The following is a 115,343-nucleotide window of genomic DNA, read 5'->3' as shown; positions in this document are numbered from 1 at the left end:
CGTTCCGGCGAACTACCCCCTGCTGAAGCGGCGCGAGCTGCCCGCGGGACCCTGGCAGTGGACGGACGACACCGAGATGGCCTGCTCCGTGGTCGCCGTCCTCGCCGCCCACGGCCGCATCGACCAGGACTCCCTGGCCCGTTCCTTCGCCGAGCACCACGACTTCGACCGGGGATACGGCCCTGCCGTCAACCGTCTGCTGCGCCTGGTCCGAGAGGGCCAGGACTGGCGGGAACTGGCCGCCGGGCTGTTCAACGGACAGGGGTCCTGGGGCAACGGAGCGGCGATGCGGATCGCGCCGCTGGGCGCGTGGTACGCGGACGATCCCGAGCAGGCGACCCATCAGGCGGAGATCTCGGCCTACACCACCCACCAGCACCGTGAGGCCGTCGTCGGCGCCATGGCCGTGGCCGCCGCGGCGGCGCTGGCCGGCTCACCGGACGGCCCGCCCAGCCCCGAGGCACTCCTCGACGGTGTCGTCGCCCTGGTCCCGAAGAGCGCGGTCGGCCAGGGGCTCCGGCGCGCCCGGGACATGCTCGACTACGGCGACGCGGGCACCGTCGCCGCGGTGCTCGGGTGCGGACGGCGTACGACGGCCCACGACACCGTGCCCTTCGCCCTCTGGTCCGCCGCCCGGAGCCTCGGTGACTACGAGACGGCGTTCTGGACGACGGCCGGAGTGGGCGGCGACATGGACACGACCTGCGCGATCGTGGGCGGTGTGCTCGCCTCCGGCAAGGCGGGGGCTCCGCCTGCGGAATGGGTCGAGCGCGCCGAGGCACTGCCGGACTGGGTGCCCTCGGGGCTCTGACCGCTCAGGTGAGGACGGCCTGAACGTCCCCGGAGGCACCGGCGCGGCCCGCACCGCGTGCCCTGCGCCCCGCCGGTGAGGCGATCAGGCCTTCCGAGCGGCCCTGCCTGCAGGCCGAGCCGTACGGACACGGCGTCTGCCTCCGCGCCTGGCGAAACTCTCCGTATCCGCCGGGAACTCTGCGTGACCGCCGCCCGTTCCTCCCATGTCTGTCGCAGGCTGTGCCTCTCGGCGGCGGGGTGGCGGGCAGGTGAAGAGCAACGGTGGGAGGGGTGTGGAGATGGCGTACGCGATGCCGGCTCTGCTGCTGGTTCCGGTTCTGCTGCTCGGGCGGACGCCGGCCGTGATGCGTACGGCCGGACCGCCACCGGCGCCGTCAGGCCCTGGGTGGCGGTCCGGCCGACCGTGGCTTCGTACGTCTCGCGCCGACTCAGCCGATGCCCGGGCCCGCCACGCCGGCGAGTGCGTCGAGATCGCTCTTGCGCACCCTGATCACCAGCCAGGCGGTGAGGAACGCGACGGCGGCCATGGCGGCGGCCGGCACGAAGGCCGTGGAGATGCCGTGGGCCAGCACCTCGTGTCCCCAGGGCGCGGGAAGCTGATGCGTCTTGGCGAACTGGGCCTGCTGCTCGGGCGAACTGCCGGCCAGGAACTTCGGCAGCTGCTTCTTCGCCTCGTCCTTGGCGGCCGAGCCGAAGACGGTCGTCAGGATGGACAGTCCGAGCGAACCGCCCACCTGCTGCATGGCGTTGAGGAGCCCGGAGGCGGCACCGGCCTCGTGCTGGGCGACTCCGGACACCGCCGTGACCGTGGCCGTCACGAAGTTCAGGCCCATGCCGAAGCCGAACACCAGCATCGGCCCGAGCACTCCGCCGAGATAGGAGCTGTCCGGCCGGATGAAGGTCTGCCAGACCAGCCCGATCACCACGAGCGCCGTGCCGGTCATCATGAACGGCCTCGGGCCGAGGGCGGGAAGGAACCGCTGGGACAGACCCGCGCCGACCGCGATCGCGACCGTCACGGGGAGGAAGGCCAGGCCGGCCCTGATCGCGCTGTAGCCGAGGACGTCCTGCACGAACAGCACGATGTAGAAGAACATGCCGAACATCGCGGCGGCGAGGCTCAGCATGATCACGTACGTTCCCCAGCGGTTGCGGTCCGCGAACATCTTGAGCGGGGTGATCGGCTCCTTCGCCCGTATCTCGGTGAAGACGAAGGCGAGCAGCAGCACCGCGGCCGCGCCGAAGGAGCCGAGCGTGAGGCCGTCCCGCCAGCCGTTCTCCGAAGCGCGGATGAAGCCGTAGACCAGCGAGGCCATGCCGGCCGTCGACGTCAGCGCGCCGGTGATGTCGAAGCGACCCGGATGCCGCCGGGACTCGTTGATGTAGAGCGGAGCGAGAGCGGCGATCAGCACGCCGATCGGCACGTTGACGAACAGCACCCAACGCCAGTCGAGCCAGTCCGTGAGCATGCCGCCCGCGAGCAGGCCGATGGCGCCGCCGCCCGCGGACACGGCGGCGAACACCCCGAAGGCCCGGTTGCGTTCCGGGCCTTCGGGGAAGGTCGTGGTGATCAGTGCAAGAGATGTGGGCGAGGCGATCGCGCCGCCCACGCCCTGCAAGGCCCGCGCGGCCAGCAGTTGCCACGGCTCCTGGGCGAGACCGCCCAGGAGGGAGGCGAAGGTGAACAACAGGATGCCGGCCATGAACACCCGGCGGCGGCCGAGGATGTCACCGGCGCGCGCACCGAGCAGGAGCAGGCCGCCGAACGTGAGCGTGTAGGCGCTGACCACCCATGTCAGGTCCGTGGTGCTGAACTTGAGCGCGTCTTGAATGTGCGGGAGCGCGATGTTCACAATCGTCGCGTCGAGTACCACCATGAGTTGGCAGGCCGCGATGACGGTGAGTGCGATGCCGGGATGCCCCTCCCGGCGGGCCACGCCCGGTTCTGGATCCTGCAACAGCTGAGAGGTCGTCACAATGGGTCCCCCCTGAAGGCATTAGTGAACGATCGCGTTCACTTTCGCGTCCACGGTAGTGAGTCCCCGACAGTGAACGCAAGCGTTCACTTAATCTCGTGCCCCGCCTCGCGTCCCCCTGTTGCTGCAGCGCGGCACAGCCTGCCCCCCGGCAATCCCCGCTTCCCCTGTTGGAGAGACACAGATGGTTACTTCGCGCTGGACGGCTGCTCCCGCTCGGGCGGCTTCCCCTCGTCGGCGCGGCGTGGTGCTGGAGCGCGCGATCCTCGAAGCCGCGCTGGAGCAACTCGGCGAGGTCGGCTGGAAGGGGCTGACCATGGAAGGAGTCGCCGCCGGCGCCCAGACCGGCAAGGCCGCGGTCTACCGCCGCTGGCCCTGCAAGGAGGACCTCGTCGCGGACGCGCTGGTGGCTGGGCTTCCCAGGGTGGAGACGGCCCCGGACCTCGGCAGCGTGCGCGAGGACCTTCTCGCCCTGTGCCGGCAGGTACGGCAGATCATGTTCTCGCCGCCGGGCGTGGCGCTGCGCTCGGTGATTCACGAGTGCGATCAGATCCACGCGGAACGCTTCCAGGAAGTGATCGTCGGAGGGGTGGTGGAGCCGACCGTCCGACTCCTGGGGGAGGTCATCACCCGTGGAATAGGGCGAGGTGAGGTGCGTGCGGACGCGGCCAACGGCTATGTCTTCGACGCCATCCCGGCCGTGATGATGTACCGCTCGAAGATGTGCGCCAGCGAATGGAGTGATCAGGACCTTGAGGAGATGATCGACCAGCTGATGCTCCCGCTGCTGCGGCCCTACGGAGCCTGACGGCACCCCCGGTGACCTGCCCGGCGGGACGGGAGACCGGGGTGTCGGCCGACCCGCCCGGCGGCGTACGCTAAGGGCGCCATGCCGTACGAACCGCCTACCCACACCGTCGAGCGCTCCCTGCGCGCCACGACCGGAGCGAAGGTCATTGCCGGTGTCGACGAGGTGGGGCGCGGCGCATGGGCCGGACCTGTCACCGTCTGCGCGGCGGTCACCGGACTCCGCCGCCCGCCCGAGGGGCTGACCGACTCCAAGCTGCTGACGATCAAGCGGCGCACCGAGCTGGCGGAGACCCTTCGCTCATGGGTGACCGCCTACGCGCTGGGGCATGCTTCCCCCGAGGAGATCGACGACCTGGGGATGACCGCCGCGCTGCGGCTCGCCGCGGTCCGGGCTCTGGACGCCCTGCCGGTCCGCCCCGACGCAGTGATCCTCGACGGGAAGCACGACTACCTCGGCGCTCCCTGGAGGGTGCGCACGGTGATCAAGGGCGATCAGTCGTGTGTGGCCGTCGCGGCGGCGTCGGTGATAGCCAAGGTTCAGCGCGACAAAATGATGGCCGAACTGGGTGCCGACCATGCACACTTCGGATTTGCGGACAACGCCGGGTATCCGTCGCCCGTGCACAAGGCCGCGCTGGAGGAGTGGGGGCCCACCCCGCACCACCGCTTGTCGTGGGCGTATCTTGATGCGTTGCCTCAGTGGCGGCACCTCAAGAAGGTCCGCAGCTGGGTGGACGGAAGCGTTCCCGAGATCGAGGGCCAGCTCGGCTTCGATTTCTGACGGTTCCGCTCGCACTGATGTGCCACCCGGTCACCCGTGCCGCACCAACGTTTGATAAATATCAGCTCATGCCTCTCATTCCCGAGGAGCCTCAGATTCACGAGAGTGCCCAGGGTCCCCGCGCCACGCCGGCCAACGGTCGTACCGCGCCGACCCCTCGCCCTGTACCCGGCCCCCGTCCCGCGGCTCCGTCCCGCCCCGGTCGTCCCGGCCCTCCGCGGCCGGTGCCGCCGGTGCAGCGCACACCGCGTGACGTGGCTCAGGCCAAGCCCGCTCCGTCCGGCCCGGCCGCTCCCGCCGCCGCGGCGGCCGGCCCGCAGATCCAGCTGATCCCGGCCTCGGCCGAGGGTGCGCTCGACGCCGCCGAGGAGGCGGTGGACCTGCTGCTGGAGTCGGGCCGTGCCCCTGGCGACGTGCTCGTGATCACCACGGGGTCCCAGCATCCGTGGGCGGAGCACGAACTGTCCTTCGGTGAAGCTTCCTACTGGGCGCAGCACGACGCCGGTGACGACGTCTTCTACGCGGACGCCGCCGTCGCCTCCCGTGCCGCGTCCCGCCCCGTGGTCGTCGTGGCCCTCAACGGAGGTCCCGCTGCCGCTGCCGCCTCGGCCCTGCCGCTGGCCCACTCCCGGGCCGGTGCCCTGCTGATCGTCTGCGGCGACCCCCAGCAGATCAACTCGGTGCTGGGCGCGGGCGTCTGATCAGAGTCCGGCGCCGCGCGGCGACGGGGTGACGAGGCAACCGATCTGGAGGTAACCGAACGGCGTGGCCTTTGGCATGCCCGGGTGGCCGGTGGGGGCACAGGCGGAGGCCGGTGTCCTGGGACTGGGGCAGGATGCCAGTGCCGGGCAGTGGGAGGACCCCGTCTGCGCCCGTTGCGCCGGCACCGCACGGACCGCCAGCGCCGCCTGCTTTCGCTGGCCAAGGGCACTTGGGAAGCGGTCTCGGCACGGGGCGCCCGCACCGTTGTCGGCGCGAACCCGGCATCGTCTGTTTCTCGGTACGGCCCCCGTGCGCTTAGGGCACCCCAGGCCTTGCCGCGCGTAGTCATGGCACGGTCATGCCGTCCCGGGAGCCGTTCGCGGACCGGGTCAGTGGCCGGGGAGACGGTCGTCGGTACCAGCCGGCGGTACGAGCCGGCCTTCCTCGGCGCCGCCTAGCGGGCCGCCGCGCGGCGCAGGACCTCGGAGACCGGTCCGCCGGTGCGTGGTGCGGGCGGCGGCGCGTCGGAGGTGGCGAAGGGCTCGGGCGCGGAGTCCGCATTGGGGCGGCGTCCGCTGCGACCTTCACCGAGCACGTGCCAGCCGTCGTGGGTCAGCGTGATGTACGCCCCGCACCGCAGTCCGTGCAGGGTGCAGGCGTCACGCAGGCCCCACATCCAGGCTCCGTCCTCCTCCGTCCACTGCGCGTCGCCCTCACGGCAGTAGAGGAGGATGGCCGTGCGCACCGGGGTCCGGCGCCTCAGGTCGTGCGGGATGATCCGGCGCAGCTGCGCGAGCAGCGCGTTGCGGAACATCCAGCCGTCGGCCGGGGCGGGCCGGCGGGTGAACGACGCACTCGCGCACAGCCGTTCCTCCGGATCCAGCACTGCCACGACCGCCGTGGAAGGCCTCGGCCGATGGCGGGAGTGCAGACCGGTGACGACCTCACGGGGGTTGCGCAGCAAAGGGATTCCGGCGGCGGCCCATTCGGCCGGCTCGAGCAGACGACTGGCGGAAGCGGCGGTCGCGGATGTCGAGAACGAGGCCGCCGAGGACGAGGCGAATCCGAAGGTCACGTTCCTCCCTTCGGCTGCGAGCCCACATTGCGGGCGAGGTCGGATTCGAGGGACCGCGCACCGCAGCAAAGCCCGACCGGTCACGGGCGAGCCGCGCGGGGAGCGGACCTCAATTCTTCCTGCCGAACTTGGATGCGGCAACGAGCAATTGAGGCCACCGACTGTTATCTGGTGGTGCGTGGCTTATATCCCTACCCAAAGGTTGGCTCACTGACGCATGAGGTGGCGGGATCGCGTCCGCTCCGCCTTCCGGTACGAGTGCGCGGTCAGCCCTGGACGGCCAGGACCAGCGGCAACACCCCCCGAGCGCCGGACTTTCTGAGCAGGCGTGCCGCGACCGCGAGCGTCCAGCCCGTTTCGGTGAAGTCGTCGACCAGCAGCACCGGACCGCCGGCCTCGGAGAGCGCCGAAGCCAGGCCGGGCGGCACCGTCAGCGCGCCGTCGAGCGCCTTCAGCCGCTGCGCGCTGTTGCTGCGCGACACGCGCGGCACGTCCTCGGCGTACTCCACCGAGCCCAGCAGCGGCAGCCGGCCGACCTCGGCGATGCGGGCGCCCAGCGAATGGATCAGCAAAGGCCGCGTCCGCGAGGCGACGGTGACGACTCCCACCGGCCGTGCCTGCGCGTCGGACACACCCGAGGCCCAGCCGCCGGGGCCCTTCGCCCAGTCGGCCAGGACGTCGACCACGGCCCGCGCCACGTCGTCCGGCACGGCGTGGTCCGGTGCCTGCGGCGCGAGGAGCGGACGCAGGCGGTTGCCCCAGCCGATGTCCGACAGCCGCCCCAGCGCGCGCCCCGGCGACGCCTGTTCACCGGCCGGAATGCGTCCCTTGAGATCGATGCCGATCGCCGGCAGGCCCGTCGGCCACATGCGGCGGGGCTCCACCTCGACGCCGGCCCGGCCCAGGTCGCTGCGGGCGGAGTCCACCGCGCCCGGGGAGATGTCCGAGGTGAAGCGGGGGCCGGCGCAGTTGTCACAGCGGCCGCACGGTCTGGCGGCTTCGTCGTCCAGCTGACGCTGCAGGAACTCCATACGGCACTCGGTGGTGGACGCGTAGGCCCGCATGGCCTCCTGTTCCGCAGCGCGCTGCCGGGCGACCCAGTCGTAGCGCTCGGCGTCGTACGACCAGGGCTGCCCGGTGGCGATCCATCCGCCCTGGACGCGGCGGACCGCTCCGTCCACGTCGAGGACCTTCAGCATCGTCTCCAGCCGGGAGCGGCGCAGCTCGACCAGGGGCTCCAGTGCGGGCAGCGACAGAGGGCGGTCCGCCCGGGCGAGGACGTCCAGGGTGCGCCGGACCAGCTCCTCGGAAGGGAAGGCCAAAGACGCGAAGTACTGCCAGATCGCCTCGTCCTCCTTGCCCGGCAGCAGCAGTACCTCGGCGTGATCGACACCGCGACCGGCACGGCCGACCTGCTGGTAGTAGGCGATGGGGGAGGAGGGGGAACCGAGATGGACCACGAAACCGAGATCCGGCTTGTCGAATCCCATGCCGAGCGCGGACGTGGCGACCAGCGCCTTGACCCGGTTGGCGAGCAGATCGTCCTCGGCCTGCTGACGCTCGGCGTTCTCCGTCTTGCCCGTGTACGAGGCGACGGTGTGCCCGCGCTGCCGCAGAAACGCGGTGACCTCTTCCGCGGCGGCGACCGTGAGCGTGTAGATGATGCCGGAGCCCGGCAGGTCGTCCAGGTGGTCGGCGAGCCACGCCATGCGGTGCGCGGCGTCCGGCAGCCGCAGCACGCCGAGGCTGAGGCTCTCCCGGGCCAGTGGCCCGCGCAGCACCAGGGCGTCCGAGGTGCCGCCGGTGCCCAGCTGCTCGGCGACGTCCGCGGTCACCCGGGCATTGGCCGTGGCGGTGGTGGCCAGTACCGGAACACCGGGCGGGAGGTCGCCGAGCATGGTGCGCAGCCGCCGGTAGTCGGGGCGGAAGTCGTGGCCCCAGTCGGAGATGCAGTGGGCCTCGTCCACGACCAGCAGGCCGGTCGCGGCGGACAGCTTGGGCAGGACCTGGTCGCGGAAGTCGGGGTTGTTCAGCCGCTCCGGGCTGACGAGCAGGACATCCACCTGGCCGGCCGCGATCTCGGTCTGCACGGCGTCCCACTCCTCGGTGTTGGAGGAGTTGATGGTGCGGGCATGGATGCCGGCCCGGGCCGCGGCGTCCACCTGATTGCGCATGAGCGCGAGCAGCGGCGAGACGATCACCGTGGGCCCGCTGCCTCTGGCCCGCAGCAACGACGTCGCCCACGAAGTACACCGCGGACTTGCCCCACCCCGTGCGCTGCACGACCAGGGCCCGGCGCCGCTCGGCGACCAGCGCCTCGATCGCCCGCCACTGATCCTCGCGCAGCCGGGCCGTGCCCGTGGCATCCCCGACGAGCCGGGCGAGGACGGCATCCGCCTGCGTCCGGAGATCCGCGTTGCTCGTGTGCTCCATGCGTCCCATACAACAGGACGGGACCGACAAACGGCGGACCCGCTGCCCTGGGCTGTGGACAACCCGGACGGCGTTGTCGTGTCCCTGATCCGACTTGTCCACAGGCTCAACCGGAATCACGCGATCCGCGAGATCGTCTGCGCATGACGAATCACAGCGAAACCACCGGACCGTTCGAGAACAACGACATCTCGGGCCAGGAGCCGTTCACCGGCGCGTCCGCGCACGACACACAGGTCACGCTGCGCACCCCGGCCGAGCTGGCCGACGCCCTGCCCTACCTCCTCGGCTACCGTCCGGAGGACAGCATGGTGCTGGTGGCCCTGCACGACCGCGAAGGCAAGGGCAGGTTCGGCGGCCGGGCCCGGCTCGGCATCCCCAAGAACGAGGAGGACTGGAAGGCGGCCGCACGCCAGCTGGCCCAGGGACTGGTGACCGGCAGCGAACGACGGGGCGCCCGGCCCGAACAGATGGTGGCCTACGTCTGCCAGGAACCGTCCCCGGGCGAGTCGGGCCGCGACGTCAAACGACGCCTCGAGCCACTGGTCCACCTGCTGCGCACCCAGTGCGGCGAGCTCGACGTACCGGTCATCGAGGCACTGTGTATCTCCGACGGCCGCTATTGGTCGTACTGCTGCCCGATCGTGGGCTGCTGCCCCGAGGACGGCTCGCCGATGGGCCTTCCCGGCACCTCCGTACTGGCAGCGGCGGCCACCTACGCGGGCATTCAAGTGCGCGGCACCCTCAGGGAGTTGCGCGCCAGGCTGCAGCCCTGGGACACGTCCGCGGCACTGGAGCAGGAGGTCGCTCTGGACGCGGCCGGCATGAGCCTGGTGCCCCGCATCCTCGACGAGGCGTCCCGCGCGGAGGTGGCGGAGGAGACGCTGCGCCTCGCCGAGCGGATCATGCGCCGCTTCGCCGACGCGGCGCCCGTGTCCGGCACACATCCGGCGGACCTGCGCGACGACCGTCTGCTCGCCCATGACGAGGCGGCGGCTCTGATCCTCGGGCTCCAGGACCGTACGACACGCGACCGGGCGGCCGCATGGATGGAGGGCGACGAGGCGGGTCCGGCCCTGCGGCTCTGGCGCGCCCTGGCCCGCCGCTGCGTCGGGCCGTACGGCGAGCACGCCGCGGCTCCGCTGACCCTGGCCGGCTGGGTCGCCTGGTCGACCGGTGACGAACTGGAGGCGCGCGAGGCGCTGGCCATGGCGCTGGGCGCGGATCCCGACTATCTCTTCGCCCGCCTGCTGCACCAGGCCTGCAACGAAGGCCTCGATCCGGAAGCGATCCGCCGCTGCCTGCGCGCGGACCGCGGGGCGCGCACGCCGGGGCAGACCGGCGCGCAGCCGAGCCAGCGGAAGGAGACGGCTCAGGCCGGTCTCCCGCCCGCCGAGGGCGCCGAAGCCGGTGCCCCAGTTGACCCGCAGGGCACCGAAACCGGTGTCCGAGTGGATCCCCGAGGCCCCGAAACCGGTGTCCGAGGGGACGGCCAGGGCGCCGAAGCAGGACGAGGGAGCGGCACGCGCCGACGGCGCCGGACGCGATCGACCGAGGCCGGCGCCGCCCCTCGCGCCGCCCGGTCCACCGGAGGACGGCGGAGGCCGGCTGGCTCCCACCCCGGCCCGTCGGCGGCCGAGCCCGCACGCCCCGGCAGCCGTGGCCTCGGCGGCACGCGCACCCGTGCGGCAGAGCCCGACGGCACCACGGCGGGCGCAGCCCTGTCGAGGACCGACCGCTGCGAGCCCGAGAGCGAGGGTTGATCGTGGCCCGGGGAGCGCGACGGGCATGGCCCGGGGAACGCGACGGGGCCGGCCCGGCCGACCTTCCGCGCCCGGCTGCCCGAGGCGCCCGCGAGGGACCGTCACACGACCGTCGGCGGACAGGCCCGCAGCAAGCCCTCGCCTCCGGCCATCGACCGAGCCGCTTCCCGCCGACCGGGCTGCGCGGCGCCGGCGCCCCGCTCGCCCCGCACACGAGCAGGCCGCGGCCCGCCATGATCGAGAGGGCGGTGGAGGCCCTGCGACTGCGACCGTGACCTCGTGCAACGCCAGAGGGTGACGAAACAGGACCCGGCTCCGCACCGCATACTGGAACGAAGCGGAAGCGCCACCGATGGGGCCGAGGAAGGGAGTGTTTATCGTCAGGAAGACGACTATGATCGCGGCATGCCCTACGACCCGTCAGCCTTTCCGCCATTCGCCGTGACCGTGGACCTGGTCGTGCTGACCGTACGCCGCCATGCCCTGTGCGCGCTGGCGGTCCGCCGGGGCGAGCCCCCCTTCCAAGGGCGCTGGGCGCTGCCCGGAGGCTTCGTGCGGGCCGACGAGGATCTCTCCCAGGCGGCAGCGCGTGAGCTCGCCGAGGAGACCGGGCTGTGCGTGCACGACCCCTCGGCCCCGGCCCAGGCCAACGGAGCCCATCTCGAACAGCTCGCCACCTACGGAGACCCCAAGCGGGACCCGCGCATGCGCGTGGTGAGCGTCGCCCACCTCGCCCTCGCGCCCGACCTGCCCGCTCCGCGCGCGGGAGGCGACGCCAGCAACGCGCGCTGGGCGCCGGTCGAGGAACTGCTCCAGCAGGGCGGTTACGGCCGCGACGACGAGCCCGTGGCGCCGCTCGCCTTCGACCACGCCCAGATCCTCGCCGACGGGGTGGAACGGGCCCGGTCCAAGATCGAGTACTCGTCTCTGGCCACCGCCTTCTGCCCGAGCGAGTTCACCGTCGGTGAGCTGCGCCGGGTGTACGAGGCGGTGTGGGGCGTGGCCCTCGATCCGCGCAACTTCCACCGCAAGGTCACCGGCACACCCGGGTTCCTCGTCCCCACCGGAGGTACGACCACGCGCCAGGGCGGCCGGCCGGCGCAGCTCTTCCGGGCGGGCGGCGCCACGCTGCTCAACCCCCCGATGCTCCGCCCCGAGGTCTGAGGCGGGCAGCCGCTCTCCGGACGCTCGGGAGGCCCGGCCCGTCGCGTGCCGGGGAGTACCTCGAACGGCGGAACTGAACGGGTCCGGCCGCACCACGTGTGGTAGGAGACCCGGTGATACCCGGAAAACAGGACATAGCGCGCTATCTTGCTGCAGGTGATCCAGGCCTTCGGACTGACCAGCACTCCCCGCAAGGCGCACCCGCCCGTCGTCGACGACGTCTCCTTCGAAGCGCGCGCGGGCCATGTCACCGTGCTCCTCGGCGGCGCCGGCGCGGGCAAGACGACGGCGCTCAGACTGATGCTCGAGCTCCAACCCGGGCGTGGCATCACCTACTTCAGAGGACGGCCCCTGCATCGCATCGCCCATCCGGCGCGGGAGGTCGGAGTGCTCCTCGGCGACGTGCCGGGGCATCCGGCCCGCTCGGTCCGGGGCCATCTGCGCATGCTGTGCGCGGCTTCGGGAGTCCCTGCGCGGCGGGCCGACGAAGTCCTCGAAGTGGTCGGTCTCGTCAGCTTCCGTGACGAGCCTCTGGGCACGCTCTCGCGGGGCATGGACCGCAGGCTCGGCCTGGCCTGCGCCCTGCTGCCCGACCCGCACACGCTCGTCCTCGACGAGCCCGCTGCCGGTCTGTCCGCCCGCGAGGCGCGGTGGCTGCACGGAATGCTGCGCGCCCACGCCGGCCAGGGCGGCACGGTTCTGTTCACCACCGCCGACCCCAAGGAGGCAGCCCGCACGGCCGACCGCGTCATCACCCTCGACGGCGGCAGAGTGGTGGCCGACCAGGAGGCCGGCGAGTTCGCCCGCACCCGGCTGCGTCCGCGCGTGGCCGTCCGCAGCCCCCATGCAGCGCGGCTGGCGGCCCTGCTCACCAAGGAGGCCCGTACGGCGCGCCGCTCCGTCGAGGTGGTCCGCGAGGGCGGCAACCGCCTCTCGGTGTACGGCTCCACGACCGCCGATGTCGGAGAGACGGCATTCCGGCACGGCATCCTCGTGCACCAACTGTCGGACGAGGTCGGCGACATGGGGCCGGGATCCGGCGCCGGGCCCGCTCCCGCCGTTGCCGAAGCGGGCGCGGCCGAACCGCGGGTGGAGCGCGCACACGCCGGGCCGGGGCCCTCTTCCGCGGGGCCCGGGACGGCGCGGGATCTGCCGGCGGTGGAGCCGGACGCCTCGGCGTTCGGCCTCGTGGCGTCCGCGGCCGGCCCCCAGGCGGTCGGCCTGTCGACGGCGGGGGCCGGTGCGTCGGCCTACGACTCGCCGGAGCAGGCGGCGCCCGTGACGTCCGGCCTCCCGTCCGGGGAGCGGGGCGGCGCCGCATCGGGCCACGCGGCGAGAGAACGGCGTGCCACGCCGTTCGGCTTCAGCGCACCGCCGCGAGACGACGCCGCAGCGGGCACCCTTGCCGAGCAGCGGTGCGCGCCCGGCGCCGCCGCGGGCGAAGAACCATCGGCTGGGGAGGGGACTCAGGCCCTGAGCGGTGCGCGGACGTCGCTCGCGGAGACGTCCCCGGACCGGAATGTGGCAGAGCGCATCGAGACCACGCGTCGGCTACGGGCCGAGGGCGTGCCGCCCGCGGACAAGGTCCCGGGGATGAGCGGGCCTGTGCCCGTCGGCCCGGCCGGCGGCGGGGACGCGGCTGAGGGCGGCCCCGGAGCGGTTCCCGCCGTGGTGCAGGCCGGAGCCGACGGCGGCCGGAGCGCCGAGTCGGCCTCCGCGGACACCCGGCGGGATGCGGCCGCGGCGGCCCCGGAACCGCAGACCGGCAGCACGAGGACCTTGGCCGTGGGCATCTCCGCGCTCCGCACCCGTCTCCCCGGCGCCCGGAAGCCACGCTCTCGTCAGCCGCAGGACACCCTCGCCGCCCGCCTCGACGATGCTTCCTCCGTCGACGCTCTCTTCCCCCTCCCGCCCCCCATCGCCGTCCGCCCCGCCCCCAGCCCCCTCCGCCCCCTGCGCTACGAGGTCCGGCGTGCCACCGGCATCGGTGTCGGCTTCCTCACCTGCGGTGCCGTCCTGGCGGTGTCCGCGCTCACCGCCGTAGTGCTGGCCAGGATCGGGCACACCCCGCAGGCGCGGCTGTTCGCCGCGTGGCCCCGTCAACTGCCGCTGCCGCCCGCGGCACTCGCGGCGGGACTGCTCGGTGCGCTGGCCTTCGGGGACGAGTTCCGCCACCCCGCCCTCGCGGCGGACCGCGGCACCGTGCCCCGCCGGCTGGGGCTGCTCACCGCGAAACTGCTCGTCTCCGGAGCCACCGCGGCCCTGCTGGCCTTCCTCACCCTGGGCTGCGACGCCGAAGCGCTCTACATCGTCTACGGACGGGAGCTCACGCAAGTTCCCGCGGACTGGCTTTCGCTCAGCGTGAGTTGGTTCGGCCTCGTCGTCGGGTGCGCGTGGGCCGGTGTGCTGTCGGCCGGCGTGTTCCGGTCCACCTCGGCCGGCCTGGCCGCCGTACTCGCCGTACCCGTTGCCGTCGTCCCGTGCGTGCACACGGTGATGGCGGGGCCGGCCCCGCGCATGGCCGCCGGGTTTCCCGTGCGGATGCGGGAGGTCCTCTTGCTGCAGTGGCCCTTCGGAGGCGAGCGCTACCTGCTCGGCTTCGCGCGCGTGCTCGCCCAACCGGTCGGCGGCGCCATGGCGTTGTCGCTGTCGGCACTGCTGTGCGCGTACCTGTTCACGACGCTGCGCAACCGGTTCCGGTGATGACTCTCAGCCCACTTCCGATCCTGCTGCGTGCACAACTCCCCGCGGAAAGACCATTTCTTTCCGATAAGGCGTCAATTGCGATGGGGTGAGCGATCACCCTTTCGTGTGCTTTTCACCAAAGACCTCAAGGGAGTTGGAGGCGACGCCGACAAAGGATCCGTGAGTACCCTTGCGCACACCATGATGACCGCCGCCCGCTCCACCGACTCCGGTCTGGCCGGCCCGGGCGAACTCGACCGCTACCCCTACGCAGAACCGCAGGTGGCCGACCGCGTCACAGCACCCTCCTGGGAAGGCGCGGATCCCGAGCTCGGCCGCGTCGGCCGACGCGCCGCCGGCAGCCGCGGACGCGGGCTGCACGGCCAACTCGTTCAGCAGCTCGGACAGATGATCGTCTCCGGCGACCTGGGCGCCGACCGGCCGCTGGTGCCCGAGGAGATCGGCCAGCGCTTCGAGGTCTCCCGCACCGTCGTCCGTGAGTCCCTCCGCGTTCTGGAGGCCAAGGGCCTGGTCAGCGCCCGCCCGAACGTCGGCACGCGTGTGCGTCCCGTCAGCGACTGGAACCTGCTCGACCCCGACATCATCGAGTGGCGGGCCTTCGGGCCCCAGCGCGACGACCAGCGCCGCGAGCTGAGCGAGCTGCGCTGGACCATCGAGCCGCTGGCCGCCCGCCTCGCCGCCGGGCACGGGCGCGAGGAGGTGCAGCAGCGCCTCAGCGACATGGTCGAGATCATGAGTCACGCCATGGCGCAGGGCGACGCGCTGACCTACTCGCGCGCCGACAACGAGTTCCACGGGCTGCTCATCCAGATCGCCGGCAACCGCATGCTCGAACACCTCTCCGGAATCGTCTCCGCCGCCCTCCAGGTCTCGGGAGGCCCGGTCACGGGCTGTGACCGGCCGAACGAGACGTCGCTCGCGCAGCACGCGCGGATCGTCGACGCGCTCGGCACCGGCGACGGCGCGGCGGCAGAGACGGCCATGCGGCAACTGCTCACGGTCCACCCCGAGGTGGAGCGCGTGGTGCCCGCTCCGCGCGAGCACTGACCCCGCGGCCGGGGCGGAGCGGTCGCCGGTGTGGGGCGTCGGCCTGGTTCTCGTGGCGCGCGTGGCGGTGCCGGGCTCGTTGACGGCCGCCGCTGGACCTTGCCGGACCTTGCGCGGTCCGGCAAGGTCCAGCGGTGCGACGGGCCGCCAGGGGTGTCCGGGTGATCGGGCGGACGTCAGAGAGTGATCCTATTTGTCCAAGTCTGATCGCTTTTGACCGCTTACGGGGTGTGACTCGGGCCACGCAGATTGGGCGTAACGCTCGTGGAAACAGCGCGATGACCTAAGAGGTGACAGCCGCGGAGGGAATACGGACGCCTGGACAGGCGCTGTGCATCTTCCCGGCCCCCGCCCGCGCCGTCGGCCCATCCCCAGGCCGGTGGTCGGCTCCTGTCCGCAGTGGACGGTGCCGGAAGCCGCTTTCCAACGTTCCGAGAGGTTGTTCGTGTCGGCCAGCACATCCCGTACGCTCCCGCCGGAGATCGCCGAGTCCGTCTCTGTCATGGCGCTCATTGAGCGGGGAAAGGCTGAGGGGCAGATCGCCGGCGACGATGTGCGTCGGGCCTTCGAAGCTGACCAGATTCCGGCCACTCAGTGGAAGAACGTACTGCGCAGCCTCAACCAGATTCTTGAGGAAGAGGGTGTGACGCTGATGGTCAGTGCCGCAGAGCCCAAGCGCACCCGCAAGAGCGTCGCAGCGAAGAGCCCCGCGAAGCGCACCGCCACCAAGACGGTCGCGGCGAAGGCGGTGACCACCACGAGGAAGGCCACCGCCAGCACGGCCGCTCCCGCGGCGCCCGTCGCTCCCGCCGTAACCGATTCCGCCGAGGAAGCCGCCCCCGCCAAGAAGGCCGCGGCCAAGAAGACGACCGCCAAGAAGGCGGCCGCGAAGAAGACCGTCGCGAAGAAGACGGCCGCCAAGAAGACCACGGCCAAGAAGGACGACGTCGAGCTTCTCGAAGACGAGGTGCTTGAGGACGCCAAGGTCGCCGACGAGCCGGAGGGCGCCGAGAGCGCTGGCTTCGTCCTGTCCGACGAGGACGAGGACGACGCGCCCGCGCAGCAGGTTGCCGCGGCCGGCGCCACCGCCGACCCGGTCAAGGACTACCTGAAGCAGATCGGCAAGGTCCCCCTGCTCAACGCCGAGCAGGAGGTCGAACTGGCCAAGCGCATCGAGGCGGGTCTGTTCGCCGAGGACAAGCTGGCCAACGCCGACAAGCTGGCGCCGAAGCTCAAGCGCGAGCTCGAGATCATCGCCGAGGACGGCCGCCGCGCCAAGAACCACCTGCTGGAGGCCAACCTCCGTCTGGTGGTCTCCCTGGCCAAGCGCTACACGGGCCGCGGCATGCTCTTCCTGGACCTCATCCAGGAGGGCAACCTCGGTCTGATCCGCGCGGTCGAGAAGTTCGACTACACCAAGGGCTACAAGTTCTCCACGTACGCCACCTGGTGGATCCGTCAGGCCATCACCCGCGCCATGGCCGACCAGGCCCGCACCATCCGTATCCCGGTGCACATGGTCGAGGTCATCAACAAGCTCGCGCGCGTGCAGCGCCAGATGCTCCAGGACCTGGGCCGTGAGCCCACCCCGGAGGAGCTGGCCAAGGAGCTCGACATGACCCCGGAGAAGGTCATCGAGGTCCAGAAGTACGGCCGCGAGCCCATCTCGCTGCACACCCCGCTGGGCGAGGACGGCGACAGCGAGTTCGGTGACCTCATCGAGGACTCCGAGGCCGTCGTCCCCGCCGACGCCGTCAGTTTCACGCTCCTGCAGGAGCAGCTGCACTCCGTTCTGGACACCCTGTCCGAGCGCGAGGCCGGCGTCGTCTCCATGCGGTTCGGTCTCACCGACGGTCAGCCGAAGACCCTCGACGAGATCGGCAAGGTGTACGGCGTGACGCGTGAGCGCATCCGCCAGATCGAGTCCAAGACCATGTCCAAGCTGCGCCACCCGTCGCGTTCCCAGGTGCTGCGCGACTACCTCGACTAGGTCGCGGTCGTACGACGGCGAGGGCCCGGCTCCCTTCGGGGGGCCGGGCCCTCGTGCTGCGCGCCGCCGCGCAGTGGATCACTCTGGGTGTCCCGGTACGACCCGAGAGTGAGGAGTCTGCATGCGCCGTTCCGTTGCCCGGGCACTGATCCGATCGCTGGCCCTGACGGCCGCCATGGCCGTGACACCCCTGGTGGGCGCGGCTCCCGCGACGGCCGACAGCGTGGTGGTCGGCGGCTTCCCGATAGACGTCTCCCAGGCCCCCTGGACGGTCGCGCTGTCCAGCCGTGACCGGTTCGGAGGTACGCGGGCCGGACAGTTCTGCGGGGGCGTGGCGGTCACACGGACGGCCGTGCTCACCGCCGCGCACTGCCTGACCGAGGACGTCCTCGGAGCGCCCCCTGACCGCGTGGGGGACCTGAGGGTCATCGCCGACCGCACCGACCTGATGTCGGGCGGGGGCCAGGAGGTCGCCGTGCGCGACGTCTGGACCAACCCGGGGTACGACAGCCGCACCAACACCGGCGACTTCGCCGTGATCACACTCGCCAAGCCGCTGCCCCAGGGCGTGGTGATCGGCATGGCGGGCGCGGGCGACCCGGCCTACACGCCGGGCACGCAGGCCATGGTCTCCGGGTGGGGCGACACGACCGGCGAGGGCGCCTACGCGAGCAGGCTGTACGCCGCACACGTGCGCGTGCTGCCCGACGACCTCTGCGCCCGCGCCTATCCGGGCGGTCCCGACGGCACCTACCGGGCGGGCAGCATGCTCTGCGCCGGAGAGGCCGCCGGCGGCCCGGACGCCTGCCAGGGGGACAGCGGCGGCCCGCTGGTGGCGAAGGGCCGGCTGATCGGGCTCGTGTCCTGGGGCAGCGACTGCGGCAAGCCGGGCAGCCCTGGGGTCTACACGCGGGTCTCCGAGGTACTGCGCGTGCTGCGGGCGGCCTCAGGAGCCCCGAAGGCCCTTCAGGGCCGTCCTGGCCTGCTGGGTGGCTCCTGAAGCCTCCGCACGGAGACATGAGCACGGGCGGCCGCTCCTGGAGGGAGTGGCCGCCCGTTCACCGGCCTGTGCCGGGGCTGGCTCGTCGTGGTGCGAGATTCAGCGCTCTTCTTCGGAAGCGGTGTTCGGAACGGACGTCAGCCGCTCCGTCTCGTCCTGTATCTCAGCGGCGATCTTCTTGAGTTCCGGCTCGAACTTGCGACCGTGGTGGGCGCAGAAGAGCAGTTCTCCGCCGCTCAGCAGGACGACGCGCAGGTATGCCTGGGCGCCGCAGCGGTCGCAGCGATCGGCGGCCGTCAGCGGGCTCGCGGGGGTCAGAACAGTAGTCACGTCGCCTCTTCTCTAGCTCGACGAGCTGTCGTACCAGGGTCAACATCCAACCAGCCCGAAAACGTTCCCGCTCGTGGCTTTTCCTCGAAAAAAATCTTCCGGGGCGGCTGTCTGCTGCCGGTTGGCGGCGAATGTGCCGTAGTGCGTCTCTTGGGGTGCTTACGGTTTCGCTCAGTGTTGTGTCTCGGTCCTCCAGGCCGGGTTGCCTGTTGTTCAGGAGGACGTGCCCGGAGCCTAAATGGTTCATGCCTCCAATGGAACGTGATATGTACTTCACTCCAACGAGGGATCGAACGTGTATGCGAGCCTGGACTAGTCTGAGTTCCCGACGAGGGTGGCGTTACACCGGCTCTACCAGGCCTCGGTACCCTCTGAGCGGCGACCGAAGCCGTCCCCTTACCCAGTAGGGGGCCAACTGAAATTCAGCGAGGAGCGAACCGCGTGACCGCCGACACGTCCGTGCCGTCCACAGCGCTGCTGGCAGGAGCAGACCGGGACGGTTCCAACTACACCGCGCGGCACCTGCTCGTCCTCGAGGGCCTCGAGGCCGTGCGCAAGCGCCCCGGTATGTACATCGGATCGACCGACAGCCGCGGTCTGATGCACTGCCTGTGGGAGATCATCGACAACTCCGTGGACGAGGCCCTCGCGGGCGTCTGTGACCGCATCGAGGTGATCCTCCACGACGACGGCTCGGTGGAGGTGCGTGACAACGGCCGGGGCATCCCCGTGGACGTCGAGCCCAGGACCGGCCTGTCCGGCGTCGAGGTCGTCATGACCAAGCTCCACGCGGGCGGCAAGTTCGGCGGCGGATCGTACGCCGCCTCCGGCGGTCTGCACGGCGTCGGCGCCTCCGTCGTCAACGCCCTCTCCGCACGTCTCGACGTCGAGGTGGACCGCGGCGGCCACACGCACGCCATCAGCTTCCGGCGCGGCGTGCCGGGCGCCTTCGCCGGCGAGGGCGCCGACGCGAAGTTCGAGGCCAAGAGCGGGCTGCGCAAGACCAAGAAGATCCCCAAGACCCGCACCGGCACGCGCGTGCGCTACTGGGCCGACCGCCAGATCTTCCTCAAGGACGCCAAGCTCTCCCTGGAGAACCTGCACCAGCGCGCCCGGCAGACCGCCTTCCTGGTACCGGGCCTGACGATCGTCGTCCGCGACGAGTTCGGCCTGGGCGAGGGCGGCAGCAAGGGCGAGGAGTCCTTCCGCTTCGACGGCGGCATCAGCGAGTTCTGCGAGTACCTGGCAAGCGACAAGCCGGTCTGCGACGTCCTGCGCTTCTCCGGCAAGGGCACCTTCAAGGAGACGGTCCCCGTCCTCGACGAGCACGGCCAGATGACGCCGACCGAGGTGACGCGCGAGCTGGGCGTCGACGTCGCGCTGCGCTGGGGCACGGGCTACGACACGACCGTCCGGTCCTTCGTCAACATCATCGCCACCCCCAAGGGCGGCACCCACGTCTCCGGCTTCGAGCAGGCCGTGACCGGGGTGTTCAACGAGGTGCTGCGCGCCAAGAAGCTGCTGCGCGTGGCCGAGGACAACATCGTCAAGGACGACGCCCTCGAGGGCCTCACCGCCGTCGTGACCGTGCGCCTGGCCGAGCCGCAGTTCGAGGGCCAGACCAAGGAGGTCCTGGGCACGTCGGCGGCCCGCCGCATTGTGAACAACGTGGTCACCAAGGAACTGAAGGCGTTCCTGACCAGCACTAAGCGGGACGCCGCCGCCCAGGCACGGGTCGTCATGGAGAAGGTGGTGGCCGCCGCCCGCACGCGCGTCGCGGCCCGCCAGCACAAGGACGCCCAGCGCCGCAAGACCGCCCTCGAGTCCTCCTCCCTGCCGGCGAAGCTGGCCGACTGCCGCAGCGACGACGTCGACCGCAGCGAGCTGTTCATCGTGGAGGGCGACTCCGCGCTGGGCACGGCCAAGCTGGCACGGAACTCCGAGTTCCAGGCCCTGCTGCCGATCCGCGGCAAGATCCTCAACGTGCAGCGCTCGTCGGTGACCGACATGCTCAAGAACGCCGAGTGCGGCGCGATCATCCAGGTCATAGGAGCGGGCTCGGGCCGCACCTTCGACATCGACCAGGCCCGCTACGGCAAGATCATCATGATGACCGACGCCGACGTCGACGGGTCCCACATCCGCTGCCTGCTGCTCACGCTGTTCCAGCGCTACATGCGGCCGATGGTCGAGGCCGGCCGGGTCTTCGCCGCCGTGCCGCCGCTGCACCGCATCGAGATCGTCCAGCCGAAGAAGGGCCAGGACAAGTACGTCTACACGTACTCCGACCGCGAGCTGCGCGACAAGCTCATGGAGTTCCAGAGCAAGGGCATCCGCTACAAGGACTCCATCCAGCGCTACAAGGGTCTGGGCGAGATGGACGCCGACCAGCTGGCCGAAACCACGATGGACCCGCGGCACCGGACGCTGCGCCGGATCAACCTGTCCGACCTTGAGGCCGCCGAGCAGGTCTTCGACCTCCTCATGGGCAACGAGGTCGCGCCGCGCAAGGAGTTCATCTCCAGCTCGGCGGCAACGCTGGACCGCTCACGCATCGACGCGTAGCCGCTGCGCGGGGCTCGGCCGACGGGGGCTTGTCGGCGGGGGTTTGCCTGCGCGGCGGGCGGGCGGTTCCGGGTGATGCCGGGCCGGGTGGGTGGTTCGGGGCGGCGCGGGTCCGGCTGGGGGCGGGGTGCTTGGCGGCCGTGGGAGGGAGACGGGCTCTTTGGCCGTTGCGGGTGACGCGGGGTCGGCGGTGCAGGTGGGGGCGTCGGTCTGCTCCGGTTGAGCGGGGTCGCTAGTCGTCAGTCGCCGGATGGCCGGTCGCATGCGTGTACTGCCGCCCGCTGCCGGCTCACCCCTTCAGCCGTGTCGTCACGGGGCGTGAGCGGCTCGGTGTTGGCAGGTCGACGCCGGGTATGTCGCCGCTGTTGCTGAAGCGCGTTGCGGAAGAGCGAGCACTCCCGCCGGTGGCGCCCGCCGACCAGGACCGGCTCGCCTGCATCCGTAGGCTCGGTGGTCGCCGCTGCCGCCTGCCGACCGCTACCGCGATCCCACCGCTGGGCAGCTGGCCGGGACAGGCTCCCCAACTGCCTAACCACCGGGAACCGCCCCTGGTCAACCCAGCCGGTTTCCTCCCGGCTTGTCCGGATAGCGCCGTCGGACCGTCGGATTGCCAGACCATGCCCCGACCTCGCGTCGGCAGGACCGTGCCTCCACCCCTTCGGCCGGGCCGGGCTGCCTCACCCCGTCGGACGGCGGCCCCGGACTGTCCGCCGCCCGCCGCCCAGGACCGCCCTTCGACCGTTCCCGAGCCGTACACCGGCACCGGCACTGGCCTGTCCGTCGGCCGGTACGCGCCGTACGACTGCCCGTCGGCCAGAGCCACGCCTGCAACCGCCTGTCGGCCGGACCGGGACGGGCCTCCCACGGCCGGCCGCTGCCTCAGTCCCGTCTCAGCCCGGGGATCTACACCCGTGGGTGGAGACGGGCGGCTGTGGGTTTCCACCCGTGATCCACCCCGGCTCCGATCTCCGGACCTGCGCTTTTCCGTAGTTTCGTTGGTGTCGGCGGCACCCGCTCCCGGCGCACCATCTTCTCGTTCATGGAGGCTCGATGTCCGGGGTCGTCAACGCGATGCTGATCGTTGCCGTCGCCGTCATAGTGATCGTGCGGCAGTTCCGTGCCCGGGCGATCAACACCGACCGGCGCTGGTGGCTGATCCCCGTGGTCCTCGTCGTCGTGGCGCTGCGCGAGCCCGGCATCCTCGACGCCCACCACCGCACCGAATACGCCCTGCTGCTCGTGGTGGAGCTGATCATAGGTGTCGCCACCGGCGCCGGCTGGGCCTGGACGACCCGTGTCTGGAGGGAACCGGACGGCGTCGTGTGGACCAAGAGCACCAAGGCGAGCGTGGCGGTGTGGATCGTGGGCATCGCCTTGCGCATCGGCGTCTACGGCATCGGCTCCGCACTCGGCCTGCACCAGGACAGCTCCGCCCTGATGATCGCCCTCGCCTCCACCCTGCTGGTCCGCGGCGGCATCCTGGTCTGGCGGGCTCAGTCGCTCGACGCCTGGGACGGTCCCGCCCCGGCGTACGGTGACGGCATGCGGTCGGTCAGGAAGGAGCGCGCGTGACGGAGAACGCCTGGACACGCTGGCCGTCGCGGGAGGCACTCGGCCGCGCGGGCACCTCCCGGCCCCGGCGCATGCTCGCCTGGGCCGTCAGGGTCCTGGTCCTCGCCATGCTCATGTGGGGCGCCTACAACCAGAGGCACATGGGCGTGCGGGGCGCGGCCGTCGCGATGGCGGGAGTTGCCGTCGCCGGCGTCCTCGCCTGGGCCCTCTTCCGGACCACCTACCAGCACCGCCTGGTGCCCTCACTGACCCTGATGTGCGCGCTCATGGTCCTCGCCGCCGGCGCCGAGGCCACCGGGTTCCAGGGAGCAGCCCTCGTGATCTGGTGCGGTTGCGCGATCACGGCGCTGGAGCGGCTGCCGCTCGGGGCCGCCCTCCCCGTGACGACGACGTGCCTGGCCGCGTACTCGGCCTTCAACAACGACGTCTGGATGACCACGGCCGCCACGGTCGCGGGCATGGCCCTCGCCGGGTACGTCCTGCGGCTGGACGCCGAGGCACGCGGCAACGCACAGCGACTGCTCGCTCAGGAACGCGCCGCCCGGGCCGCCGAGGCCGAGTCCGCGGCGTTGGCCGAGCGGGCGAGGATCGCACGCGAGATCCATGACGTGCTGGCCCACAGCCTCTCGGCGCAGCTGGTGCACCTGGAGGCGGCGCGGCTGCTGATCGAGAACGGCGCGGACCGCCAACGCATCCTCGAGCGGGTGGTGGCCGCCCGCGGCATGGCCCGCGACGGACTCGCCGAGACCCGGCAGGCCCTGTCCGCTCTCCGGGGCGAGCTGACTCCGCTGGAGGACTTCCTGAGTGACCTCGTCAGCGGAGCCGAGGGCGCCGAGGTCACCGTGACGGGTGAGCGCAGACCCCTGCCGGCCGAGGCCTCCCAGGCCGTGCGCAGAGTCGCCCAGGAGGCGCTGACGAACGTCCGCAAGCACGCCCAGGGAGCCAAGGTGCAGCTCAGGCTCGACTACAGCGAACACGAAGTGACGCTGGACGTACGGGACTCGGGCGGGCGGCCGGGCGAACTGACGGAGTCCGGAGGCGGGTACGGTCTGCTGGGCATGCGCGAGCGTGCCGAGCTGCTCGGCGGCTCACTGGACGCGGGACCGGACGAGGAGGGGTTCGTGGTGACGCTGAAGGTGCCCGTATGACCGAGACGGAGGGGGAGAAGAAGCCCGCGCGGGTGGTGGTCGCCGACGACCAGACGGTGGTCCGGGAGGGCATCGTGATGCTGCTCGGTCTGCTGCCCGGGGTGGAGGTCGTGGGCGCCGCGGGAGACGGCGAGGAGGCGGTGCGGCTGGTCGCGGAACTGGCCCCGGACGTCGTGCTGATGGACCTCAGGATGCCCCGCTGCGACGGCGTGGAAGCCACCCGGCGCATCCGGGAGCAGTACCCGGGGACCCAGGTCGTGGTGCTGACCACGTACGCGGACGACGAGTCACTGTTCCCCGCGCTGCATGCCGGCGCCCGGGGGTATCTGACCAAGGACGCGGGCGGTGACGAGATCGTGCGTGCGGTGGAGAGCGTGCTGTCGGGGGACGCGGGACTGTCCCCGAGTGTCCAGCGCCGGCTGCTGGAGCGGCTGTCGCGGTCCGAGCCCGGCCCGCCGGTGACCGCAGAGGCACCGCCCGACGGGCTGACCGCGCGGGAGACCGAAGTGCTGACGCTGATCGCCGAAGGGCTCAGCAACCAGGAGATCGCCCGCAAGCTGCATGTGTCGACCGCGACCGTGAAGACCCACATCAACAACCTCTTCTCCAAGACGGGCCTCAAGGACCGGGCCCAGGCGGTGCGTTACGCCTACAGCAAGGGGCTGGTGCGGCCGCCCACGCAGTGAGTCACCTGATGGGGTGAAGTGCTGAGGGAAGAAGAGTCACGGATCTTCCCGATCTGTCCATCCTTGGGCATGCAGTCAAGCAACGGTCGTGCCCGTGGATCCGGGGAGGGTCCCGAGACGTCGTCCGGGAACCGGGAAGACCACGGCGCATCCACCCGCGACATGACGTACGAGGACCCTTGGTACGACGCGCTGGCCTCCGGCTGGGGCGAGCAGGCCGGCCCGGGTGTGCCGGCTCCGCTGGTGCCGTCCGCTCGCGACGAGCGGAGCGGCGCTGCGGTTCGCGCACGGGACGTGTACGTCGAGGTGCAGCGCAGCGCGGCCTTCCAGGAGGTGCGGGGCAGGTACCGGCGGTTCGTCGTGCCGGGGGTCGTGGCCTTCCTCGCCTGGTACGTGGGCTATGTGGTCACCGCCACGACCGTGCCGGGACTCATGGCCAGGCCGGTGGCGGGAGCGGTGAACGTGGCCATGGTGGCCGGGCTGGGACAGTTCCTCACCACGTTCCTGTTCACCTGGGCCTACGCCCGGCATGCGCGGCTGCGCCGGGACCGGGCGGCGCTGGAGCTGCGCTGGGACACGCAGGAAATGACCCGGGACGTGCGGGGAGGCGCCTCGTGACGGGTGACCATCAGACTCCGGCGCTGCTGCTGTTCAGCGGTTTCGTGGCCGTGACCCTCGGGATCACGACATGGGTGAGCCGGCGCCGGCAGGGTTCTGCGGAGGAGTTCTACGCGGGAGGGCGGCTGTTCTCACCCATAGAGAATGGTTTTGCCATCGCGGGCGACTACATGTCCGCCGCGTCCTTCCTCGGGGTCACCGGGCTCATCGCGCTGTACGGCTACGACGGCATGCTGTACGTGGTGGGGTTTCTCGTGGCCTGGCTCGTCGTGTTGTTCCTGGTGGCCGAACTGGTGCGCAACTGCGGGCGGTTCACCCTGGCCGACGTGGTGGCCGCGCGGATGAGCGAGCGCCCGGTGCGGATCGCGGCGGGAACGTCCTCGGTCACGGTGTCCGTGCTGTACCTGGTGGCGCAGATGGTCGGCGCGGGAAGTCTGGTGGCGCTGCTGCTGGGGCGGACGGGCGGGGCCGCGCAGGCCTGGGCGGTCATCGGGGTCGGCGCGCTCATGGTGATCTACGTGTCGCTGGGCGGGATGCGGGCCACCACCTGGATCCAGATCGTCAAGGCCGTCCTGCTGCTGAGCGGCACGATCCTGCTGACCGTACTCGTCCTGGTCCGCTTCCACGGCGACGTCGGCCGCCTGCTGCTCACGGCGGCGGACCGCAGCGGTCATGGAAGGGCGTTCCTGGCGCCGGGCCTGAAGTACGGCGGGAGCTGGACCGCCCGCCTCGACTTCATCAGCCTGGGCCTCGCCCTCGTGCTGGGCACCGGGGGACTGCCGCACATCCTGTCCCGCTTCTACACGGTGCCCACGGCGCGGGCCGCCCGGCGTTCCGCGGTGTGGGCCATCGGGCTGATCGGCGGCTTCTATCTGATGACGATCGTCCTCGGCTTCGGGGCGGCCGCCGTGGTGGGGACGGGCGTGGTGCGCGGCTCGAACGCGGCCGGGAACACGGCGGTGCCGCTGCTCGCCCGCGAGCTGGGCGGCGGCGCGGGCTCCACCGGCGGGACGGTTCTGTTCGCGGTCGTCGCCGCCGTCGCCTTCGCCACGATTCTTGCCGTGGTCGCCGGCATCACGCTCGCCTCGTCGGCGTCCGTGGCGCACGACCTGTACGCGTCGCTGCGACGCCCGCGCGGCACGGCGCGCAGCGAAGTGTCGGTGGCGCGCTGGGCGGCGGTGGGCATCGGGGTCGTGGCGATCGCGCTCGGTCTGCTGGCCCGCGATCTCAACGTCGCCTTCCTCGTCGGCCTCGCCTTCGCCGTCGCCGCGTCGGCGAACCTTCCGGTGCTGCTGTACTCGCTGTTCTGGCGCGGCTTCACCACCCGGGGCGCGATGTGGGCGGTGTACGGCGGGCTGATCCCGGCGCTGGGACTGGTGCTGGTGTCCCCGGTGGTGTCCGGCAGCCCGGCTTCGCTGTTCCCGGACGTCGACTTCCAGTACTTCCCGTTGCAGAACCCGGGCATCGTCTCCATCCCCCTCGGCTTTCTCGCCGGGTGGATCGGCACGATCACCTCCGGGGAGGTCGCCGACGAGGCCACGTACGCCGAGACGGAGGTACGGTCGCTGACCGGCGCCGGTGCCGTGTAGCGCCGGGGATTCCCGCTATGGCGCCACCCAGGCGTACCGGTGCTCCGGCCGGCCGGTGTCGCCGTACTTCAGGGAGAGCCGGAGCCGGCCGGCCTGCTCCAGGTGGCGCAGATAGCGCTGGGCCGTGGAGCGGCTCAGGCCGGTCCGGGCGGCGACCTCGTGGGCGGACAGCGGCTGGCCGGCTCGGTGCAGGACGCTGCAGATCAGATCGGTCGTGGGTTCCGAGTGGCCGCTCGGCAGGCCGGGCGCGGACGGTGCGGGAGACGTCCTGAGCGCCCCGAAGATCCGGTCGACCTGCTCCTGTCCCGCCAGGCCCCGGCCGCCGACCCGGTCCACCGTGCGGCGCAGAGCGGCGTAGGAGTCGAGGCGGGCCCGCAGGGCGGCGAAGGTGAACGGCTTGACCAGGTAGTGCAGAGCGCCGAGGCGCATCGCCTGCTGCACGGTCGTCACATCGCTGGCCGCGGTGATCATGATGACGTCCGTGCCGTGGCCCTGCTCCCGCATGCGGTGCACGAGATCGAGTCCCGTCCGGTCCGGCAGATAGTGGTCGAGCAGAACCAGGTCGACGGTGCCGCGTTCCACGGCCGCCAGGGCCTGGGCAGCGCTGTGCGCGCGGGCGCTCACCCGGAAGCCGGGAACCTTTCCCACGTACTTCGCGTTTATCTCAGCGACGCGGAAGTCGTCGTCCACGACCAGGACGTCAATCATCGGGCCTCTCCTCCAAGGCCGACGGGCGTTACGCCCGTGTTTCGGCTCCGCAGTTGTAGCGCGAGCAAAATGAGCACAACAGGCTCTTGCGAGCAAAAGAACGGCTTGTGCCCACAAGACTGCTGCTGTGGCCGGGGCCACACCTACCGTCCCGGGCCATGAGCGCACACACCAGCCCCGCCATCGAGCTGCGGGGCGCGAGCAAGACCTTCAGAACCCCGTCAGGGGGACTGCACACGGCCGTGTGCGGTCTGGATCTGACCGTCGGGCGCGGCGAGTTCGTGGCCGTCGTAGGCCCGACGGGCTGCGGCAAGTCCACCACGCTGACGCTGGTCAGCGGCCTGGAGGAGCCCACCGAGGGCGAGGTGCTGGTGGCCGGCGAGCCGGTCGACGGCGTCGGTGACAAGGTCGGCTTCGTCTTCCAGCAGGACGCCACCTTCCCCTGGCGCACCGTCCTGTCCAACGTCATGGCAGGCCCCCGCTTCCGGGGCGTACCGAAGGCCGAGGCCAAGGAGAAGGCCCGCGAGTGGCTGGCCCGCGTCGGCCTCGCCGCCTTCGAGGACCGCTACCCGCACCAGCTTTCCGGCGGTCAGCGCAAGCGCGTCGCCCTCGCCGCCACGTTCGTCAACGACCCCGAGATCCTGCTGATGGACGAGCCGTTCTCGGCGCTGGACGTGCAGACCCGGGCGCTGATGTCGGACGAGCTGCTGGAGCTGTGGGAGGGAACGGGCTCCTCCGTCGTGTTCGTCACCCACGACCTGGAGGAGTCCATCGCGCTCGCCGACAAGGTCGTGGTGATGACCGCCGGGCCCGCCACTGTGAAGCAGGTCTTCGAGATCGACCTGCCCCGGCCGCGCAAGGTGGAGTCCGTCCGCCTGGAACCGCGGTTCATCGAGATCTACCGCGAGATCTGGGAGTCCCTCGGCGAAGAGGTCCGCATCACCCGCGAAAGAGGTGCCGCCCATGTCGCCTGAGACTCTCGAGACACCGGTCGTCGGTACCGCCAAGGTCACCGACCGCGCGCAGACCCGCGCCCAGGCCGCCCGCCGCCGCAGGGCCCTCGTCGCCGCCGTACGCGTGCTGCTGCTGGTGGCTGTCCTCGGGCTGTGGGAGGGACTGTCCCGGGCGAAGATCATCGACCCGTTCAACTTCTCGATGCCGTCGAAGATCTGGGACCAGATCTGGACCTGGGTCGCCCACGGCACCTCACTCGGCTCGCTGGGCGAGCAGATCTGGTACACGCTCTACGAGGCACTGCTCGGCTGGGTCATCGGTGTGGTCGCCGGTGTCCTGCTCGGCATCGCACTCGGGCGGATCAGATTGCTCGCCGAGGTCCTTGGTCCATACATCAAGGTGCTCAACTCGATCCCCAGGATCGTCCTGGCGCCGATCTTCCTGATCTGGTTCGGGCTCGGGCCGTCCTCCAAGGTCGCCTCCGCCGTCGTGCTGGTCTTCTTCCCGGTGTTCTTCAACGCCTTCCAGGGCGCCCGAGAGGTGGACCGGAACCTGGTGGCCAACGCCCGCATCCTGGGCGCCAGCGACCGCCGGGTGACGCTCCAGGTGGTCATCCCGTCGGCCACCTCCTGGATCTTCACCAGCCTCCACGTCAGCTTCGGCTTCGCCCTCATCGGCGCGATCGTCGGCGAGTACATCGGCGCGACCAAGGGCATCGGCCTGCTCGTCGCGCAGTCGCAGAACACCTTCAACGCGGCCGGCGTCTACGCAGCCATGGTCATCCTCGCCGTCGTCGCCCTCGCCGCCGAGGGCCTGCTGACCTTCGCCGAGCGCCGCATCTTCCGCTGGAAGCCCGCCGGTTCCGACAGCTGACCGGCTCCTCGCGGACCAAGCCCCCCACGCCTTCCCCGTACCGCCCTCTCACAAGGACGTGAACCGCATGCGCAACACCGCCAGATACGCCTCCCTGGCCGCCGCCGGCCTGCTGGCGCTCTCCTCGCTCACCGCCTGTGCCAACGACGCGGCCAGCTCCACGGCCGACACCGGCAGCGGCGGAGGCGGCGCCAAGGGCAAGGGCACGAGCGTCAAGATCATGGTCGGCGGCCTGGACAAGGTCATCTACCTGCCGGCGATGCTCACCCAGCGCCTCGGCTACTTCACGTCGGAGGGCCTGAACGTCCAGCTTCTCAGCGAGCCCGCCGGCGTCCAGGCCGAGACCGCGCTCGTCTCCGGCCAGGTGCAGGGAGCGGTCGGCTTCTACGACCACACCCTCGACCTGCAGACCAAGGGCAAGTCGGTGGAGTCGGTGGTGCAGTTCTCGCACGCGCCCGGCGAGGTCGAGGTGGTCTCGAACAAGGCGGCCGGCAGCCTCACCTCGCCCAAGGACTTCAAGGGCCGCAAGCTGGGCGTGACCGGTCTCGGCTCCTCCACCGACTTCCTCACCAAGTACCTGGCGGTCAAGAACGGTGTGAACGTCAGCGAGTTCACGCCCGTGGCCGTGGGCGCCGGACCGACGTTCATCGCGGCCCTCCAGAAGGGGGCGATCGACGGCGGCATGACCACCGACCCGACCGTCGCGACGATCCTCGACAAGAAGGCCGGCAAGGTCCTCATCGACATGCGCACCCCCGAGGGCTCGCAGAAGGCGCTCGGCGGGCCGTACCCGTCGTCAAGTCTGTACATGCAGACGGACTGGGTGAACGGACACAAGGACACCGTCCAGAAGTTGGTCAACGCATTCGTCAAGACGCTCAAGTGGATGTCCACCCACAGCGCCGACGAGATCGCCGCCAAGATGCCCGCCGACTACTCCCAGGGCAACAAGGCGCTCTACGCGCAGGCCATCAAGAGCACCCTGCCGATGTTCACCGACGACGGCGTGATGCCCCAGGGCGGTCCCGAGACCGTTGAGAAGGTGCTCAAGTCGTTCAACCCCAACATCAAGAACGCCAAGGTCGACTTGAGCAAGACGTACACCACCGAGTTCGTCAAGGCGGCCAAGTAACCGCCGCCTGAAACGCGCTCAGCCGCGGGTCGCCCACACGTAACGGTGTTCGGGGCGGCCCGCGTCGCCGTACTTGAGGCTCAGCAGCGCACGCCCGGTGCGTTCCAGGAACTTCAGGTACCGCTGGGCGGTCTGCCGGCTCAGCCCCGTCCGTTCGGCGATCTCCTGGGCGGACAGCGGTCCTTCGGCGCTCATCAGCGCCTGGCGCACCAGCTCGGCCGTCGTGGGGGAGTGCCCCTTGGGAAGACCGGGCTCCGACGGGGCGGACAGGGCGCCGAAGATGCGGTCCACCTCGGCCTGTTCCGCCTCGCCGCCGCCGTCCAGGGTGCGCCGCAGATGCGCGTACGCCTCCAGCTTGGCCCGCAGACCGGCGAAGGCGAACGGTTTCACCAGGTACTGCAGCGCCCCCTGCCGCATCGCGGCCTGCACGGTCGACACGTCCCGCGCCGCCGTCACCATGATCACGTCGGCCTGGTGGCCGCGCCGCCGCATCTCGCGGACGACCGCGAGACCGGTGTCGTCCGGCAGGTAGTGGTCCATGAGGACGAGGTCCAGCCGGGGCAGCTTCTCCACCTGGCGCAGCGCCTCCGCGGCGCTGTGCGCCTCGCCGGCCACACGGAAACCCGGCACCTTCTCCACGTACGCCGCGTTGACCCGGGCCACGCGCGTGTCGTCGTCCACGACCAGGACCTCGATCATCGGGTCTCCTCCTCGGTGACGGCAGCGGGCTGCAGGGCCTCGTCGGGCACCGCGGGCTCCAGCTCCGGCTCGGTCAGCGCCTCCGGCAGCACCACGGTGAACTCCGCGCCGCCGCCGTCCGCCGCGTCCACCGTCGCGCTTCCGCCCTGCCGTTCGGCGAGCCTGCGGACCAGCGACAGCCCGAGGCCCCGCTTGCCGTGCGCGGGCGGCTTCTTGGTGGACCAGCCCTCGGTGAAGACCAGCTCACGCTGGTCGGCCGGAATCCCGGGACCGGTGTCGCGCACCCTGAGCACGACCGTACGGCCCTCGGCGCGCAACTCGACCTCCACGCGCGCGTGGAGGGTGCCGGCGACCGCGTCGAGGGCGTTGTCCACCAGGTTGCCGACCACCGTGACCAGACCGCGCGGGTCGATCAGCCGGTCCGGCAGCCGGGTGCGCTCCGACACCCACAGCGCGACTCCGCGCTCGGCCGCGACGGTCGCCTTGCCGACCAGCAGCGCGGCCAGCAGGGGATCCTGGATCTTCTCCGTGACCTGCTCGGCGGTGGCCCGGTGGTCGCCGACCACCTCGCCGACGAACTCCACGGCGTCGTCGTACATCTCCAGTTCCAGCAGCCCGAGCAGGGTGTGCATGCGGTTGGCGTGCTCGTGGTCCTGGGCGCGCAGGGCGTCGATCAGCCCGCGCGTGGAGTCCAGTTCGCGTCCCAGCCGCTCCAGTTCGGTGCGGTCGCGCAGGGTGGCCACGGCGCCGCCGTCGTCGGTGGGCATGCGGTTGGCGACCAGCACCCGCTGGCCGCGCACGGTGAGCAGATCGGTGCCGGTCACCCGGCCGGCCAGGACGTCCGTCGTACGGCCCGCGCCGAGCGCCTCGTCCGGGGTCCGCCCGATGGCCTCGTCGCCGATGCCGAGCAGCCGCCGCGCCTCGTCGTTGAGCAGGCGGACACGGCCGCCGCGGTCGAGGGCGACCACACCCTCACGGATGCCGTGCAGCATCGCCTCGCGCTCCGCGAGCAGCGCCGAGATGTCGGAGAACGCCAGGTCCCGGGTCTGCCGCTGGACCCGGCGGGAGATCAGCCACGCGGCCAGCGCGCCCACCGCGAGAGCGCCGCCGGCGTACGCGAACAGTCCCGGTATCGCGCCGATCAGCCGCGCCCGCACGCTGTCGTAGGCGATACCGACCGAGACCGCCCCGATGATCCGGTGGCGGGCGTCGTACAGCGGCACCTTGCCGCGGGCCGAGCGGCCCAGGGTGCCGTTGTCGATCTCCATGACCTCCTTGCCGGCGAGGGCCTCGCGGGGACTGGTGGAGACCAGCTTGCCGATCTCGGACGCCGTGGGATGCGACCAGCGCACCCAGTGCCGGTCGAGCACCACGATGTACTCCGCGTGCGTGGCCTTCCGGATCCGCTCGGCCTCCCGCTGCACCGGACCGTCCGCCGTCGGCGGGGTGGTCAGGAGGCCTTCGGCGATCTGCGGGTCCTGGGCCGTCGTCTCCGCGATGGCCAGCGCCCGGCGCTCCGCCTCCTGGTCCAGCTGCCTGCTCAGCGGTGCCAGGAACAGGCCGGTGGCGAGCACCGCGACCCCCGCGGCGATCGCCACCTGCATGAGCAGCACCTGCGAGAACACCCGCCGTGGCAGACCGAGGCGCAGGCGGCGTGCGGGGGGAGTGGGGCTCATACCCATGACGGTACGTGGACGCGCGCGCCCGCCCCCAGGGGGTGTGGCGGGGATCTCTTGACCGGTTCTTGAAAGAGGCGTGGGCGTCGCCGACAGCCCTCAGAGGCGTCCGCTCAGGCCTCGGGCGCCGCCGGCCGCAGTTCGCGCACGGACAGCACGTCCATCCGCGCCGGCGTGCCGAGCACCGCGGCGCCGCAGCTCTCCGGGCGGGGCGGCAGGGACGCCTCCTGGGCCACGGCCACCCGCCAGCGGCGGCCGTCGGCGTGCCCGACGGTGACCTCCCAGCGCAGGGCCTCCCCTTCGGCCGGCACGGCCTGCGTCCGTACGACGCTCAGCACACCCATCCGGTACTCGCCCGCCACCGACCGCACGGCCAGCTCGGCCGCCTGGCCGGGCCGTTCCCAGGCGGAGCAGCCACGGCACCCCTCGACCACCACACGCCCCTCCTGGACGCCGTGCAGCGCCTCCTTGACGGTGTGCGCCTCGGCGCGGCCGTAGGCGTAGCCGTACGGCAGGACGAGCACGGTCGGCGAGAAGCGATGTCCACCCAGATGGGTGACCTCCCAGACGCCGCGCACGCCGGAGGCGGCCAGCTCGGTGGCGAGCGGGCGGCCCAGGAGGGCGCAGCAGCGGTCCCGCTTGCCGTTGGTGCACACGAGCGCGAGCGGGTCGCCGCGGTGCGGCCGCCCGTCGAGCGCCTCGCCGAAGGAGCGGTGGTCGCCGGCTCCGAGGGCGGCGAAGTCCAGGCCGAGCAGCCGCCGGGGGTCGCGAGTGGTGGCGCTGTGCAGCCATATGCGGCCCGGCACGGTGTGGGCGGCGTACACCTGCCGGACGGCGGGCCGGCCGGGATCCGCGTGGCGCCCGGGGCGGCGGATCAGCGCGATGCGGACGCCGGTTCCCTCCGCGGCCGTCTCCAGGGCCCGGCCCAGCGCGGGGTCCAGGTGGCTCGAAGTGAGCGCCTTGGCGCCCCACGGGCCGGGCTGTTCCAGCAGCAGCCACGTCGTGGCCGTGGCCGCCGTGCCGGAAACCGGCTCGTCGAGGCTCCGGGAGACGGTCGTGCACCTACTCACACAGGTGAGCCTAACCTGACGGCCCCTGGGGCGACTTCCGGCCGCATGCGAGTCCTACTCCGGGCGGGTTCCCGGGCCGGTCTCCTCGGGGAGCGGCTGCGGAGGGCGAGTGCCGACGTAATGGCCCACCGGCCGCATCCGCAGCGGCCGTTCGCCGTACTCCTCCAGGGCGTGGGCGATCCAGCCCGCCGTCCGGGCGACGGCGAAGATCGTCTCGCCGGCCGTGGCGGGCATGCCGCTGGATGCGGTGAACACCGCCAGGGCCAGGTCCACGTTGGCGTGCAGCGGGGTGTGCCGGGCGGTGGTGGCGACGATGTCCCGCGCGGCGAGCAGGGCGGACTCCGCGTGCGGGACCTCCTCCAGCAGGCTGAACAGCACGCGCGCGCGGGGATCCTCGCCGGTGTACAGCCGGTGGCCGAGCCCGGGGACACGTCGTCCCGCGCGCAGTTCCTCGGCGATCACGGGAACGGCCGTGCCCTGTTCGAGCACGTCGAGCAGCATGCGGTGGGCGTTGCCGCTCGCGGCGCCGTGCAGCGGGCCCTCCAGGACGCCGAGGCCGGCCGAGACGGCCGCGTAGGCGTGCGCGCGGGCGGAGGCGGCGACCCGCACCGCGAGCGTGGAGGCGGCCAGGTCGTGGTCGGCGAGCAGGGCGAGGGCGGTGTCCAGCACACGCAGGGACGCCTCGTCGGCGGGCCGTCCGGTCAGCCGGCTCCACAGCCGGCGGGCGAGCGGCCCGTCGTCCTCGGGGGCGTACACGACCGGTGGCAGCGCGACGACGAGCGTGGGGATCAGGATCCGCGCGGTGTTCAGCACCGCCTCCTCGGACAGGTCGAAGCGCAGCGGGTCCTCGGCCGCAGCGGCGACGGCCGCCACGCGCAGCCGGTCGGTGGGGGAGGCGTGCTCGGACAGGGCGTTCACCGCGCGGCGCGCGATCTCGACGGTGGGCCCGGGTGCGGAAAAGGTGACGCCCGGGGTGAGCCGGCCCGTCCACAGCCACTCCGCGACCTCCTCGTAGGAGTGCCGGAGGGCCAGCTCGACGGCGTCCACGCCGCGGAAGTAGTACCGGTCCTGCTCGATCAGGGTGATGCGGGTCCGCACGGAGAGGTCACCGCCGGAGCCCGGAGTTCCGGCCGCCTCGCGGCGGTGCCGGCGGGCGAGGGCCTCCACCTCCTTCGCCTCGAAGGTGCTGGCACGCCCGCCGGGCTCGCGCCTGCTGCTGAGCAGGCCCCGGCTCACGTACGCGTACACCGTCTCCGGCTTCACGCCGAGCAGTTCGGCGGTCTCCTTGGTGGTCAGCCTGCGCCCGGGACGACCGGGAGCGGGTTCGTGATCGCGCATGGGGGTCACCGTAGCCGCCTCTGTACACCTTGATCCGAGCAGATTGATTCGATCAACGTTGACAAGAAACAAGTCAAGCATGGACAGTCGGATCAAGTTTCAGGGAGGAGAACCATGGCCATCAACACGACCGCAGCCCCGCTCATGGACGCACCGCGCGGTCTCGCAGGCGTCGTCGTCGCCGAGACCGAGATAGGCGACGTCCGCGGGCGCGAGGGCTTTTACCACTACCGGCAGTACTCGGCCGTCGAACTCGCGCAGACCCGCGGCTTCGAAGACGTCTGGCATCTCCTCGTGCACGGCGTGCTCCCGGACGCCGGGCGCCGCGCCGCCTTCACCGCCGAGACCGCGGCGCTGCGGCGGCTGCCCGAGGAGGTCACCGCGGCGCTGCCCGCGATCGCCGCGGCGAGCCGTGTCTCCGGCCCGCTGTCGGGGCTGCGCACGGCCCTGTCCCTGCTCGGCTCGGCCCGGGGGCTGCGACCGGTGTACGACATCGACGCCGGCCGGCGCCGCGCCGACACCGTGGCCGTCTGCGCGGCCGTGCCCACGCTGCTCACCGCGCTGTACCGGCTCGGGCAGGGCCTCGAACCGGTCGAGCCGCGCTCCGACCTCCCCCATGCGGCCAACTACCTGTACATGCTCACGGGCGAGGAGCCCGAGCCGCGGCGCGCGCGTGCGGTCGAGCAATATCTGATCTCCACCATTGATCATGGATTCAATGCGTCAACCTTCACCGCTCGCGTCATCGCCTCCACCGGCGCGGACGTCGCGGCCTGCCTGACCGGAGCGGTGGGCGCCCTGTCCGGGCCGCTGCACGGAGGCGCGCCCAGCCGCGCCCTGGACACCCTGGACGCCATCGGCACGCCGGAGCGGATCGACCCGTGGATCCGCGAACGGGTGCTCGCCGGTGACCGGATCATGGGATTCGGGCACGCCGTCTACCGCACCGAGGACCCGCGTTCGCGGATGCTGCGGGAGATCGCCCAGAGCTTCGGCGGTCCGCGCGTGGACTTCGCGGTGGAGGTCGAGCGCCGGGTCGAGGCGATCCTCGCCGAACTGAAGCCCGGCCGTGAACTGCACACCAACGTCGAGTTCTACGCCGGCGTGGTCATGGAACTCTGCGGCCTGCCCCGGGAGATGTTCACCCCCACCTTCGCCGCGGCGCGGGTGGTGGGCTGGAGCGCCAACATCCTGGAACAGGCGGCCGATTCGAAGATCATCCGGCCGGTGGCGCGGTACGTGGGCCCGACCCCGCCGGTCCCGGTGCCGGCCGCCGGCTGACCAGCCCGCCTCACCTCCGCCGCCCGCCGGCTGACCAGGCCCGACCCACCTGTGCTGGCCGCCGGCCGACACACCCGCCCCACGGGCCCCTCCTATCCTGGACCGGCAGCCGGTCCACACACAGAGAGAGGTCACCCGTTGGGGAACAGCAGCGGCCCGCAGATCCCGGTCGTCGTACTCGCGGGATTCCTGGGCTCCGGGAAGACCACGCTCCTCAACCACCTCCTGCACCGCAGCGGCGGCAGCCGTATCGGGGCGATCGTCAACGACTTCGGCGCCATCGAGATCGACGCGATGGCCGTCGCGGGCGCCCTCGGCGACTCGACCGTCTCGCTCGGCAACGGCTGCCTGTGCTGCGCGGTCGACGCGAGCGAACTCGACGGCTACCTGGACCGGCTCGCCGACCCGGCCACCGGCATCGACGTGATCGTCATTGAGGCCAGCGGGCTCGCCGAGCCGCAGGAGCTGGTCCGGATGGTGCTGGCCTGCGAGAACCCCGGAGTGGTCTACGGCGGGCTCGTCGAGGTCGTGGACGCCGCCGAGTTCGACGACACCCGGGCCCGGCATCCCGAGGTCGACCGGCATCTCGCCCTCGCCGACCTGGTCGTGGTCAACAAGCTCGACCGGGCCGCCGACGGCGACCGCGTGCTCGCTCTCGTGCGGTCCCTCGCGGACGGCGCCGCCGTGGTCCCCGCCACCTACGGCCGGATCGACCCGGAGTTCCTCTTCGACTGTCGGCCGAGCGAGGAGCGGATCGGCCAGCTCTCCTTCGACGATCTGCACGACCACGGCGCGGACGAGCACGCCGGCCACCTGCACACCGGCTACGACAGCCTGTCCTTCGCCTCCGACGTGCCGATGGAGCCGCGCCGCCTCATGCGGTTCCTGGACAGCCGGCCCGAGGGGCTGTACCGGATCAAGGGGTACGTCGACTTCGGGCCGTACGACACCCGCAACCGGTACGCGGTGCACGCCGTCGGCCGGTTCCTGCGCTTCTACCCCGAGCCCTGGCCCGCGGCCGGCGCACGCCGCACCCAGCTCGTGCTGATCGGCTCCGGTATCGACACCGAGGCCCTCGGCCAGGAGCTCAAGGGGTGCGAGAACGACGCCCCACACGCCGACGAGCACGGCATGTGGGGCGTCCTGCGCTATGTCCAGGGCACCGAGGAGGACCCCGGCGCCGAGGTCCGCTAGAGCACCGGCCCGGCGACCACGGCCACCGTCTTCGGCAGCGACGTGCCCGAGCCGTCGCGGCGCGGGTCCAGCTCCGGCAGCTCCGCCGGGGTGCCGTTCTTCTGCGCCGCGCGCGCGGGAGCGGCGCCCGCCCAGGCCAGCGACAGGCAGTCCTCGCCCTTCAGGAACCGCTGGCAGCGCACACCGCCCGTGGCCCGGCCCTTGCGCGGGAACTGGTCGAACGGCGTCAGCTTGGCCGTGGTCTGCACCGAGTCGTCCAGCGTGCCGCGCGAGCCCGCCACCGTGAACACCACCGCGTCGCCCGCCGGGTCGACGGCCGTGAAGGAGATGACCTTCGCGCCCTCGGCGAGCTTGATGCCCGCGATACCGCCGGCCGGGCGGCCCTGCGGGCGCACGGCCGACGCCTGGAAACGCAGCAGTTGCGCGTCGTCGGTGATGAAGACGAGGTCCTCCTCGCCCGTGCGCAGCTCCACCGCGCCGACGATCCGGTCGCCCTCCTTGAGGGTGATGACCTCCAACTCGTCCTTGTTGGAGGGGTAGTCGGGCACCACGCGCTTGACGACGCCCTGCTCGGTGCCGAGCGCGATGCCCGGCGACGACTCGTCCAGCGTGGTCAGGCAGACCACCGTCTCGTCGTCCTCCAGGGAGACGAACTCCGCCAGCGGCGCCCCTCCGGAGAGGTTCGGCGCCGCCGCGGTCTCCGGCAGCTGCGGCAGGTCGACCACGTTGATCCGCAGCAGCCGGCCCGCCGAGGTCACGGCGCCGATCTCGCCGCGCGCGGTGGCCGGCACCGCCGAGACGATCACGTCGTGCTTGACCCGCTTGGCGCCCGCCTGGTCCGGGAACGGCTCGGCGGTCGCCGTACGGGCCAGCAGGCCCGTCGAGGACAGCAGCACCCGGCACGGGTCGTCGGCCACCTGCAGCGGCACCGCGGCCGCCGGAGTGGCCGCGGACTCCAGCAGGACCGTACGCCGGTCGGTGCCGAACTTCTTCGCCACGGCGGCCAGTTCGGACGAGACCAGCTTGCGCAGCTCCGCGTCGGAGTCCAGGATCCGGGTCAGCTCCGCGATCTCCGCGGTGAGCTTGTCCCGCTCCGCCTCCAGCTCGATGCGGTCGTACTTGGTGAGCCGGCGCAGCGGCGTGTCGAGGATGTACTGCGTCTGCACCTCGCTCAGCGAGAACCGCCGCATCAGGCGCTCCTTGGCCTGCGCGGAGTTCTCACTGGACCGGATCAGCCGGATGACCTCGTCGATGTCGACCAGCGCGGTCAGCAGGCCCTCGACCAGGTGCAGCCGGTCCCGCTTCTTGCCGCGGCGGAACTCGCTGCGGCGCCGGACCACGTCGAAGCGGTGGTCGAGGTAGACCTCCAGCAGCTCCTTCAGGCCCAGGGTGAGCGGCTGGCCGTCCACCAGGGCGACGTTGTTGATGCCGAAGGACTCCTCCATGGGGGTCAGCTTGTACAGCTGTTCCAGGATCGCCTCCGGCACGAAGCCGTTCTTGATCTCGATGACCAGGCGCAGGCCGTGCTCGCGGTCGGTGAGGTCCTTGACGTCGGCGATGCCCTGGACCTTCTTGCTGTTGACCAGGTCCTTGATCTTCGCGATGACCTTCTCGGGGCCGACCGCGAACGGCAGTTCCGTGACCACCAGGCCCTTGCGGCGGGCCGTGACCGGCTCGATCGAGACCGTCGCGCGCATCTTGAAGGTGCCGCGGCCCGTCGCGTACGCGTCCCGGATGCCGTCCAGGCCGACGATCCTGCCGCCGGTGGGCAGGTCCGGGCCCGGGACGTGCTTCATCAGCGCGTCCAGGTCCGCGTTCGGGTGCTTGATCAGATGGCGGGCGGCGGCGATGACCTCGCGCAGATTGTGCGGCGGCATGTTCGTCGCCATGCCCACCGCGATGCCCGAGGAGCCGTTGACCAGCAGGTTCGGGAAGGCGGCGGGCAGCGCCACCGGCTCCTGCTCCTGGCCGTCGTAGTTCGGGGCGAAGTCGACCGTGTCCTCGTCGATCGACTCGGTCATCAGGCTCGTCGCCTCGGCCATCCGGCACTCGGTGTACCGCATGGCGGCCGGCGGGTCGTCGTTGCCCAGCGAGCCGAAGTTGCCGTGGCCGTCGACGAGCGGCACCCGCATGGAGAACGGCTGGGCCATGCGCACCAGCGCGTCGTAGATCGACGCGTCGCCGTGCGGGTGCAGCTTGCCCATGACCTCGCCGACGACACGCGCACACTTCACATAGCCGCGGTCGGGGCGCAGGCCCATCTCGTTCATCTGGTACACGATCCGCCGGTGCACCGGCTTGAGGCCGTCACGGGCGTCCGGCAGGGCGCGCGAGTAGATGACCGAGTACGCGTACTCGAGGTAGGAGCCACGCATCTCGTCCACGACGTCGATGTCGAGGATCTTCTCCTCGTAGGCGTCGTCGGGCGGCGGGGTCTTCGTACTGCGGCGGGCCATCGCTGCCGGCTCCTTGCTCAAAGGATTGACGGTTCTGACGCGGACCATTGTGGACCGAGGCACTGACAACCCGTGCCACGACCCGTCCCGGCGGCTTCCCAGGGCCTGCGGGCGGGTCCGCAGCAGGCTACGGGATCCGCTGTGGGCGTACGTCCCGCCAGAACGTCGCCGAGGTCCCGCGCGCTTTGCATACAGTGGCAGGAACGGCAGGAAAACCGCGGTTTTCACAACCGCCTCCGCTCGCGAAGGGACGCACATGCCCATGGGTCACACGACCACAGCCGAGGCAGGCTCCGGGGGCCTGACAGCGACCGAGCACCGCCTGGCCAACGGTCTGCGCGTGGTGCTCTCCGAGGACCACCTGACCCCGGTGGCGGCGGTCTGCCTCTGGTACGACGTCGGCTCCCGCCACGAGGTCAGGGGACGCACCGGCCTGGCTCACCTCTTCGAGCACCTGATGTTCCAGGGATCGGCGCAGGTCAAGGGCAACGGCCACTTCGAGCTCGTGCAGGGCGCCGGCGGCTCGCTCAACGGCACCACCAGCTTCGAGCGCACCAACTACTTCGAGACCATGCCCGCCCACCAGCTCGAGCTCGCCCTGTGGCTGGAGGCCGACCGCATGGGCTCGCTGCTGGCCGCCCTGGACGAGGAGTCCATGGAGAACCAGCGGGACGTGGTCAAGAACGAGCGCCGCCAGCGCTACGACAACGTGCCCTACGGCACCGCCTTCGAGAAGCTGACCGCCCTGTCGTACCCGGAGGGCCACCCCTACCACCACACGCCGATCGGCTCCATGGCGGACCTGGACGCGGCCACCCTGGAGGACGCCCGCCAGTTCTTCCGCACCTACTACGCGCCGAACAACGCGGTGCTCTCCGTGGTCGGCGACATCGACCCCCAGCAGACCCTCGCCTGGATCGAGAAGTACTTCGGGTCGATCCCGTCCCACGACGGCAAGCCGGCCCCCCGCGACGGTTCCCTGCCGGACATCATCGGCGAGCAGAAGCGCGAGGTCGTCGTCGAGGAGGTCCCGGCGCGCGCCCTGATGGCCGCCTACCGCCTCCCGCACGACGGCACGCGCGCGTGCGACGCCGCCGACCTCGCCCTGACCGTCCTCGGCGGCGGCGAGTCCTCCCGCCTGTACAACCGGCTGGTCCGCCGCGACCGTACGGCCGTCACCGCCGGCTTCGGCCTGCTGCGGCTGGCCGGCGCGCCCTCCATGGGCTGGCTGGACGTGAAGACCTCCGGTGACGTCGAGGTGCCGGTCATCGAGGCCGCCATCGACGAGGAGCTGGCGCGGTTCGCCGAGGAGGGCCCCACGCCCGAGGAAATGGAGCGCGCCCAGGCCCAGTTGGAGCGCGAGTGGCTGGACCGGCTCGGCACGGTCGCCGGCCGCGCCGACGAACTGTGCCGCTACGCCGTCCTGTTCGGCGACCCGCAGCTCGCCCTCACCGCCGTCAAGCGCGTCCTGGAGGTGACCCCCCAGGAGGTCCAGGAGATCGCCAAGGCCCGCCTGCGCCCGGACAACCGTGCCGTCCTGGTGTACGAGCCGAAGGCCCCCGAGGAGGTCCCGGACGCGGGCGTCCCCGAGGACCCGGAGCAGGAAGCGACCGTAGAGGCCGGTAACGAGAACGAGGAGACGGCCAAGTGACCGAGCTCGCCACCATGGACTTCCACCCCCAGCCGCAGCCCGGCGAGGCCAGGCCGTGGGCGTTCCCGGCCCCCGAGCGCTCGGCTCTGGACAACGGCCTGACCGTGCTGCGCTGCCACCGGCCCGGCCAGCAGGTCGTCGCCGTCGAGGTGCTGCTGGACGCGCCCCTGGACGCCGAGCCGGCCGGCCTGGACGGCGTCGCCACGATCATGGCGCGGGCGTTCTCCGAAGGCACCGACAAGCACTCCGCCGAGGAGTTCGCCGCCGAGCTGGAGCGCGCGGGCGCCACCCTGGACTCGCACGCCGACCACCCCGGCGTCCGGCTCAGCCTGGAGGTCCCGGCCTCCCGCCTGCCCAAGGGGCTCGGCCTGCTCGCCGACGCCCTGCGCGCGCCCGCCTTCGCCGAGAGCGAGGTCGAGCGGCTGGTCCGCAACCGCCTGGACGAGATCCCGCACGAGCTGGCCAACCCCTCCCGCCGGGCCGCCAAGGAGCTGTCCAAGGAGCTGTTCCCGGCGGCTTCCCGCATGTCGCGCCCCCGCCAGGGCACCGAGGAGACCGTCGAGAAGATCGACGCCGGCGCCGTACGCGCCTTCTACGACCGGCATGTACGCCCCGCCACGGCCACCGCGGTCGTGGTCGGCGACCTCACCGGCGTCGACCTCGACGCGCTGCTCGCCGACACCCTGGGCGCCTGGACCGGCACCCCGGGCGAGCCGCGGCCCGTGCCGCCGGTGACCGCCGACGACACCGGGCGCGTGGTCATCGTGGACCGGCCCGGTGCCGTCCAGACGCAGCTGCTCATCGGCCGGATCGGGCCCGACCGGCACGACCGGGTGTGGCCCGCCCAGGTGCTCGGCACCTACTGCCTCGGCGGCACCCTCACCTCCCGCCTGGACCGCGTGCTGCGCGAGGAGAAGGGCTACACCTACGGGGTGCGCGCCTTCGGCCAGGTCCTTCGGTCCGCGCCGGACGGCACGGGCGCGTCGATGCTCGCCATCAGCGGCTCCGTGGACACCCCCAACACCGGCCCGGCGCTGGACGACCTGTGGAAGGTGCTGCGCACCCTCGCGGCGGAGGGCCTGACCGACGCCGAGCGGGACGTGGCGGTGCAGAACCTGGTCGGGGTCGCGCCGCTGAAGTACGAGACCGCGGCGGCCGTCGCGAGCACGCTGGCCGACCAGGTCGAGCAGCACCTGCCCGACGACTTCCAGGCGACGCTGTATCAGCGGCTCGCGGCGACGGGCACCGTGGAGGCCACGGCCGCCGTCGTGAACGCCTTCCCGGTGGACCGCCTGGTGACCGTCCTGGTCGGCGACGCGTCGCAGATCAAGGCGCCAGTGGAGGCGCTCGGCATCGGCGAAGTGAGCGTCGTGGCGGCCGAGTAGCGGCCACGCGCGCGTGGGGCTCCGACGGTCTGTGGACCGTCGGAGCCCCACGCTGTTCCACTCGCTTCCTCAGATGCCCGATTTGGGGCGGAGGTTGCCTGTCTGCCCTGTGGGATGCGCTACAAAGACCCGGATCCGTTTGGGATTCGAAAGGGGGTTTTCGTAGCGTCGTCCGGGCTGTCCGCCGGCAGTGCGCCGCACCCGCGGCACCGGACAGCCATCGCCGAGTCCCCGTACGGCGCGAGCCAGGGGAGCCGGGGACCCACGTCCCTGGGGTGAATCGGGCGCCCGCGCGAGCCGCGAGGGAGCCCGTAGGAGACCTTCCTGCTCCGAACCCGTCAGCTAACCCGGTAGGCGAGAGGGAAGGAAAGGACCAGCCACTCCATGGCGTTCATGTGCGCCACCGGGAAGCACCGCAAGCCCGGCCGGGTCAAGCGCACCACCGCTCAGGCGGCCGGCGTCGCTGCCCTCACCACCACCGGTGTCATCGGCACCCTCGCCGCCTCCCCGGCGCTCGCCGCCGAGAACACCGTGGCGCAGACCGGCCTCACCCCGGTCCTCGCCGTCAGCGACGACGTGGCCGAGCACATCGACGCGCAGGCCGCCGCGCAGAAGCGGGCCGCCGAGCAGAAGGCGGCCGAGGAGGCAGCGGCCAGGAAGGCCGCGCAGGAGCGCGAGGCCCGGGAGCGCGCGGCGCGCGAGGCCGAGCGCAAGCGCCTGCTGAACACCTTCGTCGCCCCGATCGCGAACTCCTACGTCTCCACCGGCTACAAGGCCAGCAGCTCCCTGTGGTCCTCCGGCTCGCACACCGGCATCGACTTCCACGCGGCGAGCGGCACGCCCGTCCACGCGGTCGGCGCCGGCACCGTCGTCTCCACCGGCTGGGGCGGCGCGTACGGCAACCAGATCGTGATCAGGGTGGCCGACGGCATGTACACCCAGTACGGCCACCTGTCGTCCATCGGCGTCTCCGTGGGCCAGCGCGTCGTCCCGGGCCAGCAGATCGGCCTGTCCGGCGCGACCGGCAACACCACCGGCCCGCACCTGCACTTCGAGGCCCGTACGACCCCGGACTACGGCTCCGACGTCGACCCCGTCGCCTACCTCCGCAAGCACGGCGTGAACGTCTGACACCGCGGCGCGCGGCGCACGAGGCCCCGGCTCACCGAGCCGGGGCTTTCGCCGTTTTCCCGCCGGCTCCCTCCGGTGGCGCTGACCAAAAAATATCCCATGCTTCCGGCCTGCCGTCGGAAATTCCGGCTCCTTGGAATAGAGTCACGGAACAGGCGTCCATCGTCGGCGTTTCACGGGGATTAAGGTGGAGGTCGGTCATGCGTATTCCGGCGCATTCGGTGTGCACGGCGATCCGGGACGACATCATCGCCGGCGTCCACGAGCGCGGCGGCCGCCTCACCGAGGAAGTCCTGGCCCGCCGCTACGGCGTCTCGCGCGTCCCCGTCCGGGAGGCCCTGCGCACCCTGGAGGCCGAGGGGTTCGTGGTGACGCGCCGGCACGCGGGCGCGTGCGTGGCCGAGCCGACCGAGCAGGAGGCCGCCGACCTGCTGGAGATGCGGACGCTCCTGGAGCCACTCGGGGCCGCGCGGGCCGCCCAGCGGCGCACCGAGGCCCACCTGAAGGTGCTGCGCGGCCTGGTCAGGCTGGGCCAGGAGCGGGCCAGGAGGGGCAACAGCGAGGATCTGCGCTCGCTGGGCGGCTGGTTCCACGAGACGCTCGCCCAGGCCTGCGGCAGCCCCTCGCTGACCGCGACGCTCACCCAGCTCCGGCACAAGATCGCCTGGATGTACGCCGTGGAGGCGCCGGGCAGCCCGGTGGACGCCTGGGCGGAGCACGGCGCCATCGTCGACGCGGTGGCGCGCGGGGACGGCGAACGCGCGCGGGCGCTCACGGCGCTGCACACCGAGCGCACGACGGCCGCGCACCGGCTGCGTGTTCCCAGGGCCGCCGAGCGTGTGAGGACTTCGCAACACGCCGTAAACATCTCGGGCCTGCGGCATTAACACGGACGCCGTATACAAAGAAGAGGAATTCGATGGCGGTGTATTTCCGCTGCCCGAATTCAAGTGTGGGCGCAATGAGCCCGGAAAAGGGCGGAGCCGCGCCGCCCCGGAAAGGGCGACGCGGCTTCCGATTGCCGGCGCGCTGGTTCAGACCGTCTCGGGCAGTTCCTCGAGGCCCTCGGAGACCAGCTTGGCCAGGCGGTCCAGAGCGGCGTCCGCGCCCTCGGCGTCGGAGGCCAGGATGATCTCCTCGCCGCCCTGGGCGCCCAGGCCCAGGACACCCAGCATGGAGGCCGCGTTGACGGGGGTGCCGTCAGCCTTGGCGATCGTCACCGGGACGCCTGCGGCCGCGGCGGCTCGGACGAAGATGGAGGCGGGGCGGGCGTGGAGGCCCTCGGCCCAGCCGACGTTGACGCGGCGCTCAGCCATGTGTTGCTGCCCTTCAGTGTTCAGGGTTGTCTAGACCAGTTTCCCATATCGTGAAGCATGCCCGGATCGGACCTGTGTCCTCCCCGGGCACTGCCGGACCGCGGCCTCGATCCGACGTGCCGTCCTCCACAGCCTGCCCCGCGCCGTTGTCGGACGCGAGCCGTACTCTGGGGCCCATGCAGACCTCGGCGGACCGGAAGGACCGGCACCAGTATCCCGCCCACTGGGAGGCGGACGTGGTGCTGCGCGACGGTGGCACCGCACGCATCAGGCCCATCACCGTTGATGACGCCGACCGCCTGGTCAGCTTCTACGAGCAGGTCTCGGACGAGTCGAAGTACTACCGCTTCTTCGCGCCGTACCCCAGGCTCTCCGCCAAGGACGTCCACCGCTTCACGCACCACGACTTTGTGGACCGGGTGGGACTCGCGGCCACCGTCGGCGGCGAGTTCATCGCCACCGTACGCTATGACCGCGTCGGCGAGAACGGCATGCCCGCCGCCGCACCCGCCGACGAGGCCGAAGTCGCCTTCCTCGTGCAGGACGCCCACCAGGGCCGCGGGGTCGCCTCCGCCCTGCTGGAGCACATCGCCGCGGTCGCCCGCGAGCGCGGCATCCGCCGCTTCACCGCCGAGGTGCTGCCCGCCAACACCAAGATGATCAAGGTGTTCACGGACGCCGGCTACACCCAGAAGCGCAGCTTCGAGGACGGCGTGGTCCGCCTGGAGTTCGATCTCGAACCCACCGACCGCTCCCTCGCCGTGCAGCGCGCGCGTGAACAGCGCGCCGAGGCCCGCTCGGTACGGCGGCTGCTCAGGCCCGGCTCCGTCGCCGTCGTCGGCGTCGGCCGCGCGCCGGGCGGAGTCGGCCGCAGCGTCCTCGGCAACATCAGGGACGCCGGCTACGGCGGCCGGCTGTACGCAGTGAACAAGGCCTTCCCCGAGGACCTCGCCGAGGTCGACGGGGTGCCGGCGTACCGGTGCGTGCGCGACATCGGCGAGCACGTGGACCTGGCCGTGGTCGCCGTACCCGCCGAGCACGTGCCCGCCGTGGTCGCCGAGTGCGGTGAACACGGGGTGCAGGGGCTCGTCGTCCTCTCCGCCGGATACGCCGAGAGCGGGCCCGAGGGGCGCGAGCGGCAGCGGGCGCTCGTCCGGCAGGCGCGCGCGTACGGCATGCGGATCATCGGGCCCAACGCCTTCGGGATCATCAACACCGCGGCGGACGTCCGGCTGAACGCCTCCCTCGCCCCGGAGCTGCCGCGCCCCGGCCGCATCGGCATGTTCGCCCAGTCCGGCGCCATCGGGATCGCCCTGCTGTCCCGGCTGCACCGGCGCGGCGGCGGGGTCACCGGGGTCACCGGCGTGTCCACCTTCGTCTCCGCCGGCAACCGCGCGGACGTCTCCGGCAACGACGTCCTGCAGTACTGGTACGACGACCCCGAGACCGACGTCGTCCTCATGTACCTGGAGTCCATCGGCAACCCGCGCAAGTTCACCCGCCTCGCGCGGCGGACGGCGGCGTCCAAACCCCTGGTCGTGGTGCAGGGGGTCGGCTCCGCGCCCCAGGGCCACGCGGTACGGGCCACCCGGCTGCCGCCCGACACCGTCGCCGCGCTGCTGCGGCAGGCCGGCGTGATCCGGGTCGACACGATCACCGAGCTGGTCGACACCGGGCTGCTGCTCGCCCGGCAGCCGCTGCCGGCTGGGCCGAGGGTGGCGATCCTCGGCAACTCCGAGTCGCTGGGCGTGCTGGCGTACGACCGGTGTCTGGCCGAGGGACTGCGGCCGTCGCGTCCGCTGGACCTGACGACCGGGGCGACGGCGGAGGACTTCCACCGGGCGCTGGCGCGGGCCTTGGCGGACGACACGAACGACGCCGTCGTCGTCACGGCGATCCCGGCGATCGGGGAGGCGTCGCCGGGGGACGCGGAGCTGGCCCAGGCGCTGCGGTCGGCTGCGGCGGCGGTGCCGGGCAAGCCGGTGCTGGTGGTGCACGTCGAGCTGGGCGGGCTCGCGGAGGCGCTGTCGGCCGCGGCCAGCACCGCACCGCAGGCCGTCGAGCCGGCACCCGCTGCGGACGGCGGTGCTCCCCCTCCCCGTCGCCCCGCGGGACGACCGCCCACCGCGGCCGCGGAGACCGGCGCGCCCCCCGCACCCGGCACCCCTGCGGAGGGCACGCGGCTCATCCCCGCCTACCCCGCCGCCGAACGCGCCGTGCGGGCGTTGGCCGAGGCCGTCAAGTACGGACAGTGGCGGCGGGAGGCCATGGACCCCGGCAAGGTGCCCGAGTACGACGACATCGACGAGAAGGGGGCTGCGCGGCTGATCGGCCAGCTGCTCGCGCGGGGCGAAGGGCTCACCGTCTCCGACGAGGAGACCTGCGAACTGCTCGGCAAGTACGGCATCCGGGTGCGCCGCGCCCTGCCCGCACCCACCCCCGACGCCGCCGCCGAAGCCGCCCGCACCCTCGGCTATCCGGTGGCCCTCAAGGCCACCGCCCCGCACCTCAGGCACCGCGCCGACCTCGGGGGCGTACGCCTCGACCTGGCGGACGAGGAGCAACTGCGTCGCGCGTACGCCGAGTTGACCGATCTGTTCGGGAAGCCCGAGGAGCTGCGGCCGGTGGTGCAGAGCATGGCACCGCGCGGCGTCGACACCGTCGTACGGGCCGTGATCGACCCGGCGGCCGGGGCCGTGCTGTCCTTCGGACTCGCCGGAGCCGCCTCCCAGCTGCTCGGCGACATGGCGCACCGGCTCATCCCGGTCACCGACCGGGAGGCGGCCTCGCTGGTGCGCTCGATCCGCACGGCGCCGCTGCTGTTCGGCTGGCGCGGCTCCACGCCCGTCGACACCCCGGCGCTGGAGGAGCTGCTGCTGCGGGTGTCCCGGCTGGTCGACGATCACCCGGAGGTGGTCGCCGTCACCCTGGAGCCGGTCGTCGTCGCCCCGCACGGCGCCGGCGTCCTCGGCGCCACGCTGCGGCTCGCGCCGCCGCCCGCCCGCGACGACCTCGGCCCGCGCACGATGCCGGCCTACTGAGCGGGAGAGGGGGACCGCATGGAGATCGCCGGCCGCGAGCTGCCCGAGGGCAGTCGGTGGGACTGGGAGGCGACCGGCTGGGACGCGGGGGAGCTGCGGCTCGCCGCCGGGTACGACCTCACGTACCACCACGGCCTGGAGGCCGGCTTCGCCGGCCCGCTCCTCGTGTCCTGCCCGTCCGCCTTCCAGGACCCCGTCTTCCGCGCGCCCCCCGCCGAGGAGACGGCACGGCTCGTGCGCGCCCTCGGCGAGGCGCCGGCCCTCGCGGTCGCGTTCGAAGCGGACGCCGGCGGCCCCGACCCCGTCTCCTGCCTGATCGCCGCCGAGCGGCTGGAGGTCCGCCGGACGGGCGTTCGCCGGCCTCCACGCGCGCGTGCGCAGGCCGCCCCCGGTCCGCGCGACTGGCCCGGACCGCCCTTGCCCACGGATTAGGATGGACGCCATGGCCAAGACCAGTACGACGACCCAGGGGCTGCGCGCGGCGATCGAGCGCAGCGGCTACTACCCGGCCCTCGTGGCCGAGGCGGTGGAGGCCGCTGTGGGCGGCGAGCCCATCCGGTCGTACCTGGTCCACCAGGAGACCACCTTCGACCAGAACGAGGTGCGCCGGCACGTGACCGTGCTGGTGCTCACCGGCAACCGCTTCATCGTCAGCCACACCGACGAGCAGGCCGCCGACAGCACCTCCCCGACGCCGTACGCCACCACCTCCACCGAGTCGGTGAAGCTGGAGCGGATCTCCTCCGTCGTGGTCAGCCGCGTCGTCGCGAACCCGGAGCAGTACACCCCGGGCACCCTGCCCCGCGAGGTCGTGCTGACCATCGGCTGGGGCGCGGTCAACCGCATCGACCTGGAGCCCGCCGCCTGCGGCGACCCCAACTGCGACGCCGACCACGGCTACACGGGCAACTCCACGGCCGACGACCTCAGCCTGCGCGTCAGCGAGGCCGGGGACGGCCCGGAGACGGTGCGCGAGGCGCTCGCCTTCGCCCAGGCCATCTCGGAGGCGACCGCGGACATCACCCGCTGATGTCCCAGCTCTCCGCCTGGGACCACCCGGAACCGCTCGCCCTGGACACCGCGCCGCTGCCCGAGTACGGCAGCGGCTCCCTCGCCGACCTGCTGCCCACCGTGGCCGCCGGCATGGGCGTCCCCGGCATGACCGCCACGATCCCCGAACTGACCGCCGCCGACCGGGTCTGCGTCCTGCTGATAGACGGCCTCGGCTGGGAGCAGCTGCGGGCGCACGCCGACGAGGCCCCGTTCCTGACCTCGCTGCTCGGCACCTCACGCGGCGGCACCGGCCGCCCGATCACCGCCGGCTACCCGGCGACCACCGCGGTCTCCCTCGCCTCCGTCGGCACCGGCCTGCCCCCCGGCCTGCACGGCCTGCCCGGCTACACCGTGCGCAACCCGGCCACCGGCGAGCTGATGAACCAGCTCCGCTGGCAGCCGTACACCGATCCGCACGCCTGGCAGCCCTACCCCACCGTCTTCGAGCTGGCCCAGGCGGCCGGGGTGCACGCCGCCCAGGTGACCTCGCCGATCTTCGAGCACACGCCGCTGACCAAGATCGCGCTCAGCGGCGGCAGCTTCCACGGCCGGCTCAGCGGCGAGGAGCGCATGGACCTCGCGGCGGAGCAACTGGCCGCCGGGGACCGCTCGCTGGTCTACACGTACTACTCCGAGCTGGACGGCGCCGGGCACCGCTACGGCGTCGCCTCCGACACCTGGCGCGGCCAGCTGATGTACGTCGACCGGCTCGCCCAGCGCCTCGCCGAGCAACTGCCGCCGCGCAGCGCGCTGTACGTCACCGCCGACCACGGCATGGTCGACGTCCCCTTCGACGACGAGCACCGCATCGACTTCGACGCGGACTGGGAGCTGCGCGCCGGGGTCGCCCTGCTGGGCGGAGAGGGCCGGGCGCGGCACGTGTACGCGGTGCCGGGCGCCGAGGACGACGTGCTGACCGTGTGGCGCGAGGTACTCGGTGAGCAGTTCTGGGTGGCGTCGCGGGACGAGGCGATCGCGGCGGGATGGTTCGGGCCGCGCATCGACGAGCGGGTGTACGCACGGCTCGGGGACGTGGTCGCGGCCGCGCACGACGACGTCCTGATCATCGCGTCGGAACGGGAGCCGAAGGAGTCGGCGCTGGTCGGCAACCACGGCTCGATGACGCCCGCCGAGCAGCTGGTCCCGCTGCTCGAAGTACGCTCCTGACGCTCCCTGTCCCGACTGTTCGCCGAAAGGTGCTCGACTCCTCATGCCCGAGCTGGTGTTCTTCTCCGGAACGATGGACTGCGGGAAGTCGACGCTGGCTCTGCAGATCGAGCACAACCGCTCCGCGCGCGGCCTCGTCGGCATGATCTTCACCCGCAACGACCGCGCGGGCGAGGGCAAGCTGTCCTCCCGGCTCGGCCTGGTCACCGACGCGGTGGAGGTCGCCGACGACCAGGATCTGTACGCCTACCTCGTGGACCATCTCTCGCAGGGCCGCCGGGCCGACTACGTGATCGCGGACGAGGCCCAGTTCCTCGCGCCGGAGCAGGTCGACCAGCTCGCGCGCGTGGTGGACGATCTCGGCCTGGACGTGTACGCGTTCGGGATCACCACCGACTTCCGCTCCAAGCTCTTCCCCGGCTCGCAGCGGCTGGTGGAGCTGGCCGACCGCATCGAGGTGCTCCAGGTGGAGGCGCTGTGCTGGTGCGGCGCCCGCGCCACGCACAACGCCCGCACGATAGGCGGCGAGATGGTGGTCGAGGGCGCGCAGGTGGTCGTCGGGGACGTCAACCAGGCGGCGGGCGAAGTCGGCTACGAGGTGCTGTGCCGCCGCCACCACCGCCGCCGCATGACCGCCGCGACGGCCCGCGCGGCGGCCCTGTCCCCGGACGTCCTGCCGGTCTCCCCGCGCTGAGCCGGTCCTCTCCCGGACCACCCCGCCCCCGCCCCAGGCCGACGCCGCCTGGCCCCGGCCGTCTCCCACCCGCCCTGGCCCCGCGCGCATCCGTCCGCGACGGGCCATCTGCCGGGCCACGCGCGTGCGTCCGGGGGAGTTGTCGCCCGGGTGTCTGCCGGGCAGCCCTGGGGCCTCGTGTGTCCGTCCGGGGGAGTTGGTCGCGCGAGGCGTCCGCCGGGCTGCCCTTTCGCCCGGGGTGTCTGCCGGGCCGCCCTGGTGCCGCGCGCGTCCGTCCCGGGCCGGTGCCGACCGGGCTCGCCCAGGACGGGGGAGATCTCGGGACGGGGGCGACCCGGGCCCGGGGAACGGCCGTAACCCGGCCGGCCCGCGGAGCGGTCAGCGGTCAGTGGGGGTTCTCGACCACCGAGAACTCCGCGCCCTCCGGGTCCGCCACCGTGGCCACGCGGCCGTGGGGGCTGTCGTGCGGCTGCCGGACGATCCGGCCGCCCAGGTCGGCGACCTGCCGTACCGCCGCGTCCGCGTCGGCCACCTCGAAGTACGTCTGCCAGTGCGATCCGCGGTCGCGGGGCAGCGCGTGGCCGACGCCGTGGAGACCGGCGACCGGGCGGCCGCCGAGGTGGAGCGTCACATAGTCGAAGCCGGCCGAGACCACCGGCTCCTGCTCGTAACCGAACACCGTCGTGTAGAACTTGGCGACGCTCTCCGTCTCGAAGGTCACCAGCTCGTTCCACGCGGGCGTGCCCGGCACTCCCGTGATCGCGGTGCCGAGGTGCGCGGCGCACTGCCAGATCCCGAACACCGCCCCGGAGGGGTCGGCGGCGATGGCCATCCGCCCGGCCTCCGCGGCGTCCAGCGGCCCGACCGCCACCGTGCCCCCGCACTCCCGTACCGTGTCGGCCGTCAGATCCACGTCGTCCGAGGCGAGATACGGCGTCCAGGCGATCGGCAGCCGGCGGTCCGGCGGCAGCTGGCCCATGCCCGCCACCTCGTGGTCGTCCAGCAGCGCCCGCACATACGGGCCGAGCTGCTGCGGGCCGGGCCGGAACTCCCAGCCGAACAGCTCTCCGTAGAACTCCTCGGTGGCGGCCAGCCCGTGCGCCATCAGGCTCACCCAGCAGGGCGTGCCGGGTGCGCGCCCCGCGTGCGGGCCGGCCGGCTCCCGTGCCTCGGTCATCGATCTCTCTCTCCCCGGCCCCTCGCGGTGGCCGTGTCGCTTCCGCCCCCGCAAGGGGGTCCACGCCGGCGTCGGTCACGCCCGTGCAGGTGCCCGCATCCTCCCCGTCGCGGGCGGGCCGTGGCGCGCCGCTGCTCGGCGACACCCCCGGGAGGATGCCCGGTCTGCCGTCTTCGCCGCTTCCTGACGATGGCCGGCGGGTGTCCGCCGGGTGTACAGCACGTGCTCGATCCCGTACGCCACGTGATCGAGCGTGTCCGGCCGAGCAGAGTAGCCGGACCTGGACGCCGCGGCCACCCCTGGCGTATGCATGGCGCCATGACAGCCATCATCACCGCAACCGATCTCGCGCATGAGCTGGCCGGGGACCGTCCTCCGGTACTGCTGGACGTGCGCTGGCAGCTGAGCCTGGCGAAGGCGGCGGGCGCGCCGGCCTTCGACGGGCGCGCCGAGTACGCCGCCGGGCACATCCCGGGCGCGGTCTTCGTCGACCTGGACCGGGAGTTGGCCGGCGAGCCGGGGCAGAACGGCCGGCATCCGCTGCCGGACCTCGAGGAGTTCGGCGCCGCGATGCGCCGCGCGGGCGTCTCGGCCGGCCGTCCGGTGGTCGTGTACGACGGCGGCCAGGGCTGGGCGGCGGCGCGCGCCTGGTGGCTGCTGCGCTGGACGGGTCACCCGGACGTGCGGGTTCTGGACGGCGGGTTGCCGTCCTGGCAGGGCGAACTGTCCACCGAGGAGCCGGAACCGGCCGAGGGCGACTTCCGGCCCGAGCCGGCCGCCTCCGGGCTGCTGGACGCGGACGGCGCCGCCGCCCTGGCCCGCTCGGGGGTGCTGCTGGACGCGCGCGCGGGGGAGCGCTACCGCGGCGAGGTGGAGCCGGTCGACCGGGTCGGCGGGCACATCCCGGGCGCGGTGTCGGCGCCGACCACGGAGAACGTGGGAGCCGACGGCCGCTTCCTGCCGGCGGACGAACTGCGGGACCGCTTCAAGGCCCTGGGCGTGTCCGGGGACGCCGAAGTGGGCGTGTACTGCGGCTCGGGCGTCTCCGCCGCCCACGAGGTGCTGGCGCTCGCCGTGGCGGGCATTCCGGCGGCCCTGTACGTCGGTTCGTGGTCCGAGTGGTCCTCCGACCCGGACCGCCCGGTGGCGGTGGGCGCGGATCCCCAGTAGCGGCGCTCCGGGCACACCGTACGAAAAAGGGTTCCCGCACGTGTGCAGCCGGAAGTGGGGGCACGCATGCGTGCCCCCACTTTCCGTTGCCGTACGGCCGGTTACTCCTGCTTCTTGCGGCGCGTGCCGAAGACGATCTCGTCCCAGCTCGGTACGGCGGCGCGGCGGCCGGGTCGGACGCCGTCGGCCTCGGCCTGGCGGTCGGTGGCGCCGATGAGCCGGTCCCGGTGGCTGCCTACGGAGCGGGGCATGAGGACGTCCGCGTAGGCCGAACCGGCCGAGGCGGCGGGGGCCGGCGGCTCCTCGGCGACCGGCTCGGCGTCGGGCTCCTCCGGCGTCTCCGCCGGGCGCTCCGGGACGACCAGGTCGCCCCGGAAGCTCGGTACCGCCTCCAGCAGGCTGGTCAGCGAGTCGCGTTCGCCCGTGCTCTCCTCCGCGGGCTCGGACGGCTGCGCGGGCAGACTCGGCCGCTCCCGGTCGCCCCGGTCGAGCGCGCGGTCCATCGAACGCTCGCGTGGCAGGCGGGCGATGCGCGGCACGAACGGGAAGCTCGGCTCGGGTACGGCGAGGTCGTCGGACTCGCCGATGAGTGAGCGCGCCTCGTCGTCCACGGCCTGCACGAGCCGCCGGGGCGGGTCGTACGTCCAGCTCGCCGAGTGCGGTTCGCCCGCGACCCGGTAGACGAGGAGCACCTCCCAGGTGCCGTCGTCGCGGCGCCAGGAGTCCCACTGCACGGTGTCCTTCTCGGCGCCGCGCAGCAGCAGCCGCTCCTGCACGGCCTCGCCGAGCAGCGGGCCGGAGTTCTCACCGGGGCGGCGGACCGGCGTCTTGCGGGCGCGCTCGGCCATGAAGGCGCGCTCGGCGAGCACGGGGCCCTCGAAGCGCCGTACCCGGTCCACGGGGATGCCGGCGAGCTGCGCGACCTCTTCCGCGGTGGCACCGGCGCGTATACGCGCCTGGATGTCACGGGGGCGCAGATGGCTCTCGACCTCGATCTCGATCTGGCCGAGGCGGGGCCGGTCGCCGCGCACGGCGGCGCGCAGCCGTTCGTCGATCGGAAGGGTGTACTCCGTTGCGTCGGCAGCCTTCAGCACCAGCCGTGTGCCGTCATTCGAGACGGCCACGACACGCAGTTCGGGCATGGGGACCTCCCGGGTGGTGCCTGCCGACGTCACGTGCGTCGCTGCTTCCGCTAGTCGAGTGTGGCCTGCCCGGGTGCAGCCTGCCACAACCTTGCCGAGTTGCCCGGCGTGTCGGGCAAGGGCCCTGGGTCGCCGTTATGGCACGGTTACCTGTTCGCAACGCTAAGTGACCAAATCCGTCACCCTGTGCAACCAGCCCCCCTCCCGGCGGTCCTGCAAGGCCGCGGACACCCTGGTGGGAGACCGGACCCAGGGCTCGCAACAGTACTCCATTTGGACCATGTGCGTGGATGGGCGCGCCGCCCAACTTCTGGCAACGCTTGCGACTTGGCCGCCGGCAACCGGTTTCGCGGATCACGAACGTGGTGAACTTCACGCAATCCCCGGAAACGGAACCAATGCTTTCCGGTACGGCAAGTTCCAGGTATGCGTGAAATGCCCGTTGTGGCGCCTACGACCCCAGAACCCTCCGCAAGTAGGCGTTCTGGAACAGCCGTTCCGGGTCGAGCCGGTCCCTGAGCGCCGTGAACTCGCCGAAGCGCGGGTACACGCGTGCGAAGTACTCGGCGTCCCGGGTGTGCACCTTGCCCCAGTGCGGCCGGCCTTCATGAGCGGTGAAGATGCGCTCGGCGGCGGTGAAGTAGGCCTGGTACGGCGTGCCCCGGAACATGTGGACGGCGATGTAGGCGCTGTCCCGGCCGGAGGCGGTGGACAGGGTGATGTCGTCGGCCGGGGCGGTGCGCACCTCGACGGGGAAGCCGACCCGCAGCCCCGAGCGGTCGACCATGGCCTTCAGTTCGCGCAGCGTGTCCACGAGGGCCGCGCGCGGGACGGCGTACTCCATCTCCACGAAACGCACCCGGCGCGGCGAGGTGAAGACCTTGTAGGGAATGTCCGTGTACGTCCGCGCGGACAGGGCCCTGCTGGAGATCCGCGCGATGGCCGGGACGGTGGCGGGGGCGGCGCGGCCCACCCACTGGGCCACCTGGAAGACGCCGTTGGAGAGGAACTCGTCCTCGAACCAGCCGGCCAGCTGCCCCACGGGCTGCTCGGGACCGGCGCTGCGGTTGTTCCGCTTGGTGTTGGTGTTGCCGGTGTGCGGGAACCAGTAGAACTCGAAGTGCTCGTTCTCCGCCCACAGTTGATCGAACTCGGCGAGGACCCGGTCGAGAGGCATCGGCTCCTCGCGGGCGGTGAGCAGGAAGAGCGGCTCCACCGCGAAGGTGATCGCGGTGACGATCCCGAGGGCGCCGAGGCCTATGCGGGCCGCCGCGAAGACCTCCGGGTTCTCCTTCTCGGAGCAGGTGAGCACCGAGCCGTCCGCCGTGACGAGTTCAAGCCCCTTGATCTGGGCGGCGATCGACGCCGACTCGCGGCCCGTGCCGTGCGTGCCGGTGCTGGTGGCGCCCGAGACGGTCTGCTCCATGATGTCGCCCATGTTGGTGAGCGACAGACCCTCGCGCGCCAGTGCCGCGTTGAGTCTCTTGAGCGGCGTGCCGGCCTCGACCGTGACCGTCATGGCCTCGCGATCAATCTTGCGGATGCCCGTCAACAGTTGAGGGCGTATCAACACACCGTCGGTCGCCGCGATCGACGTGAAGGAGTGACCGGTGCCGACCGCCTTCACCTTCAGGCCGTCCTCGGCGGCCCGGCGCACCGCCGCGGCCAGCTCCGCCACCGACGCGGGCGCGACCTGCCGGGCGGGCCGGGCCGACACGTTGCCGCCCCAGTTACGCCAGGTGCCGTTCTTCCCGCTCGCTGTGCTGCTCAACGGTGCCTCCCCGACCCGAGGCCGGCCTGCGCAGCCGGCGGTACCCGAGGAAACCGACCGCGACCGCGACGGCCCCGGACACGGCCGGGACCCCGTACCCCGCCCGCGCTCCGGCCGCGTCGATCACCGAGCCGGCCACGGACGAACCGAGCGCCACACCGACCGCGAGGCCGGTGCTCACCCAGGTCATGCCCTCGGTGAGCTGCGCGCGAGGTACGTGCTCTTCGATGAGGGACATCGTCGTGATCATCGTCGGCGCGATGGACAGGCCCGCAACGAACAGCGCCACGGCCAGAAGCGGCAGGTTTCCGACCAGTAGGAGGGGGATCATACTCACGGCCATCGCCGCCACGCCCAGCAGCCAGCGGCGTTCCGGCGCCCCGGCGAGCCGCAGCAGTCCGAAGACCACCCCGGCGACGCAGGAACCGGCCGCGTACAGCGCGAGGACCACGCTCGCGGCGCCCTTGTGGCCGCGCTCGTCGGCGAAGGCGACGGTGACGACGTCCACCGACCCGAAGATCGCGCCGGTCGCCGCGAAGGTCGCCACCAGCACCTGGAGCCCGGCCGAGCGCAGGGCCGTACCGCCGCCGAAGCGCTCGCGCGGGTGCGGCTCGGGCTCGGTGGCGCGCTGGGCGGTGAGCCAGAAGACGCCGGCGGCCAGGAAGCAGGCGGCGAGCAGCGGCCCGGCCTCCGGGAACCAGGCCGTCGACAGCCCGATCGAGACGATCGGCCCGAAGATGAAGCAGACCTCGTCGACGACCGACTCGAACGAGTACGCGGTGTGCAGCTTCTCGGTGCCCCGGTACAGCGCCGCCCAGCGGGCCCGGATCATCGCGCCGAGGCTCGGCACCGAGCCGATCCCGGCGGCGCAGGCGAACAGCACCCAGTCCGGCCCCGTCAGATGCGCGGCGAGCAGCAGGCCGGCCGCAGCGGCGAGGGCCACCAGGGTGGCGGGGCGCAGCACCCGGCGCTGCCCGTGCCGGTCGACCAGCCGGGAGATCTGCGGCCCGATCACCGCGGCGGACAGCGCGATGGTGGCCGACAGCGCGCCCGCGAGCCCGTACCGCCCGGTCAGCTGGGAGACCATCGTGACCACGCCGATGCCCATCATCGACAGCGGCATCCGGCCGAGGAATCCCGCGGCGGAGAACGCCTTGGTGCCGGGTTCGGCGAACAGGGCTCTGTAGGGGCTGGGCACGGGGTCTCCGAAGCGGCTCGGTAAGGCGCGAATGCGGCTGATACAGCTTACGAGTAAGGGGACCCTAATCGCACCCGGTTTTGCCTGCCGCCCTCTGCCGGGAAAATCGCCATGAACCGGTTGGAACCCGACTCGTCACCCGGCCGTTCCCCGGCTGTCGGTGCCGGGTGGCAGGATCGAGTCATGCCAGACGCGCTCGATCCCACCCCGTACGACGCCCTGCTCCTGCTCTCCTTCGGCGGCCCCGAAGGCCCGGACGACGTGGTCCCGTTCCTGGAGAACGTCACGCGCGGGCGCGGCATCCCGAAGGAGCGCCTGAAGGAGGTCGGGCAGCACTACTTCCTCTTCGGCGGGGTCAGCCCCATCAACGCCCAGAACCGCGCCCTGCTGGACGCCCTGCGCAAGGACTTCGCCGAGCACGGCCTGGACCTGCCGGTCTACTGGGGCAACCGCAACTGGGCGCCGTACCTGACGGACACCCTGCGCGAGATGGTCGCCGACGGCCGCCGCCGCATCCTGGTGCTCGCCACCAGCGCCTACGCCTCCTACTCCGGCTGCCGCCAGTACCGCGAGAACCTCGCCGACGCGCTGGCCGCTCTCGAGGCCGAGGGCCTGCCGCTGCCCAAGGTCGACAAGCTGCGGCACTACTTCAACCACCCCGGCTTCGTCGAGCCCATGACCGACGGCGTGCTGCGCGCCCTGGAGGACCTCCCCGAGGACGTCCGCGCGGGCGCCCACATCGCCTTCACCACCCACTCCATCCCGACCTCCGCCGCCGACACCTCCGGCCCCGTGGAGGCTCACGGTGAGGGCGGCGCCTACGTCGAGCAGCACCTGGACGTGGCCCAGCTGATCGCCGACGCCGTCCGTGAGCGCACCGGAATCGACCACCCCTGGCGGCTGGTCTACCAGTCCCGCTCCGGCGCCCCGCACATCCCGTGGCTGGAGCCGGACATCTGCGACCACCTTCAGGAGCAGCACGCCGCGGGCGTCCCGGCCGTGGTGATGGCGCCGATCGGCTTCGTCTCCGACCACATGGAGGTCCTCTACGACCTCGACACCGAGGCCAAGGCCAAGGCCGAGGAGCTGGGCCTGCCGGTGCGCCGCTCGGCCACCGTCGGCGCCGACCCGCGTTTCGCCGCCGCCGTCCGCGACCTGGTCATGGAGCGCGCCGCCGTCGAGAGCGGCCGGGCGGTCACCCTCTGCGCCCTGGGCTCCCTCGGCCCGAGCCACCACGTCTGCCCGGTCGGCTGCTGCCCGGCCCGTGCCCCGCGCCCGGCCGCCGCCGGCGCCGACAGCCCCTACGCGTGAGGAGACCCGTGACCGATCCCCTGCACCGGGAACTGCTGGAACTGGCCCAGGAGGCCGCCCGCCGCGCCGGTGACCTGCTGCGGGACGGCAGACCGGCCGACCTCGCCGTGGCGAGGACCAAGTCGAGCCCGATCGACGTGGTCACCGAGATGGACATCGCGGCCGAGAAGCTGATCACCGATCTGATCTCCGGCCACCGCCCCGACGACGGCTTCCTCGGCGAGGAGGGCGCGTCCGTGGCGGGCAGCAGCGGCGTGCGCTGGGTGATCGACCCGCTCGACGGCACGGTGAACTACCTGTACGGCCTGCCGACCTGGGCGGTGTCCGTCGCCGCCGAGCAGGACGGGGAGACGGTCGTCGGAGTGGTCGCGGCTCCGATGCGCGGCGAGACGTACCACGCCGTGCGTGGGGCAGGGGCGTGGGCCACCGGCGCGTGGGAGGGCGAGCGGGCGCTCGTCTGCCGTCCCGCGCCCCCGCTGGAGCAGGCCCTGGTCTCCACCGGCTTCAACTACGTCACCGAGGTCCGCACCCACCAGGCCGAGGTCGCCGCCCGGCTGATCCCGCTGCTGCGCGACATCCGGCGCGGCGGCTCGGCGGCGGTCGACCTGTGCGACGTGGCCTGCGGCCGGCTCGACGGGTACTACGAGCGCGGGCTCAACGCGTGGGACTTCGCCGCGGGCGACCTGATCGCCCGGGAGGCGGGCGCGCTGGTCGGCGGGCGGCCCGGAGAGGGGCCGTCGCGGGAGCTGACCGTCGCCGGGTCGCCGGGCGTGTTCGAGCCCCTCCAGCGGCTGCTGGAGGACTTCGGCGCCTGGCACGACTGAGTACGGAGGCCGACGGCCGCCGGAACGCGCAGGGACCCCGGCGCTGGATTCGCCAGGGTCCCCTTGTGCGCTTTCGGGCCGATCAGACGCGTGACGCGCCGACCTCCACACCGTGTTCGGCGGCGAGGCGTCGCAGGTCGTCGAGCTCTGCCTGCTCCACCTCGACGAGGAAGTCGTCACCCTCGTCACGAGCCCGCGACAGGTCGGACTCGGTCGCCCTTATGCGCTGCAGAAGTCCTGCGGTGAAAGCGTCCATGCTGCGCCCCCTCGTCCTGGGTCGTGGGTCGGTGGCACGGGGGTGTGCCGGTTGGGAAAGGGGCGATCACGTCTCTCGCGGGTGCCCAGCGCTGCCCTGCTGGGCGGCGACGGTGCCGGACACCCACGCCCGCTCTGCGAAGCGGATCGCGGTGTACCGCATGGTGCTGCGTTACATGCAGAGCGTGATCGCGGGGTGTAAAGCCGTCCTCCCCCCGCTCCCTCGTCCGGAAACCTCAACCGGAGGAGAAATTCTCGTATTCCCGGCCCGGGGCGCCGGTCCGTACGGTCCGCAACCCGCCTTACAGCCGACTTACGACCGAAAAGGGCAGGATGGAGGTCACACCCCACGAACGCCCCTGCCCGCACGCGCCCACGGCGCGGCTACGCGGGTGGACATGAGGAAGGACAAGCGACGTGCGCGTACTCGTCGTCGAGGACGAGCAGCTGCTCGCCGATGCGGTGGCCACCGGACTGCGCCGGGAGGCCATGGCCGTCGACGTCGTGTACGACGGTGCGGCCGCCCTGGAGCGCATCGGCGTCAACGACTACGACGTGGTCGTCCTCGACCGCGACCTCCCGCTGGTGCACGGCGACGACGTCTGCCGCAAGATCGTCGAGCTGGGCATGCCCACGCGCGTGCTGATGCTCACCGCCTCCGGTGACGTCAGCGACCGGGTGGAGGGCCTGGAGATCGGCGCCGACGACTACCTGCCCAAGCCCTTCGCGTTCAGCGAGCTGATCGCGCGCGTGCGCGCCCTCGGCCGCCGTACGAGCGTGCCCCTGCCGCCCGTCCTGGAGCGCGCCGGCATCAAGCTGGACCCGAACCGCCGCGAGGTCTTCCGGGACGGCAAGGAGATCCAGCTGGCACCCAAGGAGTTCGCGGTGCTGGAGGTGCTCATGCGCAGCGAGGGCGCGGTCGTCTCGGCCGAGCAGCTGCTGGAGAAGGCCTGGGACGAGAACACCGACCCGTTCACCAACGTCGTGCGCGTCACCGTGATGACCCTGCGGCGCAAGCTGGGCGAGCCTCCGGTGATCGTCACCGTCCCCGGCTCCGGCTACCGGATCTGATCCGCCATGGCCGCCACCCCCGCGCCGCCCCAGGCGCCCCCGAAGCCCACCTGGGACCCCAGAAGGCCGCAACCGCCCTTCCCGTGGCTGCGCCCGACCATCCGCATACGGCTCACGCTCCTGTACGGCGGCATGTTCCTGATCGCCGGCATCCTGCTGCTGTCGATCATCTACCTGCTGGCCGCACAGGCGATCAGCACGGGCAACCAGCCGCTGTTCAAGATCGTGAGCGGCACGGCGATCCGGGTCTCCAGCGACAACTGCCCGGCGATCAACACCACCAGCCTGCCGCTGTCGGAGTTCAACGACGCGATCGCGCACTGCGTCGACCAGCAGCGCCAGGCCGCCCTGGACGATCTGCTCAGCCGCTCGCTGCTGGCCCTGCTGGGCCTCGCCGTGATCGCCTTCGCGTTCGGTTACGCGATGGCGGGCCGCGTGCTGTCCCCGCTCGGCCGGATCACCCGCACCGCCCGCCAGGTGGCCGGTTCCGATCTGTCCCGCCGGATCGAGCTGGACGGCCCGGACGACGAGCTGAAGGAGCTCGCGGACACCTTCGACGACATGCTGGAGCGGCTCGAGCGGGCCTTCACCGCCCAGCAGCGCTTCGTCGGCAACGCCTCGCACGAGCTGCGCACCCCGCTCGCGATCAACAGAACGCTCCTCGAGGTGCACCTGTCCGATCCGAACGCGCCGGTGGAGCTGCAGCAGCTCGGCAAGACCCTGCTCGCCACCAACGAGCGCAGCGAGCAGCTGGTCGAGGGGCTGCTGCTGCTCGCCCGCAGCGACAACCAGATCGTCGAGCGCAAGCCCGTCGACCTGGCGGAGGTCGCCACCCAGGCCATCGACCAGGTGCGCGCCGAGGCCGACGCCAAGGGCGTGAAGATCCGCGGCGAGCGCAAGCCCGTCGTGGTGCAGGGCAACGGCGTGCTGCTGGAGCGGATCGCGCTGAACCTGGTGCAGAACGCGGTGCGGTACAACGTGCCGGAGGACGGCTGGGTGGAGGTGCACACGGAGGTCCAGCACGGCCAGGCGGTGCTGACCGTCACCAACTCCGGACCAGTGGTTCCGGCGTACGAGATCGACAACCTCTTCGAGCCCTTCAGACGGCTCCGTACGGAGCGCACGGGCAGCGACAAGGGTGTGGGTCTCGGCCTGTCCATCGCCCGGTCCGTGGCCCGCGCGCACGGCGGCCACATCGGCGGGCAGCCCCGCGAGGGCGGGGGGCTGGTGATGCGGGTCACCCTCCCGCTGTGATCCTCGACGGAGCCGCCGGACCGGTCCGCGCGCGCCATGGGCCGACACACGCGGAGCATGTTCGCTTCACGCGGAATTTTTCAGCCGCCGAATGAGCTTGCTCCTGTGTGATCGATCACATGGGCGAATTTTCGGCCATGTACTCTCTGTGATCATGAAACATGACGGAAAGCCGGGAAAGTCCTGGTTTTCAGGGCTCTTGATCACGGGAAGTACACGGTGAGGCGCCTTTGAGGTGCGACATCAGGACCGTGTACGGTCCTCACCGCCATCCAAGCCGATCACTCTTGAGGGGTCGGGTTGGGTGTCGATTGAGTAACAGACCTTGATGTGAGGCAAAATCTCCGCCTCAGGTCGGGCACAAGTCCGGCCTCTCACGCGTTACGTGCGCTGGAGACACCGCAGACACCCAGAGGGGGAGAGCGACTATGGCAACCGACTACGACACTCCACGCAAGACCGACGACGACGTCGACTCGGACAGCCTTGAAGAACTGAAGGCCCGGCGGAACGACAAGACCACCTCGTCGGTCGACGTCGACGAGTTCGAGGCCGCCGAGGGCCTCGAGCTGCCCGGCGCCGACCTCTCGAACGAGGAGCTGGCCGTCCGGGTGCTGCCCAAGCAGCAGGACGAGTTCACCTGCATGAGCTGCTTCCTGGTGCACCACCGCAGCCAGCTGGCCCGGGAGAAGAACGGCCAGCCCATCTGCCGCGACTGCGACTGAGGCCGGGTCGGCCGTGTCTGGCTCGACCCCTCCTCGGAAGCGCCGCTTCTCCCTGGGGAAAGCGGACGAAGGGCCGTCCGACGGCCCGCACGGCGCGCGTGACGACGAGCGGGGCGCACCCGGAGTGGTGGCCCCGCTCGAACCGGCCGGCGACCGGGCCGACCACCCGGTACGGGTGCGCACCCCTGCGCCGGTCGCCCGGCGGAGGGCAGCGGTGATGGGCGGCAAGGCCCGGGACATGGCCCGGCAAGGGATCCGCAGGGGTGGCAGCGGCGCCCGCGCGGGTCTGGCGTACCTCGCCGACCGGATCATCGAGATCGCCCCGCGCATCCCCGTACGCGACCTCGCGACCCTGCGCCGGCAGTTCCCCGGCCTCGGGCCCGAGGAGCTCGCCGACAAGCTGGTGGCGGGCGCCACGGCCGGGACCGCGACGGTCGGGGCCGGCATCGGAGCGGCGGCCATGCTGCCCGTGCCGCCGGCCATGCCGACCGAACTGGCCGCGGAGATCACCGGGGTCGCCGCGATCGAGCTGAAGCTCATCGCCGAACTGCACGAGGTCTACGGCGTCAGACCGCCGGGGAACCTCAGGACCCGCAGCACCGCGTATCTGTCCTCCTGGTCGGGGGAGCGCGGGGTCGACGTGCTCAAGCCGTCGACGTACGACTCGGCCCTCGGCGGCCAGCTGAAGCGCCGGCTGCGCCAGCAGATCATGAGACGCATGGTCCGGGATCTGCCCAGCCTCATGCCGTTCATGGTGGGAGCCGCGGTCGGGGCGGTCGTCAACCGGCGGGACACCAGGCGGCTCGCCGCCCGCATCCGGGCCGACCTGCGCGCGATCCAGGTGCCCTGGGACGAGCTGGAGCAGCTGCCGCCGCTGGAGAAGCCGGCCGAGCCCCTGGACCTGCGCGACCTCCCCGAAGAGCGCTAGACGAGCGCGGGACGCGTGCCGCTCAGGCGTCCGCCGTGCGCGCCGCCTCGATCGCCGCCGCCAGCTTCTCCGGCTCCCGCGTCGACAGATACAGGTACGGCGTCGGGTCCTCGGGGTCCGTGACCTCCACCCGGAGCGCCGTCGGGATGTAGCCGCGCAGCAGCAGGAACGCCCGGGTGTCGGCCTTGTACGTCCGCCAGGCGCGGGCCTCCTCCGCGTCCAGCACCTCCGCCTCGCCCAGCGCCGACACCGGGATCTTCGCCTCGCCCGCGATCAGCGAGCCGCCCACGACGCGGATGCGCGGCGAGCCGTACGCGCTGGCCACGACGGCCGCCGCGGCCGTACCGCCGACCAGGCCGCCGAGCAGCGGCAGGGTGCCGAACGGAAGCAGGATCAGGGCGAAGGAGACGCCCACGAGAAAGCTGATCAGCCACCACGAGCGCGGGGCGGTGAGGCGTTCTTCGTAGGGGGTGGCGGAGAGCTGCATGAAGCCAAGCTTGGCACGGGACCCGGATCGCCCCGTAAGGCAGGGGCAGCTGGCGCGAAGCGCCGCCGAGCAGGGCGGTGGTGGGGAACGGGCGGACGGGTAAGGTCTGCGCCTGTGAGTGGTAGTTCCGCAAGCCTTCAGCCTCCCGCCGACGCGGTGAAACCGGTACGGCACCCCGACGCGCCCGCGCCCGGAGAACTCCTCGGCGCCCATTACGAACACTGTTTCGGCTGCGGTCCCGGGCAGCCGCACGGACTGCACCTGGAGGCGCGGGCCGGCGACGGCGTCTCGCTGACCGCCGAGTTCACCGTCCAGTCCGCCCATCAGGGCGCCCCGGGCCTCGCGCACGGCGGTGTGCTGGCCACGGCCCTGGACGAGACCCTCGGCTCGCTGAACTGGCTGCTGCGGACCATCGCCGTCACCGGCCGGCTGGAGACCGACTTCGTGCGGCCCGTCCCCGTGGGCACCACGCTGTATCTGGAGGCGGAGGTCACCGCGGTCGCCGGACGCAAGATCTACTCCACGGCCACCGGACGCCTCGGCGGCCCCGACGGACCCGTCGCCGTCCGCGCCGACGCGCTGTTCATCGAGGTCAAGGTCGACCACTTCATCGACCACGGCCGCCGGGAGGAGATCCAGGCCGCCATGAGCGACCCGGACCAGATCCGGCGCGCCCGCGCCTTCGAGGTGAACCCGTGAGCCGTAGCCCGCTCGACGTACTGATCCGGCGCGTCGACCCCGACGTGCCGCTGCCCGCCTACGAGCATCCGGGGGACGCCGGAGCCGATCTGCGCACCACCGAGGCGTGCGAGCTGAAGCCCGGTGAGCGGGCCGTGCTGCCCACGGGTGTGTCGATCGCCCTGCCCGACGGGTACGCGGCCTTCGTGCATCCGCGTTCCGGTCTCGCCGCCCGCTGCGGTGTCGCCCTCGTGAATGCCCCGGGGACGGTGGATGCCGGGTACCGTGGGGAGATCAAGGTGATCGTGGTGAATCTCGACCCGCGCGAGTCCGTGCGGTTCGAGCGCTTCGACCGGATCGCCCAACTGGTCGTCCAGCAGGTCGAGAGGGTCCGCTTCCGCGAGGTGGCGGAACTTCCCGGCTCGGCGCGGGCCGAGGGGGGCTTCGGGTCCACCGGCGGTCATGCCGCGGTGGGCGGCGAGAGCGGCACAAGCGGTCAGGCCGCCAAGGGCGGTCCGACGGGTGGGAATCGATACGCTTCGGTCGTATCCGACCGGGAAGGACAGTGACGTGTTCGGACGTCGCAAGAAGAAGGGTGCCGCCGAGGACGCGGCCGGCGAGGCCGAGCAGGTCGTCGACAGCGTCGACACCGAGGCGGACGAGGTGGAAGAGGTCGAGCGCGAGCGCGTCCGGCTGGAGCCCGGGCCCCGGCCCGACGGGCCGTGGGACAGCAGCGAGGTGCGCGACCCCGGCGAGGGCCGCGTGGACCTGGGCGGTCTGTTCGTGCCGGGCGTCGACGGCATGGAGCTCCGGGTGGAGGTCGCCGGTGACGCGATCGTCGCCGCGACCGTCGTGCTGCGCGACAGCGCCATCCAGCTCCAGGCCTTCGCCGCGCCCAAGCGCGAGGGCATCTGGGGCGAGGTCCGCGAGGAGATCGCCTCCGGGATCACCCAGCAGGGTGGCATCGTCGACGAGGTCGAGGGCCCGCTCGGCTGGGAGCTGCGCGCCCAGGTGCCGGTGCAGCTGCCCGACGGCACCGGCGGCTTCCAGGTCGTGCGGTTCGTCGGTGTGGACGGCCCGCGCTGGTTCCTGCGCGGCGTGATCTCCGGGCAGGGCGCGGTGCAGCCGCAGGCGGCCGGGCTGCTGGAGCAGATCTTCCGCGACACGGTCGTGGTCCGCGGCGACGGCCCGATGGCGCCCCGCGACCCGATCGTCCTGAAGCTGCCCAACGACGCGCAGATGGTGCCCGAGGGGGTCCAGCAGGAGGAGGGCTCGCGCTTCTCCGGCGGGATGGGGCAGCTGCAGCGGGGGCCTGAGATCACGGAAGTCCGCTAGGCGCTCCGCTGGGTTCAGCGGGAATGACACGGGCCGTGCCGTTGGGTGCGGCCCGTTTTTGCGGGCTTCCGCCGTTGGGGATCCGTGTCATCGCCGGGTGCGGGTGCGGGTGCGGGTGCGGGTGCGGGTGCGGGTGCGTTGTGGTTGTTCGCGCCGTTCCCCGCGCCCCTTGCGGGGCGTCATACTTGCCGTCGGTTGACGGGGGAGGAGCGTTATGGCGCAGGTGGTTACCGAGACCATGGTGCGGGTCGAGGATGTCCACAAGTCGTACGGGGCGGGCGCCGGGGCCGTGCACGCGTTGCGCGGGGTTTCGCTGGAGGTGCGGCGCGGGGAGCTCGTCGCGCTCAAGGGGCGCTCGGGGTCCGGGAAGACCACCCTGCTGAACATCGTCGGCGGGCTCGACACGCCCGATCGCGGCCAGGTCGAGGTCGACGGGCTGCGGCTGGGGGAGCTGGGCGAGAGCGAGCTGCTGCGGCTGCGCCGGGACCGGATCGGGTTCGTCTTCCAGTCCTTCGGGCTCATCCCCATCCTCACCGCGGCCGAGAACGTCGGCGTGCCGCTGCGGCTGCGCCGCGCCGACCCGCGCGAGCGCGAGGAGCGCGTGGAGCTGCTGCTGTCCCTGGTGGGCCTCGCCGGGCACGCGGCCCAGCGGCCCGGCGAGCTGTCCGGCGGCCAGCAGCAGCGGGTCGCCATCGCCCGCGCCCTCGCCAACCGGCCGGCCCTGATCGTCGCCGACGAACCGACCGGCCAGCTCGACGCCGAGACCGGGCACGCCGTGATGGAGCTGCTGCGGGCCGTCGTCCGCAGCGAGCAGGTCACCGCGCTGGTCGCCACCCACGACGCGACCCTGCTGGACCTGGCCGACCGGGTGCTGGAACTGCACGACGGCGAGATCGCCGAGCACTGAACCGGCCGGTCCGGCACGGCGCTCATCAGGGTTGCGTCAAAGTTGCCCGCCAGTCATCCTCCCTGTCCTTTTTGCCGTGATTACGGGCCGTAGGGTCGACGCTGCGCAGGCAGGAGTCACGGGAAGACAATGGAGCCATGGCACGCGGCAAGCTGCGGATCTACCTCGGTGCGGCACCGGGCGTCGGCAAGACCTACGCCATGCTCTCCGAGGCGCACCGCCGTGTGGAGCGGGGCACCGACTGCGTGGTGGGCTTCGTCGAGCACTACGGCCGGCCGCGCACCGAGGTGATGCTGCACGGCCTGGAGCAGGTGCCGCGCCGGCAGCTGGAGTACCGGGGGACCGTCTTCGCCGAGATGGACGTCGACGCCGTGCTGCGCCGGGCGCCCGCCGTCGCCCTGGTCGACGAACTCGCCCACACGAACGTCCCCGGCTCCCGCAACGCCAAGCGCTGGCAGGACGTCGAGGACCTGCTCGCCGCCGGCATCGACGTGATCTCCACCGTCAACATCCAGCACCTGGAGTCACTCGGCGACGTGGTCGAGTCGATCACGGGGGTGCGGCAGCGCGAGACCGTGCCGGACGAGGTCGTACGGCGGGCCGACCAGATCGAGCTGGTCGACATGTCGCCCGAAGCCCTGCGCCGCCGCATGGCGCACGGCAACATCTACCAGCCGGACAAGGTCGACGCGGCCTTGTCCAACTACTTCCGGCCCGGAAACCTGACCGCCCTGCGCGAGCTGGCCCTGCTGTGGGTGGCCGACCGGGTCGACGAGTACCTGACCGCCTACCGCAGCGAGCACCGGGTCTCCAGGATCTGGGGCTCCCGCGAGCGGATCGTCGTCGGGCTGACCGGCGGCCCCGAGGGGCGCACCCTGATCCGCCGGGCCGCGCGGCTCGCCGAGAAGGGCGCGGGCGGCGAGGTGCTCGCCGTGTACATAGCCCGCAGCGACGGGCTGACCGCCGCCTCCCCGAAGGAACTGGCCGTCCAGCGCACCCTCGTGGAGGACCTGGGCGGAACGTTCCATCATGTGGTGGGCGACGACATACCGGCCGCGCTGCTGGACTTCGCGCGCGGCGTCAACGCCACCCAGATCGTGCTGGGCTCCTCGCGCCGCAAGGCCTGGCAGTACGTCTTCGGGCCCGGCGTCGGCGCCACGGTCGCCCGGGAGTCCGGACCCGACCTCGACGTCCACATCGTCACCCACGAGGAGGTCGCCAAGGGCCGCGGACTGCCCGTGGCCCGGGGCGGACGGCTCGGACGCGCCCGGATCATCTGGGGCTGGGCGGTGGGCCTGGCGGGCCCCGCGGTTCTCGCGGTGCTGCTGAACACCGTCGACCTCGGCCTCGCCAACGACATGCTGCTGTTCCTCGCCGTCACCGTCGCGGCGGCGCTGCTCGGCGGCCTGCTGCCCGCCCTCGCCTCGGCGGCCTTCGGCTCGCTGCTGCTGAACTACTTCTACACCCCGCCGCTGCACCGCCTCACCATCGCCGACCCCAAGAACATCGTCGCCATCGCGATCTTCTTCGGCGTCGGCATGTCGGTCGCCTCGGTGGTGGACCTCGCCGCCCGGCGCACCCACCAGGCCGCCCGGCTGCGCGCCGAGTCGGAGATCCTCTCCTTCCTCGCCGGCAACGTGCTGCGCGGCGAGACCAGCCTGGAGGAACTGCTCGAGCGGGTCCGCGAGACCTTCGCCATGGAGTCGGCCGCGCTGCTGGAGCGGGCGAGCGACGTCGAGCCGTGGACCTGCGCCGGGCGGGCCGGCTACGGCCGGCCCCTGGAGCGGCCCGAGGACGCCGACGTGGACATGCCCGTCGGCGACCACCTGGCGCTCGCGCTCACCGGCCGGGTGCTGCCCGCCGAGGACCGCCGGGTGCTCGCCGCGTTCGCCGCACAGGCCGCCGTCGCCCTGGACCGCCGGCGCCTTCAGCAGGAGGCCGACCAGGCCCGCGCGCTCGCCGAGGGCAACCGCATCCGCACCGCCCTGCTCGCCGCCGTCAGCCACGACCTGCGCACCCCGCTGGCCGGCATCAAGGCCTCCGTGACCTCGCTCCGGTCGGACGACGTCGAATGGTCGGACGAGGACCGGGCGGAGCTGCTGGAGGCCATCGAGGAGGGCGCCGACCGGCTGGACCACCTCGTCGGCAACCTCCTCGACATGTCCCGTCTGCAGACCGGCACGGTCACCCCGCTGATCCGCGAGATCGACGTGGACGAGGTCGTGCCGATGGCGCTCGGCGGCGTGCCCGAGGACAGCGTCGAGCTGGACGTGCCCGAGACCCTGCCGATGGTCCAGGCCGACCCCGGGCTGCTGGAGCGGTCCGTGGCCAACCTGGTGGAGAACGCCGTCAAGTACAGCCCGCGCGGCCGCACCGTGCTGGTCTCGGCGAGCGCCATGGCCGGCCGGGTCGAGGTGCGGGTCGTGGACCGGGGACCGGGCGTGCCGGACGACGCCAAGGAGCGGATATTCGAGCCCTTCCAGCGGTACGGTGACGCCCCGCGCGGCGCCGGGGTCGGGCTCGGGCTGGCGGTCGCCCGGGGCTTCGCCGAGGCCATGGGCGGCACCCTGCACGCCGAGGACACGCCGGGCGGCGGACTCACCATGGTCCTGAGCCTGCGGGCGGCAGGATCGGATTCCGGGCCCGTGGACGGGCGCCGGGACATCGCGGAACGAGAAAGGCAGACGACTCCATGACCCGGGTGCTCGTGGTCGACGACGAGCCGCAGATCGTGCGCGCCCTCGTGATCAACCTCAAGGCGCGCAAGTACGAGGTCGACGCGGCGCCCGACGGCCGTACCGCCCTGGACATCGCCGCCTCCCGGCACCCCGACGTGGTCGTGCTCGACCTGGGTCTGCCCGACATGGACGGCGTCGAGGTGATCAGGGGCCTGCGCGGCTGGACCCGGGTGCCCATCCTGGTGCTGTCCGCGCGGCACTCCTCGGACGAGAAGGTGGAGGCGCTGGACGCGGGCGCGGACGACTACGTCACCAAGCCGTTCGGGATGGACGAGCTGCTGGCCCGGCTGCGGGCCGCCGTGCGGCGCGCCGAACCGGCCGGGCCCGGCGAGGACGACCTGACGTCCGTCGAGACGGAGGGCTTCACCGTCGACCTGGCGGCGAAGAAGGTCAACCGGGCCGGCCGGGACGTCCGGCTCACCCCGACCGAGTGGCACCTGCTGGAGGTCCTCGTCCGCAACACCGGCCGCCTGGTCAGCCAGAAGCAGCTGCTGCAGGAGGTGTGGGGCCCCTCGTACGGCACCGAGACCAACTACCTGCGCGTGTACATGGCCCAGCTGCGCCGGAAGCTGGAGACGGACCCGTCACACCCGAAGCACTTCATCACGGAGCCGGGTATGGGGTACCGGTTCGAGAAGTGATGGAGTGCCGGTCCGAGAGGTGAGGTCCCGTGCGAAGTGAGCTGGGCTACGGTGCTGTCGGTGGGCCCCGGTACGCTTCATGTATGAGTGCTGTTCCTCGATCCGAAAAGCCGGCCGGCCGGTTCCGGCGCATGCTCGACCGGCTCTCCTCGTCACAGGAGGACCTGGAGTCCGAGGAGCTGCGCGAGGACGCCGAGACCACGGGCTGCACGAAGATCGGCGACTGCCACGACCGGCAGATCGTCACCGTAACTGGTACCTTGCGCACGGTCACCCTGCGTCCGCGGGCCGGGGTCCCGGCGCTCGAGGCCGAGCTGTTCGACGGTTCCGCCGCGCTGGACGTGGTGTGGCTCGGCAGGCGTTCCATCGTGGGCATAGAGCCGGGACGCAGGCTGATCGCATCGGGCCGGATCTCGATGAGCCGGGGCCGCCGGGTGCTGTTCAACCCGAAATACGAACTGCGACCCCTCGGACGGGAGTAGCCGGTGACGTCCCTCGACAAGCCGACCGAAGGCACCGACCAGACCACGTCGGACGACGCTCGCGCGGTGACCGAGGCAGCGCTTTTCGAGGCGTTCGGCGGTGTCCGCGGCATGGTGGAGACGGTCGTGCCGGGACTGCTGTTCGTCGCGATCTTCACGGTGAACAAGAACCTGCACGTGTCGGCGCTCGCCGCGCTGGCCGTCTCCCTGGTCCTGGTCGTGGTCCGGCTCGCGATGAAGGACACCGTCAAGCACGCCTTCAGCGGTGTGTTCGGCGTGGCCTTCGGCGTCGTGTTCGCGATGTTCACCGGGAACGCCAAGGACTTCTACCTCCCCGGCATGCTCTACACGCTCGGCCTCGCGCTGGCGTACATCGTCACCACCCTCGCCGGGGTGCCGCTGATCGGTCTGATCCTCGGCCCGGTCTTCAAGGAGAACCTCTCCTGGCGCACCCGCAACCCCGGCCGCAAGAAGGCCTATGCCAAGGCCAGTTGGGCCTGGGGCCTGATCCTGCTCGCCAAGTGCGCGATCCTCTTCCCGCTCTACTGGTGGTCCGACACCACCAGGCTCGGCTGGGTCCTGGTCGCCCTGAAGATCCCCCCGTTCCTGCTGGCCGTGTGGCTCACCTGGGTCTTCCTGGCGAAGGCGCCGGCCCCCATCGACGTCTTCGCCGAGATGGAGGCGGAGGAGAAGGCCGAGCAGGAGCGCAAGGCCGCACTGTCCGACAGCGGCGAGACACCCGGCGGCCGGCACCGCCGCGAGGCCTAGCCGGCAGCCGTACGACGACGAAGGGCGCCCTTTCGGTGAAAGGGCGCCCTTTTCCGGTTTCCCGGCGCCGGCCGGGCCTCGTCTTCGCGGTTTCCCGGTGCCGGTCAGGCCTCGTCGTCGCGCCGCACCGACAGCAGCTCCTCCAGCTGCTCCTCACGGGCCTGAGCGGCCACGAACAGCAGCTCGTCGCCCGGCTCCAGGGAGTCCTCCTTGGACGGGGTCAGCACGCGGGTGCCGCGGATGATGGTGACCAGGGAGGTGTCCTCGGGCCAGCGGACGTCGCCCACCTGGGTCCCGGCCAGCGCCGACTCCTCGGGGAGGGTCAGTTCGACGAGGTTGGCGTCGCCGTGGCTGAAGCGGAGCAGGCGCACCAGGTCGCCGACGCTCACCGCCTCCTCGACCAGGGCCGACATCAGACGCGGGGTGGAGACGGCCACGTCCACGCCCCAGGCCTCGTTGAACAGCCACTCGTTCTTCGGGTTGTTGACGCGGGCGACGACGCGCGGGACGCCGTACTCGGTCTTCGCGAGCAGCGAGACGACCAGGTTGACCTTGTCGTCGCCGGTCGCGGCGATGACGACGTTGCAGCGCTGCAGCGCCGCCTCGTCCAGGGACGTGATCTCACAGGCGTCGGCCAGCAGCCACTCAGCCTGCGGCACCCGCTCCACCGAGATGGCGGTCGGGGCCTTGTCCACGAGCAGGACCTCGTGCCCGTTCTCCAGCAGCTCGGCCGCGATCGAGCGGCCGACGGCGCCGGCTCCGGCAATGGCGACCCTCATCAGTGACCGCTCTCCTCTTCCGGGCCCTGGGCGAACGCCGCCTCGACCTTGTCCACGTCGTCCGACCGCATCATCACATGCACGAGGTCGCCCTCCTGCAGCACCGTCTGCGAGGTCGGCAGGATCGCCTCGCCGAGGCGGGTCAGGAACGCCACGCGGACGCCCGTCTCCTCCTGCAGCTTGCTGATCTTGTGCCCGACCCACTTCGTGGAGGCGTGCACCTCGGCGAGCTGCACTCCGCCGGTGGGGTCGCGCCACAGCGGCTCGGCGCCGGAGGGCAGCAGCCGGCGCAGCATCTGGTCGGCGGTCCAGCGGACCGTGGCCACCGTGGGGATGCCCAGGCGCTGGTAGACCTCGGCGCGGCGCGGGTCGTAGATGCGGGCGGCCACGTTCTCCACGCCGAACATCTCGCGGGCCACGCGCGCGGAGATGATGTTGGAGTTGTCGCCGCTGGAGACGGCGGCGAAGGCGCCGGCCTCCTCGATGCCCGCCTCGCGCAGCGTGTCCTGGTCGAAGCCGACCCCGGTGACCCGGCGGCCCCCGAAGCCCGGGCCCAGCCGGCGGAAGGCGGTGGGGTCCTGGTCGATCACGGCGACCGTGTGGCCCTGTTGCTCCAGGGTCTGGGCAAGAGCGGAACCCACTCTTCCGCAGCCCATGATGACGATGTGCACGACCGTCCTTCCGATGTCCAAAAGTTACTGCTCAGCATCAGGGTCTCAGACCGAGGCCCAAAGCTACACAGGACGCGTGGCGGTGGGCACCCCCGTGCGGGCCGTCGAGTGATCACCGTCCGTGATCATGCGCGTGAGCAGCGTCGGCGATCGGCTCGGGGATCATCGGGGACGGGCTCCGGCGCGTGATGCTGCGCACGCTGCACAGGGTCAGGATTCCGAGGCCGAGGAGGGCGAGGGTCGCCCCGATCAGCTCCGCGGTGGCGGGCATGGGTCCTCCGAGGTGCGATGACGTACGGGGTTTGCCATCTAGGCACGGGGAGCGCGCGGACCACGGAATCCGCAGTTCACCGCGCCTCCGAGTTCACTCGTGAGGCAGATCCGCGATGCCGGGTGGGCGTGTGCCCGTTCGAAGGCCTACGATCCTCTCTCGTGTCCAAACTGACCGACGTGCCCAAACGGATTCTGATCGGGCGCGCACTGCGCAGTGACCGGCTGGGCGAAACGCTCCTGCCGAAGCGCATCGCACTCCCCGTCTTCGCCTCCGACCCGCTGTCCTCCGTCGCCTACGCACCGGGCGAGGTCCTGCTGGTCCTGTCCATCGCGGGCGTGTCGGCGTACCACTTCAGCCCGTGGATCGCCGTCGCGGTCGTGGTCCTGATGTTCACCGTGGTCGCCTCCTACCGGCAGAACGTCCACGCCTACCCGAGCGGCGGCGGCGACTACGAGGTCGCCACGACCAACCTGGGCGACAAGGCGGGTCTGACGGTCGCCAGCGCCCTGCTCGTGGACTACGTCATGACGGTGGCCGTCTCGATCGCCTCCGGCATCGAGAACCTCGGCTCGGCCCTCCCCTTCGTGGTCCAGCACAAGGTGCTGTGCGCGGTCGCCGTGATCGTGCTGCTGACGCTGATGAACCTGCGGGGCGTGAAGGAGTCCGGGAAGCTCTTCGCGATCCCGACGTACGTGTTCGTCGGCGGCGTCTTCGTCATGATCGCGTGGGGCCTGGTCCGCGCCCTGGTCCTCGGGGACACCATGCGGGCCCCGAGCGCCGACTACCACATCAGGGCCGAGCACCAGGGCCTCGCGGGCTTCGCGCTGGTCTTCCTGCTGCTGCGGGCCTTCTCCTCCGGCTGTGCCGCGCTCACCGGCGTCGAGGCGATCTCCAACGGCGTCCCGGCCTTCCGCAAGCCCAAGTCGAAGAACGCGGCGACCACGCTGGCCCTCATGGGCCTGCTGGCCGTCACCATGTTCTGCGGCATCATCGGCTTCGCGGTGTCGACCAAGGTCCGCATGGCCGAGAACCCGGCCACCGACCTGATCAACCACGGCCACGCGCTGGGCTCCGGCTACGTCCAGAACCCGGTGATCTCCCAGGTCGCCGAGGCCGTCTTCGGCAAGGGCAGCTTCCTGTTCGTCGTCCTCGCGGCGGCGACGGCGCTGGTGCTGTTCCTCGCGGCCAACACGGCGTACAACGGCTTCCCGCTGCTCGGCTCGATCCTCGCCCAGGACCGCTACCTGCCGCGCCAGCTGCACACCCGCGGCGACCGGCTCGCCTTCTCCAACGGCATCGTGCTGCTCGCCGGCGCCGCGGCCCTGCTGACCGTCCTGTACGGCGCCGACTCCACGCGGCTGATCCAGCTGTACATCGTCGGTGTGTTCGTGTCCTTCACGCTCAGCCAGACCGGCATGGTCCGGCACTGGAACCGCCACCTCGCGGTCGAGCAGGACCAGTCCAAGCGCCGCCACATGATGCGCTCCCGCGCGATCAACGCGTTCGGCGCCTGCCTGACCGGCCTGGTGCTGGTCGTCGTGCTGGTCACCAAGTTCACGCACGGCGCCTGGGTGGCCGTCCTCGGCATGTGCATCTTCTACGCGACGATGACCGGGATCCGTAAGCACTACGACCGGGTCGCCGAGGAACTCGCCGCTCCGGACGACCCGGCCGACGACATGGTCCGGCCCTCGCGGGTGCACTCGGTGGTGCTCATCTCCAAGATCCACCGCCCCACCCTGCGCGCCCTGGCCTACGCCAAGCTGATGCGTACCGACACCCTCGAGGCGCTCACGGTCAACGTCGACCCGGCCGAGACCAAGGCGCTGCGCGAGGAGTGGGAGCGGCGCGGCATCGACGTGCCGCTGAAGGTCCTGGACTCCCCGTACCGCGAGATCACCCGCCCGGTGATCGAGTACGTCAAGAGCCTGCGCAAGGAGTCCCCGCGCGACGCCGTCTCGGTGATCATCCCCGAGTACGTCGTCGGCCACTGGTACGAGCACCTGCTGCACAACCAGAGCGCCCTGCGCCTGAAGGGCCGGCTGCTGTTCACGCCCGGCGTGATGGTCACCTCCGTGCCGTACCAGCTGGCGTCCTCCGAGGCGGCCAAGGTGCGGGCCCGCAGGCGGCAGGAGTGGAGCGCCCCGGGCGCCGTACGACGCGGTCCGGCGGGGGAGCGGCCGAAGGAGGCGTCGGCGGCGAAGGAGTGAGCCGGCACCGGGCCCGGGTGCCGGGCCCGGGTTCTCCGGGGTGCCGGACCAGGGTGCCCGGGTGCTGGGCCGCCGAGCCGCCGAGCCCGGCCTGTGGTCAACGGCCGGACGGCAGCCACGTAGACTGGTGGGCTGTTGTCCGGCCTTCCCCGTTTCCCGATCTGGAGTCACCCCGCCATGCAGGCAGAAGAGAAGAAGTCGCTGGTCGGGGCGGAGTACGAGGTCGAGATCGGCCCGGTCGCCCACGGCGGGCACTGCATCGCGCGCACGGCCGAGGGCCAGGTGCTCTTCGTCCGGCACGCACTGCCCGGCGAGCGGGTGGTGGCCCGGGTGACCGAGGGCGAGGAGGGCGCCCGCTTCCTGCGCGCGGACGCCGTACGGATCCTCGATGCCTCCAAGGACCGCATCGAGGCCCCCTGCCCCTTCGCCGGGCCGGGCCGCTGCGGCGGCTGCGACTGGCAGCACGCCAAGCCGGGCGCCCAGCGCCGCCTGAAGGCCGAGGTGATCGCCGAACAGCTCCAGCGGCTGGCCGGCCTCACCCCCGAGGAGGCGGGCTGGGACGGCACGGTGGTCCCGGCCGAGGGCGACAAGCTGCCCGCCGGGCAGGTGCCGCAGTGGCGCACCCGCGTCCAGTACGCCGTCGACGCCGAGGGCCACGCGGGCCTGCGCCGCCACCGCTCGCACGAGATCGAGCGCATCGACCACTGCATGATCGCGGCGCAGGGCGTCAGCGAGCTGGGCATCGAGCGGCGGGACTGGACCGGCATGGAGTCGGTCGAGGCCATCGCGGCCACCGGCTCCCAGGACCGCCAGGTGATCCTGACCCCGCGGCCCGGCGCCCGCCTGCCGCTGGTGGAGCTGGACAAGCCGGTCTCGGTCCTCCGCGTCGACGAGAAGACCGGCGGGGTGCACCGCGTCCACGGCCGCCCCTTCGTCCGCGAACGCGCCGACGGCCGTACCCACCGGGTCGGAGGCGGCGGCTTCTGGCAGGTCCACCCGAAGGCCGCGGACACCCTGGTGACGGCGGTCATGCAGGGCCTGCTGCCGCGCAAGGGCGAGACGGCCCTCGACCTGTACTGCGGAGTGGGCCTGTTCGCGGGCGCGCTGGCCGACCGGCTGGGTGAGAAGGGCGCGGTCCTCGGCATCGAGTCCGGCAAGCGGGCGGTGGAGGACGCGCGGCACAACCTCGCCGACTTCCCGCGGGTCCGCATCGAGCAGGGCAAGGTCGAGTCGGTCCTCCCGCGCACCGGCATCACCGAGGTCGACCTGATCGTCCTCGACCCGCCCCGCGCCGGCGCCGGCCGCACCACGGTCGCCCACCTCGCCTCCCTGGGCGCCCGCCGCATCGCCTACGTGGCCTGCGACCCCGCCGCCCTGGCCCGCGACCTGGCGTACTTCCGCGAGGGCGGGTACCGGGTGCGGACGCTGCGGGCGTTCGATCTGTTTCCGATGACGCATCACGTGGAGTGCGTGGCGATTTTGGAGCCGGCCGCGAAGGGCCTGTGACCTGCGGGTTCCCCGGTCCCGTAACCGCGGTCGAGTCCGGAGCACACAATCCCGGGGCACCGCGATGGCCGGCGTGTGTCCACCGTCGACGTGCGGCTCAGCCGACGAGTTGCTGGCCTCCGTCGACGTCGAAGGTCGCACCGGTGAGCGCGGTGTTGGTCATGATGTGCACGGCGAGAGCCGCCACGTCCTCGGGTACGACGACGCGGCCGATCGGCAGCATGGCGCGCAGCTCCTCGCGGCGGGCCTCGAGTCCGTCGCCGAGGAGCCGGGCCGACAACGGCGTGTCCACGAAGCCGGCGGCGATCAGGTTCACCCGGACCGGTGCGAGCTCGAGAGCGAGACTGGCCGTGAACGCGGGCGTCGCGGCGGTGACCGCGGGGGCGACACCGAGGGCGGCCCGGACGCGGCGGGCTCCCGTGCCGCCCATGAGCAGCAGCGTGCCGCCCGGCCGTACGGTGCCGGCGCAGTGCCGCGCGACCTCGAGGGCGAGCACCATGTGGTCGCTGATCGCCCGGCGCGCCTGATCGGCGTCCATGTCCAGGAGGCGCCCGTAGGACGGGCCACCCGCGGTGACCATCACGTGGTCGATCGGCCCCGGCAGCTGCTGGAAGAACCGTTCGAGCTGCACCGGGTCATGGGCGTCGAAGGCCGCGGTGCTGAGGGCGTCTGCCTCCTTGGCAGCGGTGTGCAGCCGTTCAGGGCTCCGGCCGGTGAGGACCACGCCGGCGCCCTGGGTACGGGCGAGCCGTGCGGTCGCCAGCCCGATGCCCGCGCTCCCGCCGATGACGACGAGGGTCTGCCCGTGCAGGGCCTGGTCGCGGGATCCGTACCCCGCAGGCGGCTCAACCGTCATGATTCCTCCCGCGCTGTGGTGTTGCCGGGGTCGTCCAAAGGACGGGTCCAGCACCTCGTCGAGCTGGGGCAGGAACCAGGCGGCGATCCTGTGCCGGCGGCCCCGCCGGGCCGGGCCGGCGTCTCCTCACCGTTCGACCGGTTGCGACAGAGCATGCTTGACCTGCCGGGTGCGCTCGTCGGTGAGGACTTCGGCCCGGTCGTTCGCCAGGGCCTCCATGGTCTGCTCCGCGACGTCTTCCGCACTCGCCTTCGGTGCGTCCGTGAAGGAGCTGAGATCCGTCTCCACGAAACCGGCGTGGACTCCGATCACGAGGGTTCCCTGCTCGCGCAGGCCTTCCCGCAGCGCGCCCGTCAAGGACCACTGGGCCGCCTTGGAGGCCGCGTACCCGGGAAAGTCCGGCCGGGAGGCCCAGGAGGCGACCGACAGCATGTTGATCAGTGCGCCGCCGCCGTTGCGCGCCAGTACCGGAGCGAAGGCCCGGGAGACGGCCCAGGTGCCGAAGTAGTTGGTCTCCATCGCCTGGCGTGCGCCGTCGAAGGAACCGCTCAGCAGCCCGGTCTCGAATCCTCCGACGCCCGCGTTGTTGATCACGATGGTGACATCACGGGCGGTCGCGGCCGCCGCGGCGACCTCATCGGGCACGGTGACGTCCAGACGCAGCGGACTGAGGTCCTCGTCGGTCACGCTCGCCGGGTCGCGGACGCCTGCGTAGACCTTCGCTGCTCCCCGCGCGATCAGTGCGCGGGCGAACGCGTGGCCGATGCCGCGATTGGCGCCCGTCACCAGGGCGGTCGATCCTCTGATCTCCATCGCGCTTCCTTCCCCTGTGCCGCCTGCCGGTCAGCGAGGGACGACCCGGCGATGGGAGGCTTTGCACCGGACCGCCTCCGGGCGCGCCCCGGGTACCTGCGCGACCCTCCGCAAGGGCGGCTCACCACCCGAAGGCCGGTCCCCGAGCTCCCCCTGATTCCGGGCCGCACCGGGACGGCAGGGTCGTCGCGCACGCAGGTTGCCCACGCGAGAACTCCTCGCCCCCACCAGCGTGCATCGAACGCCGCGGCGACGCATGTGCGACGACGCCCGGCCGCGGCGCCCCCCTTCTCACGCGTTCAGCAGCCAGTCCGCACCGGAGCACGGTGTACGAGCACTCCCCGGAGCCCTGGCGCAGGCGCTGACCCACGGCTTCGGCCGGGGCGGCGGGGGGTTGCCGCGTTCCGCTCACCAAAGGCGCCGTATCAGCCGGCATGAAGGTGCGGCAGCCGTAGCCGGGTGTTCGCGGCGCCGTCGTCCGCGCGCCGCTCCGGTCAGCTCGTGGCGGCTGCCGGCAGGGGCGGGCGGGCTGCGGAGGGCGGGTCGGTGGTGAGGTACGGGCGCAGGGTGCGGCGGGCGGCGAAGAAGGCCGCGTCCGCGAGGGCGGCGCCGGTGGCCGGTGCGACGGCGAGGGACATCGGGACCGGGTCCGGGGCGGGCAGCGGCGGCAGGGTCTCGGGGAGCGGCCGGGGCGCGGTCGCCGAGTCGGGGCTGTGCGCGGGCAGACAGGTCAGGCCCAGGCCGGCGGCGACCGCGGCGCGCAGTCCGGGGACGTCGGGGCCCTCGTAGGCCAGGTGCCAGGGCCGTTCCTGGGCGGTGAGCGCGGCCAGGACGTGCCGGCGCAGGCTGCACGGCTCGCCGCACAGGGCGATCGGCACGGAACCGGAGGCGGGGGAGGGCAGGCTGCCGTACCAGGCGAGCGGCACCGCGCCGACCGGACGGGACCCGGGATCGCGGGCCGGCCGCAGCACCAGGGCGAGGTCGAGCTCCCCGGCGGTCACCCGGGCGGCCAGCGGATCGCTCAGGCCGGTGTGCACGGTCGGGCGGATCCGCGGCATCAACTCCACGAGCGCGGCGAGGAATTCGGGAAGGGCGCCCTCCAGGTAGGGGGAGACGCCGATGTCCACGCGGGCCGGGTGCTCCGCCGCGCTGATCCGGTCGGCGGCCTCGTCGTTGAGCGCGACCAGCCGGCAGGCGTAGTGGTACAACTCCCGTCCGGCGTCGGTGAGTTCGAGCCGACGGCCGGTGCTGGCGAAGACCGGGCCGCCCAGTACGGCCTCCAGGCGCCGTATGTGCTGGCTCACGGCCGGCTGGGTGAGGGACAGGGCCTTGGCGGCCCGCCGGAAACCCCCCGTGCGCACGATGGTCACCAGCGTGCGGAGCTGACCGACATCCAGGTTGCGATACACGCGTTCCCCCTTCCCTGCCCTCGGTCGTTGCCGCGCCTGTGAGAATCTCTTTACCGGCCTTTTTGGTTTTCCTGTCGGCGGGTGACGGATTTCGGACGCATGCAGGCTACAGGCGGCCCCGCCGCCGGACGCACGAATGGCGTCGCGATCTCCGGCCCGGGGTTATCCGAGGCTGGCCGAAAATTGACCGTCGGAGTGGGGCACGGCCGGTCGCGCGGAACCCGGCCGGGGTGGAAGGCAAGCCTGAAAACGGTCGCTGATCAGGCCTGATAACAAACAGAAGTTTGCCCGCCCGCGGTTGGTGAAGTTAGCCTCATGGCGACCCGTGAAGGGAAAACGCGATTTCCGGAAAACCCGCTCGAATTGCGTTGCGCCACCGTTCGCGGGCTCGTCACCGGACGACACACGGAAATTAACTGGGGGAAGGTCCGCATCATGCCGCAGACAACGGCCGCCCACGATTCCGCACCCACCGAACTGTGGAATCCGCACACCTACGACGCGCTGCGCCGGCAGCTCATCCCGTCCTTCGACCTCCTCTACGACAGCGCGGTCGCCGCCGTGGCCCTGTCGGTCGGCCCCGCCCCCCGCGTGCTGGACCTGGGCGCCGGCACCGGACTGCTCAGCGCCGCCCTGCGCGACCGCCTCCCCCGGGCCGACCTGCTGCTCCAGGACCGCTCGGAGCGCATGCTCGCCCAGGCGCGACAGCGGTTCTCCGCCGACGACCTGGTGTCGGTGCGGGTCGCCGACCACCTCGACGCACTGCCCGCCGGACCGTTCGACGCCGTGGTCTCCGCGCTCTCCATCCACCACCTGACCCACGAACAAAAGCGGGACCTCTTCTTCCGTATCCGCGAAATCCTCCGCCCGGGCGGGATATTCGTGAACGTCGAGCAGCTCCTGGCGCCGACGCCCGCCCTGGAGAAGATGTACGACCAGCAGCACGAGGCCCATGTGCACGCCTCCGGAACACCCGCCGAGGAATGGGCCGCCGGCCGCGAGCGCATGAAACACGACATTCCCATCGACGTCGACACCCAGCTCCGCTGGCTGCGCGAAGCGGGCTTCGGCACCGTCGACTGCCTCGCCAAGGACTGGCGCTTCGCCACCTACGCGGGCTGGAACGAGAAGTGACGCCGCGCGCAAGGGGAACGGCACGAAGCAGGACACCCCGCACGAGGCAAAAAACGTACGGGTTCCGTCCGCTTCCCGGCCGGCACCTCCCGGAGCCGGTGGCCGACCGCTCAGCGAGGTGAAGCGTGCTCTACCAAGCCCTGAGTGACATCGCGGCCCGCCGGCCCGGTCACCGTGCCGTCACCACCACCGACGGCACGGCGGTCACCTACGCGGAACTGGTCGAGCTGGTCGACCGCACGGCCGCCGGACTGCACCGCCACGGCATCGCCGCCGGCGACACCGTCGCCTGCTCGCTGCGCAACAGCGTCGGCTATGTGGCCCTGATCCTGGCCGTGGCCCGCACCGGCGCCCGCTATGTGCCGCTGATGAGCAACTTCGACACGGCGGACACCGCGACCGCGCTGCGCCTGACCGGGCCGCGCCTGATCGTCGCCGACCACGACCGCCCGTTCCCCGCGGACTCCCCGCCCCGGGTCCGGCTCGACGACCTGACCCGCACCGCACCCGCACCGCGCCCGCCCGCCGAACGGCACGCCGGCGTCTTCCGCGCCCTGTGGACCTCCGGATCGACGGGCTTTCCCAAGCAGATGGTGTGGCGGCAGGACAAGTTCCTGCGCGAGCGGCGCCGCTGGCTCGCGGACACCGGGATCACGGGCGACGACGTGTTCTTCTGCCGGCACACCCTCGACGTCGCCCACGCCACCGACCTGCACATGTTCGCCGCCCTGCTGTCGGGCGCCGAACTCGTCCTCGCCGACCCGCACGCGGCGCCCGCCGTCCTGCTGCGGCAGCTCCAGGAACACCGCGCCACCGCGATGAGCGCGCTGCCCCGCCACTACGAGGAGTACGTGCGCGCGGCCGCCGGCGGCCCGGCACCCGACCTGTCGCGGCTGCGCCGGCCGCTGTGCGGCGGCGCCTACCTCAGCCCGGCGCAGATGCGGGACGCCGCCGACGTCCTCGGCATCCACATCCGGCAGATCTACGGCTCCACCGAGTTCGGCCTGGCCCTCGGCAACATGGCCGACGTGCTCCAGGCGGAGCGGGGGATGTTCCCCGTGCACGGGGTGGGCACCCGCCTCGAACCCCTCGCACCGGACCGGCCGGACCTGGGCGAACTGGTGCTGCGGTCGGACTGCACCAGCGAGGGCTACGTCGGCAGCGACGAGGCCAATGCCCGCACCTTCCGCGGCGACGAGTTCTGGACCGGCGACGTCGCCGAGCGGCAGCCGGACGGCTCGCTGCGCATCCTGGGCCGGGTCACCGAGATCCTGGCCGCCGCCGGCGGACCACTGCCCGCGCCGGTCCTCGACGAGGAGATCGCCGCCCAGTGCCCGGTCCTGGAATCCGTGGCGCTGCCCGCCCGGCCCGGCGCCTACGGCAACGAGGTGCTCCTCGCCGTGCACCCCGACCCCGCTCGGCCCGGCAGCGAGGTCCGCAAGTCCGTCGAGGCCGTGCTGCGCGGCCACGGCCTTTCGGGCACCGTCCGCCTGACCGGCGACATCCCGCACACCCCGGTCGGCAAGCCCGACAAGCCAGCCCTGCGCAGCCGCTGGGAGACCGAGACCGGTACGGAGGCGCCGCATGCCTGAACTGACCCTGGACGACGGCGGGCAGGTGCACTACGAGGACACCGGCGACGGCCCGCCGCTGCTCCTCGTCCACGGCCTCGGCGCGCCCTCGGCCTTCTTCGCCCGCGCCGTCCCCGGCCTGGCCGCCGGCCACCGCGTCCTCACCGTGGACCTGCGCGGCCACGGCGCCACCCCGCAGGGCACCGAGCCGGTCACCGTGGACCGCTGTGCCGCCGATCTGCACGCCCTCACCGAGAAGCTGGACGTACGCGGACTGACACTGCTCGGCTGGTCCCTCGGCGCCACCGTCGCCTACCGCTACCTGGACCGGTACGGCACCGACCGGGTCACCGGCCTGGTCTCCGTCGAGCAGACCCCGTACCTGCTCAGCGAGGACGGCTGGGAGCACGCGGCGTTCGGCGGGCTGGACGCGGCCGGCGCGGCGGACGTGGAGCGGATGCTCGGCGCGGCGGACCGCACCGTCACCGCGGACCTGGTCCGCGGCTTCTTCGCCCGGGGCACCACCCCCGAGCCGGAACTGGCCGACGCGCTCACCGACGCCGCGGCCGGCTGCCGCCCGGACGCCAAGCGGCAGCTGTGGCGGGACGCGCTCCGCCAGGACTGGCGCCACCGCCTGCCCTCGCTCGGCGTGCCCGTGCTGTTCCTGCACGGTGCGCTGAGCCAGGTCTACCCCACCTCCGTCGGGGCCTGGCTCGCGGCCGCCGTACCCGGGTCCCGCCTGGAACTCTTCGAGCACAGCGGACATCTGCCGTTCCTGGAGGAGCCCGAGCGGTTCCACCGCGTCGTCGGAGCGTGGACGGCACAAGGAGGGAAGCGTCGATGAGCACTGCACCCGCCGGGCGGGCCGCCGGCCGCCGGCTGTGCTGGATCTACCCGGACCGCGGCACCGAGCGGATGCGCACCAAGGAGTGGACCCACGTCTGGGGCGTCTACGAGGAGGTGGCCCGGGAGCGCGGCTGGGCGCTGTCCCTGCACAAGCCGGAAGAGGTGTCCGTGGACGCCACCGGCCCGGGCACCCCCCGCGTCTTCCTCGACGGCACCGAAGTCACCCCCGCCGACACGGTGTTCGTGACCTCCCTGTGGTCCCTGGCACACCACACCGTGGACGTCTGCAACCAGCTGTACCTGTACACCATCCTGGAGGCGGCGGGCTTCTTCCTGCCCATCCCGCCCCGGCTGTCCTTCCTCGCCAACGACAAGACGGCGACCATGCTGCACCTCGCGGACAGCCCCCTGCCCCAGGTGCCGACCGTGCGGATCGGCGTCGGCAGGGACTCGCCGGCCCGGACCTACGAGGCGGCCCTGGACGGCCTGGGCTATCCGCTCATCGTCAAGCCCGCCTACTGGGGCATGGGCCAGGGCGTGTGCCTAGTGCGCAGCGCCGAGGAGCTCAAGGGCGTGGTCGGACTCGCCGCCGGCGCTGAGACGGCGCTGGTGTGCCAGCCGTACCTCGGCGAGGGCATCAACGACTTCCGGGTCTACGTCATCGACGGCAAGCCGCACACCGTACTGCGCCGCATCCCGAAGGGGGCGTCCCTGACCGCCAACCTCTCCTCGGGCGGCGCCATGGAACACGTGCCGCTGCCGCCCGAACTGGCGGACACGGTCGCGTACGTGGCCGGGCGCATGCCCATGCCGTACATCGCCGTCGACTTCCTGCACGACGGCGAGCGGTTCTGGCTGTCGGAGGTGGAGCCCGACGGCGCGGTCGCCTTCCCCGGCTCGGAGCAGGCGGCGCGCGAGCAGCGGCAGATCATCGCGGCCCGCTTCGACGCCTACCGCGCCGCACACGAGGAGTTCCTGCGCGGCGCCGGCGCACCCGCGGGCCGGCACACGACCCGGAACCACGGCACGGACGACGCGGAGGACCGCACGCGATGATCGGGCACATACCCACCGACGACCTGCTCGCGCACGCCAGGAAGCTGGCCGACGCCGGCGGCCTGGCCGTGCCGGACACCGCACGGGAGGTGACGGACCTGCCGGTCAGCGGCCCCGGGGAGATCTACGCCCTGACCCGCCTGGCCGCCCGGGACGCGGGCAGCGTGCTGATGTCGAGCGGCGGCACGACCGGCACGCCGAAGCTGACGCACGTGCCGCACGGCATGGGCCTGGACCGGCTGCTGGCCTTCTGGCGGCCCCTGAAGCCCGGCGACACCCTGCTCAACCTCTTCAACGCGGGCCGCATGTGGGGCTCCCACTACTACATGCAGACCCTCGCCGAGAAGTGCCGCTGCACGGTCGTCCCGTCCGGCCCCTACGAGCCCGGCGAGGTCGGCCGCTGGCTGCACCTGTTCGGCGAGGTCGGCGTCACCGCCCTCGCCGGCACCCCCACCGGGCTCGCCGACTTCGCCCGGGGCGTCCTGGACGCCGGGGGCACCCTGCCCGTGCGGACCGTCATCTGGATGGCCGAGCCCTGGACCGGCAACAAGCGCGACCTGGTCCGCGAGGCGTTCCCCGACGCCGGACTGTGGGGCAACTACGGCTCGGTGGAGACCTGGGTGATGGCCGCGAACCAGCCCGGCTGCGACGAGACCGTCCTGCACCTGCTGCCCGGCCAGCTGATGGAACCGGACGAGGACGGCGCCCTGCTCAGCCGGGTCGGCGACGGCTGGACCGTCCCCGTCGTGCGCTACCGCCTCGGCGACCGGGTCGCGCCCGCCGCATGCCGCTGCGGCCGCCCCGACGGGCTCACCGTGCTCGGCCGCGCCGACGACGCGGTGACCCTGCGCAGCGCGCTGTTCAAGGTCAGCGAGCTGATCGACGTCGTACGCGGCGAACCGGGCGTCGTCGAGGCCCAGTTGCGGCTCACCCGCAGCACCGACTCGGCCCGCGCGGCCTCCGCGCTGACCCTCGACTTCACCGGCACCGCCGACCCCGAGGCCGTCTGCGCCCGGCTGACCGGCGAGTTCTACCACCTGGCGGCGGTGGCCCGGCAGTACCCCGGCGCCCTGCGCGCCCGCCGGGTGGACCGCCTGGCCCGGGTCGAACGGACCAACAAGGTCCCGGCGATGCTGTGGCAGGACGCCGACGCCGGCGCACCGCCGGAGAACAGCGAGAGCACCGCATGAGCAAGGTACGCGGAAACCCCTGGGCGATCCTGGTCGTGCTGTCCCTCGGCTTCTTCATGACGCTGCTGGACCTGACGATCGTCAACATCGCCATCCCCAGCATGATCCACAGCCTGCACGCCTCGTTCGACGAGGTGCTGTGGTCGATGAACGGCTACATCCTGGTGCTCGCCGCCCTGCTGATCACCGCGGGCCGCCTGGGCGACCTGCGCGGCCCGCGCCAGCTGTTCGCCGCGGGCGTCGCCCTGTTCACGCTGGCCAGCCTGGCCTGCGCCCTGGTCGGCAGCCCCGCCGAGCTCATCGCCGCCCGCCTGGTGCAGGGACTGGGCGCGGCGCTGCTCGTCCCGCAGACCATGACCCTGATCGTCGGCGCGTTCCCGGCCGAGCGGCGCGGGGCCGCGCTCGGGGTGTGGGGAGCGGTGGCGGGCGTCGCCGCCGTGGCCGGCCCCGCGCTGGGCGGTCTGCTGGTCAGCGGCCCCGGCTGGCGCTGGATCTTCCTGGTCAACGTGCCCGTCGGCGCGGTCGTGCTGGCGGTGCTGTTCGTCGTCGTCCCTGACATCCGGCAGGGTGCCACGCACCGTCTCGACCTCACCGGTGTCCTGCTGTCGGCGGCCGCCGTGTTCTGCCTGACGTTCGCCCTGACGGAGGGCGAGCGCTACCACTGGGACAGCGTCGTCTGGGCCCTGTTCGCCGCCTCCGCCGTGCTGTTCACGGCGTTCACCGTGCAGCAGCGGCGCCGCCAGGACCGCGAGCCGCTGGTGCCCTTCGCGCTGTTCCGCAGCCGCAACTACACGGCGATGAACGTGGTGTCGGCCGCCATCTCGGTCGGCGTGCTCGGCCTGATGCTGCTGCTGTCCCTCTACTTCCAGAACGTGCTGCACTTCAGCGCGCTCAAGGCGGGCCTCGCGCTCGCCCCCGCCTCCGTGGTGTCGATGCTCCTCGCGCCGTTCGCCGGGCGGCTCACCGACAAGGTCGACGGCAAGTACGTGCTGCTGACCGGCATGCTGCTGACCGCCGCCGGCATGCTGTGGAACGCGCTGGCGATGGGCCCGCACACCGCCTGGGCGGCCTTCGTCGCCCCGATGATCGTGGTCGGCGCGGGCAACGGCTGCCTCATCGCCCCGATGGCGGCCGTCGCGATGCGCGGCGTCGAACCGGCGGTGGCCGGCGCGGCCTCCGGGGTGCTCAACACCGTACGGCAGCTGGGCTCGGTGGTCGGCAGCGCCGCGGTCGGCGCGCTCGTGCAGACGCAGACGGCCGGGGGCCACGACGGCGTCTCCGCCATGCGTACGTCGATGGCGCTGCCCATCGCGGTCATCGTGCTCGGCGCCGTCGCCTGCGCCACGGTCCGGCGCGAGGAGGCAGGGCCCGCGCGCGAGGCGCCGCCCGCGGCCGCCGAGGCCACGACATCCCCAGGGAGTGCACCGTCATGAGACCGCTCCACGCCCCCGGCCCGCAGGGGGACTTCCGCACGGCCGGCCGCCCCGGCGTCATGCCGTCCTGGCGCTACACCCCGTGGCGGCCCGCCGACCTGCCCGACCGCACCTGGCCCGGCCGGACCCTCACCACGGCGCCCCGCTGGCTCTCCACCGACCTGCGCGACGGCAACCAGGCGCTCATCGAACCGATGAGCCCGGACCGCAAGCTGCGCCTGTTCGAGACGCTGACCGCGATGGGCTACCGGGAGATCGAGGTCGGCTTTCCGGCCGCGAGCCGCGCCGACCACGCGTTCGTGCGCCGGCTGATCACCGAGGACCGGATCCCCGACGGCGTACGGATCTCCGTGCTCACCCAGGCCCGGGACGAGCTGATCGAACGCACCGTGCGCTGTCTGGCTGGCGCCCGCGCCGCCACCGTCCACCTCTACAACGCCACCTCGCCGCTGTTCCGCCGCGTGGTGTTCGGCATGACACGGGAGGAATGCAGAAACCTCGCGGTGCGCGGCACCGAGCACGTCCTGAAGTACGCCGAGCAGTATCTCCCCGGCTGCGACCTGGGGTTCGAGTACTCGCCCGAGCTGTTCAGCGAGACCGAGCACGAGGTCGCGCTGGAGGTGTGCGAGGCCGTCATGGACGTCTGGGAGCCCGGTCCGGACCGGGAGACCGTCCTCAACCTGCCCGCCACGGTCGAGCGCACCACCCCGAACGTCTACGCCGACCAGGTGGAGCGGATGAGCCGCGGCCTGTCCCGCCGCCGGCACATCGCCCTCTCCGTCCACCCGCACAACGACCGCGGCACCGCCGTGGCCGCCGCCGAACTGGCCGTGCTGGCCGGCGCCGACCGCATCGAGGGCTGCCTGTTCGGGGGCGGCGAGCGCACCGGCAACGTCTGCCTGGTCACCCTCGGCCTCAACCTGCACGCACAGGGCATCGACCCCGGCATCGACTTCTCCGACATCGACGCGGTCCGCCGTACCGTCGAGGAGTGCACGGGCCTGCCGGTCCACCCCCGTCACCCCTACGCCGGGGACCTGGTGTACACCTCCTTCTCCGGCTCCCACCAGGACGCCGTCAAGAAGGGCTTCGCCGCGCTGGAACAGCGGGCGGCCGCCGACGGCGTGCCGGTGCGCGAGGCCCGCTGGGACGTGCCGTACCTGCCGATCGACCCGGCGGACGTCGGCCGCTCGTACGAGGCCGTCATCCGGGTCAACAGCCAGTCCGGCAAGGGCGGGGTGGCCTACCTGATGCGCCGGCACCACGGCTTCGACCTGCCACGCCGGCTGCAGATCGAGTTCGCCCGCGTGGTGCAGGCCCACACGGACGCGGACGGCGGGGAGATCAGCGCCGAACGGCTCGGTGAGCTCTTCCGCGCCGAGTACCTGGACCCCGCCGAAGCGGAGGGCGCCGTCCCGGACACCGACGTCCGGCTCCTCTCCCACACCGAGCAGCACCGTCCCGCACCGCCCGGCGGCACCCCCGACGTCGTCGTCTACGCCGAGTGCGCCGTCACCGGCCCGGCCGGCACACGAACCCTCTGGGGCGTCGGCCTCGCACCCACCCCCGCCGAAGCCCTCCGACGCGCCCACCACAGCGCCACCACCCGCTCCACCCACCACCCCCCGGCCACCCTCTGATCCCCCGGTACCGGGCGACTCCGGGCGGCCGCGTGGAAACTCCGTGCACGGGGCAGCGCCCGGACGGCCGGGCAGGGCGGTGGCCCTCGCCGACCGGCCGCCGCCGTCGGACGCCCGACCGCCCGCCGCCCTGGGACCGGGCCCCGGTCGCCGCGCAGCCCAGGTCCCCGTGCCGCCACGGCCGGTGCCGGTGAGCCGCCTCCGGGCGCGGCACCGCCGCGCAGGCACCACCGGCGCCGCCCGGCCCCCCGGCCGATGCGCACGTGGCCGCCGTTGCGCCCGGCAGGATGGTCCGCGCCCGCGTGCCGGGCGCGGGGCGGCCCCTGTGCCGGCGACCGCGCCGCCGGCACCTCGAGGGCCGGCGTAGCAGGCGCAGGCCTAGGCGCCGGCGCTGAGCGGGGCGGAGTGGCTGATCGGATCCAGGCTGCCCGGCAGACCGGGGTGACCAGAAGCCGTGCATGCGGGCAGGGCCCGGGCCGTCGACCGGAACTCCCGCACCCGGCAGAGCCCGGACGTCCCGTCAGACCCGGGCGTGCGCACGGCCCGGACGTTCGGGTAGGACCCGGGCGTGCGGCAGTACCCGGGCATGCGGCAGGGCCTGGGCGGCCAGGCCCCCGGGCTGTGCCGGACCCCAGGCGGTCGGTCGGGGCGCCGGTGCTGGGCCGAAGCGGGCGGGGAGGTGGGGGCCGGTCAGAAAGCCAGGGAGGTGAAGAAGCGGTGCAGGGCTGCCGTGACCTCCGTGGGGCGTTCCAGGGGCGGGAGGTGGCCGGTGTCGGGCAGCTGGAGGTGCTGGGCGCCCGGGATGTGGTGGGCGAGGCGGGCGGAGACCTCGAGGATCTCCGGCACGTCGCACTGTCCGCTGATCACCAGGGTCGGCACCGTCACCTCGGCGAGCCGGTCCCGGGCCGGGGGACGCGCCGTCCGTTCGGTGGTGCGCGGGCCGCCCCAGATCCGCCGCCGGGTCAGCCGGGCCATGTCCACGGCCCGCCGCCACACCTCGGGGTCCAGCGCGGTACGGTCCCGCCCCTCTCCCGCCACCAGGAACTCCGCGTCGGCCGCCGCCACCGCCTCCAGGTCCGCCGGGTCGATCCACTCGGCGGCGCCCTCCTCGTAGCGCCGCAGCCGCTCCTCCGGGACCGCGCCGAGCAGCCGCCGCCGGGCCCGCCGCACCATCGCCGGCGGCCAGGTGTGCCCGGACAGGCCGGAGGCGATGAGCACCAGCGCCCGGAACCGGTGCGGCGCCGTCAGCGCGGCGTCCAGCGCGATCCGGCCACCGTCCGACGCGCCCACCACCGCGGCCCGCTCCACCCCCCACTCGTCCAGCAGACCGAGCAGGTCCAGGTGGTGGGCGACCTCCCCGGCCGGGTCCGCGGAGCCGCCCCGGCCCCGCCAGTCGTGGCGGAACACCCGGTACCGCTCCGCCAGCGCGGCGAACTGCGCGTCCCACATACGCCGGTCCGCGCACCCCGCGTGGACGAACACCACGGGCTCCCCGCTGCCCGCCTCCTCGTACGCGATCCCCGCCCGTGCCACCCGGATCCGCCGGGCCGTGCCGATGACCAACACCCACCTCCGTGCCGCCGCTCTCCGCGTCCAGCCCCAGACCTACCCACCGCCCCGGCACCTCCCCGGCACTTTCACCCCGGGTGAACGGGCGGAAGGGGTGAAAGGCGGTGGAACCCGCGCCAGGCCACGTCGTGCGCCCCCGATGTCGCCCACGGCGCCGTCGGCGCCGCAGCACCGAATCCACCGTGACGACGGGGCGATCCCACGCCGGCGTGATTCGATGCGGCGGCCCCGTGCTCACCGGCGGGGAGCAGAGCGTGCGCGCCGCGGTCCGGCCGGAGGTGTCGCGGTGCGTCAGGGGCCCGGTCAGAGGCGGGCGAGTGCGCGGCGCGCGGCGTTGTAGCCGCACATTCCGTGGGCGCCGGCGCCGGGCGGGGTCGCGGCGGAGCAGAGATGGACGCCGGGCACGCCGGTGGCGTACGGGTCGAGGGCCGGGCGGGGCCGGAAGACCAGCTGCCAGGGGTCGTTGGCGCCGGCCACGATGTCGCCGGCGACGTAGTTCTCGTTGTACCGGCTCAGCTCGGTGGTGGAGCGCACGTGCGTCGCCAGGATCCGGTCGCGGAAGCCGGGGGCGAACTGCTCGATCCGTGCGGTGACCGCCTCGGTGGCGTCCCCGGTGAAGCCGGCCGGCACATGGGCGTAGGCGTAGAGCGGGTGCACGTCACCGGCCGACCGGGTGCTGTCGGCGAGGTACTGCTGGCCGACGAGCACGAACGGCCGCCGAGGCATCCGGCCCGCGGCCACGTCCCTCTCGGCCGCCGCCGTCTCCGCCGCGCTGCCGCCGAGGTGCACCGTACCGGCCCTGCGCGACCCCTCGTGCGCCCACGGCACCCCGCCCTCGACGGCGAAGTCGACCTTGAACGCGCCGGGACCGTGGCGGTACCGCAGGTATGCGCGGCGCACATGGCGCGGCATCCGCGCGCCCGCGATCCGGACGGCAGCCGCCGGGGAGGTGTCCAGCATGACCAGGTCCGGGCCGCCCAGCTCCGCCAGCGAGGTCACCCGGCGGCCGGTCTCGAACCGGACGCCGTGCTCGGTCGCGCGGCGGACGATCGCGTCCCGGATCGCGGCCGTACCGCCCTCGGCGACGGGCCAGCCGACCGCGTGCGCGGCCGCGGTCAGCGCGACTCCCATGGCGGAGGAGAGGAGCGTGTCCAGGGGCCGGAAGGCGTGCGCGGCGACGCCGGTGAAGAGCGCCTCGGCCTCCGGCGTGCGGAAGCGGTGCGCGAGAAGCGTGGCCGGCAGTACGGCGTACGCGCCGAAGCGGGCCAGATGGAGCGGGTGGCGCGGCATGTGCAGCACCGGCTGCAGGAACTCCGCGCTGATCGTGCCGAACCGCTCGGTGAGCGGCCCGAAGACGCGCTGCCAGCCGCGGCCGCCGGTCCCGAGCCCGGCGGCGGTCTCGGTCACCGACCGGACCGCGACCGCGCCGCGCCCGCCGTCGAGCGGATGCGCGAACTCGGCCGGGGCCCAGCGCCAGGTCAGACCTGCCCCGGCCAGGTCGAACCGCTGGGCGAAGGCCGAGTCCGGCGTCATGGGGTGGATGCCGGAGCACTCGTCGTGGATCAGGCCGGGCAGCGTCAGCTCGCTGGACCGGGTCCCGCCGCCGAGGGTGTCCGCGGCCTCGATCACCCGGACCCGTACGCCCGCGGCGGCGAGCGTGAGGGCGGCGGCGAGCCCGTTGGGCCCGCTGCCGACCACTACGGCCGTTGTCATGCGGGGGCCCTTCCCCTCCCGCCGGGCCGGTACACCGGGACCGGCGTCCCTGTGGGCCGGCCTCGGCGGGCGGGGACCGGCGGGTCAGCGGCTGCCGGCGAGCGGGGCGGAGGTGGGGCGGGGGGCCGGGTCCGCGGGCAGGTCCAGGCCGCGGGCGGTGACCGGCCGGGCGCTGCCGTCGGCCAGCCGGTAGGTGAGGCCGACGACCGCGGTGCGCCCGGAGGCGACCTGGCCGGCCAGTGTGCGGGAGCGGTCCAGGAGGAAGTCGACGGTGTGCCGGACGTGGGTGGCGATGAACTCCTCGTCCTCGGTCACACCGGCGGCCTGGGCGGCCAGCACACTGGGGGTCACCCGCTCTATCACGTCCCTGAGGTATCCCGGAGCGGGCGTGCCGTCCGCCACGGCGGCACGGGTCGCCGCGACCGCGCCGCACGCGTCGTGGCCGAGGACCACGACCAGCGGGCAGTCCAGCACGCTCACCCCGTACTCGATGCTGCCCAGCACCTCCGGTCCGGCCGCGTGCCCGGCGGTGCGGACGACGAACAGGTCTCCCAGCCCCCGGTCGAAGATGATCTCCGCGGCCAGCCGGGAGTCCGAGCACCCGAGCAGCACGGCGAACGGGCGCTGGGCGGACGCGAGGTCGGCGCGGCGGCCGGCGTCCTGGTTGGGGTGATCGGGTGTGCCCTCGGCGAAGCGGTGGTTGCCTGCCATGAGCAGGTCGAAGGCTTCCCGCGGGGAGGAGGGGACGGCGTCGCTCATGGCGGCAGGCTACGACCGGAACCGGTGCGCCGCCGAGCGGGGCCCGGTCCGGGCGTGGCGCACTCGTGCGCCGGCCCCGGGAGACCGGAACCGGCGCGCGGAGGGGGGAGGAGGGGACGGCGGGGCGGGGGCCGGACTGCCCGGCGTCAGCCGACGCGCGGCGCGGCGCCGTACTCCTCGTCGGTGACCGGCGTCAGCCAGTGGACGACGGCGTGGTCGGCGTCCGCCTCGTTGATGGCGAGGTGGACCATCAGCCGGTTCGGCGCGGCGCCGTGCCAGTGCTCCTCGTCCGCCTCGAACAGGACGCGGTCGCCGGGACGGATGACCTCGACCGGTCCGCCCCGCCGCTGGCACAGGCCGACGCCCTCGGTGACGAAGACGGTCTGGCCGAGCGGGTGCCGGTGCCAGTGGGTGCGCGCGCCGGGCATGAAGTGCACCAGCGAGGCGGTGACCCGGGACGGTTCGGGTGCGGCGGCGACGGCGTCGATGTAGACGTCGCCGGTGAACCAGTCGGCGGGACCCTTGACGGTGTCGATCGAGCTTCGGGTGATCTGCAAGGCCGTGCTTTCTCTTCGGGTGCCGTGCGGGACGGTGCACCGTGTGCGGGGTGTGGTCAGGGCTTCAGCAGGGCCTTGATGGCGCGGCGCTCGTCCATCGCCCTGTAGCCCTCGGCGACCTGCTCCAGCGGCAGGGTGAGGTCGAAGACCCTGCCGGGGTCGATCCGCCGGGTCAGGACGCGTTCGATCAGGTCGGGCAGGTAGCGGCGCACGGGGGCCGGGCCGCCGCGCAGGCCGACGTGGGAGAAGAACAGTTCCTGGCCGTCGACGGAAACCCCGTGGGGGACGCCGACGAAGCCGACGTTGCCGCCCGGCCGGGTCGCGTGCAGGGCCTGCCGCATGGACTCGGCGGTGCCGACGCACTCCAGCACCGAGTCGGCGCCGATCCCGTCGGTGAGCTCCCTGATCCGGGCCACGCCCTCCTCGCCGCGCTCGGCGACGATGTGGGTGGCGCCGAACTCCCGGGCCAGCTTCTGGCGGGGCTCGTGGCGGCTCATCGCGATGATCCGCTCCGCGCCCCTCTCCTTCGCGGCGATCACCGCGCACAGGCCGACCGCGCCGTCGCCGACGACCACGGCGGTGGAGCCGGGCCTGACCTCGGCGGCGTCGGCGGCGTACCAGCCGGTGCCCATCACGTCGGAGACGGCGAGCAGGCCGGGCCAGAACTCCTCGTCCGGCACCTCCTCGGTGGCGACCAGGGTGCCCTGGGCGTTGGGGATGCGCACGTACTCGGCCTGGCAGGTGCTCATGAACTCGCGCTCGAGGCAGTTGGACTGCCAGCCGTTGCGGCAGTTCGCACAGGTGTTGTCCGAGGTGGCGAAGGAGCCGACGACGAACTGGCCGGGCCTGACCGCGGTGACCTCGCTGCCGACCTCCTCCACGAAGCCGACGTACTCGTGGCCCATCGGGTGCGCCTCGTCGGTGGCGTCCAGGCCGCGCCAGGGCCACAGGTCGGAGCCGCACACGCAGGTGACGGCCGTGCGGATGATCGCGTCGGTGGGCTGGAGGATCTTCGGGTCGGCGAGGGTCTCGAAGCGCACATCGCCGGGGGCGTGGATCACTGCTCCGCGCATGAGAGGGGTTCCTTACGTGCTGGGGGGGCGGGCCGCTGCCACGGCCGGTGGGGTCGTCGGTGCCCGTGTGCGGTTGCGTCGCGCAGCGGCCGGGAGGCACCGCCTCTTCCAGGTAACCGGTTCCCCGTGCGCTCAGCGAGTCACCGGCGAGGGGTGTACTGCCGGTACACCCCTCGGAAGGCGGACAGGCCGTACGGTCGAGGGGTGGACAACCGTGACGAGGTCCGCGAGTTCCTCACCTCGCGGCGAGCGAAGATCACCCCGGAGCGGGCCGGGCTGCCCGCCGGCTCCCGGCGCCGGGTGCCGGGGCTGCGCAGGAGCGAGGTCGCGGCGCTGGCCGACATGAGCGTGGAGTACTACGCGAAGCTGGAGCGCGGCAATCTCGCCGGCGTCTCCCCGGCCGTCCTCGAAGCCGTCGCCCGCGCCCTGCAGCTGGACGACGCCGAGCGCGCCCATCTGCTCCGTCTGGCCCAGGCCGCCGACGGCTCGGACGTGCTCACCCGCCCCCGGCGCCGTACCACCGCCCGGCAGTGGACCCCGCACCGCAGCCTGCAGTGGACGCTCGACGCGGTCACGGCGGGGCCCGCGTTCGTGCGCAACGGCCGGATGGACGTCGTGGCCGCCAACTCCCTCGCCCGCGCCTTCTACACGGACCTGTTCGCCCACCCCGGCAACCAGGGGAACCTGGCCCGCTTCCAGTTCCTCGACCCCGCCTCCCGCCGCTTCTGCCCCGACTGGGAGCGCTTCGCCGACATGGCGGTGGCCATCCTGCGCACCGAGGCCGGGCGCGACCCGTACGACAAGGATCTGCACGACCTCGTCGGCGAGCTGTCCACCCGCAGCGCGGAGTTCCGCACCCGCTGGGGCGCGCACGACGTCCGCCACCACGGGACCGGCACCAAACGGTTCCACCACCCGGTCGTCGGCGCGCTCACCCTCGCCTTCGAGGGGCTGGAGATGGCCGCCGAACCCGGTCTCACCCTGACCGTCTACACCGCCGAACCCGGCTCGCCCTCGGAGGAGGGGCTGCGTCTGCTCGCCTCCTGGGCCGCCACCGAGGAGGCCCCCGCGCGCGAGGCGGACCGGGGGGCGACACCCTCGTGAGCCGGATCCTGGTGACCGGTTCCGCCGACGGCCTCGGACGCGCCGCGGCGGAGGCGCTGCTGTCCGCGGGACACCAGGTCGTGGTGCACGCCCGGAACCCGCAGCGGGCGAGGAGCCTGGACGCCCTGACCGGCCGCGGGGCGGACCTCGTCGTCGGCGACCTCGCCGACCGGGACGCCGTACGCCGCCTCGCCGCCGAGGTGGACGGCACCGGGCCGCTCGACGCGGTCGTCCACAACGCCGGCGTGTGGAGCGGGCCGGCGGTGATGCCGGTCAACATCGTCGCGCCGTACCTGCTGACGGCGCTGCTGCGCGGGCCGCGCCGGCTGGTGTACCTGAGCAGCGGCTCGCACTTCGGCGGGCGTCCCGGACTGACCGGCGTCGACTGGCGGGGGCGGGGCGCCGGGTCGTACGCCGACAGCAAGCTGTTCGTGACGACGCTCGCGGCCGCGGTGGCCCGCCTGCGTCCGCGGGTGCCGAGCAACGCCGTCGACCCCGGCTGGGTGCCGACGAAGATGGGCGGCCCGCACGCGCCGGACGACCTCGAACTCGGCCACGAGACACAGGTGTGGCTGGCCACCGCCGACGACCCGGAGGCCCTGACGACCGGCGGGTACTGGTATCACCGCCGGCGCCGGCCGCCGCACCCCGCCGTCCACGACGAGGCGTTCCAGGACCGCCTGCTGCGCACGCTGGCCGAGGAGACGGGCACCGAGCTGCGGCCCTGACCGGGGCCGGAGCTATGTGACCTGCCCGGCCGCCCAGACCGCCCAGTCCCGCCGCATCTCGTAGAAGCGCAGGCCGTACTCCAGGGCGATGCGGCCGTAGACCGACAGGTCGTCGTCGTCCCAGTCGACGGTGTCGACGAGGCGGCGCAGTTCCTCGTACAGCTCGGCGGACTGCCCGGCCAGGCCGGTCAGGTAGGCGTGGGCCTGGCCGGGTTCGAGGACGCCGAGGAAGAAGACGCGCAGCAGGACGTCGCTGCGGGTGGTCCGCTGCGGTTTCGTCTCCGTCAGCCAGTGCCGCAGTTCGGCGAGGCCCTCGTCGGTGAGGGCGTACTCCTTGCGGCCGCGCGGGCCCTCGGCGGCCACGGTGATCAGGCCGGCGTCCGCGAGCCTCGTCAGCTCCGTGTAGATCTGGCTCTGCGTCGCCGGCCACACGTTGGCCAGGGACGTCTCGAAGCGCTTCAGCAGGTCGTACCCGCTCGCGGAGCGCTCCGTGAGCAGGCCGAGGAGTGCGTGTCTCAGGCTCATGCCCTCACTCTACATTCCACTGTTGACATGTCACCAGTGGACCTTCTACTTTTGACATGTCGGGAGGGGAATCCGGAGGCATCCGGACACCCGGAGCACCGGGAATCACATGGGGAGACCGATGTCCTACCTGCGCACGTTCCTGCCGTGGATCGTCTTCGCCGTCCTGCCCTCGGGCAGCTGGCAGTGGGGCGCCCTGGCCGCGCTCGCCGTCGCCGTCGTGGTCATCGCCCAGCAGCGGCGGGCCGGGGCCGGGTTCGACGCGCTGATCATCGAGCTGGGATCGGCCGTCTTCTTCGCGGTGCTGACCGTCGTCGCCTTCGCCGACCCGCACTCCGGCGTCCACTCCTACTCCGCCGCCCTCTCCTCCGGCACGCTCGCCGTGATCGCGGGCGTCTCGCTGGCCGTGGGCAGGCCGTTCACCCTCGGCATCGCCAAGCGGACCACCCCGCGCGAGGTGTGGGGGCTGAGGCCGTTCATCCGCACCAACGTCGTCATCACCGCGGTGTGGACCGCCGCCTTCGCCGTCACCGCCGTCGTCCTCGCGCTCGTGGCGCACGCCGGGCACGCCCACTCGGCCACCGCGACCGTCGTCCAGATCGCCGGGTTCGTCGTCCCGATGCTCTTCACCGTGCGCTACGTCGCCCACGTCCAGGCCAAGGCCGGGCAGGCGGCCCGATGACCGCCCCCGCCCCCCGCCCCAGCTGAACGGCCGGCACGTGCGCAACGGCCCCAACCCGGCCGACGCCGCCTCCGGACACTGGTACTTCGGGGACGGAACGGTCCACGGCTTACGCGTCGAGGACGGCCGCCCGGGGACTTCGGCGGCCGGCTGCACACCGCCATGACCGCCCACCCCAAGACCTGCCCGGTCACCGGCGAAGGGCCGCCTTCGCCCCCGCCGACGAAGAGGCCGGCGGCCCCGGCTGGTTGATGACACCTGCCCGCCCGGGTGCCGTTCGGCTTCCACGGCAACTGGCTCGCGGACTGACCGGCGTGCGCGCCGGGGACGTGCCGGCCGCGGGAAGGGCCGGCGCAGACCGCCGTGGGCGGTGGCGCAGGGGCAGCGCCGGGTGGCCGTCGCGGAGGACGTCCTCGGCGCCCCCGCCCGGCGAGGCCGCCTTCGCCCCCGCCGACGACGTGGCCGGCGCCGGCGGCCGGCAGGCCGCCCTGGCCCGGCGGATGCTGCCTCCGCAGCCGGGTCTCCGCCCGGCCCGGACCGCGCGGCGGGCTGCCGCTCGGCGGCCGCAAGCCCGTCGTCGACAGCCTCGACCGGGCCGGCGCCCTGGTCCTGTCCGCCCGCACCCGCCTGGGCGGCCTGGACGAGGACCCGGCCGAGTCCGCCATCGTCCGGGGCATCGACCAGCCGGCCCGGCGAGCGGCCCGCGGGCGGCCGCCGGTGCCGGTGCCGCGGTGCGCGCGGTGTCGTCAGGGGGAGCCGGGCGTCCCCCGGAACGCCTCCAGGATGCGTTCCGCCGCCAGCGTCGCCGTCAACGAGCCCTCCCGTACCGCCCGTTCCAGGGCGGGCGCGACCTCCCGTACCGCGGGGTCGGCGTGCAGGCGGCCCAGCAGTTCGTCGCGGACCATCGACCACGTCCAGCCGACCTGCTGGTCCCGCCGCTTGGCGGCGAGCCGCCCGGTGGAGTCCAGCAGGGCCCGGTGCTGCTCCAGCCGCTCCCACACCGCCTCGAGACCGGTCGACTCCCGCGCGGAGCAGTGCAGCACCGGAGGCGTCCAGAACGCCTCCTTGCCGTGCATCAGCCGCAGCGCGCCCGCCAGTTCCCGGGCGGCCGCGCGGGCGTCCCGCTCGTGCGGGCCGTCCGCCTTGTTGACGGCGATCACGTCGGCCAGCTCCAGGACGCCCTTCTTGATGCCCTGCAGCTGGTCGCCGGTGCGGGCCAGGGTGAGCAGCAGGAAGGAGTCGACCATGTCGGCGACCGCGGTCTCGGACTGGCCGACGCCGACGGTCTCCACGAGGATCACGTCGTAGCCGGCCGCCTCCATGACGACCATCGACTCGCGGGTCGCCTTCGCCACCCCGCCCAGCGTGCCCGCGCTGGGGGAGGGGCGCACGAACGCGTTCGGGTCCACCGCCAGGCGCTCCATCCTCGTCTTGTCGCCCAGGATGGAGCCGCCCGTGCGGGTCGACGACGGGTCCACGGCCAGCACCGCGACCCGGTGGCCCAGCGAGGTCAGCATCGTGCCGAACGCGTCGATGAACGTCGACTTGCCGACACCCGGCACGCCGCTCACGCCGATCCGCCGCGCCCGGCCGCTGTGCGGCAGCAGCTGCGTCAGCAACTCCTGCGCCAGCGACCGGTGCTGGGGACGGGTGGACTCCACGAGCGTGATCGCGCGGGCCACGACCGCCCGTTTTCCGTCGAGCACGCCCTTCACATAGGCGTCGAGATCGAGCGGTGCCATCGGCGCCCTACAGCTCGTGGCCGAGGTCGGCCGACAGACGCTTCACGAGGTCGTACGCCGCGTCCGGGATCACCGTCCCCGGCAGGAACACCTCCGCCGCGCCCATCTCGCGCAGCGTCGGCACGTCCTGCGGCGGGATCACCCCGCCGACCACGATCATGATGTCCTCGCGGCCCTCCTCGGCGAGCTTCTCGCGCAGCGCCGGGACGAGGGTCAGATGGCCCGCGGCCAGCGAGGACACGCCGACCACGTGCACGTCCGCCTCGACCGCCTGCCGGGCGACCTCCTCCGGCGTCTGGAACAGCGGGCCGACGTCGACGTCGAAGCCGAGGTCGGCGAAGGCGGTCGCGATCACCTTCTGCCCGCGGTCGTGGCCGTCCTGCCCCATCTTGGCGACCAGGATGCGCGGCCGGCGCCCCTCGGCCTCCTCGAAGGCGTCCACCAGGGCGCGGGTGCGGTCCACGTTCGGGGACTGGCCTGCTTCGCTGCGGTACACACCGGAGATCGTACGGATCTGGCTCGCGTGCCGGCCGTACACCTTCTCCAGGGCGTCGGAGATCTCGCCGACGGTCGCCTTGGCGCGGGCCGCGCGCACGGCCAGCTCCAGCAGGTTCTCCGTGCCGTCGGCGGCCCGGGTGAGCGCGTCGAGGGCGTCCCGGCAGGCCTGCTCGTCGCGCTCCGCGCGCAGCCGCCGCAGCTTCTCGATCTGCTGGGCGCGTACGGCGGAGTTGTCGACCTTGAGGACCTCGATCTGCTCGTCGCTGTCCACGCGGTACTTGTTCACGCCGATCACCGGCTGGCGGCCGGAGTCGATCCGCGCCTGGGTGCGGGCCGCCGCCTCCTCCACACGCAGCTTCGGGATGCCGGCGTCGATGGCCTGCGCCATGCCGCCCGCCTGCTCGACCTCCTGGATGTGCGCCCACGCCTTGCGCGCCAGGTCGTAGGTGAGCCGCTCCACGTACGCGCTGCCGCCCCACGGGTCGATGACCCGCGTCGTGCCCGACTCCTGCTGGATGAGCAGCTGGGTGTTGCGGGCGATGCGCGCCGAGAAGTCGGTCGGCAGGGCGAGCGCCTCGTCGAGGGCGTTGGTGTGCAGCGACTGGGTGTGGCCCTGGGTCGCCGCCATCGCCTCCACGGCCGTACGCGTGACGTTGTTGAACACGTCCTGCGCGGTCAGCGACCAGCCCGAGGTCTGCGAATGGGTGCGCAGCGACAGGGACTTGGCGTTCTTCGGGTCGAACTGCCGCACCAGCTTGGCCCACAGCAGCCGGGCCGCGCGCAGCTTGGCGACCTCCATGAAGAAGTTCATGCCGATCGCCCAGAAGAACGACAGCCGGGGCGCGAACGCGTCCACGTCCAGGCCCGCGTCCCGGCCCGCACGGATGTACTCCACCCCGTCCGCGAGCGTGTACGCCAGCTCCAGGTCGGCCGTCGCGCCCGCCTCCTGGATGTGGTAGCCGGAGATGGAGATGGAGTTGTAGCGCGGCATCTTCTGCGAGGTGTACGCGAAGATGTCGGAGATGATCCGCATCGACGGCTTGGGCGGATAGATGTAGGTGTTGCGGACCATGAACTCCTTGAGGATGTCGTTCTGGATGGTCCCCGCCAGCTTCTCGGGCGGTACGCCCTGCTCCTCCGCCGCCACGATGTACAGGGCGAGGACCGGCAGCACCGCGCCGTTCATCGTCATCGACACCGTCATCTTGTCCAGCGGGATGCCGTCGAACAGCTGCCGCATGTCGTAGATGGAGTCGATGGCCACGCCCGCCATGCCGACGTCGCCGGTCACCCGCGGGTGGTCGCTGTCGTAGCCCCGGTGCGTGGGCAGGTCGAAGGCGACCGACAGGCCCTTCTGGCCGGCCGCCAGGTTGCGCCGGTAGAAGGCGTTGGACTCCTCGGCGGTGGAGAAGCCCGCGTACTGCCGGATCGTCCAGGGCTGGTTGACGTACATCGTCGGATACGGGCCGCGCAGATACGGCGCGATGCCCGGATAGGTGCCCAGGAAGTCCAGGCCCTCCAGGTCACGGCCGGTGTACAGCGGCTTGACCCCGATGCCCTCCGGGGTCTCCCACAGCGGCTCTTCGCTGCCGGTCGCCCGGGCGACGGCCGCACGCCACTGGTCGGCGTCGCCGTCGACGGCCGGCGTCCCCAGCTCGATGCCGGAGAAGTCGGGGATTCCCATCAGGACACTCCCATGCGGTCGAGGGTCGCGGACAGCACGTCGACGGCGTCGCAGCCCGCGAAGACACAACTGTCGATGCCGGCGTACTCGCCCCGGCCCGCCAGGAACACATGCCGGGCACCGGACGCCCTGAGCGACTTGGCGGCCTGCTCGGCCTGCTCGGCGTACAGGGCGTCGCTGGAGCACAGCACGGCCTCGGTGGCGCCGCTGTCCTCGAAGGAGCCCTCGGTGACCGGCTCGATGCCGCCCGCCTGGAAGAGGTTGGCGGCGAAGGTGGCGCGCGCGGTGTACTCGGCGGCCGAGCCGAGGGTCGCCAGGAAGATCCGGGGGCGGGCGCCGGTCGCGGCGAGGTGGGCGTCGGAGCGGGCGCGCAGCTCCTCGAACGCCTCGTCCCGGCGCACCCGCGGCAGTCCGCCGGACGGCGGCTGCGGCGCGGGCTCGCGCTCCACCGGCTTCTCCGCCAGCAGCGGGAACTCGCTGACGCCGGTGATGGGTTCGCGGCGCTTGGCGAGCCGCTTGGAGCGCTCCGCCCAGGTCGTCGCGAGGTCGGTGCGCAGCCGGCCGGAGCGCAGCACGGCCGCCTGGCCGCCGTCGCGCTCGATCGTGCGGAAGAACTCCCAGGCCGCGTGGGCGAGTTCGTCGGTCAGCCGCTCCACGTACCAGGAGCCGCCCGCCGGGTCGATGACCCGCGCCAGGTGGGACTCCTCGATCAGGATCGTGGAGGTGTTGCGGGCGATCCGGCGGGAGAACGCGTCGGGCAGGCCGAGCGCGTGGTCGAACGGCAGGACGGTCACCGCGTCGGCGCCGCCGACCCCGGCCGCGAGCGTCGCGACCGTCGTGCGGAGCATGTTCACCCACGGGTCGCGGCGGGCCATCATCACCGGCGAGGTCACCACGTGCTGCACCTGGGCGCCCGGGGCGCCGCAGACCTCGGCGACCCGCGCCCACAGCCGGCGCGCGGCCCGCAGCTTGGCGATGGTGAGGAACTGGTCGGCGGTGGCGGCGTAGCGGAACTCCAGCTGCCCGGCGGCCTGTTCGACGCTCAGTCCGGCCTCCGTGAGCCGGCGCAGATACGCCACACCGGTGGCCAGCGAGGCGCCCAGCTCCTGCGCGGCCGAGCCGCCCGCCTCGTGGTACGGCAGCGCGTCCACGGTCAGCGCGCGCAGCCCGGGGTGGTCGTCGGCGCAGCGCGCGGCCAGGGCGGCGTACGGCGCGAAGTCCAGGGCGGCGCCGGTACGGGCCTCGTACCCGAGCGGGTCGCCGCCCAGATTGCCGCGTACGGCCCCGGCGGCCACGCCCTTGTCCGCGTACAGCCCGAGCAGCGCCTCGGCGGCGGCCTCGGTGTCCCGGCCGGCGTCCAGCACGACCGGCGCCAGGTCGAGGTACACGCCCTCCAGGGCCTCGCCCAGCCGGCCGACCGGGATGCCGCCCTCGCCCAGCACGAGCCACAGCGAGGTGCCGCCGTTCTCCAGGTCGTTCAGGACGGCGCCCTCCGCGAGGGCGGTGTGCCGCTGCCGCACGTCCCAGCCGCCCGCGGTGTTCCCCTCGGGGCGGCTGCCGCGCACGTACGGCGCGAAGCCGGGCAGGCCGGGGTCGGGCGCGGCGTCGCGCGCGGTGTACAGGGGACGGGTGCGCAGCCCGTCCTCCAGCGTCGTGGACAGAGCGTCCTCAACTGCCGCGCCCGAGACTTCCTTGCCCGACTTGCGCAGCACGCCCTCGACCAGGCGTTGCCACTGCTCGTGCGTCGCGTCAGGGAACTCGGCGGCCAGTGAGAGCCCGTCGTCAGGCAGGACCGTCATGGCTGGGATGCTAGGGCAGCGCGCTCGGCCGCGACTCGACGATCCCCTGTGAGGTTTCTCCTCTTGCACGTGTGAGCTGCGTCGCCCAGCCCTCCGAGGGGCACGCCGCCGGGCTCCGGCAGGGCGGATACGGGCGCACGGGAGCCACGGCGGGCCCGCGCTTCCTGCGGACGCCGGCGGGGCCGCGCGGTCAGCGTACGGACGCCGGCGGGGCCGCGCGGTCAGTCAGCGGAGGCCGGTGGGGCCGTGCGCTCAGTCTGCGGACGCCGGTGCGGGCCGCGCGGTCAGCGTGCGGACGTCGGTGCGGGCCGCCCGGTCAGTGCTTCGCCGCGGGGTGCTGCTTGCCGGTCGCGTCCTTGATACCCAGTTCCGCGCGGCTCACGTCCCTGGTGGAGAGCGTCTGCGGGCTCGCCGTGAAGGCGCGCAGCCGGATGCGCGTGTACTTCTTCTTGGGCAACGGGTATCCGCCCCGGGGCGCGCGCAGCTCGACGGTCGCCGTGGTGTGCGCGGGGATCGTGACCGGGCCGTGCGCCAGCGACCAGTACCGGCTCATGCCCTGGCCGGTCGTCAGCATGTAGTGCGGGGTGAGCGCGGTGTCGCCGGTGTTGGTCACCTTCACGGTCAGCGCCGACAGCCTGTGCTTCGGGTCGTGCCGGTTCGCCGTGATGTCCATGCGCAGCGGCGGCTTCCCCGTCACCGCCAGGGTCGCGCTCACCAGCGCGGGCAGCACCAGCACCACCCCGGCAGCCGCCAGGGCCGGCCGGCGGCGCCGGCCCGTCAGCCACCGGGGACGCGGCTGCCACGCGCTCCTGAACTCCGGCAGGGGCGCGGTGACCGCCGCCGCCAGCCACAGCGGCGTGTACATCAGGTAGTAGCCGTCCTGGGAGCGGGTCGCCAGGTAGAAGGCGCACCAGGGCAGCACGGTCGCGGCCGGGCCGAGCCGCCGTACGAACAGCACGAACAGCACGAACAGGGCCGCGGCGAACAGCATGCTGGCGTGCCCGTACCAGTCGAGCCGGTCGCTGCCGTGGGTGAAGTACAGGGAGACGTCGACCAGGCCCTGGCCGTGCAGCACCGCGCCCTGGGTCAGCGGCAGGGCGATGCCGTCCAGCCACGGCCCCGGCTCGGTGACGATGAAGTACGCGTTGATCAGCAGCCAGGTCAGGGCGGCGATCCCGGCGATGCGCAGCACCACTCCCGCGGCCTGGCGCCCGCCGAGTTCACCGCGGCGCACGGCGTAGATCCCGGCCAGCAGGAACGGGGTGACGAACCAGGGCAGTTGCTGCGCCGCGCACGCGGCGCCGACGCACGCGGCCCGCGCGATCCCGGCGGTGCCCAGCCGGCCCCCGGCGCCGAACCGCGGCCAGCGCATCACCACCGGCACCAGCAGGACCAGGCCGACGATCGCCGGGTAGCCCTGACGGGCGTACATCGGCAGGAAGCTGAAGCCAAGGCAGACCATCGTGGCCGCCGACCGCCACGGCGCCGGCAGCAGCCGCCACAGCACGACCGTGCCCACGATCAGGACGACCGTCACCGCCAGCGTCGCCGGAGCGCCGGCGTGGCCGAGCCACAGGAAGGGCACGGTGAGCAGCGGGGCCAGCGGGGGATAGCCGTACGTGAAGTCGTAGCCGCCGGTCGTCGTGGCCGTCAGGGCGACGCCCTTGATGCGGAAGAGCCACGGCCACGGCTGGTCGTACACCTGGTGTCCGTGCGCGATCTGGTGCGCGGCCTGCGTGGTCAGCACCGCCTCGTCGCCGCCCGCGTGGTTCAGCGCCCAGCCGCACAGGGTGAGCGCGATCGCGGTCACCAGCACCACCGCGTCCAGGCGGGCCAGCGAGCGCGCCCGGCGGACGGTCAGCGTGAGCACGCCGGTCACCAGGATCGAGGCGTAGCAGACGGAGATGACCGCGGCGAGGACGAGCTTGTGCGTGGCCGCCTGCGTCCACACCGCGCGCGTGCCGATGAACAGGCTGACGTCGGCGAGCAGCGTCAGCACGCGATGCCACTGCGCGGGAGGTTCGTGGATCTCCGCGCGGGCGACCGGGAGGGCGGACATCGCCGACTGCGTCCGCCGGCCGGCTGTCACCTGCTGTGTTTCTGCCAAGTGCACGGGAATGGACGCTATCGGTGACGGATGTGCGACACGTGGCCCGGGGTGAAGAGAACGGTATGAGGGCGGTAAGAAGCGGGCGTAATCGTACATGTGGCGCGGGTCGCTCCCGGCCCCGCGTCACCGGATCCGTCGCGCAGTGTGTCGCTGTTGGGCCGAACGGGTGACTTGGCGTAAGAATTGGCTGGTGCAGGCATCGAGTGCGAGTCAGGTCGGGGGGAGCCGGTGAGCCGCTACGACGTCACCGATGAACAGTGGGAGGGGCTCGCCCAGGTCGTGCCGCTGCGGGGCCGGGACGCCTGGCCGTCCGCGGTGAACCACCGCTCGCTGCCGGACGCCGAGACCGAGACCCGGCGCCGGTTCGTGGTCCTGCGCGTCAACGTCTTCGCCGACGCCCGCGAGGTCGCCGAGACCCTGATGGCCGGCGCGCCGGTCCTGCTCGACCTGACCGGCGCGGAGAACGAGGTCGCCAAGCGCGTCCTCGACTTCAGCACCGGCGTGGTCTTCGGCCTGGGCAGCGGCATGCACCGCGTCGACCGCAACGTCTTCCTCCTCACCCCACCGGGCACCGAGGTGAGCGGCCTGATGGAGGGCGTGGGCGTTTCGGGAGGCTGAGCGCCGCCTGAAGCGATCGCGGCCACACCGGCCGGGCCGAGCACGGCGCCTCCGGCAGCCGACGCGCGCCCTCGGCTCTCCGGGCGCGGCGAGGGGTTTGAGGCGGACGGCGGGCTCGGCGGGCGGGTCGAGTGGGAGCTCCGGCGGTCGGTCGGGCGCCCCGGCTCTCGGGCGGGCCGCAGGTGGTCGGCGTGCGCCCCGGGCGCTCGGCCGGGTCGAGGTCGAGCGAGGCCGCAGGTGGTCGGCGGGCGCCCTCGGCCCTCCGGGCCGGGTGAGGGGGTTTGACGGTCGTCGGGATCGGCGGGCTGGGCGGGCGGGCCGAGCGGGACCCCGGTGGTCGGTCGTGCGCCCCGCGCTCTCGGGCGGGGCGAGCGGGGCCGCCGGCGGGCTCGGTGGGCTTCCGGGCTCTTCGGGTGGGGGAGCGGAGTGGCCGGCGTCGGGTGTTTTGGGGTCACTCGTCCGGGTGGGGCGGGTTTGACGGCGGCCGGACCGCTCGATCGTGGGAAGGCGCCGGCGCGAAACGGTTCGGCAGGCGGGGCGGGGCCTACGGTCCGGGCATGGCCGTGCCTTCCGTGTCCGCTGAGCCTCCCGCCGCCGACGTGTCCGCAGCGACCGTCCCCGCGCGGCCCCGTCAGTCCCCGGACGTGCGCGCCCGGATCACCGAGTTGCGGCTGTCGGCCTTCGCCGGCCACCGGCGGGCAGGGTTCCCGCTGGGCGCCGTCACCCTGTTCGCCGGGCGCAGCGGCGCGGGGAAGACGACGGCGCTCGCGGCGTACGAGGCGCTCGCCCGGCTCGGCGGCGGGGCCTCCTTGTGCGAGGCGTTCCCGGACCCCGCGGCCTGCGTGCCGCAGCGGGCGCGTCCCGATGCCGGCGGGCGCCGGGGCTTCAGGATCGGGTGTACGGCTGACGGCGCCGAGGGGCCGGTCCGGCTCGACCTCGCCGTACAGGCCGAACCGGACCTCAGGATCGTCGGCGAGCGGCTGACCGCGGGCGGCGTGGTCCTGCTGGAGACCGCGCTGCGCGACCCCGGCCGCCGTACCGTCCAGGCCGCCTGGCACACCGCGGGCTCCGCCCCGGTGACCCGCGCCCCGCTGCCCGACGACCGCCTCGGCACCGCCCTGCTGCCGCTGCGCGTGGCCGGGAAGACGGAGGGGCAGCGGCAGGTGCTCGCCGCCGCCGAGCAGATGGTGGTCGCGCTGCGGTCCGTGTTCCCCTGCGACCCCCGGCCCGAGTGCATGCGCCGCCCCGTCCCCACCGGCTCCGGCCGGCTGCTGCCCGGCTGCGACAACCTCGCCGACGTACTGTGGCGCACCCGGGCCGAGTGCAGCCGCCGGCACGGGGTGCTGGTCGACGCGCTGCGCGCCGGATGCGCGGGCCCGGTGACCGACCTCCTCGCCGAACCGCTGCCCGACGGCACGGTACGGGCGCTGCTCGACCGCGGCGCCGGCCCGCGCACCGAACTCGCCCGGCTCGGCGACGGCGAACTCCGCTACCTCGCGCTGACGCTGGTGCTGCTGACCGGGCCGGGCGTGCTGGCCGTGGACACCCCGGGAGAGGTGCCCGACGCGCTGCGCACCCTCACCGTCCTCGCCGACGGCTTCGACCGCGGCCTCGACCCCCTCCAGCGCCGCGAACTGCTGGCGACGGCGGCCCGGATGGGCGAGCGCGGGCACATCCGCTGCGTCGGCGCGGTCAGCGACGCCTCATGGGCCGCCGGGACCGACGGCGTCACGGTGGTACACCTGGACGCGTGACGGAACCTCTCGACCTGGCCCGGCTCCAGCGCCGGCTCGCCGAGTTCGCGGCCGCGCGGAACTGGCAGCCCTACCACACCCCCAAGAACCTCGTCGCCGCGCTCAGCGTGGAGGCCTCCGAGCTGATGGAGATCTTCCAGTGGCTGACGCCGGAGGAGTCCGCGCGGGTGATGGACGACCCCGGCACCGCGCACCGGGTCACCGACGAGGTCGCCGACGTCCTCGCCTATCTCCTGCAGTTCTGCCACGTCCTCGGCATCGACCCGCTGGCCGCCCTGGACGCAAAGATCGACCGCAACGAACAGCGCTTCCCTGCGGGGGGAGCGCAGAACGGCGTCGTGCGCCCCCAAGGACCGGACGTCTGAACATCCTTGTCACTCTCCGAAGTCAAACCGCCTGTCGAATCCGAATTGTTGTCCACAGATTTCGGTCTACCTCTGGCTTTTCGTCCTCGCCTCCCTCACTCTGGGTAGTGGATAAGGGAGTTCCGGCGGGCGTGCGAGGGGGCACGCGGAAGGGACGGGGGCGACGCATGGATGCGATACGGCTCATCCTGTCGAGCAGGCGTGCGCTGGCGTGCGGCGCCGACGCGGGCGAGATCATGGCGGAGGTCTGGCAGGCCCAGGCCCTGGCCCAGGCGATCGGCAGCCGGCTCGCCGTCTCCGGTCCGCCGGAGCTGCGCGGCGAGGCGCTCGGCCTGACCGAGCTGGCGGGCCGGGGCTGCGGAGTCCTGGACCCGCCCGAACTGGACCTGGGCGCCCTGCGCGCCGCCCAGCTCACCGAGCTGGCCGACGCCCGCGAGACCCTGCTCTGCCTCGGGGGCCTGCTCGGCGAGGTCGGCATCGCCCTGGTCGGCATGGCGAGTTCGGCCGACGACGAGACGACGTACTGGCAGTGCATGGAGGCCATCGACGCGGCCGACGAGTCCCGCGACCGCGTCGTCGAGATGCTGCGCAAGCTGGCGGCGCGGGAGGAGGCGTTACAGCGGGACGAGACGTTACAGAGGGAGGAGGCACTGCACGGGGACGAGACACCGCAGGGGGAGGCGGCGGTGCGGGACAACGGCCGCCGCGACAGCCCGTCGGGCGCCCTGGGCCCATGAGCCGGCCCGCCGGACGCTGCTCACCCGCCGCTGACCGCCGTTCACGTTTCTCCCAGCCGGTGACCGTGCTTGGCGATTCTCCCGGCCGGTGACCGTGCTTCGCAGTTCTCCCGGCCGGTGACCTGCTTCGCCTTTCACGCGGCCGCCGACCGCCCTTCGCGTTTCCCTCGGCCGCCGACCGCCGTTCGCGTTTCCCTCGGCCGCTGACCGCCCTTCGCGTTTCACCCGCCGATTGCGCCCTGCGCGTTCACCTGCGGTTGCCGCCTTCACGGTTCGCCCCCCGGATACCGCCCCGTCGCGGTGGTACCGATGAGGTTGACCGGGGACGCGGTGTGCAGGATAGATGTATGGACCTTCGAATCTTCACCGAGCCCCAGCAGGGGGCCACCTACGACACCTTGCTCTCCGTGGCGAAGGCGACCGAGGACCTCGGCTTCGACGCCTTCTTCCGGTCCGACCACTACCTCCGCATGGGCAACGTCGACGGCCTGCCCGGCCCCACGGACGCCTGGATCACCCTGGCCGGCCTGGCCCGCGAGACCCGCCGCATCCGCCTCGGCACGCTGATGACGGCCGGCACCTTCCGGCTGCCCGGCGTGCTCGCCATCCAGGTCGCCCAGGTCGACCAGATGTCCGGCGGCCGGGTGGAGCTGGGCCTCGGCGCGGGCTGGTTCGAGGAGGAGCACCGGGCGTACGGCATCCCGTTCCCGAAGGAGAAGTTCGCCCGGCTGGAGGAGCAGCTGGCGATCATCACCGGGCTGTGGGCGACCGAGGTGGGCAAGACCTTCGACTTCCACGGCACGTACTACGACCTGACCGACTCGCCCGCGCTGCCCAAGCCCGCCCAGAAGAAGGTCCCGGTGCTCATCGGCGGCCACGGCGCGACCCGTACGCCGCGGCTGGCCGCGCAGTACGCGGACGAGTTCAACATCCCCTTCGCCTCCGTCGAGGACAGCGCGCGGCAGTTCGGCCGGGTGCGGGCCGCCGCCGAGGAGGCCGGCCGCGGCGCGGACGCGCTGACGTACTCCAACGCGCTCGTGGTCTGCGTCGGCCGGGACGACCGGGAGGTCGCCCGCCGCGCCGCCGCGATCGGCCGCGAGGTGGACGAACTGAAGGCCAACGGCCTGGCCGGCTCCCCGGCCGAGGTCGTCGACAAGATCGGCCGGTACGCCGAGATCGGGTCCCGGCGGATCTATCTGCAGATCCTGGACCTCCACGACCTGGACCACCTGGAACTGATCTCCGCACAGGTCCAGGCACAGCTGCCGTAGGGCGCACGACCGCCCGGGAAGGCGGACCCGACCCCACCGTGACGATCCGCCGTGACGACGGCCCCGTGACCGGAACCCGACTCCGGTCACGGGGCCCGCGACTCCTCCCGCGGGCTCACACCATCTCGCGGAGGCCGATCCCACCGGGGCCTTCGTGAGACATCGGTGAAGTCGATGTGCCGGAACTGTGGGTTCCATCACGGCGTCCGTGATCGGGACCTGATCGGATGGCCGGGTGCGCAGAGTCCTCCCCCTCGCCCTCACCGGCCTGTTCGCCCTGTCGGCCTGCCAGTTCGCCGGTCACGACGACCCCGCCGACAAGGCCCGCGGCCTCGACACCATGGCCGCGCTCCCGCTGCACGCCTACGTCCCGGATCGCGGGTCGGACGGCGCGAAGGCCGTCGGCAGGGCCCAGTGGATCCTCGGGAAGCAGTGCATGGTCCGGCTGGGCTTCACCGGATTCGCGGCGCTCGACACCGAGGCCGTCGCGTCGACCGACCCGGTCCGGCAGGACACGATCACGGAGGACGCCGACATGCCCGGCGACGACACGCCGTACGGCGTCGTCGACCCCGACCTGGCCGCCGAACACGGCTACCACAACCGCACGCCGGACTCCGCCGGCCGGTACCAGAGGTGGCCCGCCGACCAGTACGCCGCGCTCACCGGATCCTTCCGGCCCGGCGACAGCCACGTCACCCACGGGCACCGCATCCCCGAGGGCGGCTGCCTGGGCCAGGCGATGCGGAAGATCTACGGCGCCCCGCCCAAGGCGACCGAGGTCGCCGGCATCAAGCTGTCCGGCTACTACTCGCTCGCCCTCGAACTCTGGCACGACTCCCGCGCGCAGGCGAGCAAGGACCCCGCCTGGAAGAAGGCGGACCGTGCATGGTCGGCCTGCATGAGGAAGCAGGGCTTCCGCTACGCCACCCCGGAGAAGGCCACCTCCGACTCCGACTGGTTCGGGCACACCGAGCCGTCGGAGAAGGAGAGGAAGACGGCGACCGCCGACGCCCGCTGCAAGCTCCGCACCGGCTACGTCCCCGCCGTCCACGCCGTGGAAGTCCGGACGCAGAAGGCCGCCATCGCCCGGCACCGGCAGAGCCTCGACGCGCTGCGGGCGGCCGACGAGCGGGCGGTGCGGACGGCGCGGAAGATCGCCGGCCACGCGTCGTGACCACCGGTGCACGGTGAGAAAACCGGTGGTCGGCGCGGCTGGATACCGGAAGACTCGGACGCGTGTTCCTGACGATCTCCACGCGCGGCGACGCCGCCCACCCGGCCACCGACCTCGGGTACCTGCTGCACAAGCACCCCCACAAGGCGCAGAAGTTCTCCACGTCGTACGGCACGGCGCACGTCTTCTACCCCGAGGCGGACGACCGGCGCTGCACGGCCGCGCTGCTGCTGGAGGTCGACACGCTCGCGCTGCTCCGGCGGGGCAAGGGCAAGGGCCGCGGCGGCGCCCCCGACGCGGCCCTCGCCCAGTACGTCAACGACCGCCCCTACGCGGCCTCGTCGCTGCTCGCGGTGGCGCTCAGCGGCGTGTTCTCCAGCGCGATGAAAGGCACCTGCCACGCCAGGCCCGAACTCCCCGAGCAGCCGAGGCCGTTGCGCATCGAGGTGCCCGCGCTGCCCGCCCGTGGCGGAGCGGAGCTGGTACGGCGGCTCTTCCAGCCGCTGGGCTGGACGGTCGCCGCCGAACCGGTCGCCCTGGACGCCGAGTTCCCCGAGTGGGGCGACTCGCGCTATGTGCGTCTCGTCCTGGAGTCCGAGGTCCTGACCCTCGCCGCGGCCCTGCGCCATCTGTACGTCCTGCTGCCGGTCCTGGACGACGCCAAGCACTACTGGGTCTCCTCCGAGGAGGTCGACAAGCTGCTGCGGGCCGGTGAGGGCTGGCTGCCGGGCCACCCGGAGCAGAAGCTGATCACCAGCCGGTATCTCTCCCGCCGCTGGTCGCTCACCCGGCAGGCGATGGAGCGGCTGGAACTGGTCCGCCTGGCCGAGGCCGACGACAGCGAGGTCGAGGAGATCGACAACGCCGTCCCGGAGGACACCGGGGCGGATGCCGAGGCGACAGAAGCCGAGGGGAATGGGGCCGACAGGACAGAGGCCGAGGGGACAGGGGCCGAGGCGACGCGGCGCGGGGAGGCGGACGCCGGGGAGGCCGGGCCCGGGGAGAGGCCGGCCCCGCTCGCCGTCCAGCGCCGCGAGGCGATCCTCGCCGCCCTGCGCGACCACGGCGCCTCCCGCGTCCTCGACCTCGGCTGCGGGCAGGGCGAACTGGTCCGGGAGCTGCTCAAGGACGTCCGGTTCACCGAGATCCTGGGCGTCGACGTGTCCGTGCGGGCGCTCACCATCGCCTCCCGGCGGCTCAGGCTCGACCGCATGGGCGAGCGGCAGGCGTCCCGCGTCAAGCTCGTGCAGGGCTCGCTCGCCTACACCGACAACCGGCTCAAGGGCTACGACGCCGCCGTGCTCAGCGAGGTGATCGAGCACCTGGACCTGCCCCGGCTGCCCGCCCTGGAGTACGCCGTGTTCGGGCACGCCCGCCCGCGCACCGCCCTCGTGACCACCCCGAACGTCGAGTACAACGTCCGCTGGGAGACCCTGCCCGCCGGGCACACCCGGCACGGCGACCACCGCTTCGAGTGGACGCGCGAGGAGTTCCGCGCCTGGGCGCAGGCGGTGGCCGGACGGCACGGCTACACCGTGCGGTTCGCGCCCGTCGGACCGGACGACCCCGAGGTCGGCCCGCCCACGCAGATGGCCGTGTTCACGATCGACACCGAGAAGACCGAGAAGGAGGCGAAGGCCGCATGACCGAGCCGCGGAAGCAGGGGCGGGTGCTCCCCGTCACCGACCTCTCCCTCGTCGTGCTCGTCGGCGCCTCCGGCTCCGGCAAGTCCACCTTCGCCCGCCGGCACTTCAAACCGACCGAGGTGATCTCCTCCGACTTCTGCCGCGGACTGGTCGCCGACGACGAGAACGACCAGAGCGCGTCCCGCGACGCCTTCGACGTGCTGCACTACATCGCCGGCAAGCGGCTGGCCGCCGGCCGCCGCACCGTCGTCGACGCCACCAGCGTGCAGCAGGACGCCCGGCGTCAGCTGATCGACCTGGCCAAGCAGTACGACGTGCTGCCCATCGCCATCGTGCTCGACATACCGGAGGAGGTGTGCGCCGAGCGCAACGCGGCCCGCACCGACCGCGCCGACATGCCCCGCCGGGTCATCCAGCGCCACATCCGCGAACTGCGCCGGTCCCTGCGCCACCTGGAGCGCGAGGGCTTCCGCAAGGTGCACGTGCTGCGCGGGGTCGAGGAGGCCGAGAACGCCACCGTCGTCACGGAGAAGCGGTTCAACGACCTGACCCACCTCACCGGCCCCTTCGACATCATCGGTGACGTCCACGGCTGCTCCGCCGAACTGGAGGCGCTGCTCGCCAAGCTGGGCTACGCCGACGGCGTGCACCCCGAGGGCCGTACCGCCGTGTTCGTCGGCGACCTGGTCGACCGCGGCCCGGACACCCCGGGCGTGCTGCGCCGGGTGATGGCGATGGCCGAGTCGGGCAACGCCCTGTGCGTGCCCGGCAACCACGAGAACAAGTACGGCCGCTACCTCAAGGGCCGCAAGGTCCAGCACACCCACGGGCTCGCCGAGACCATCGCGCAGATGGAGGGCGAGAGCGACGAGTTCAGGGAGCGGGTCCGCGCGTTCCTCGCGGGACTGGTCAGCCACTACGTCCTCGACGGCGGCAGGCTGGTCGTCTGCCACGCCGGCCTGCCCGAGAAGTACCACGGCCGCACCTCCGGCCGGGTCCGCTCGCACGCCCTGTACGGCGACACCACCGGCGAGACCGACGAGTTCGGGCTGCCGGTGCGCTACCCCTGGGCGGAGGACTACCGGGGCCGCGCGGCGGTGGTCTACGGCCACACCCCGGTCCCCGAGGCCACCTGGCTCAACAACACCATCTGCCTGGACACCGGCGCCGTCTTCGGCGGCAAGCTGACCGCGCTGCGCTGGCCGGAGCGCGAACTGGTCGACGTACCGGCCGAGCGGGTCTGGTACGAGCCGGCGAAGCCGCTGCGCTCCGAGGCGCCCGGCGGGCACGACGGCCGGCCGCTGGACCTGGCGGACGTGTACGGCCGCCGGGCCGTGGAGACCCGGCACGCCGGCCGGGTGGCGGTCCGCGAGGAGAACGCGGCGGCGGCCCTGG

Annotated in this window: 97 protein-coding genes, 1 pseudogene and 1 riboswitch (2 of these 99 cut by a window edge); of the genes and pseudogenes, 65 read left to right on the top strand and 33 right to left on the bottom strand. The window is 72.6% G+C overall.

Translation table 11 applies throughout. The features are described 5' to 3' along the window. Positions 1-811 carry the 3' portion of an ADP-ribosylglycohydrolase family protein gene (locus tag OG956_RS08835; RefSeq protein ID WP_330337401.1) on the top strand. The gene continues 95 nt to the left of window position 1, outside the view, so the window shows 811 of its 906 coding nt (coding positions 96-906); the start codon falls outside the window, past its left edge; its stop codon occupies positions 809-811. A gap of 430 nt (positions 812-1,241) precedes the next feature. On the opposite strand, the gene OG956_RS08830 is transcribed toward OG956_RS08835, so the two are convergent. Continuing rightward, entirely contained in the window at positions 1,242-2,789 is a 1,548-nt protein-coding gene (locus tag OG956_RS08830; protein ID WP_330337400.1) for an MFS transporter, read from the bottom strand. Between the two features lie 184 nt (positions 2,790-2,973). Between OG956_RS08830 and OG956_RS08825 the strand changes: the two genes are divergently transcribed. The 3 genes from OG956_RS08825 to OG956_RS08815 all read left to right on the top strand — a co-directional run bounded on the left by OG956_RS08825 (position 2,974) and on the right by OG956_RS08815 (position 5,081). Further along, positions 2,974-3,597, top strand: a complete 624-nt coding sequence (locus OG956_RS08825; protein WP_330337399.1) for a TetR/AcrR family transcriptional regulator — start codon at positions 2,974-2,976, stop codon at positions 3,595-3,597. Between the two features lie 81 nt (positions 3,598-3,678). Next, positions 3,679-4,380, top strand: a complete 702-nt coding sequence (locus OG956_RS08820) for a ribonuclease HII (RefSeq protein WP_330337398.1) — start codon at positions 3,679-3,681, stop codon at positions 4,378-4,380. A gap of 68 nt (positions 4,381-4,448) precedes the next feature. Continuing rightward, a complete protein-coding gene (locus OG956_RS08815; protein ID WP_330337397.1) occupies positions 4,449-5,081 on the top strand; it encodes a hypothetical protein in 633 nt (210 codons plus the stop codon). Between the two features lie 455 nt (positions 5,082-5,536). Here OG956_RS08815 and OG956_RS08810 read toward each other — a convergent pair whose 3' ends face one another. Together OG956_RS08810 and OG956_RS08805 are read right to left on the bottom strand one after the other, a co-directional pair. Then, positions 5,537-6,157 (bottom strand): hypothetical protein, encoded by a 621-nt coding sequence (locus OG956_RS08810; RefSeq protein ID WP_330337396.1) that lies wholly within the window; start codon positions 6,155-6,157, stop codon positions 5,537-5,539. Between the two features lie 266 nt (positions 6,158-6,423). Next, positions 6,424-8,590 (bottom strand): annotated as a pseudogene (locus OG956_RS08805) (RecQ family ATP-dependent DNA helicase). Between the two features lie 143 nt (positions 8,591-8,733). Between OG956_RS08805 and OG956_RS08800 the strand changes: the two are divergent. From OG956_RS08800 to OG956_RS08775, 6 genes are all read left to right on the top strand, one after another. Then, positions 8,734-10,353, top strand: a complete 1,620-nt coding sequence (locus OG956_RS08800) for a DUF4192 domain-containing protein (protein WP_330337395.1) — start codon at positions 8,734-8,736, stop codon at positions 10,351-10,353. Between the two features lie 405 nt (positions 10,354-10,758). Beyond that, positions 10,759-11,517: an NUDIX hydrolase gene (locus OG956_RS08795; protein WP_330337394.1), complete on the top strand. Its 759-nt coding sequence runs from the start codon at positions 10,759-10,761 to the stop codon at positions 11,515-11,517. A gap of 156 nt (positions 11,518-11,673) precedes the next feature. Continuing rightward, positions 11,674-14,220, top strand: a complete 2,547-nt coding sequence (locus OG956_RS08790) for an ATP-binding cassette domain-containing protein (protein ID WP_443065543.1) — start codon at positions 11,674-11,676, stop codon at positions 14,218-14,220. A gap of 162 nt (positions 14,221-14,382) precedes the next feature. Further along, a complete protein-coding gene (locus OG956_RS08785) occupies positions 14,383-15,270 on the top strand; it encodes a FadR/GntR family transcriptional regulator (protein WP_330337392.1) in 888 nt (295 codons plus the stop codon). A 445-nt stretch (positions 15,271-15,715) separates the two neighbouring features. After that, on the top strand, positions 15,716-17,260 hold the full coding sequence (locus tag OG956_RS08780) for an RNA polymerase sigma factor (protein ID WP_330337391.1): 1,545 nt from the start codon (positions 15,716-15,718) through the stop codon (positions 17,258-17,260). A gap of 121 nt (positions 17,261-17,381) precedes the next feature. Next, positions 17,382-18,260 carry a S1 family peptidase gene (locus tag OG956_RS08775; RefSeq protein WP_330337390.1) on the top strand — a complete coding sequence of 293 codons (879 nt, stop codon included), beginning with the start codon at positions 17,382-17,384 and terminating at the stop codon, positions 18,258-18,260. Between the two features lie 99 nt (positions 18,261-18,359). Here OG956_RS08775 and OG956_RS08770 read toward each other — a convergent pair whose 3' ends face one another. Next, positions 18,360-18,590 carry a DUF7455 domain-containing protein gene (locus OG956_RS08770; RefSeq protein WP_030735014.1) on the bottom strand — a complete coding sequence of 77 codons (231 nt, stop codon included), beginning with the start codon at positions 18,588-18,590 and terminating at the stop codon, positions 18,360-18,362. A 441-nt stretch (positions 18,591-19,031) separates the two neighbouring features. On the opposite strand from OG956_RS08770, the gene OG956_RS08765 reads away from it, so the two are divergent. From OG956_RS08765 to OG956_RS08740, 6 genes are all read left to right on the top strand, one after another. Then, a complete protein-coding gene (locus tag OG956_RS08765) occupies positions 19,032-21,155 on the top strand; it encodes a DNA gyrase/topoisomerase IV subunit B (protein ID WP_330337389.1) in 2,124 nt (707 codons plus the stop codon). Between the two features lie 1,050 nt (positions 21,156-22,205). Beyond that, positions 22,206-22,727, top strand: a complete 522-nt coding sequence (locus OG956_RS08760; protein ID WP_330337388.1) for a DUF1453 domain-containing protein — start codon at positions 22,206-22,208, stop codon at positions 22,725-22,727. Then, positions 22,724-23,875 (top strand): sensor histidine kinase, encoded by a 1,152-nt coding sequence (locus OG956_RS08755; protein ID WP_330337387.1) that lies wholly within the window; start codon positions 22,724-22,726, stop codon positions 23,873-23,875. Before OG956_RS08760 ends, OG956_RS08755 begins: the two co-directional genes overlap by 4 nt. Further along, a complete protein-coding gene (locus OG956_RS08750; RefSeq protein ID WP_330337386.1) occupies positions 23,872-24,561 on the top strand; it encodes a response regulator transcription factor in 690 nt (229 codons plus the stop codon). The genes OG956_RS08755 and OG956_RS08750 overlap by 4 nt, the downstream gene beginning before the upstream one ends. A 162-nt stretch (positions 24,562-24,723) precedes the next feature. Further along, positions 24,724-25,179, top strand: a complete 456-nt coding sequence (locus OG956_RS08745; RefSeq protein ID WP_330337385.1) for a DUF485 domain-containing protein — start codon at positions 24,724-24,726, stop codon at positions 25,177-25,179. After that, on the top strand, positions 25,176-26,768 hold the full coding sequence (locus tag OG956_RS08740) for a solute symporter family protein (protein WP_330337384.1): 1,593 nt from the start codon (positions 25,176-25,178) through the stop codon (positions 26,766-26,768). Before OG956_RS08745 ends, OG956_RS08740 begins: the two co-directional genes overlap by 4 nt. A 15-nt stretch (positions 26,769-26,783) precedes the next feature. Here OG956_RS08740 and OG956_RS08735 read toward each other — a convergent pair whose 3' ends face one another. Beyond that, positions 26,784-27,476 (bottom strand): response regulator, encoded by a 693-nt coding sequence (locus tag OG956_RS08735; RefSeq protein WP_330337383.1) that lies wholly within the window; start codon positions 27,474-27,476, stop codon positions 26,784-26,786. 158 nt (positions 27,477-27,634) lie between these two features. On the opposite strand from OG956_RS08735, the gene OG956_RS08730 reads away from it, so the two are divergent. From OG956_RS08730 to OG956_RS08720, 3 genes are all read left to right on the top strand, one after another. Further along, entirely contained in the window at positions 27,635-28,450 is an 816-nt protein-coding gene (locus OG956_RS08730; RefSeq protein WP_330337382.1) for an ABC transporter ATP-binding protein, read from the top strand. Beyond that, positions 28,440-29,303, top strand: coding sequence for an ABC transporter permease (locus tag OG956_RS08725; RefSeq protein ID WP_330337381.1), 864 nt, complete (start codon positions 28,440-28,442; stop codon positions 29,301-29,303). The genes OG956_RS08730 and OG956_RS08725 overlap by 11 nt, the downstream gene beginning before the upstream one ends. Before the next feature lie 67 nt (positions 29,304-29,370). After that, positions 29,371-30,435, top strand: coding sequence for an ABC transporter substrate-binding protein (locus tag OG956_RS08720; RefSeq protein WP_330337380.1), 1,065 nt, complete (start codon positions 29,371-29,373; stop codon positions 30,433-30,435). Positions 30,436-30,453: 18 nt separating this feature from the next. Here the strand turns inward: OG956_RS08720 and OG956_RS08715 are convergent, their stop codons facing one another. The 4 genes from OG956_RS08715 to OG956_RS08700 form a co-directional block, all read right to left on the bottom strand. Continuing rightward, positions 30,454-31,134 (bottom strand): response regulator, encoded by a 681-nt coding sequence (locus OG956_RS08715; protein WP_330337379.1) that lies wholly within the window; start codon positions 31,132-31,134, stop codon positions 30,454-30,456. Then, on the bottom strand, positions 31,131-32,810 hold the full coding sequence (locus tag OG956_RS08710; protein WP_330337378.1) for a sensor histidine kinase: 1,680 nt from the start codon (positions 32,808-32,810) through the stop codon (positions 31,131-31,133). The genes OG956_RS08715 and OG956_RS08710 overlap by 4 nt, the downstream gene beginning before the upstream one ends. Before the next feature lie 113 nt (positions 32,811-32,923). Continuing rightward, the gene (locus tag OG956_RS08705) at positions 32,924-33,880 is read right to left on the bottom strand and encodes a sucrase ferredoxin (RefSeq protein WP_330337377.1); all 957 of its coding nucleotides are present in this window, start codon (positions 33,878-33,880) and stop codon (positions 32,924-32,926) included. A 54-nt stretch (positions 33,881-33,934) separates the two neighbouring features. Then, on the bottom strand, positions 33,935-35,218 hold the full coding sequence (locus tag OG956_RS08700) for a citrate synthase (RefSeq protein ID WP_330337376.1): 1,284 nt from the start codon (positions 35,216-35,218) through the stop codon (positions 33,935-33,937). Between the two features lie 114 nt (positions 35,219-35,332). Here OG956_RS08700 and OG956_RS08695 point away from each other — a divergent pair, with 114 nt between their 5' ends. Both OG956_RS08695 and OG956_RS08690 read left to right on the top strand, forming a co-directional pair. Next, positions 35,333-36,499: a citrate synthase/methylcitrate synthase gene (locus tag OG956_RS08695; protein WP_330337375.1), complete on the top strand. Its 1,167-nt coding sequence runs from the start codon at positions 35,333-35,335 to the stop codon at positions 36,497-36,499. Positions 36,500-36,637: 138 nt separating this feature from the next. Continuing rightward, complete coding sequence (locus OG956_RS08690) at positions 36,638-37,693, top strand: CobW family GTP-binding protein (protein ID WP_330337374.1); 1,056 nt, start codon at positions 36,638-36,640, stop codon at positions 37,691-37,693. On the opposite strand, the gene OG956_RS08685 is transcribed toward OG956_RS08690, so the two are convergent. Then, a complete protein-coding gene (locus OG956_RS08685) occupies positions 37,690-40,149 on the bottom strand; it encodes a DNA gyrase/topoisomerase IV subunit A (protein ID WP_330337373.1) in 2,460 nt (819 codons plus the stop codon). The genes OG956_RS08690 and OG956_RS08685 overlap by 4 nt on opposite strands. A 256-nt stretch (positions 40,150-40,405) precedes the next feature. On the opposite strand from OG956_RS08685, the gene OG956_RS08680 reads away from it, so the two are divergent. The 4 genes from OG956_RS08680 to OG956_RS08665 all read left to right on the top strand — a co-directional run bounded on the left by OG956_RS08680 (position 40,406) and on the right by OG956_RS08665 (position 45,203). Continuing rightward, on the top strand, positions 40,406-41,800 hold the full coding sequence (locus OG956_RS08680; RefSeq protein WP_330337372.1) for a M16 family metallopeptidase: 1,395 nt from the start codon (positions 40,406-40,408) through the stop codon (positions 41,798-41,800). Further along, positions 41,797-43,185 carry a M16 family metallopeptidase gene (locus OG956_RS08675; protein ID WP_330337371.1) on the top strand — a complete coding sequence of 463 codons (1,389 nt, stop codon included), beginning with the start codon at positions 41,797-41,799 and terminating at the stop codon, positions 43,183-43,185. The genes OG956_RS08680 and OG956_RS08675 overlap by 4 nt, the downstream gene beginning before the upstream one ends. Before the next feature lie 211 nt (positions 43,186-43,396). Beyond that, a riboswitch (cyclic di-AMP (ydaO/yuaA leader) is annotated at positions 43,397-43,557 on the top strand. A gap of 12 nt (positions 43,558-43,569) precedes the next feature. Then, the gene (locus OG956_RS08670; protein ID WP_330337370.1) at positions 43,570-44,316 is read left to right on the top strand and encodes a M23 family metallopeptidase; all 747 of its coding nucleotides are present in this window, start codon (positions 43,570-43,572) and stop codon (positions 44,314-44,316) included. Positions 44,317-44,516: 200 nt separating this feature from the next. Continuing rightward, positions 44,517-45,203, top strand: coding sequence for a GntR family transcriptional regulator (locus tag OG956_RS08665; RefSeq protein ID WP_330337369.1), 687 nt, complete (start codon positions 44,517-44,519; stop codon positions 45,201-45,203). 147 nt (positions 45,204-45,350) lie between these two features. Here OG956_RS08665 and OG956_RS08660 read toward each other — a convergent pair whose 3' ends face one another. Then, positions 45,351-45,632, bottom strand: coding sequence for an HPr family phosphocarrier protein (locus tag OG956_RS08660; RefSeq protein WP_330337368.1), 282 nt, complete (start codon positions 45,630-45,632; stop codon positions 45,351-45,353). A 176-nt stretch (positions 45,633-45,808) separates the two neighbouring features. Here OG956_RS08660 and OG956_RS08655 point away from each other — a divergent pair, with 176 nt between their 5' ends. Genes OG956_RS08655 through OG956_RS08635 form a run of 5 tightly spaced genes read left to right on the top strand, consistent with a single transcriptional unit; the run spans position 45,809 to position 51,587 of the window. After that, complete coding sequence (locus OG956_RS08655; RefSeq protein ID WP_330337367.1) at positions 45,809-48,673, top strand: bifunctional acetate--CoA ligase family protein/GNAT family N-acetyltransferase; 2,865 nt, start codon at positions 45,809-45,811, stop codon at positions 48,671-48,673. An 18-nt stretch (positions 48,674-48,691) separates the two neighbouring features. Continuing rightward, positions 48,692-49,105, top strand: coding sequence for a hypothetical protein (locus OG956_RS08650; RefSeq protein ID WP_330337366.1), 414 nt, complete (start codon positions 48,692-48,694; stop codon positions 49,103-49,105). A gap of 1 nt (position 49,106) precedes the next feature. Next, the gene (locus OG956_RS08645; RefSeq protein WP_330337365.1) at positions 49,107-49,703 is read left to right on the top strand and encodes a DUF5998 family protein; all 597 of its coding nucleotides are present in this window, start codon (positions 49,107-49,109) and stop codon (positions 49,701-49,703) included. After that, entirely contained in the window at positions 49,703-50,893 is a 1,191-nt protein-coding gene (locus OG956_RS08640) for an alkaline phosphatase family protein (RefSeq protein WP_330337364.1), read from the top strand. The genes OG956_RS08645 and OG956_RS08640 overlap by 1 nt, the downstream gene beginning before the upstream one ends. A 43-nt stretch (positions 50,894-50,936) precedes the next feature. Beyond that, a complete protein-coding gene (locus OG956_RS08635) occupies positions 50,937-51,587 on the top strand; it encodes a thymidine kinase (RefSeq protein ID WP_330337363.1) in 651 nt (216 codons plus the stop codon). A 385-nt stretch (positions 51,588-51,972) separates the two neighbouring features. Here the strand turns inward: OG956_RS08635 and OG956_RS08630 are convergent, their stop codons facing one another. Beyond that, on the bottom strand, positions 51,973-52,764 hold the full coding sequence (locus tag OG956_RS08630; RefSeq protein WP_330337362.1) for a VOC family protein: 792 nt from the start codon (positions 52,762-52,764) through the stop codon (positions 51,973-51,975). 318 nt (positions 52,765-53,082) lie between these two features. Between OG956_RS08630 and OG956_RS08625 the strand changes: the two genes are divergently transcribed. Further along, positions 53,083-53,934, top strand: a complete 852-nt coding sequence (locus OG956_RS08625) for a sulfurtransferase (RefSeq protein ID WP_330337361.1) — start codon at positions 53,083-53,085, stop codon at positions 53,932-53,934. Positions 53,935-54,035: 101 nt separating this feature from the next. Here the strand turns inward: OG956_RS08625 and sepH are convergent, their stop codons facing one another. The 3 genes from sepH to OG956_RS08610 all read right to left on the bottom strand — a co-directional run bounded on the left by sepH (position 54,036) and on the right by OG956_RS08610 (position 58,045). Beyond that, complete coding sequence (sepH, locus tag OG956_RS08620; RefSeq protein WP_330337360.1) at positions 54,036-55,076, bottom strand: septation protein SepH; 1,041 nt, start codon at positions 55,074-55,076, stop codon at positions 54,036-54,038. A gap of 451 nt (positions 55,077-55,527) precedes the next feature. Continuing rightward, entirely contained in the window at positions 55,528-56,847 is a 1,320-nt protein-coding gene (locus OG956_RS08615; protein ID WP_330337359.1) for a D-arabinono-1,4-lactone oxidase, read from the bottom strand. Beyond that, a complete protein-coding gene (locus OG956_RS08610; protein WP_330337358.1) occupies positions 56,807-58,045 on the bottom strand; it encodes an MFS transporter in 1,239 nt (412 codons plus the stop codon). The genes OG956_RS08615 and OG956_RS08610 overlap by 41 nt, the downstream gene beginning before the upstream one ends. Before the next feature lie 183 nt (positions 58,046-58,228). Between OG956_RS08610 and OG956_RS08605 the strand changes: the two genes are divergently transcribed. Together OG956_RS08605 and OG956_RS08600 are read left to right on the top strand one after the other, a co-directional pair. Next, the gene (locus tag OG956_RS08605; protein ID WP_330337357.1) at positions 58,229-59,356 is read left to right on the top strand and encodes a ferrochelatase; all 1,128 of its coding nucleotides are present in this window, start codon (positions 58,229-58,231) and stop codon (positions 59,354-59,356) included. Positions 59,357-59,364: 8 nt separating this feature from the next. Next, complete coding sequence (locus tag OG956_RS08600; RefSeq protein WP_330337356.1) at positions 59,365-60,180, top strand: inositol monophosphatase family protein; 816 nt, start codon at positions 59,365-59,367, stop codon at positions 60,178-60,180. 82 nt (positions 60,181-60,262) lie between these two features. Here the strand turns inward: OG956_RS08600 and OG956_RS08595 are convergent, their stop codons facing one another. Continuing rightward, complete coding sequence (locus OG956_RS08595; RefSeq protein WP_023546087.1) at positions 60,263-60,436, bottom strand: hypothetical protein; 174 nt, start codon at positions 60,434-60,436, stop codon at positions 60,263-60,265. Between the two features lie 416 nt (positions 60,437-60,852). Between OG956_RS08595 and OG956_RS08590 the strand changes: the two genes are divergently transcribed. From OG956_RS08590 to OG956_RS08575, 4 genes are all read left to right on the top strand, one after another. Further along, complete coding sequence (locus OG956_RS08590; protein ID WP_031165802.1) at positions 60,853-61,506, top strand: response regulator transcription factor; 654 nt, start codon at positions 60,853-60,855, stop codon at positions 61,504-61,506. 6 nt (positions 61,507-61,512) lie between these two features. Beyond that, positions 61,513-62,760, top strand: coding sequence for a sensor histidine kinase (locus OG956_RS08585; protein WP_330337355.1), 1,248 nt, complete (start codon positions 61,513-61,515; stop codon positions 62,758-62,760). A gap of 428 nt (positions 62,761-63,188) precedes the next feature. After that, entirely contained in the window at positions 63,189-63,485 is a 297-nt protein-coding gene (locus OG956_RS08580; protein WP_053655247.1) for a DUF4193 domain-containing protein, read from the top strand. Positions 63,486-63,498: 13 nt separating this feature from the next. Next, entirely contained in the window at positions 63,499-64,413 is a 915-nt protein-coding gene (locus OG956_RS08575) for a hypothetical protein (RefSeq protein WP_330337354.1), read from the top strand. 22 nt (positions 64,414-64,435) lie between these two features. On the opposite strand, the gene OG956_RS08570 is transcribed toward OG956_RS08575, so the two are convergent. Continuing rightward, positions 64,436-64,900, bottom strand: a complete 465-nt coding sequence (locus OG956_RS08570) for a DUF3093 domain-containing protein (protein WP_330337353.1) — start codon at positions 64,898-64,900, stop codon at positions 64,436-64,438. A 114-nt stretch (positions 64,901-65,014) separates the two neighbouring features. Here OG956_RS08570 and OG956_RS08565 point away from each other — a divergent pair, with 114 nt between their 5' ends. From OG956_RS08565 to OG956_RS08530, 8 genes are all read left to right on the top strand, one after another. Further along, entirely contained in the window at positions 65,015-65,599 is a 585-nt protein-coding gene (locus OG956_RS08565; RefSeq protein ID WP_330337352.1) for a PaaI family thioesterase, read from the top strand. Continuing rightward, positions 65,596-66,147 carry a dUTP diphosphatase gene (gene dut / locus OG956_RS08560; protein WP_330337351.1) on the top strand — a complete coding sequence of 184 codons (552 nt, stop codon included), beginning with the start codon at positions 65,596-65,598 and terminating at the stop codon, positions 66,145-66,147. The genes OG956_RS08565 and dut overlap by 4 nt, the downstream gene beginning before the upstream one ends. A gap of 1 nt (position 66,148) precedes the next feature. Continuing rightward, positions 66,149-66,913: a DUF3710 domain-containing protein gene (locus OG956_RS08555; RefSeq protein WP_330337350.1), complete on the top strand. Its 765-nt coding sequence runs from the start codon at positions 66,149-66,151 to the stop codon at positions 66,911-66,913. Between the two features lie 214 nt (positions 66,914-67,127). Beyond that, positions 67,128-67,820 (top strand): ABC transporter ATP-binding protein, encoded by a 693-nt coding sequence (locus OG956_RS08550; RefSeq protein WP_330337349.1) that lies wholly within the window; start codon positions 67,128-67,130, stop codon positions 67,818-67,820. A 137-nt stretch (positions 67,821-67,957) separates the two neighbouring features. Further along, the gene (locus tag OG956_RS08545; RefSeq protein WP_330337348.1) at positions 67,958-70,516 is read left to right on the top strand and encodes a sensor histidine kinase KdpD; all 2,559 of its coding nucleotides are present in this window, start codon (positions 67,958-67,960) and stop codon (positions 70,514-70,516) included. Continuing rightward, positions 70,513-71,199 (top strand): response regulator, encoded by a 687-nt coding sequence (locus OG956_RS08540; RefSeq protein ID WP_330337347.1) that lies wholly within the window; start codon positions 70,513-70,515, stop codon positions 71,197-71,199. Before OG956_RS08545 ends, OG956_RS08540 begins: the two co-directional genes overlap by 4 nt. Positions 71,200-71,282: 83 nt before the next feature. After that, a complete protein-coding gene (locus OG956_RS08535) occupies positions 71,283-71,681 on the top strand; it encodes an OB-fold nucleic acid binding domain-containing protein (RefSeq protein WP_330337346.1) in 399 nt (132 codons plus the stop codon). A gap of 3 nt (positions 71,682-71,684) precedes the next feature. Beyond that, positions 71,685-72,449, top strand: coding sequence for a DUF3159 domain-containing protein (locus OG956_RS08530; RefSeq protein ID WP_330337345.1), 765 nt, complete (start codon positions 71,685-71,687; stop codon positions 72,447-72,449). Positions 72,450-72,553: 104 nt separating this feature from the next. Here OG956_RS08530 and OG956_RS08525 read toward each other — a convergent pair whose 3' ends face one another. The 3 genes from OG956_RS08525 to OG956_RS08515 form a co-directional block, all read right to left on the bottom strand. Then, positions 72,554-73,228: a potassium channel family protein gene (locus OG956_RS08525; RefSeq protein WP_330337344.1), complete on the bottom strand. Its 675-nt coding sequence runs from the start codon at positions 73,226-73,228 to the stop codon at positions 72,554-72,556. Further along, positions 73,228-73,899, bottom strand: a complete 672-nt coding sequence (locus OG956_RS08520; protein ID WP_330337343.1) for a potassium channel family protein — start codon at positions 73,897-73,899, stop codon at positions 73,228-73,230. The genes OG956_RS08525 and OG956_RS08520 overlap by 1 nt, the downstream gene beginning before the upstream one ends. Before the next feature lie 112 nt (positions 73,900-74,011). Beyond that, positions 74,012-74,170 carry a hypothetical protein gene (locus OG956_RS08515; protein WP_330343058.1) on the bottom strand — a complete coding sequence of 53 codons (159 nt, stop codon included), beginning with the start codon at positions 74,168-74,170 and terminating at the stop codon, positions 74,012-74,014. A gap of 161 nt (positions 74,171-74,331) precedes the next feature. Here OG956_RS08515 and OG956_RS08510 point away from each other — a divergent pair, with 161 nt between their 5' ends. Continuing rightward, entirely contained in the window at positions 74,332-76,383 is a 2,052-nt protein-coding gene (locus OG956_RS08510; protein ID WP_330337342.1) for an APC family permease, read from the top strand. A gap of 177 nt (positions 76,384-76,560) precedes the next feature. Beyond that, a complete protein-coding gene (locus OG956_RS08505; protein WP_330337341.1) occupies positions 76,561-77,889 on the top strand; it encodes a class I SAM-dependent RNA methyltransferase in 1,329 nt (442 codons plus the stop codon). Between the two features lie 97 nt (positions 77,890-77,986). Here the strand turns inward: OG956_RS08505 and OG956_RS08500 are convergent, their stop codons facing one another. The 3 genes from OG956_RS08500 to OG956_RS08490 all read right to left on the bottom strand — a co-directional run bounded on the left by OG956_RS08500 (position 77,987) and on the right by OG956_RS08490 (position 80,967). Beyond that, a complete protein-coding gene (locus OG956_RS08500; protein WP_330337340.1) occupies positions 77,987-78,745 on the bottom strand; it encodes an SDR family oxidoreductase in 759 nt (252 codons plus the stop codon). Positions 78,746-78,871: 126 nt separating this feature from the next. Further along, entirely contained in the window at positions 78,872-79,558 is a 687-nt protein-coding gene (locus OG956_RS08495) for an SDR family oxidoreductase (protein WP_330337339.1), read from the bottom strand. 494 nt (positions 79,559-80,052) lie between these two features. Beyond that, entirely contained in the window at positions 80,053-80,967 is a 915-nt protein-coding gene (locus tag OG956_RS08490) for a LysR family transcriptional regulator (RefSeq protein ID WP_330337338.1), read from the bottom strand. Between the two features lie 435 nt (positions 80,968-81,402). Here OG956_RS08490 and OG956_RS08485 point away from each other — a divergent pair, with 435 nt between their 5' ends. From OG956_RS08485 to OG956_RS08455, 7 genes are all read left to right on the top strand, one after another. Next, a complete protein-coding gene (locus OG956_RS08485) occupies positions 81,403-82,101 on the top strand; it encodes a class I SAM-dependent methyltransferase (RefSeq protein ID WP_330337337.1) in 699 nt (232 codons plus the stop codon). Positions 82,102-82,226: 125 nt separating this feature from the next. Then, complete coding sequence (locus tag OG956_RS08480; RefSeq protein ID WP_330337336.1) at positions 82,227-83,693, top strand: class I adenylate-forming enzyme family protein; 1,467 nt, start codon at positions 82,227-82,229, stop codon at positions 83,691-83,693. Continuing rightward, on the top strand, positions 83,686-84,516 hold the full coding sequence (locus tag OG956_RS08475; protein ID WP_330337335.1) for an alpha/beta fold hydrolase: 831 nt from the start codon (positions 83,686-83,688) through the stop codon (positions 84,514-84,516). The genes OG956_RS08480 and OG956_RS08475 overlap by 8 nt, the downstream gene beginning before the upstream one ends. Continuing rightward, positions 84,513-85,574, top strand: a complete 1,062-nt coding sequence (locus OG956_RS08470; protein ID WP_330337334.1) for an ATP-grasp domain-containing protein — start codon at positions 84,513-84,515, stop codon at positions 85,572-85,574. Before OG956_RS08475 ends, OG956_RS08470 begins: the two co-directional genes overlap by 4 nt. After that, complete coding sequence (locus OG956_RS08465) at positions 85,571-86,764, top strand: AMP-binding protein (RefSeq protein ID WP_330337333.1); 1,194 nt, start codon at positions 85,571-85,573, stop codon at positions 86,762-86,764. Before OG956_RS08470 ends, OG956_RS08465 begins: the two co-directional genes overlap by 4 nt. After that, positions 86,761-88,197 (top strand): DHA2 family efflux MFS transporter permease subunit, encoded by a 1,437-nt coding sequence (locus OG956_RS08460; protein WP_330337332.1) that lies wholly within the window; start codon positions 86,761-86,763, stop codon positions 88,195-88,197. Before OG956_RS08465 ends, OG956_RS08460 begins: the two co-directional genes overlap by 4 nt. Next, entirely contained in the window at positions 88,194-89,837 is a 1,644-nt protein-coding gene (locus tag OG956_RS08455; RefSeq protein ID WP_443065542.1) for a 2-isopropylmalate synthase, read from the top strand. Before OG956_RS08460 ends, OG956_RS08455 begins: the two co-directional genes overlap by 4 nt. A 690-nt stretch (positions 89,838-90,527) precedes the next feature. On the opposite strand, the gene OG956_RS08450 is transcribed toward OG956_RS08455, so the two are convergent. The 5 genes from OG956_RS08450 to OG956_RS08430 form a co-directional block, all read right to left on the bottom strand. Next, positions 90,528-91,400: an alpha/beta fold hydrolase gene (locus OG956_RS08450; RefSeq protein ID WP_330337331.1), complete on the bottom strand. Its 873-nt coding sequence runs from the start codon at positions 91,398-91,400 to the stop codon at positions 90,528-90,530. A 309-nt stretch (positions 91,401-91,709) separates the two neighbouring features. Beyond that, positions 91,710-93,119 carry a phytoene desaturase family protein gene (locus tag OG956_RS08445; protein ID WP_330337330.1) on the bottom strand — a complete coding sequence of 470 codons (1,410 nt, stop codon included), beginning with the start codon at positions 93,117-93,119 and terminating at the stop codon, positions 91,710-91,712. Between the two features lie 84 nt (positions 93,120-93,203). Next, entirely contained in the window at positions 93,204-93,878 is a 675-nt protein-coding gene (locus OG956_RS08440) for a carbonic anhydrase (RefSeq protein WP_330337329.1), read from the bottom strand. 146 nt (positions 93,879-94,024) lie between these two features. Continuing rightward, on the bottom strand, positions 94,025-94,435 hold the full coding sequence (locus OG956_RS08435) for a (R)-mandelonitrile lyase (RefSeq protein ID WP_330337328.1): 411 nt from the start codon (positions 94,433-94,435) through the stop codon (positions 94,025-94,027). Between the two features lie 56 nt (positions 94,436-94,491). Continuing rightward, the gene (locus OG956_RS08430) at positions 94,492-95,508 is read right to left on the bottom strand and encodes a zinc-dependent alcohol dehydrogenase family protein (RefSeq protein ID WP_330337327.1); all 1,017 of its coding nucleotides are present in this window, start codon (positions 95,506-95,508) and stop codon (positions 94,492-94,494) included. Between the two features lie 204 nt (positions 95,509-95,712). On the opposite strand from OG956_RS08430, the gene OG956_RS08425 reads away from it, so the two are divergent. After that, complete coding sequence (locus OG956_RS08425; RefSeq protein WP_330337326.1) at positions 95,713-96,612, top strand: helix-turn-helix transcriptional regulator; 900 nt, start codon at positions 95,713-95,715, stop codon at positions 96,610-96,612. Next, entirely contained in the window at positions 96,609-97,340 is a 732-nt protein-coding gene (locus tag OG956_RS08420) for an SDR family NAD(P)-dependent oxidoreductase (protein WP_330337325.1), read from the top strand. Before OG956_RS08425 ends, OG956_RS08420 begins: the two co-directional genes overlap by 4 nt. Positions 97,341-97,352: 12 nt before the next feature. On the opposite strand, the gene OG956_RS08415 is transcribed toward OG956_RS08420, so the two are convergent. Then, positions 97,353-97,865 (bottom strand): PadR family transcriptional regulator, encoded by a 513-nt coding sequence (locus OG956_RS08415; protein WP_330337324.1) that lies wholly within the window; start codon positions 97,863-97,865, stop codon positions 97,353-97,355. 121 nt (positions 97,866-97,986) lie between these two features. Here OG956_RS08415 and OG956_RS08410 point away from each other — a divergent pair, with 121 nt between their 5' ends. Continuing rightward, positions 97,987-98,547, top strand: a complete 561-nt coding sequence (locus tag OG956_RS08410; RefSeq protein ID WP_330337323.1) for a hypothetical protein — start codon at positions 97,987-97,989, stop codon at positions 98,545-98,547. Positions 98,548-99,293: 746 nt separating this feature from the next. Here the strand turns inward: OG956_RS08410 and meaB are convergent. From meaB to OG956_RS08385, 4 genes are all read right to left on the bottom strand, one after another. Beyond that, positions 99,294-100,289: a methylmalonyl Co-A mutase-associated GTPase MeaB gene (meaB, locus tag OG956_RS08400; RefSeq protein WP_330337322.1), complete on the bottom strand. Its 996-nt coding sequence runs from the start codon at positions 100,287-100,289 to the stop codon at positions 99,294-99,296. 7 nt (positions 100,290-100,296) lie between these two features. Next, positions 100,297-102,471, bottom strand: a complete 2,175-nt coding sequence (scpA, locus tag OG956_RS08395) for a methylmalonyl-CoA mutase (RefSeq protein WP_330337321.1) — start codon at positions 102,469-102,471, stop codon at positions 100,297-100,299. Continuing rightward, the gene (locus OG956_RS08390; protein ID WP_330337320.1) at positions 102,471-104,270 is read right to left on the bottom strand and encodes a methylmalonyl-CoA mutase family protein; all 1,800 of its coding nucleotides are present in this window, start codon (positions 104,268-104,270) and stop codon (positions 102,471-102,473) included. The genes scpA and OG956_RS08390 overlap by 1 nt, the downstream gene beginning before the upstream one ends. Before the next feature lie 316 nt (positions 104,271-104,586). Beyond that, positions 104,587-106,329, bottom strand: a complete 1,743-nt coding sequence (locus OG956_RS08385) for a hypothetical protein (protein ID WP_330337319.1) — start codon at positions 106,327-106,329, stop codon at positions 104,587-104,589. Between the two features lie 279 nt (positions 106,330-106,608). On the opposite strand from OG956_RS08385, the gene OG956_RS08380 reads away from it, so the two are divergent. From OG956_RS08380 to OG956_RS08345, 8 genes are all read left to right on the top strand, one after another. Further along, on the top strand, positions 106,609-106,998 hold the full coding sequence (locus tag OG956_RS08380) for a cell division protein SepF (protein WP_330337318.1): 390 nt from the start codon (positions 106,609-106,611) through the stop codon (positions 106,996-106,998). A gap of 557 nt (positions 106,999-107,555) precedes the next feature. After that, positions 107,556-108,752, top strand: a complete 1,197-nt coding sequence (locus tag OG956_RS08375) for an ATP-binding protein (protein ID WP_330337317.1) — start codon at positions 107,556-107,558, stop codon at positions 108,750-108,752. Then, the gene (locus tag OG956_RS08370; protein WP_330337316.1) at positions 108,749-109,117 is read left to right on the top strand and encodes a nucleotide pyrophosphohydrolase; all 369 of its coding nucleotides are present in this window, start codon (positions 108,749-108,751) and stop codon (positions 109,115-109,117) included. Before OG956_RS08375 ends, OG956_RS08370 begins: the two co-directional genes overlap by 4 nt. Before the next feature lie 167 nt (positions 109,118-109,284). Next, on the top strand, positions 109,285-109,854 hold the full coding sequence (locus OG956_RS08365; RefSeq protein ID WP_443065541.1) for a DUF6099 family protein: 570 nt from the start codon (positions 109,285-109,287) through the stop codon (positions 109,852-109,854). Between the two features lie 347 nt (positions 109,855-110,201). Further along, entirely contained in the window at positions 110,202-111,125 is a 924-nt protein-coding gene (locus OG956_RS08360) for an LLM class F420-dependent oxidoreductase (RefSeq protein WP_330337315.1), read from the top strand. A gap of 235 nt (positions 111,126-111,360) precedes the next feature. Then, entirely contained in the window at positions 111,361-112,302 is a 942-nt protein-coding gene (locus tag OG956_RS08355; RefSeq protein ID WP_330337314.1) for a hypothetical protein, read from the top strand. Positions 112,303-112,364: 62 nt separating this feature from the next. Then, a complete protein-coding gene (locus tag OG956_RS08350) occupies positions 112,365-113,948 on the top strand; it encodes a 3' terminal RNA ribose 2'-O-methyltransferase Hen1 (RefSeq protein ID WP_330337313.1) in 1,584 nt (527 codons plus the stop codon). Further along, a protein-coding gene (locus OG956_RS08345; protein WP_330337312.1) for a polynucleotide kinase-phosphatase crosses the window boundary here: on the top strand, positions 113,945-115,343 show its 5' portion. The gene runs 1,145 nt beyond the window's last position; only the first 1,399 of its 2,544 coding nucleotides appear in the window; the start codon lies at positions 113,945-113,947; its stop codon lies off the right edge, out of view. The genes OG956_RS08350 and OG956_RS08345 overlap by 4 nt, the downstream gene beginning before the upstream one ends.

It is taken from the genome of Streptomyces sp. NBC_00557 (genome assembly GCF_036345995.1).
Lineage (GTDB): Bacteria > Actinomycetota > Actinomycetes > Streptomycetales > Streptomycetaceae > Streptomyces.
The sequence above is the reverse complement of the archived record's forward strand: the minus strand, read 5'-3'. Positions and strand labels throughout refer to the sequence as shown.

Excerpts from the sequence above, each read along its gene's own strand:
- OG956_RS08825 (WP_330337399.1), top strand. The coding sequence starts at position 2,974 with ATGGTTACTTCGCGCTGGACGGCTGCTCCCGCTCGGGCGGCTTCCCCT.
- OG956_RS08820 (WP_330337398.1), top strand. The coding sequence starts at position 3,679 with ATGCCGTACGAACCGCCTACCCACACCGTCGAGCGCTCCCTGCGCGCC.
- OG956_RS08815 (WP_330337397.1), top strand. The coding sequence starts at position 4,449 with ATGCCTCTCATTCCCGAGGAGCCTCAGATTCACGAGAGTGCCCAGGGT.
- OG956_RS08800 (WP_330337395.1), top strand. The coding sequence starts at position 8,734 with ATGACGAATCACAGCGAAACCACCGGACCGTTCGAGAACAACGACATC.
- OG956_RS08795 (WP_330337394.1), top strand. The coding sequence starts at position 10,759 with ATGCCCTACGACCCGTCAGCCTTTCCGCCATTCGCCGTGACCGTGGAC.
- OG956_RS08775 (WP_330337390.1), top strand. The coding sequence starts at position 17,382 with ATGCGCCGTTCCGTTGCCCGGGCACTGATCCGATCGCTGGCCCTGACG.
- OG956_RS08760 (WP_330337388.1), top strand. The coding sequence starts at position 22,206 with ATGTCCGGGGTCGTCAACGCGATGCTGATCGTTGCCGTCGCCGTCATA.
- OG956_RS08750 (WP_330337386.1), top strand. The coding sequence starts at position 23,872 with ATGACCGAGACGGAGGGGGAGAAGAAGCCCGCGCGGGTGGTGGTCGCC.
- OG956_RS08745 (WP_330337385.1), top strand. The coding sequence starts at position 24,724 with ATGACGTACGAGGACCCTTGGTACGACGCGCTGGCCTCCGGCTGGGGC.
- OG956_RS08735 (WP_330337383.1), bottom strand. The coding sequence starts at position 27,476 with ATGATTGACGTCCTGGTCGTGGACGACGACTTCCGCGTCGCTGAGATA.
- OG956_RS08730 (WP_330337382.1), top strand. The coding sequence starts at position 27,635 with ATGAGCGCACACACCAGCCCCGCCATCGAGCTGCGGGGCGCGAGCAAG.
- OG956_RS08725 (WP_330337381.1), top strand. The coding sequence starts at position 28,440 with ATGTCGCCTGAGACTCTCGAGACACCGGTCGTCGGTACCGCCAAGGTC.
- OG956_RS08720 (WP_330337380.1), top strand. The coding sequence starts at position 29,371 with ATGCGCAACACCGCCAGATACGCCTCCCTGGCCGCCGCCGGCCTGCTG.
- OG956_RS08715 (WP_330337379.1), bottom strand. The coding sequence starts at position 31,134 with ATGATCGAGGTCCTGGTCGTGGACGACGACACGCGCGTGGCCCGGGTC.
- OG956_RS08710 (WP_330337378.1), bottom strand. The coding sequence starts at position 32,810 with ATGAGCCCCACTCCCCCCGCACGCCGCCTGCGCCTCGGTCTGCCACGG.
- OG956_RS08700 (WP_330337376.1), bottom strand. The coding sequence starts at position 35,218 with ATGCGCGATCACGAACCCGCTCCCGGTCGTCCCGGGCGCAGGCTGACC.
- OG956_RS08695 (WP_330337375.1), top strand. The coding sequence starts at position 35,333 with ATGGCCATCAACACGACCGCAGCCCCGCTCATGGACGCACCGCGCGGT.
- OG956_RS08685 (WP_330337373.1), bottom strand. The coding sequence starts at position 40,149 with ATGGCCCGCCGCAGTACGAAGACCCCGCCGCCCGACGACGCCTACGAG.
- OG956_RS08680 (WP_330337372.1), top strand. The coding sequence starts at position 40,406 with ATGCCCATGGGTCACACGACCACAGCCGAGGCAGGCTCCGGGGGCCTG.
- OG956_RS08670 (WP_330337370.1), top strand. The coding sequence starts at position 43,570 with ATGGCGTTCATGTGCGCCACCGGGAAGCACCGCAAGCCCGGCCGGGTC.
- OG956_RS08665 (WP_330337369.1), top strand. The coding sequence starts at position 44,517 with ATGCGTATTCCGGCGCATTCGGTGTGCACGGCGATCCGGGACGACATC.
- OG956_RS08660 (WP_330337368.1), bottom strand. The coding sequence starts at position 45,632 with ATGGCTGAGCGCCGCGTCAACGTCGGCTGGGCCGAGGGCCTCCACGCC.
- OG956_RS08655 (WP_330337367.1), top strand. The coding sequence starts at position 45,809 with ATGCAGACCTCGGCGGACCGGAAGGACCGGCACCAGTATCCCGCCCAC.
- OG956_RS08650 (WP_330337366.1), top strand. The coding sequence starts at position 48,692 with ATGGAGATCGCCGGCCGCGAGCTGCCCGAGGGCAGTCGGTGGGACTGG.
- OG956_RS08645 (WP_330337365.1), top strand. The coding sequence starts at position 49,107 with ATGGACGCCATGGCCAAGACCAGTACGACGACCCAGGGGCTGCGCGCG.
- OG956_RS08640 (WP_330337364.1), top strand. The coding sequence starts at position 49,703 with ATGTCCCAGCTCTCCGCCTGGGACCACCCGGAACCGCTCGCCCTGGAC.
- OG956_RS08635 (WP_330337363.1), top strand. The coding sequence starts at position 50,937 with ATGCCCGAGCTGGTGTTCTTCTCCGGAACGATGGACTGCGGGAAGTCG.
- OG956_RS08630 (WP_330337362.1), bottom strand. The coding sequence starts at position 52,764 with ATGACCGAGGCACGGGAGCCGGCCGGCCCGCACGCGGGGCGCGCACCC.
- OG956_RS08625 (WP_330337361.1), top strand. The coding sequence starts at position 53,083 with ATGACAGCCATCATCACCGCAACCGATCTCGCGCATGAGCTGGCCGGG.
- sepH (WP_330337360.1), bottom strand. The coding sequence starts at position 55,076 with ATGCCCGAACTGCGTGTCGTGGCCGTCTCGAATGACGGCACACGGCTG.
- OG956_RS08605 (WP_330337357.1), top strand. The coding sequence starts at position 58,229 with ATGCCAGACGCGCTCGATCCCACCCCGTACGACGCCCTGCTCCTGCTC.
- OG956_RS08595 (WP_023546087.1), bottom strand. The coding sequence starts at position 60,436 with ATGGACGCTTTCACCGCAGGACTTCTGCAGCGCATAAGGGCGACCGAG.
- OG956_RS08585 (WP_330337355.1), top strand. The coding sequence starts at position 61,513 with ATGGCCGCCACCCCCGCGCCGCCCCAGGCGCCCCCGAAGCCCACCTGG.
- OG956_RS08580 (WP_053655247.1), top strand. The coding sequence starts at position 63,189 with ATGGCAACCGACTACGACACTCCACGCAAGACCGACGACGACGTCGAC.
- OG956_RS08570 (WP_330337353.1), bottom strand. The coding sequence starts at position 64,900 with ATGCAGCTCTCCGCCACCCCCTACGAAGAACGCCTCACCGCCCCGCGC.
- OG956_RS08550 (WP_330337349.1), top strand. The coding sequence starts at position 67,128 with ATGGCGCAGGTGGTTACCGAGACCATGGTGCGGGTCGAGGATGTCCAC.
- OG956_RS08545 (WP_330337348.1), top strand. The coding sequence starts at position 67,958 with ATGGCACGCGGCAAGCTGCGGATCTACCTCGGTGCGGCACCGGGCGTC.
- OG956_RS08540 (WP_330337347.1), top strand. The coding sequence starts at position 70,513 with ATGACCCGGGTGCTCGTGGTCGACGACGAGCCGCAGATCGTGCGCGCC.
- OG956_RS08535 (WP_330337346.1), top strand. The coding sequence starts at position 71,283 with ATGAGTGCTGTTCCTCGATCCGAAAAGCCGGCCGGCCGGTTCCGGCGC.
- OG956_RS08525 (WP_330337344.1), bottom strand. The coding sequence starts at position 73,228 with ATGAGGGTCGCCATTGCCGGAGCCGGCGCCGTCGGCCGCTCGATCGCG.
- OG956_RS08515 (WP_330343058.1), bottom strand. The coding sequence starts at position 74,170 with ATGCCCGCCACCGCGGAGCTGATCGGGGCGACCCTCGCCCTCCTCGGC.
- OG956_RS08505 (WP_330337341.1), top strand. The coding sequence starts at position 76,561 with ATGCAGGCAGAAGAGAAGAAGTCGCTGGTCGGGGCGGAGTACGAGGTC.
- OG956_RS08500 (WP_330337340.1), bottom strand. The coding sequence starts at position 78,745 with ATGACGGTTGAGCCGCCTGCGGGGTACGGATCCCGCGACCAGGCCCTG.
- OG956_RS08495 (WP_330337339.1), bottom strand. The coding sequence starts at position 79,558 with ATGGAGATCAGAGGATCGACCGCCCTGGTGACGGGCGCCAATCGCGGC.
- OG956_RS08485 (WP_330337337.1), top strand. The coding sequence starts at position 81,403 with ATGCCGCAGACAACGGCCGCCCACGATTCCGCACCCACCGAACTGTGG.
- OG956_RS08475 (WP_330337335.1), top strand. The coding sequence starts at position 83,686 with ATGCCTGAACTGACCCTGGACGACGGCGGGCAGGTGCACTACGAGGAC.
- OG956_RS08470 (WP_330337334.1), top strand. The coding sequence starts at position 84,513 with ATGAGCACTGCACCCGCCGGGCGGGCCGCCGGCCGCCGGCTGTGCTGG.
- OG956_RS08465 (WP_330337333.1), top strand. The coding sequence starts at position 85,571 with ATGATCGGGCACATACCCACCGACGACCTGCTCGCGCACGCCAGGAAG.
- OG956_RS08460 (WP_330337332.1), top strand. The coding sequence starts at position 86,761 with ATGAGCAAGGTACGCGGAAACCCCTGGGCGATCCTGGTCGTGCTGTCC.
- OG956_RS08455 (WP_443065542.1), top strand. The coding sequence starts at position 88,194 with ATGAGACCGCTCCACGCCCCCGGCCCGCAGGGGGACTTCCGCACGGCC.
- OG956_RS08445 (WP_330337330.1), bottom strand. The coding sequence starts at position 93,119 with ATGACAACGGCCGTAGTGGTCGGCAGCGGGCCCAACGGGCTCGCCGCC.
- OG956_RS08440 (WP_330337329.1), bottom strand. The coding sequence starts at position 93,878 with ATGAGCGACGCCGTCCCCTCCTCCCCGCGGGAAGCCTTCGACCTGCTC.
- OG956_RS08430 (WP_330337327.1), bottom strand. The coding sequence starts at position 95,508 with ATGCGCGGAGCAGTGATCCACGCCCCCGGCGATGTGCGCTTCGAGACC.
- OG956_RS08415 (WP_330337324.1), bottom strand. The coding sequence starts at position 97,865 with ATGAGCCTGAGACACGCACTCCTCGGCCTGCTCACGGAGCGCTCCGCG.
- OG956_RS08410 (WP_330337323.1), top strand. The coding sequence starts at position 97,987 with ATGTCCTACCTGCGCACGTTCCTGCCGTGGATCGTCTTCGCCGTCCTG.
- meaB (WP_330337322.1), bottom strand. The coding sequence starts at position 100,289 with ATGGCACCGCTCGATCTCGACGCCTATGTGAAGGGCGTGCTCGACGGA.
- scpA (WP_330337321.1), bottom strand. The coding sequence starts at position 102,471 with ATGGGAATCCCCGACTTCTCCGGCATCGAGCTGGGGACGCCGGCCGTC.
- OG956_RS08390 (WP_330337320.1), bottom strand. The coding sequence starts at position 104,270 with ATGACGGTCCTGCCTGACGACGGGCTCTCACTGGCCGCCGAGTTCCCT.
- OG956_RS08385 (WP_330337319.1), bottom strand. The coding sequence starts at position 106,329 with ATGTCCGCCCTCCCGGTCGCCCGCGCGGAGATCCACGAACCTCCCGCG.
- OG956_RS08375 (WP_330337317.1), top strand. The coding sequence starts at position 107,556 with ATGGCCGTGCCTTCCGTGTCCGCTGAGCCTCCCGCCGCCGACGTGTCC.
- OG956_RS08365 (WP_443065541.1), top strand. The coding sequence starts at position 109,285 with ATGGATGCGATACGGCTCATCCTGTCGAGCAGGCGTGCGCTGGCGTGC.
- OG956_RS08360 (WP_330337315.1), top strand. The coding sequence starts at position 110,202 with ATGGACCTTCGAATCTTCACCGAGCCCCAGCAGGGGGCCACCTACGAC.